Annotated in this window: 106 protein-coding genes and 7 tRNA genes (1 of these 113 running past the window's edge); 47 read left to right on the plus strand and 66 right to left on the minus strand. The window is 55.9% G+C overall.

Going from position 1 to position 113,443, the window contains the following annotated elements:
• The first annotated feature begins 55 nt into the window (after nt 1-55).
• The 4 genes from yfcG to ACOTYH_RS15380 all read left to right on the plus strand — a co-directional run bounded on the left by yfcG (nt 56) and on the right by ACOTYH_RS15380 (nt 2,581).
• Nucleotides 56-685, plus strand: coding sequence for a GSH-dependent disulfide bond oxidoreductase (gene yfcG, locus ACOTYH_RS15365; protein ID WP_003861434.1), 630 nt, complete (start codon nt 56-58; stop codon nt 683-685).
• A gap of 75 nt (nt 686-760) precedes the next feature.
• Nucleotides 761-1,129: a dihydroneopterin triphosphate 2'-epimerase gene (gene folX, locus ACOTYH_RS15370; protein WP_003861432.1), complete on the plus strand. Its 369-nt coding sequence runs from the start codon at nt 761-763 to the stop codon at nt 1,127-1,129.
• A 13-nt stretch (nt 1,130-1,142) separates the two neighbouring features.
• Nucleotides 1,143-2,036: a TIGR01777 family oxidoreductase gene (locus tag ACOTYH_RS15375; protein WP_032648963.1), complete on the plus strand. Its 894-nt coding sequence runs from the start codon at nt 1,143-1,145 to the stop codon at nt 2,034-2,036.
• A gap of 44 nt (nt 2,037-2,080) precedes the next feature.
• The gene (locus tag ACOTYH_RS15380; RefSeq protein WP_045343827.1) at nt 2,081-2,581 is read left to right on the plus strand and encodes a GNAT family N-acetyltransferase; all 501 of its coding nucleotides are present in this window, start codon (nt 2,081-2,083) and stop codon (nt 2,579-2,581) included.
• Nucleotides 2,582-2,721: 140 nt separating this feature from the next.
• Here ACOTYH_RS15380 and hisP read toward each other — a convergent pair whose 3' ends face one another.
• From hisP to pdxB, 15 genes are all read right to left on the minus strand, one after another.
• The gene (hisP, locus tag ACOTYH_RS15385) at nt 2,722-3,495 is read right to left on the minus strand and encodes a histidine ABC transporter ATP-binding protein HisP (RefSeq protein ID WP_003861426.1); all 774 of its coding nucleotides are present in this window, start codon (nt 3,493-3,495) and stop codon (nt 2,722-2,724) included.
• 9 nt (nt 3,496-3,504) lie between these two features.
• The gene (locus ACOTYH_RS15390) at nt 3,505-4,218 is read right to left on the minus strand and encodes an ABC transporter permease (RefSeq protein ID WP_003861424.1); all 714 of its coding nucleotides are present in this window, start codon (nt 4,216-4,218) and stop codon (nt 3,505-3,507) included.
• A complete protein-coding gene (locus ACOTYH_RS15395) occupies nt 4,215-4,901 on the minus strand; it encodes a histidine ABC transporter permease HisQ (RefSeq protein ID WP_015572256.1) in 687 nt (228 codons plus the stop codon). The genes ACOTYH_RS15390 and ACOTYH_RS15395 overlap by 4 nt, the downstream gene beginning before the upstream one ends.
• 88 nt (nt 4,902-4,989) lie before the next feature.
• Entirely contained in the window at nt 4,990-5,772 is a 783-nt protein-coding gene (hisJ, locus tag ACOTYH_RS15400) for a histidine ABC transporter substrate-binding protein HisJ (RefSeq protein ID WP_023295090.1), read from the minus strand.
• 226 nt (nt 5,773-5,998) lie between these two features.
• The gene (gene argT, locus ACOTYH_RS15405; RefSeq protein ID WP_015572255.1) at nt 5,999-6,781 is read right to left on the minus strand and encodes a lysine/arginine/ornithine ABC transporter substrate-binding protein ArgT; all 783 of its coding nucleotides are present in this window, start codon (nt 6,779-6,781) and stop codon (nt 5,999-6,001) included.
• 290 nt (nt 6,782-7,071) lie between these two features.
• Complete coding sequence (locus tag ACOTYH_RS15410; protein WP_015572254.1) at nt 7,072-7,641, minus strand: UbiX family flavin prenyltransferase; 570 nt, start codon at nt 7,639-7,641, stop codon at nt 7,072-7,074.
• An 89-nt stretch (nt 7,642-7,730) separates the two neighbouring features.
• On the minus strand, nt 7,731-9,248 hold the full coding sequence (gene purF, locus ACOTYH_RS15415) for an amidophosphoribosyltransferase (protein ID WP_006811407.1): 1,518 nt from the start codon (nt 9,246-9,248) through the stop codon (nt 7,731-7,733).
• A gap of 33 nt (nt 9,249-9,281) precedes the next feature.
• On the minus strand, nt 9,282-9,770 hold the full coding sequence (cvpA, locus tag ACOTYH_RS15420; protein ID WP_000262116.1) for a colicin V production protein: 489 nt from the start codon (nt 9,768-9,770) through the stop codon (nt 9,282-9,284).
• Between the two features lie 220 nt (nt 9,771-9,990).
• On the minus strand, nt 9,991-10,686 hold the full coding sequence (gene dedD, locus ACOTYH_RS15425) for a cell division protein DedD (protein WP_017383444.1): 696 nt from the start codon (nt 10,684-10,686) through the stop codon (nt 9,991-9,993).
• The gene (gene folC, locus ACOTYH_RS15430; protein ID WP_058689108.1) at nt 10,676-11,944 is read right to left on the minus strand and encodes a bifunctional tetrahydrofolate synthase/dihydrofolate synthase; all 1,269 of its coding nucleotides are present in this window, start codon (nt 11,942-11,944) and stop codon (nt 10,676-10,678) included. The genes dedD and folC overlap by 11 nt, the downstream gene beginning before the upstream one ends.
• A gap of 70 nt (nt 11,945-12,014) precedes the next feature.
• Nucleotides 12,015-12,920, minus strand: a complete 906-nt coding sequence (gene accD, locus ACOTYH_RS15435; RefSeq protein WP_014884667.1) for an acetyl-CoA carboxylase, carboxyltransferase subunit beta — start codon at nt 12,918-12,920, stop codon at nt 12,015-12,017.
• A 154-nt stretch (nt 12,921-13,074) separates the two neighbouring features.
• Nucleotides 13,075-13,734, minus strand: coding sequence for a DedA family protein (locus ACOTYH_RS15440; RefSeq protein ID WP_003861406.1), 660 nt, complete (start codon nt 13,732-13,734; stop codon nt 13,075-13,077).
• Nucleotides 13,735-13,762: 28 nt separating this feature from the next.
• Nucleotides 13,763-14,575 (minus strand): tRNA pseudouridine(38-40) synthase TruA, encoded by an 813-nt coding sequence (truA, locus tag ACOTYH_RS15445; RefSeq protein WP_001286071.1) that lies wholly within the window; start codon nt 14,573-14,575, stop codon nt 13,763-13,765.
• Nucleotides 14,575-15,588 carry an aspartate-semialdehyde dehydrogenase gene (locus ACOTYH_RS15450; RefSeq protein ID WP_015572252.1) on the minus strand — a complete coding sequence of 338 codons (1,014 nt, stop codon included), beginning with the start codon at nt 15,586-15,588 and terminating at the stop codon, nt 14,575-14,577. Before ACOTYH_RS15450 ends, truA begins: the two co-directional genes overlap by 1 nt.
• Before the next feature lie 66 nt (nt 15,589-15,654).
• On the minus strand, nt 15,655-16,791 hold the full coding sequence (gene pdxB / locus ACOTYH_RS15455) for a 4-phosphoerythronate dehydrogenase PdxB (protein ID WP_017692991.1): 1,137 nt from the start codon (nt 16,789-16,791) through the stop codon (nt 15,655-15,657).
• Between the two features lie 111 nt (nt 16,792-16,902).
• On the opposite strand from pdxB, the gene flk reads away from it, so the two are divergent.
• Entirely contained in the window at nt 16,903-17,907 is a 1,005-nt protein-coding gene (gene flk, locus ACOTYH_RS15460; RefSeq protein ID WP_045333685.1) for a flagella biosynthesis regulator Flk, read from the plus strand.
• An 85-nt stretch (nt 17,908-17,992) separates the two neighbouring features.
• Here the strand turns inward: flk and ACOTYH_RS15465 are convergent, their stop codons facing one another.
• Nucleotides 17,993-19,171: an MFS transporter gene (locus tag ACOTYH_RS15465; protein ID WP_058689109.1), complete on the minus strand. Its 1,179-nt coding sequence runs from the start codon at nt 19,169-19,171 to the stop codon at nt 17,993-17,995.
• A gap of 68 nt (nt 19,172-19,239) precedes the next feature.
• Entirely contained in the window at nt 19,240-20,457 is a 1,218-nt protein-coding gene (fabB, locus tag ACOTYH_RS15470; RefSeq protein WP_015572249.1) for a beta-ketoacyl-ACP synthase I, read from the minus strand.
• 158 nt (nt 20,458-20,615) lie between these two features.
• On the opposite strand from fabB, the gene mnmC reads away from it, so the two are divergent.
• On the plus strand, nt 20,616-22,613 hold the full coding sequence (gene mnmC, locus ACOTYH_RS15475) for a bifunctional tRNA (5-methylaminomethyl-2-thiouridine)(34)-methyltransferase MnmD/FAD-dependent 5-carboxymethylaminomethyl-2-thiouridine(34) oxidoreductase MnmC (protein ID WP_017383450.1): 1,998 nt from the start codon (nt 20,616-20,618) through the stop codon (nt 22,611-22,613).
• A 58-nt stretch (nt 22,614-22,671) separates the two neighbouring features.
• Here the strand turns inward: mnmC and ACOTYH_RS15480 are convergent, their stop codons facing one another.
• Genes ACOTYH_RS15480 through prmB form a run of 6 tightly spaced genes read right to left on the minus strand, consistent with a single transcriptional unit; the run spans nt 22,672 to nt 27,223 of the window.
• The gene (locus tag ACOTYH_RS15480; protein WP_017383451.1) at nt 22,672-22,950 is read right to left on the minus strand and encodes a YfcL family protein; all 279 of its coding nucleotides are present in this window, start codon (nt 22,948-22,950) and stop codon (nt 22,672-22,674) included.
• 13 nt (nt 22,951-22,963) lie between these two features.
• The gene (locus tag ACOTYH_RS15485) at nt 22,964-23,509 is read right to left on the minus strand and encodes an elongation factor P hydroxylase (RefSeq protein WP_003861390.1); all 546 of its coding nucleotides are present in this window, start codon (nt 23,507-23,509) and stop codon (nt 22,964-22,966) included.
• Entirely contained in the window at nt 23,509-24,318 is an 810-nt protein-coding gene (locus tag ACOTYH_RS15490) for a sulfite exporter TauE/SafE family protein (RefSeq protein WP_003861386.1), read from the minus strand. Before ACOTYH_RS15490 ends, ACOTYH_RS15485 begins: the two co-directional genes overlap by 1 nt.
• Complete coding sequence (gene mepA / locus ACOTYH_RS15495) at nt 24,318-25,142, minus strand: penicillin-insensitive murein endopeptidase (RefSeq protein ID WP_003861385.1); 825 nt, start codon at nt 25,140-25,142, stop codon at nt 24,318-24,320. The genes ACOTYH_RS15490 and mepA overlap by 1 nt, the downstream gene beginning before the upstream one ends.
• Before the next feature lie 2 nt (nt 25,143-25,144).
• Complete coding sequence (aroC, locus tag ACOTYH_RS15500; RefSeq protein WP_015572247.1) at nt 25,145-26,230, minus strand: chorismate synthase; 1,086 nt, start codon at nt 26,228-26,230, stop codon at nt 25,145-25,147.
• A 60-nt stretch (nt 26,231-26,290) separates the two neighbouring features.
• Nucleotides 26,291-27,223 carry a 50S ribosomal protein L3 N(5)-glutamine methyltransferase gene (gene prmB / locus ACOTYH_RS15505; protein ID WP_063932829.1) on the minus strand — a complete coding sequence of 311 codons (933 nt, stop codon included), beginning with the start codon at nt 27,221-27,223 and terminating at the stop codon, nt 26,291-26,293.
• Between the two features lie 145 nt (nt 27,224-27,368).
• Between prmB and smrB the strand changes: the two genes are divergently transcribed.
• Complete coding sequence (gene smrB, locus ACOTYH_RS15510; RefSeq protein WP_017692984.1) at nt 27,369-27,920, plus strand: endonuclease SmrB; 552 nt, start codon at nt 27,369-27,371, stop codon at nt 27,918-27,920.
• A gap of 46 nt (nt 27,921-27,966) precedes the next feature.
• On the opposite strand, the gene sixA is transcribed toward smrB, so the two are convergent.
• The 4 genes from sixA to ACOTYH_RS15530 form a co-directional block, all read right to left on the minus strand.
• Entirely contained in the window at nt 27,967-28,452 is a 486-nt protein-coding gene (gene sixA, locus ACOTYH_RS15515) for a phosphohistidine phosphatase SixA (RefSeq protein ID WP_003861375.1), read from the minus strand.
• 209 nt (nt 28,453-28,661) lie between these two features.
• Entirely contained in the window at nt 28,662-30,809 is a 2,148-nt protein-coding gene (gene fadJ / locus ACOTYH_RS15520; RefSeq protein ID WP_058689112.1) for a fatty acid oxidation complex subunit alpha FadJ, read from the minus strand.
• Nucleotides 30,809-32,119: an acetyl-CoA C-acyltransferase FadI gene (gene fadI, locus ACOTYH_RS15525; RefSeq protein ID WP_017692982.1), complete on the minus strand. Its 1,311-nt coding sequence runs from the start codon at nt 32,117-32,119 to the stop codon at nt 30,809-30,811. The genes fadJ and fadI overlap by 1 nt, the downstream gene beginning before the upstream one ends.
• Nucleotides 32,120-32,347: 228 nt before the next feature.
• The gene (locus ACOTYH_RS15530; protein ID WP_017383455.1) at nt 32,348-32,632 is read right to left on the minus strand and encodes a YfcZ/YiiS family protein; all 285 of its coding nucleotides are present in this window, start codon (nt 32,630-32,632) and stop codon (nt 32,348-32,350) included.
• A 372-nt stretch (nt 32,633-33,004) separates the two neighbouring features.
• Between ACOTYH_RS15530 and fadL the strand changes: the two genes are divergently transcribed.
• The gene (gene fadL / locus ACOTYH_RS15535; protein ID WP_032102746.1) at nt 33,005-34,288 is read left to right on the plus strand and encodes a long-chain fatty acid transporter FadL; all 1,284 of its coding nucleotides are present in this window, start codon (nt 33,005-33,007) and stop codon (nt 34,286-34,288) included.
• Between the two features lie 44 nt (nt 34,289-34,332).
• On the opposite strand, the gene mlaA is transcribed toward fadL, so the two are convergent.
• Nucleotides 34,333-35,085: a phospholipid-binding lipoprotein MlaA gene (gene mlaA / locus ACOTYH_RS15540; protein ID WP_003861365.1), complete on the minus strand. Its 753-nt coding sequence runs from the start codon at nt 35,083-35,085 to the stop codon at nt 34,333-34,335.
• A 314-nt stretch (nt 35,086-35,399) separates the two neighbouring features.
• Here mlaA and ACOTYH_RS15545 point away from each other — a divergent pair, with 314 nt between their 5' ends.
• Both ACOTYH_RS15545 and ACOTYH_RS15550 read left to right on the plus strand, forming a co-directional pair.
• Nucleotides 35,400-36,329, plus strand: a complete 930-nt coding sequence (locus ACOTYH_RS15545; protein WP_058689115.1) for a formate/nitrite transporter family protein — start codon at nt 35,400-35,402, stop codon at nt 36,327-36,329.
• A gap of 75 nt (nt 36,330-36,404) precedes the next feature.
• Nucleotides 36,405-36,476, plus strand: a tRNA-Arg gene (locus ACOTYH_RS15550).
• A 13-nt stretch (nt 36,477-36,489) separates the two neighbouring features.
• On the opposite strand, the gene ACOTYH_RS15555 is transcribed toward ACOTYH_RS15550, so the two are convergent.
• A complete protein-coding gene (locus ACOTYH_RS15555) occupies nt 36,490-37,869 on the minus strand; it encodes a diguanylate cyclase (RefSeq protein WP_032102748.1) in 1,380 nt (459 codons plus the stop codon).
• 268 nt (nt 37,870-38,137) lie between these two features.
• Between ACOTYH_RS15555 and lpxP the strand changes: the two genes are divergently transcribed.
• Nucleotides 38,138-39,058: a kdo(2)-lipid IV(A) palmitoleoyltransferase gene (lpxP, locus tag ACOTYH_RS15560; protein WP_086524742.1), complete on the plus strand. Its 921-nt coding sequence runs from the start codon at nt 38,138-38,140 to the stop codon at nt 39,056-39,058.
• Nucleotides 39,059-39,417: 359 nt separating this feature from the next.
• Nucleotides 39,418-39,489 carry a membrane protein YpdK gene (ypdK, locus tag ACOTYH_RS15565; RefSeq protein ID WP_099458937.1) on the plus strand — a complete coding sequence of 24 codons (72 nt, stop codon included), beginning with the start codon at nt 39,418-39,420 and terminating at the stop codon, nt 39,487-39,489.
• A 56-nt stretch (nt 39,490-39,545) separates the two neighbouring features.
• Here the strand turns inward: ypdK and alaC are convergent, their stop codons facing one another.
• Nucleotides 39,546-40,781, minus strand: coding sequence for an alanine transaminase (alaC, locus tag ACOTYH_RS15570; RefSeq protein WP_017383460.1), 1,236 nt, complete (start codon nt 40,779-40,781; stop codon nt 39,546-39,548).
• A 386-nt stretch (nt 40,782-41,167) separates the two neighbouring features.
• On the opposite strand from alaC, the gene ACOTYH_RS15575 reads away from it, so the two are divergent.
• Together ACOTYH_RS15575 and ACOTYH_RS15580 are read left to right on the plus strand one after the other, a co-directional pair.
• Complete coding sequence (locus ACOTYH_RS15575; protein WP_032671789.1) at nt 41,168-42,865, plus strand: sensor histidine kinase; 1,698 nt, start codon at nt 41,168-41,170, stop codon at nt 42,863-42,865.
• Between the two features lie 13 nt (nt 42,866-42,878).
• Entirely contained in the window at nt 42,879-43,610 is a 732-nt protein-coding gene (locus tag ACOTYH_RS15580; RefSeq protein ID WP_015572237.1) for a LytR/AlgR family response regulator transcription factor, read from the plus strand.
• Nucleotides 43,611-43,645: 35 nt separating this feature from the next.
• On the opposite strand, the gene glk is transcribed toward ACOTYH_RS15580, so the two are convergent.
• Nucleotides 43,646-44,611, minus strand: coding sequence for a glucokinase (glk, locus tag ACOTYH_RS15585; RefSeq protein WP_045327736.1), 966 nt, complete (start codon nt 44,609-44,611; stop codon nt 43,646-43,648).
• A 205-nt stretch (nt 44,612-44,816) separates the two neighbouring features.
• Between glk and ACOTYH_RS15590 the strand changes: the two genes are divergently transcribed.
• Entirely contained in the window at nt 44,817-46,052 is a 1,236-nt protein-coding gene (locus tag ACOTYH_RS15590) for an ion channel protein (protein ID WP_045141727.1), read from the plus strand.
• Here the strand turns inward: ACOTYH_RS15590 and ipdC are convergent, their stop codons facing one another.
• Complete coding sequence (gene ipdC, locus ACOTYH_RS15595) at nt 46,053-47,711, minus strand: indolepyruvate decarboxylase (RefSeq protein ID WP_023295103.1); 1,659 nt, start codon at nt 47,709-47,711, stop codon at nt 46,053-46,055. It lies immediately after the preceding gene.
• Nucleotides 47,712-47,897: 186 nt separating this feature from the next.
• Between ipdC and mgrA the strand changes: the two genes are divergently transcribed.
• Together mgrA and ACOTYH_RS15605 are read left to right on the plus strand one after the other, a co-directional pair.
• Nucleotides 47,898-48,896, plus strand: coding sequence for an L-glyceraldehyde 3-phosphate reductase (mgrA, locus tag ACOTYH_RS15600; RefSeq protein ID WP_058689118.1), 999 nt, complete (start codon nt 47,898-47,900; stop codon nt 48,894-48,896).
• 126 nt (nt 48,897-49,022) lie between these two features.
• Nucleotides 49,023-49,370: a DUF2502 domain-containing protein gene (locus tag ACOTYH_RS15605; RefSeq protein WP_033487398.1), complete on the plus strand. Its 348-nt coding sequence runs from the start codon at nt 49,023-49,025 to the stop codon at nt 49,368-49,370.
• Nucleotides 49,371-49,403: 33 nt separating this feature from the next.
• Here the strand turns inward: ACOTYH_RS15605 and ACOTYH_RS15610 are convergent, their stop codons facing one another.
• Nucleotides 49,404-50,642, minus strand: a complete 1,239-nt coding sequence (locus ACOTYH_RS15610; protein WP_023295104.1) for an Nramp family divalent metal transporter — start codon at nt 50,640-50,642, stop codon at nt 49,404-49,406.
• A 345-nt stretch (nt 50,643-50,987) separates the two neighbouring features.
• Between ACOTYH_RS15610 and nupC the strand changes: the two genes are divergently transcribed.
• Nucleotides 50,988-52,175: a nucleoside permease NupC gene (nupC, locus tag ACOTYH_RS15615; protein ID WP_006811440.1), complete on the plus strand. Its 1,188-nt coding sequence runs from the start codon at nt 50,988-50,990 to the stop codon at nt 52,173-52,175.
• 45 nt (nt 52,176-52,220) lie between these two features.
• Here the strand turns inward: nupC and ACOTYH_RS15620 are convergent, their stop codons facing one another.
• The 3 genes from ACOTYH_RS15620 to ACOTYH_RS15630 all read right to left on the minus strand — a co-directional run bounded on the left by ACOTYH_RS15620 (nt 52,221) and on the right by ACOTYH_RS15630 (nt 54,815).
• Nucleotides 52,221-54,410: an EAL domain-containing protein gene (locus ACOTYH_RS15620; RefSeq protein WP_421637812.1), complete on the minus strand. Its 2,190-nt coding sequence runs from the start codon at nt 54,408-54,410 to the stop codon at nt 52,221-52,223.
• Nucleotides 54,411-54,622: 212 nt separating this feature from the next.
• Nucleotides 54,623-54,698: transfer RNA gene (locus tag ACOTYH_RS15625), tRNA-Ala, on the minus strand.
• Nucleotides 54,699-54,739: 41 nt separating this feature from the next.
• A tRNA-Ala gene (locus ACOTYH_RS15630) sits at nt 54,740-54,815 on the minus strand.
• Nucleotides 54,816-55,032: 217 nt separating this feature from the next.
• On the opposite strand from ACOTYH_RS15630, the gene ACOTYH_RS15635 reads away from it, so the two are divergent.
• Nucleotides 55,033-55,395 (plus strand): YfeC-like transcriptional regulator, encoded by a 363-nt coding sequence (locus tag ACOTYH_RS15635; RefSeq protein ID WP_015572232.1) that lies wholly within the window; start codon nt 55,033-55,035, stop codon nt 55,393-55,395.
• Nucleotide 55,396: 1 nt separating this feature from the next.
• Nucleotides 55,397-55,783 (plus strand): YfeC-like transcriptional regulator, encoded by a 387-nt coding sequence (locus ACOTYH_RS15640; RefSeq protein ID WP_017383469.1) that lies wholly within the window; start codon nt 55,397-55,399, stop codon nt 55,781-55,783.
• A 51-nt stretch (nt 55,784-55,834) separates the two neighbouring features.
• On the opposite strand, the gene gltX is transcribed toward ACOTYH_RS15640, so the two are convergent.
• Nucleotides 55,835-57,250 carry a glutamate--tRNA ligase gene (gene gltX / locus ACOTYH_RS15645; protein ID WP_058689119.1) on the minus strand — a complete coding sequence of 472 codons (1,416 nt, stop codon included), beginning with the start codon at nt 57,248-57,250 and terminating at the stop codon, nt 55,835-55,837.
• A gap of 258 nt (nt 57,251-57,508) precedes the next feature.
• On the opposite strand from gltX, the gene ACOTYH_RS15650 reads away from it, so the two are divergent.
• From ACOTYH_RS15650 to ACOTYH_RS15670, 5 genes are all read left to right on the plus strand, one after another.
• Nucleotides 57,509-57,584, plus strand: a tRNA-Val gene (locus ACOTYH_RS15650).
• A 41-nt stretch (nt 57,585-57,625) separates the two neighbouring features.
• Nucleotides 57,626-57,701, plus strand: a tRNA-Val gene (locus ACOTYH_RS15655).
• Between the two features lie 29 nt (nt 57,702-57,730).
• A tRNA-Val gene (locus tag ACOTYH_RS15660) sits at nt 57,731-57,806 on the plus strand.
• A gap of 4 nt (nt 57,807-57,810) precedes the next feature.
• Nucleotides 57,811-57,886: transfer RNA gene (locus ACOTYH_RS15665), tRNA-Lys, on the plus strand.
• A gap of 137 nt (nt 57,887-58,023) precedes the next feature.
• A complete protein-coding gene (locus ACOTYH_RS15670; protein WP_017383471.1) occupies nt 58,024-58,365 on the plus strand; it encodes a FlxA-like family protein in 342 nt (113 codons plus the stop codon).
• Here the strand turns inward: ACOTYH_RS15670 and ACOTYH_RS15675 are convergent.
• Nucleotides 58,356-59,297 (minus strand): LysR family transcriptional regulator, encoded by a 942-nt coding sequence (locus ACOTYH_RS15675; RefSeq protein ID WP_058689120.1) that lies wholly within the window; start codon nt 59,295-59,297, stop codon nt 58,356-58,358. The two genes, ACOTYH_RS15670 and ACOTYH_RS15675, sit on opposite strands and share 10 nt — an antisense overlap.
• Before the next feature lie 89 nt (nt 59,298-59,386).
• On the opposite strand from ACOTYH_RS15675, the gene ACOTYH_RS15680 reads away from it, so the two are divergent.
• Nucleotides 59,387-60,382 carry a bile acid:sodium symporter family protein gene (locus ACOTYH_RS15680; RefSeq protein ID WP_015572227.1) on the plus strand — a complete coding sequence of 332 codons (996 nt, stop codon included), beginning with the start codon at nt 59,387-59,389 and terminating at the stop codon, nt 60,380-60,382.
• Here ACOTYH_RS15680 and ACOTYH_RS15685 read toward each other — a convergent pair.
• The 3 genes from ACOTYH_RS15685 to zipA all read right to left on the minus strand — a co-directional run bounded on the left by ACOTYH_RS15685 (nt 60,379) and on the right by zipA (nt 63,675).
• On the minus strand, nt 60,379-60,594 hold the full coding sequence (locus ACOTYH_RS15685) for a DUF3820 family protein (protein WP_003861328.1): 216 nt from the start codon (nt 60,592-60,594) through the stop codon (nt 60,379-60,381). The two genes, ACOTYH_RS15680 and ACOTYH_RS15685, sit on opposite strands and share 4 nt — an antisense overlap.
• Before the next feature lies 1 nt (nt 60,595).
• Complete coding sequence (gene ligA / locus ACOTYH_RS15690; RefSeq protein ID WP_017383473.1) at nt 60,596-62,611, minus strand: NAD-dependent DNA ligase LigA; 2,016 nt, start codon at nt 62,609-62,611, stop codon at nt 60,596-60,598.
• Nucleotides 62,612-62,679: 68 nt separating this feature from the next.
• Nucleotides 62,680-63,675 carry a cell division protein ZipA gene (gene zipA, locus ACOTYH_RS15695; RefSeq protein WP_015572226.1) on the minus strand — a complete coding sequence of 332 codons (996 nt, stop codon included), beginning with the start codon at nt 63,673-63,675 and terminating at the stop codon, nt 62,680-62,682.
• Between the two features lie 229 nt (nt 63,676-63,904).
• Here zipA and cysZ point away from each other — a divergent pair, with 229 nt between their 5' ends.
• The 5 genes from cysZ (at nt 63,905) to crr (ending at nt 68,699) form a co-directional block, all read left to right on the plus strand.
• Nucleotides 63,905-64,666: a sulfate transporter CysZ gene (gene cysZ, locus ACOTYH_RS15700; RefSeq protein ID WP_006811452.1), complete on the plus strand. Its 762-nt coding sequence runs from the start codon at nt 63,905-63,907 to the stop codon at nt 64,664-64,666.
• 163 nt (nt 64,667-64,829) lie between these two features.
• Nucleotides 64,830-65,801: a cysteine synthase A gene (cysK, locus tag ACOTYH_RS15705; RefSeq protein WP_006811453.1), complete on the plus strand. Its 972-nt coding sequence runs from the start codon at nt 64,830-64,832 to the stop codon at nt 65,799-65,801.
• A gap of 317 nt (nt 65,802-66,118) precedes the next feature.
• A complete protein-coding gene (ptsH, locus tag ACOTYH_RS15710; protein WP_000487600.1) occupies nt 66,119-66,376 on the plus strand; it encodes a phosphocarrier protein Hpr in 258 nt (85 codons plus the stop codon).
• A 45-nt stretch (nt 66,377-66,421) separates the two neighbouring features.
• Nucleotides 66,422-68,149, plus strand: a complete 1,728-nt coding sequence (gene ptsI, locus ACOTYH_RS15715) for a phosphoenolpyruvate-protein phosphotransferase PtsI (RefSeq protein WP_006811455.1) — start codon at nt 66,422-66,424, stop codon at nt 68,147-68,149.
• 40 nt (nt 68,150-68,189) lie between these two features.
• Nucleotides 68,190-68,699: a PTS glucose transporter subunit IIA gene (crr, locus tag ACOTYH_RS15720; protein WP_003861316.1), complete on the plus strand. Its 510-nt coding sequence runs from the start codon at nt 68,190-68,192 to the stop codon at nt 68,697-68,699.
• A 44-nt stretch (nt 68,700-68,743) separates the two neighbouring features.
• Here the strand turns inward: crr and pdxK are convergent, their stop codons facing one another.
• From pdxK to ACOTYH_RS15770, 10 genes are all read right to left on the minus strand, one after another.
• The gene (gene pdxK / locus ACOTYH_RS15725) at nt 68,744-69,580 is read right to left on the minus strand and encodes a pyridoxine/pyridoxal/pyridoxamine kinase (RefSeq protein ID WP_015572224.1); all 837 of its coding nucleotides are present in this window, start codon (nt 69,578-69,580) and stop codon (nt 68,744-68,746) included.
• A gap of 5 nt (nt 69,581-69,585) precedes the next feature.
• Nucleotides 69,586-70,497, minus strand: a complete 912-nt coding sequence (gene cysM / locus ACOTYH_RS15730) for a cysteine synthase CysM (RefSeq protein WP_023295110.1) — start codon at nt 70,495-70,497, stop codon at nt 69,586-69,588.
• A gap of 118 nt (nt 70,498-70,615) precedes the next feature.
• The gene (gene cysA / locus ACOTYH_RS15735; protein ID WP_017383477.1) at nt 70,616-71,710 is read right to left on the minus strand and encodes a sulfate/thiosulfate ABC transporter ATP-binding protein CysA; all 1,095 of its coding nucleotides are present in this window, start codon (nt 71,708-71,710) and stop codon (nt 70,616-70,618) included.
• Nucleotides 71,700-72,575 carry a sulfate/thiosulfate ABC transporter permease CysW gene (gene cysW / locus ACOTYH_RS15740; protein ID WP_003861305.1) on the minus strand — a complete coding sequence of 292 codons (876 nt, stop codon included), beginning with the start codon at nt 72,573-72,575 and terminating at the stop codon, nt 71,700-71,702. Before cysW ends, cysA begins: the two co-directional genes overlap by 11 nt.
• The gene (cysT, locus tag ACOTYH_RS15745) at nt 72,575-73,408 is read right to left on the minus strand and encodes a sulfate/thiosulfate ABC transporter permease CysT (RefSeq protein WP_017383478.1); all 834 of its coding nucleotides are present in this window, start codon (nt 73,406-73,408) and stop codon (nt 72,575-72,577) included. The genes cysW and cysT overlap by 1 nt, the downstream gene beginning before the upstream one ends.
• The gene (locus ACOTYH_RS15750; RefSeq protein ID WP_032649009.1) at nt 73,408-74,421 is read right to left on the minus strand and encodes a sulfate ABC transporter substrate-binding protein; all 1,014 of its coding nucleotides are present in this window, start codon (nt 74,419-74,421) and stop codon (nt 73,408-73,410) included. Before ACOTYH_RS15750 ends, cysT begins: the two co-directional genes overlap by 1 nt.
• 176 nt (nt 74,422-74,597) lie before the next feature.
• Entirely contained in the window at nt 74,598-75,497 is a 900-nt protein-coding gene (locus ACOTYH_RS15755) for a Dyp-type peroxidase (protein ID WP_017383480.1), read from the minus strand.
• Between the two features lie 92 nt (nt 75,498-75,589).
• A complete protein-coding gene (locus ACOTYH_RS15760; RefSeq protein ID WP_058689123.1) occupies nt 75,590-76,165 on the minus strand; it encodes an RpoE-regulated lipoprotein in 576 nt (191 codons plus the stop codon).
• 63 nt (nt 76,166-76,228) lie between these two features.
• Nucleotides 76,229-76,678: a DUF2919 domain-containing protein gene (locus tag ACOTYH_RS15765; RefSeq protein ID WP_058689124.1), complete on the minus strand. Its 450-nt coding sequence runs from the start codon at nt 76,676-76,678 to the stop codon at nt 76,229-76,231.
• Nucleotides 76,665-77,090 (minus strand): GNAT family acetyltransferase, encoded by a 426-nt coding sequence (locus ACOTYH_RS15770; RefSeq protein WP_003861292.1) that lies wholly within the window; start codon nt 77,088-77,090, stop codon nt 76,665-76,667. The genes ACOTYH_RS15765 and ACOTYH_RS15770 overlap by 14 nt, the downstream gene beginning before the upstream one ends.
• A 212-nt stretch (nt 77,091-77,302) precedes the next feature.
• Between ACOTYH_RS15770 and amiA the strand changes: the two genes are divergently transcribed.
• Together amiA and hemF are read left to right on the plus strand one after the other, a co-directional pair.
• Complete coding sequence (amiA, locus tag ACOTYH_RS15775; protein ID WP_058689125.1) at nt 77,303-78,178, plus strand: N-acetylmuramoyl-L-alanine amidase AmiA; 876 nt, start codon at nt 77,303-77,305, stop codon at nt 78,176-78,178.
• Entirely contained in the window at nt 78,178-79,077 is a 900-nt protein-coding gene (gene hemF, locus ACOTYH_RS15780; RefSeq protein WP_033487426.1) for an oxygen-dependent coproporphyrinogen oxidase, read from the plus strand. Before amiA ends, hemF begins: the two co-directional genes overlap by 1 nt.
• Nucleotides 79,078-79,161: 84 nt before the next feature.
• Here the strand turns inward: hemF and maeB are convergent, their stop codons facing one another.
• Entirely contained in the window at nt 79,162-81,441 is a 2,280-nt protein-coding gene (gene maeB / locus ACOTYH_RS15785) for an NADP-dependent oxaloacetate-decarboxylating malate dehydrogenase (RefSeq protein WP_058689126.1), read from the minus strand.
• A gap of 286 nt (nt 81,442-81,727) precedes the next feature.
• Here maeB and tal point away from each other — a divergent pair, with 286 nt between their 5' ends.
• A complete protein-coding gene (tal, locus tag ACOTYH_RS15790; protein ID WP_015572217.1) occupies nt 81,728-82,678 on the plus strand; it encodes a transaldolase in 951 nt (316 codons plus the stop codon).
• Between the two features lie 19 nt (nt 82,679-82,697).
• The gene (gene tkt / locus ACOTYH_RS15795; protein WP_421637813.1) at nt 82,698-84,686 is read left to right on the plus strand and encodes a transketolase; all 1,989 of its coding nucleotides are present in this window, start codon (nt 82,698-82,700) and stop codon (nt 84,684-84,686) included.
• A gap of 93 nt (nt 84,687-84,779) precedes the next feature.
• Here tkt and ACOTYH_RS15800 read toward each other — a convergent pair whose 3' ends face one another.
• The 3 genes from ACOTYH_RS15800 to aegA all read right to left on the minus strand — a co-directional run bounded on the left by ACOTYH_RS15800 (nt 84,780) and on the right by aegA (nt 88,567).
• A complete protein-coding gene (locus tag ACOTYH_RS15800; RefSeq protein ID WP_058689127.1) occupies nt 84,780-85,823 on the minus strand; it encodes a DUF1176 domain-containing protein in 1,044 nt (347 codons plus the stop codon).
• Nucleotides 85,824-85,929: 106 nt separating this feature from the next.
• Nucleotides 85,930-86,523 carry a GDP-mannose pyrophosphatase NudK gene (gene nudK / locus ACOTYH_RS15805; RefSeq protein WP_017692952.1) on the minus strand — a complete coding sequence of 198 codons (594 nt, stop codon included), beginning with the start codon at nt 86,521-86,523 and terminating at the stop codon, nt 85,930-85,932.
• A gap of 67 nt (nt 86,524-86,590) precedes the next feature.
• Nucleotides 86,591-88,567: a formate-dependent uric acid utilization protein AegA gene (gene aegA / locus ACOTYH_RS15810; RefSeq protein ID WP_072204071.1), complete on the minus strand. Its 1,977-nt coding sequence runs from the start codon at nt 88,565-88,567 to the stop codon at nt 86,591-86,593.
• A 152-nt stretch (nt 88,568-88,719) separates the two neighbouring features.
• On the opposite strand from aegA, the gene narQ reads away from it, so the two are divergent.
• Complete coding sequence (narQ, locus tag ACOTYH_RS15815; protein WP_045337831.1) at nt 88,720-90,414, plus strand: nitrate/nitrite two-component system sensor histidine kinase NarQ; 1,695 nt, start codon at nt 88,720-88,722, stop codon at nt 90,412-90,414.
• 141 nt (nt 90,415-90,555) lie between these two features.
• A complete protein-coding gene (gene acrD, locus ACOTYH_RS15820) occupies nt 90,556-93,669 on the plus strand; it encodes a multidrug efflux RND transporter permease AcrD (RefSeq protein WP_058689131.1) in 3,114 nt (1,037 codons plus the stop codon).
• 109 nt (nt 93,670-93,778) lie between these two features.
• Here acrD and ypfM read toward each other — a convergent pair whose 3' ends face one another.
• On the minus strand, nt 93,779-93,838 hold the full coding sequence (gene ypfM / locus ACOTYH_RS15825; protein WP_015572204.1) for a protein YpfM: 60 nt from the start codon (nt 93,836-93,838) through the stop codon (nt 93,779-93,781).
• A 387-nt stretch (nt 93,839-94,225) separates the two neighbouring features.
• Between ypfM and ACOTYH_RS15830 the strand changes: the two genes are divergently transcribed.
• Genes ACOTYH_RS15830 through ACOTYH_RS15840 form a run of 3 tightly spaced genes read left to right on the plus strand, consistent with a single transcriptional unit; the run spans nt 94,226 to nt 95,935 of the window.
• Nucleotides 94,226-94,582 carry an ArsC family reductase gene (locus ACOTYH_RS15830; RefSeq protein WP_015572203.1) on the plus strand — a complete coding sequence of 119 codons (357 nt, stop codon included), beginning with the start codon at nt 94,226-94,228 and terminating at the stop codon, nt 94,580-94,582.
• Between the two features lie 3 nt (nt 94,583-94,585).
• A complete protein-coding gene (gene dapE, locus ACOTYH_RS15835; protein WP_017383496.1) occupies nt 94,586-95,713 on the plus strand; it encodes a succinyl-diaminopimelate desuccinylase in 1,128 nt (375 codons plus the stop codon).
• Nucleotides 95,714-95,737: 24 nt separating this feature from the next.
• Nucleotides 95,738-95,935 carry a YpfN family protein gene (locus ACOTYH_RS15840; protein ID WP_000383991.1) on the plus strand — a complete coding sequence of 66 codons (198 nt, stop codon included), beginning with the start codon at nt 95,738-95,740 and terminating at the stop codon, nt 95,933-95,935.
• A 39-nt stretch (nt 95,936-95,974) separates the two neighbouring features.
• On the opposite strand, the gene ypfH is transcribed toward ACOTYH_RS15840, so the two are convergent.
• From ypfH to dapA, 6 genes are all read right to left on the minus strand, one after another.
• Nucleotides 95,975-96,670: an esterase gene (ypfH, locus tag ACOTYH_RS15845; protein WP_023295120.1), complete on the minus strand. Its 696-nt coding sequence runs from the start codon at nt 96,668-96,670 to the stop codon at nt 95,975-95,977.
• A gap of 73 nt (nt 96,671-96,743) precedes the next feature.
• Nucleotides 96,744-98,690, minus strand: a complete 1,947-nt coding sequence (locus ACOTYH_RS15850) for a tRNA(Met) cytidine acetyltransferase TmcA (RefSeq protein ID WP_421637814.1) — start codon at nt 98,688-98,690, stop codon at nt 96,744-96,746.
• Complete coding sequence (locus ACOTYH_RS15855) at nt 98,690-99,559, minus strand: neutral zinc metallopeptidase (protein ID WP_001303362.1); 870 nt, start codon at nt 99,557-99,559, stop codon at nt 98,690-98,692. Before ACOTYH_RS15855 ends, ACOTYH_RS15850 begins: the two co-directional genes overlap by 1 nt.
• 120 nt (nt 99,560-99,679) lie before the next feature.
• A complete protein-coding gene (gene purC, locus ACOTYH_RS15860) occupies nt 99,680-100,393 on the minus strand; it encodes a phosphoribosylaminoimidazolesuccinocarboxamide synthase (RefSeq protein WP_001171626.1) in 714 nt (237 codons plus the stop codon).
• A 109-nt stretch (nt 100,394-100,502) separates the two neighbouring features.
• Nucleotides 100,503-101,537, minus strand: coding sequence for an outer membrane protein assembly factor BamC (gene bamC / locus ACOTYH_RS15865; protein WP_032654411.1), 1,035 nt, complete (start codon nt 101,535-101,537; stop codon nt 100,503-100,505).
• Nucleotides 101,538-101,553: 16 nt separating this feature from the next.
• Nucleotides 101,554-102,432, minus strand: a complete 879-nt coding sequence (gene dapA, locus ACOTYH_RS15870; protein ID WP_003860542.1) for a 4-hydroxy-tetrahydrodipicolinate synthase — start codon at nt 102,430-102,432, stop codon at nt 101,554-101,556.
• 145 nt (nt 102,433-102,577) lie between these two features.
• On the opposite strand from dapA, the gene ACOTYH_RS15875 reads away from it, so the two are divergent.
• Nucleotides 102,578-103,147, plus strand: coding sequence for a glycine cleavage system transcriptional repressor (locus ACOTYH_RS15875; protein WP_000213743.1), 570 nt, complete (start codon nt 102,578-102,580; stop codon nt 103,145-103,147).
• Entirely contained in the window at nt 103,147-103,617 is a 471-nt protein-coding gene (bcp, locus tag ACOTYH_RS15880; RefSeq protein ID WP_015572198.1) for a thioredoxin-dependent thiol peroxidase, read from the plus strand. The genes ACOTYH_RS15875 and bcp overlap by 1 nt, the downstream gene beginning before the upstream one ends.
• A 138-nt stretch (nt 103,618-103,755) precedes the next feature.
• On the opposite strand, the gene ACOTYH_RS15885 is transcribed toward bcp, so the two are convergent.
• Nucleotides 103,756-104,820, minus strand: a complete 1,065-nt coding sequence (locus ACOTYH_RS15885; RefSeq protein WP_032671807.1) for an AI-2E family transporter — start codon at nt 104,818-104,820, stop codon at nt 103,756-103,758.
• A 220-nt stretch (nt 104,821-105,040) separates the two neighbouring features.
• On the opposite strand from ACOTYH_RS15885, the gene bepA reads away from it, so the two are divergent.
• Together bepA and arsC are read left to right on the plus strand one after the other, a co-directional pair.
• Nucleotides 105,041-106,504: a beta-barrel assembly-enhancing protease gene (bepA, locus tag ACOTYH_RS15890; protein WP_015572197.1), complete on the plus strand. Its 1,464-nt coding sequence runs from the start codon at nt 105,041-105,043 to the stop codon at nt 106,502-106,504.
• A 13-nt stretch (nt 106,505-106,517) separates the two neighbouring features.
• Nucleotides 106,518-106,874: an arsenate reductase (glutaredoxin) gene (gene arsC / locus ACOTYH_RS15895; protein ID WP_017383503.1), complete on the plus strand. Its 357-nt coding sequence runs from the start codon at nt 106,518-106,520 to the stop codon at nt 106,872-106,874.
• On the opposite strand, the gene ACOTYH_RS15900 is transcribed toward arsC, so the two are convergent.
• On the minus strand, nt 106,871-107,695 hold the full coding sequence (locus ACOTYH_RS15900; protein ID WP_040117930.1) for a homeodomain-like domain protein: 825 nt from the start codon (nt 107,693-107,695) through the stop codon (nt 106,871-106,873). The genes arsC and ACOTYH_RS15900 overlap by 4 nt on opposite strands.
• Nucleotides 107,696-107,840: 145 nt before the next feature.
• On the opposite strand from ACOTYH_RS15900, the gene celB reads away from it, so the two are divergent.
• The 3 genes from celB to ACOTYH_RS15915 are packed head-to-tail and all read left to right on the plus strand — an operon-like array spanning nt 107,841 to nt 111,538.
• Nucleotides 107,841-109,160: a PTS cellobiose transporter subunit IIC gene (celB, locus tag ACOTYH_RS15905; RefSeq protein WP_015572194.1), complete on the plus strand. Its 1,320-nt coding sequence runs from the start codon at nt 107,841-107,843 to the stop codon at nt 109,158-109,160.
• A gap of 3 nt (nt 109,161-109,163) precedes the next feature.
• The gene (locus tag ACOTYH_RS15910) at nt 109,164-110,120 is read left to right on the plus strand and encodes a N(4)-(beta-N-acetylglucosaminyl)-L-asparaginase (RefSeq protein ID WP_058689133.1); all 957 of its coding nucleotides are present in this window, start codon (nt 109,164-109,166) and stop codon (nt 110,118-110,120) included.
• Entirely contained in the window at nt 110,120-111,538 is a 1,419-nt protein-coding gene (locus ACOTYH_RS15915; RefSeq protein WP_058689134.1) for a leucyl aminopeptidase family protein, read from the plus strand. The genes ACOTYH_RS15910 and ACOTYH_RS15915 overlap by 1 nt, the downstream gene beginning before the upstream one ends.
• Nucleotides 111,539-111,624: 86 nt before the next feature.
• On the opposite strand, the gene ACOTYH_RS15920 is transcribed toward ACOTYH_RS15915, so the two are convergent.
• Both ACOTYH_RS15920 and uraA read right to left on the minus strand, forming a co-directional pair.
• Complete coding sequence (locus ACOTYH_RS15920; RefSeq protein ID WP_211482948.1) at nt 111,625-112,326, minus strand: DnaA inactivator Hda; 702 nt, start codon at nt 112,324-112,326, stop codon at nt 111,625-111,627.
• A gap of 96 nt (nt 112,327-112,422) precedes the next feature.
• On the minus strand, nt 112,423-113,443 hold the 3' portion of the coding sequence (gene uraA, locus ACOTYH_RS15925; RefSeq protein WP_017692944.1) for a uracil permease. 269 nt of this gene lie beyond the right edge of the window; only the last 1,021 of its 1,290 coding nucleotides appear in the window; the start codon falls outside the window, past its right edge — the gene reads right to left on this strand; it ends in the stop codon at nt 112,423-112,425.

A 113,443-nucleotide genomic window follows, 5' to 3' on the forward strand; every position in this document is an offset into this window, starting at 1 on the left:
AAGCACCTATACTGATTTTTTATGGCAACACTATTCGCACTGACAGGAGTTGAGAATGATAGATCTCTATTATGCCCCCACCCCTAATGGCCATAAGATCACCCTCTTTCTCGAAGAAGCCGAAGTGGACTACCGGATCATTCGCGTGGATATCAGTAAAGGCGACCAGTTCCGCCCCGTTTTTCTGGCCATATCGCCCAACAATAAAATTCCGGCCATCATTGATAACCTGCCTTCTGACGGCGGCAAACCGTTAAGCCTGTTTGAGTCTGGAGAGATTTTGCTCTATCTGGCAGAGAAAACCGGCAAGCTCCTGAGCGGTGAGTTGCGCGAGCGTCATCACACGCTGCAATGGTTATTCTGGCAGTCGAGCGGCCTGGGGCCAATGCTGGGGCAGAATCACCACTTTACCGCCTATGCGCCGCAGACGATCCCTTACGCCATTGAGCGATATCAGGTCGAAACCCAGCGCCTGTACGGGGTCCTGAACCGTCGGCTGGAAAAATCACCATGGCTGGGAGGTGAGCATTACAGCATTGCAGATATCGCCTGCTGGCCGTGGATTAACACCCATGAACGCCACCGGATCGATCTGGCCACTTATCCGGCAGTGAACAACTGGTTTGAGCGCATCCGGACGCGCCCGGCCACCGAACGCGCCATGCAAAAAATCCATCAGATTTGAGCCTGCGCCCCGTTGGGTGCAGGTGTTTTCCTCATGTATGATGAGGTGAAAATACTGACACGGAGAAGACCTGCAATGTCCCAGCATGACGCTATTATTCGTATAAAAAACTTACGCTTACGCACGTTCATTGGTATCAAAGAGGAGGAGATCGCGAATCGCCAGGATATCGTGGTGAATGTAGTGATCCACTACCCGGCAGACAAGGCGCGTGCCAGCGAGGACATCAATGACGCGCTGAACTATCGTACGATCACCAAAAGCATCATCCAGTACGTTGAGAACAACCGTTTTGCGCTACTGGAAAAATTAACTCAGGATGTGCTCGACATCGCACGCGAACACCACTGGGTCACTTATGCTGAAGTGGAGATCGATAAACTTCACGCCCTGCGCTACGCCGACTCCGTCTCCATGACGTTAAGCTGGCAGCGCCAGGCGTAAACCTGGAGGTTGTATGAAGATCCTGCTCACCGGCGGTACGGGCCTGATTGGTCGCCATCTCATTCCACGTTTGCAGGCGTTGCATCACGACATTACCGTGGTCACGCGCAGCCCGGAGAAAGCGCGCCAGGTGCTGGGCGTCGGCGTTGAGATCTGGAAAGGCCTGGCGGAAAGGCAGGATCTGAACGGCTTTGACGCCGTCATCAACCTTGCTGGCGAACCTATCGCCGATAAACGCTGGACCGAAGAGCAAAAACAGCGTTTATGCAGCAGCCGCTGGAACATGACCGAAAGGCTGGTTGAGCTGATTCGCAACAGCGAGACGCCGCCTTCGGTGCTGATTTCCGGCTCTGCTACAGGCTACTATGGCGATCTCGGTGAAGTGGTGGTGACCGAAGAGGAGCCGCCGCACAACGAGTTTACCCATAAACTCTGCGCCCAGTGGGAGCGCATCGCCTGCGCGGCGCAAAGCGATCGTACCCGCGTCTGCCTGCTGCGCACCGGCGTGGTACTTGCGCCGAAGGGTGGTATTCTCGGTAAAATGCTGCCGCCGTTTAAAATGGGGCTTGGCGGGCCCATCGGCAATGGTCGTCAGTATCTGGCGTGGATCCATATCGAGGATATGGTCAACGGCATTCTCTGGCTGCTGGATAACGATCTGCGCGGGCCATTTAACATGGTATCCCCTTACCCCGTACGTAATGAACAATTTGCTCACGCCCTGGGGCATGCCCTGCATCGCCCGGCGGTGCTGCGCGTGCCTGCAACGGCGATTCGTCTGTTGATGGGTGAGTCTTCGGTGCTGGTGCTGGGCGGGCAACGCGCGCTGCCAAAACGGCTGGAAGCGGCCGGGTTCACGTTCCGCTGGTATGACCTGGAAGAGGCGCTGGGGGATGTGGTGCAGTGAATATGTTAGAGTTATACGCCATGTCTGGATGAGATGGCGTAACTATGGCAACCATTACCACAACCCGGCTTCACCTCACCCCTTTCGAACCTTCTGACTGGGCGTTCTTCCGCTCTCTGCGTGAAGACCCCGCCATCATGCGCTATATGGCCGCTATCACGCCGGAAAAAGAGACGCGCCGCGTATTTGCCGCGCGCCTGATGGCAGAGCATGTCTTTGTGATCCGTCTGCATAACGACGTTACGCCGCTCGGGGATATCGGCCTGCAAATCAGTGCGGCGAACCGTGAAGAGGCGGATATTGGCTACACGGTTGTGCCTGCCGCGCAGGGAAAAGGCATTGCCAGCGAGGCGCTGCACGCGGTGTGCGAGTATGCATTTAACCAGACGGGCGTGAAGGCGATAAACGCGTACGTGCTGGCAGATAACGTTGGGTCGGTGCGGGTCCTTGAGAAAGCGGGTTTTGTGCGCACGCAGGTGCTGGAGAAGGCGTACGAGATTAACGGCGTACGGTATGACGACTGGGTGTATCGGCTGGAGTGTTGAATGCCGGGCGGCACTGCGTTTGCCCGGCCTACGGGGTTTGTAGGCCCGGTAAGCAAAGCGCCACCGGGCAATTGGGCGGCTCTGCGGCCTGATGCCCTCACCCCGGCCCTCTCCCGCAGGGAGAGGGAGAAAGGCCAAACCTACTTCAACGAGCCTTTCAGGAACTGCTGCAAACGCGGGCTTTGCGGGTTCGCCAGCACCTCGTCCGGATGCCCCTGCTCTTCTATCTTGCCCTGATGCAGAAAGATAACGTGGTTAGAAACGTTACGGGCGAAGCCCATCTCGTGCGTCACCACCACCATCGTTTTGCCCTCTTCCGCCAGCTTTTGCATGATGCGCAGCACTTCGCCAACGAGTTCAGGATCCAGCGCGGAAGTCGGTTCGTCAAACAGCAACACTTCCGGCTCCATCGCCAGCGCACGGGCGATGGAAACACGCTGCTGCTGCCCCCCTGACAGGTGCACCGGATATTTGATCTGCTGCCGCTCGTCGATACCCACTTTCGCCAGGTATTTGACCGCACGCTCGCGGGCTTCCTGCTTGCTTAAGCCGAGCACCTGAACCGGCGCTTCCATCACGTTCTCCAGCACCGTCATGTGGCTCCAGAGGTTGAAGTGCTGGAACACCATCGTCAGGCGTGTGCGCAGCAGGCGCAGCTGGTTTTTATCCGCCACTTTAAGCTGGCCGTCTTTATCACGGACCATATTAATGTTCTGTCCGCTCACCACAATCGATCCTTCGCTCGGCTTTTCGAGGAAGTTGATGCAGCGCAGGAAGGTACTTTTACCCGAACCTGATGAGCCGATAATACTGATCACGTCGCCCGCGTTAGCCTCCAGCGACACCCCTTTCAGCACTTCATGTTCGCCGTAGCGCTTGTGCAAATCAATTACGTTTAATTTGTTCTCAGCCATCATAAATTCTCAGTGCGTCGACGGTTTTATATGCTGCAACCAGCGTTTTTCAGCCTTACGGAACAGACTGATCAGGACGTAAGAAATGATCAAATAGAGCACTGCCGCAATGCCAAACGCCGTAAACGGCTGGTAGGTGGCAGAGTTAATATCGCGGGCAATCTTTAACAGATCCGGTACCGTGGCGGTAAACGCCAGTGCCGTCGAATGCAGCATTAAAATCACTTCGTTGCTGTAGGCCGGCAGCGCAATACGCAGCGCCGAAGGCAGAATAATACAGCGGTAGAGCTTCACGGACGAGAAGCCGTACGCGCGCGCCGCCTCGATCTCACCGTGCGGCACAGAACGGATGGCCCCGGCGAAGATCTCGGTGGTATAGGCGCAGGTATTGAGGGTCAGCGCCAGCACCGTACAGTTCAGACCGCTGCGGAAGAACGCGTTCAGCATCTCGGTGCCTTTCACGATCTCCAGCGTGTACATCCCGGAATAGAACACCAGCAGCTGCACGTACAGCGGCGTACCGCGAAACACGTAGGTGAATAGCCAGATAGGGAACTGGATAAATTTATTGTTCGACACGCGGCCAATGGCAAGAAACACCGCCAGAATGCCGCCCATTACCACCGAGGAGATCAGCAGCCACAGCGTGATCGCCACGCCAGTAAAGCGGTAGCCATCCGTCCACAGCAGGGATTTCCAGTACTCCTGAATAATCTCAATCACAGGTCAGCCCTCTTCACACCCACGGAGTAGCGACGTTCGAGCAGAAGCAGCACACCATTGGAGACGGTCGTAAAGACCAGATAAATTACGCCGCAGACCACCGCAAAATAGAACGGTTCCCAGGTGCTTTTACCCGCCAGCTGCGTGGCCTTCACCACATCTTCCAGACCCAGCAGGGAGACCAGCGCCGTAGCCTTGAGAATAACCTGCCAGTTGTTACCGATGCCCGGCAGCGCGTAGCGCATCATGGCCGGGAACATGATCCGGCGAAACGTTTGTGAGGAGGTAAAACCGTAGGCGGTCGCCGCTTCAATATGCCCTTTCGGCACGGCCATGTAAGCGCCGCGGAAAGTCTCAGTGAAATAAGCGCCGTAGATAAAACCAAGGGTAATAATACCGGCCACCATCGGGTCGATATCGATCTGCTCCATGCCAATGGCATCCGTCACGCCGTTAAGTGCGATTTGCAGGCCGTAAAAGATCAGCAGCATCAGCACCAGGTCAGGCACGCCGCGAATCAGCGTGGTATAGCCTTCAAATATCAGCGCCAGCGGTCTGTTGGCGGATAATTTTGCCCCCGCGCCCGCCAGGCCTATCAGCACCGCCAGCACCACGGAGCTGATAGCCAGCTCAAGGGTGACAAGCGCGCCCTGTAAAATAACGCCAGAAAATCCGTACAGCATACCGCGTGCCCTGTCGTCTCGTGAGTGGTGGAACCGTGTCTTTTCCCCTCCCGCAACGGGAGGGGCCGCACGTTATCAGACGGGGCGATTAGCCGCCGTAAACGTTAAAATCGAAGTACTTTTTAGCCAGCTTGTCATAGGTGCCGTCCGCGCGCATCTCGGCGAACGCTTTGTTCAGGGCTTCACGCAGTTCGTTGTCTTCTTTACGCAGGCCCATACCGGTACCGACGCCAAAGAGTTTTTCGTCCTTAATGGACGGACCGCCGAACTTGTAATCTTTACCCACAGGCTGTTTCAGGAAGCCTTCGCTTGCCGCCACTTCATCCTGGAATGCCGCGTCAATACGGCCTGCCGTGAGGTCTGCGTAGATGTTTTCCTGGCCCTGGTAAGAGACAATTTCAATCCCCTTTGGCGCCCAGTGCTCGTTGCCGTAGGTTTCCTGCGTCGTACCCTGCAACACGCCCACGCGTTTGCCTTTCAGAGATTCAAGGGTTGGCTGAATGTCAGAGGATTTCGCCACCACCAGACGTGAGTCCGCCGCATAGAGTTTGTCCGTGAAGGCAATCTCCTGCTGACGTTTTTCTGTGATGGACAGGGAGGACATGATCACGTCAATTTTCTTCGCTTTCAGGGACGGGATCAGCGCATCCAGCGGGTTTTCAACGTAGGTACATTGCACTTTAATGCGTTTGCACAGCTCGTTAGCCAGATCGATGTCAAAACCGACCAGTTCCCCCTTCGCATTCTTCGATTCGAAAGGTGCATAGGTTGGGTCAGTTCCAATACGAATTTTCTGCGGAATTGCTGCGAATGCCGCGGTGGCGCTGGAAAAAGCCAGTACCAGAGAAAGTGACAACACCAGTTTTTTCATATCTGTCCTCAACAAACTGTCTTAATACGAGATTTTTACGACGACGGGGTGTTGTTAATGTGCCATTAATCCCCTCATTCAGGCAAAGATTAATGCCTTTGAACGGGAATTTTTGCATTTTAAATGCTTAACTATGCACACAGCGATCCAGTATGGTGCATGTATTGCACCATACTGGAACATAACCCCGTTAAGATGCACCACTTCAGTGCATCTTATTCAGGCATTAATCACCGTAGACGTTGAAATCGAAGTATTTCTTCGCCAGTTTGTCGTAGGTACCGTCTTTACGCAGCTCATTAAACGCTTTGTCGAAGGCGGCTTTCAGCTCGGTATCATCCTTACGCAGGCCAATACCGGTACCGTCGCCAAAGTATTTTTTGTCTTTTACCGACGGGCCGGCAAAGGCGTACTCTTTACCCGCAGGCTGTTTCAGGAAGCCTTCGCTCGCGGCGACTTCATCCTGAAACGCGGCATCCAGACGGCCTGCCGCCAGGTCAGAGTAGATCAGATCCTGGTTCTGGTAAGCCACAACATCGACGCCCTTCTCGCGCCAGTTAGCATTGGCGTAACCTTCCTGGGTCGAGCCCTGAAGCACGCCAACATGTTTGCCTTTTAGCGAGTCGATGGTCGGCTGGATTGGCGAGCCTTTCGCGGCAATCAGACGTGAGTCGGCAGCGTAGAGCTTCTCAGAGAAGGCGATCTCCTGCTGACGTTTTTCCGTGATGGAGAGAGAAGAGATAATGGCATCAATTTTCTTGGCTTTCAGCGACGGGATCAGCGCGTCAAAGTCACTGCCCACCCATGTGCATTTCACTTCCATGCGTTTGCACATCTCATTTCCCAGATCGATATCAAACCCCACGAAGTCGCCTTTCGCATCCTTGGAGGAGAATGGCGCGTAGGTTGCGTCTGTACCGATACGAACTGTCTGTGGAAGCGCTGCATAGCTACTTGCTGCTGCACTCAAGCCCACGAGCAAAGACAGAGCCAGAACCGTCTTCTTCATACATTTACCCTCAAGAACCGTGATTTTATTATGGTTTATGTTGTGTGTTGTGTTGCAGGCTTTTCTTGCAGGTCTTATGCCACATTGTCGTCGGGTTAAAACTTCGACGTTAAATATGTTAATAAAACGTTGCGATACTGCCTTAATGGTGAAAGATAGCAGGTCTGCCGAACGAACCGGAAAGAGAAAAAGGGAAAAAGCGAATTAAATGTCGAGGATATGATCGCGGTTGCAGTTTTGCCCTGAAACAGGGCAAATTGTCTTTTCATGCACCTTGTTTGTGCACAGCTTCACGCCCCCTGCCAGCGGGTAAAGAGATCTTCCGGCAGGTCGATATCGAACTGATCCAGTACGCGGTTAACGGTCTGGTTGATGACATCGTCCAGCGTTTGCGGACGATGATAGAACGCGGGGACCGGCGGCATAATCACGGCCCCCAGTTCGGCTGCCTGCGTCATTAAACGCAGATGTCCCAGGTGCAGCGGCGTTTCCCGCACGCAAAGCACCAGAGGACGACGCTCTTTCAGCACCACATCCGCTGCACGCGTCACCAGCGTGTCGGTATAGCTGTTTACAATGCCGGAAAGAGTTTTAATCGAACAGGGCAAAATAACCATGCCGGCCGTTTTAAACGAGCCCGAAGAGATGCTGGCGGCGATATCGCGGGCATCGTGGACAACGTCAGCCAGGGCCTGAACGTCGCGCAGGGAGAGATCGGTTTCAAGAGAGAGGGTCTGACGCGCCGCCTGGCTCATCACCAGATGGGTTTCTACGCCTGCAACGTCACGCAGCACCTGTAAAAGCCGGACGCCATAAATCGCGCCGCTGGCACCGCTGATCCCTACAATGAGTCGTTTCATGATTTTCGCCCTTGCTGATTTCAGGGCAGACTGTGCAGGATTTTACGGGGAGTTGCAAGTGAGGGCGAGCGCCCTCACCTGCATACGCATCAACCTTCGTTGTGCATCTCTAAGCTTTCGAGATCGTTTTGCAGCTGGACGGCTTTCGCATCGTCGTTACGCAGCGAATCCAGATAGTCGAGATACTGCTGGTCAACGTCTTTCGTTACGTAGATCCCATTGAATACCGAGCATTCGAACTGCTGAATATCCGGGTTCTCGGCGCGCACCGCGTCGATCAGATCGTTCAGATCCTGGAAAATCAGGCCGTCGGCACCGATGATCTGCCGAATTTCGTCTACTTCACGACCGTGAGCAATCAGCTCGTTAGCGGTTGGCATATCAATGCCATACACGTTCGGGAAGCGAATTTCCGGCGCTGCGGAGGCGAGATACACTTTCTTCGCCCCGGCCTCACGCGCCATCTCGATGATCTGCTCAGACGTCGTGCCGCGCACAATGGAGTCGTCCACCAGCAGCACGTTCTTGTCGCGGAACTCGGCACGGTTAGCGTTCAGCTTACGACGTACGGACTTACGACGCAGCTGCTGGCCCGGCATGATAAAAGTGCGGCCCACGTAGCGGTTTTTTACGAAGCCCTGACGGTACGGCTTGTCCAGAATACGGGCAATTTCCAGCGCGATATCACAGGAGGTTTCAGGGATTGGGATCACGACATCAATGTCGAGATCGTCCCACTCGCGGGCAATCTTCTCGCCCAGTTTCGTCCCCATGTTGACGCGCGCGCTGTAAACGGAAATCTTGTCGATGAACGAGTCCGGACGCGCGAAGTAAACGTATTCGAACAGGCACGGGTTGCTCACCGGGTTGTCGGCGCACTGACGGGTAAACAGCTGGCCCTTCTCAGTGATGTAGACCGCTTCGCCTGGCGCGACATCACGCAGGAATTCGAAGCCCAGAGTGTCCAGCGCCACGCTTTCGGAGGCAACCATGTACTCGGAACGGCCATCGCCGAGGTCACGTTTGCCGAGCACCAGCGGGCGAATGCCGTTTGGATCGCGGAAGGCCACCATGCCGTGACCGATGATCATCGCCACGCAAGCATACGCGCCACGGATCAGGCGGTTAGTCGCGGCAACGGCGGCAAAAATGTTGTCTGCTTCCAGCGGATAATGGCGGAAGTTATCCAGTTCGCTGGCAAAGATATTGAGCAGGATTTCAGAATCAGAGGTGGTGTTAATGTGGCGACGTTTCTCTTCGAACAGCTTTTTACGCAGCTCGTGGGCATTGGTCAGATTGCCATTGTGGGCAAGCGTGATGCCATACGGGGAGTTAACGTAAAAAGGCTGAGCCTCAGAGGCGCTGGAACTGCCAGCAGTAGGATAACGAACGTGACCGATCCCCATATTACCTTGCAGACGCTGCATATGGCGGGCTTCAAACACATCGTTTACCAGGCCATTCGCCTTGCGTAAACGGAAGCAGTTGTTTGCATCAATGGTGATGATACCCGCAGCATCCTGCCCACGGTGCTGAAGCACCGTTAACGCGTCATAAATCGACTGGTTTACCGGCATGAAACCGGCGATACCGACAATACCGCACATTCGTCTTTTCCTCGTTAAGCCACATCTCAGGGTTTATGCCCTGGGCAAGAAACTCGACGAGCTTTGCAGATAGTCAAAGAACCATCTGATGATGAAGCTGAACTCCGGAATGAGCTGCGATTTTTGCCAGTCTTCACTTTTGGAGAACCCGGTAAAGGTATCCAGGAAGAACAGGATCGCGGCCACAATGAGCACGCCTCGCAACGCGCCGAAACAGATGCCGAGTACCCTGTCCGTTCCTGACAGACCGGTTTTCTCGACCAGCTGACCTATCACGTAATTGACGATAGCGCCGACAATCAGCGTCGCGATAAACAGCACCGCGATGGCGATTCCGTTTCGGACCAGTTCATCTTCAAAGCCCGTGAACCAGACAGACAGGTAAGTGTAGTAATGACTGGCAACAAAGAAAGCACAACCCCAGGTTACCAGCGATAACGCTTCACGAACAAAGCCACGGATCAGGCTAACCAGACAGGAAAAACCAATCACCGCAATGATGGCGTAATCAATCCAGACCATATGTGTCCCACGATTAAACGCCCTGTCATCCAGTTCGGGGCGAATTCTAACAGAAAAAGAAAACGTTTGCGTAGGGATTTCCTTCCCACGCGTAAATAAAAAAGGCGCTGAAAAAATGCTCAACGCCACCGCACCTTTGACGTTTCTGTGAACGTCTGCCTCCCCCTCACCCCGGCCCTCTCCCTCAAGGGAGAGGGTTAGGGTGAGGGGGTAATTTCTATCAGTTTGCGCTGTAGTTCATCACCACACCGCTCAGGCCGGAGATTTGCTTCAGCTCGCCAAGCGAACCTTTGAGCTTATCTTTAGACGCATCCGGCCCGACGAGGATACGGGTAATTTTACCCTGTACCGGCGTGGTGGGTGAAGTATAAACACGGTATCCCGCGCCGCGCAGTTTACTCACGATCTCATTGACCTTATCTGCATTTTTCAACGCACCGAGCTGAACGACATAGGCTTTACCCGTAGGGGCGGCCTCCTGCTGGGTCTGTTTGGCCGGTGGCGGCGTTTCCGTTGCCGCAGCCAGCTGCTCGTCGGCTTTGTCACGCTGCGGTTTAGGCTGCGTTTTCTCTACCGGCTTCGGTTTTTCAACCGGTTTGGGTTGCTCTACCGGTACAGGATCGATTTCAACGTTGTTATTCGCGGCCAGACGCGACGGATCAAGAGACGGCGCGGCTGCATCACCTGCGCGCACCTCTTCCGCTGCACCTTCTGGCGGCTGGGCAGGCAGCGCCTGCGTTGCCGCTGGCAGCATATCGGGCTCGTCGCGATCGCCCGGTTTGGGTACCAGCGGAATGGCCGCAAATTCATCCTGGTAATGCTTTTTTTGCCCGTCGAGCAGTCCCGGGAGAATAATCACCCCGAGCGCGACCAGCACAATGGTTCCTGTTAAACGGTTCTGAAACTTACTCGCCACCGGTTCTCCCCGCGTCCATCACTTCCATGACATGTGCCACCGTGTGGAATGACCCACACACCAGCACGGTATCTTCTGGTTTAGCCTCCGCCATCGCGGCACGCCAGGCCGAAACCACACTGCTGTAGATTTCGCCTTTGCCGAGATGTTCCATCAACTGCTCAGCAGTCGCGCCGCGCGGCCCTTCCAGAGGAGCACAATACCAGCTATCGACCACACTCTCCATGCAGGCCAGCGTGCCGCCGATATCTTTATCATGAAGCATACCGATAACCGCCAGCACGCGCCCGGTTTTTGGTAACGATTTGAGACGTCCTGCGAGGTACGCCGCCGCATGCGGATTATGTGCAACATCCAGAATCAGACGCGGCGACTCACTCACAATCTGAAAACGTCCCGGTAACAGTGCGTTCTGAATGCCATCGCGGATCGCCTGCTCGCTTACCGCTAATCCGCTGGCGCGCAGGGCTGCCAGCGCAGTCGCCGCGTTAGGCTGTGGCACCTGCGGCAGCGGCAGATTCTCCAGCACGCCCTGCGCATCGCTGAAGCGCCAGCCTTTGTCCTGCACCTCATACTGCCAGTCCACGCCGCGACGCAGCAGACGAGCGCCCTTCTCTTTCGCTACCTCAGCAATGGTGTGCGGCATGTCCGGTTCGCCTACCACGGCAGGCTTATTGGCCCGGAAAATACCGGCCTTCTCACGGCCAATGCTCTCGCGGTCCGGGCCCAGCCAGTCGGTGTGATCCAGCGCGATGCTGGTGACGACGGCGACATCCGCATCCACCATATTGGTGGCATCCAGACGCCCGCCCAACCCCACTTCCAGGATCACCACGTCCAGCTGCGCCTGCTTAAACAGCCACAGCGCCGACAGGGTGCCGTATTCGAAATAGGTTAATGAGGTTTCGCCGCGCGCAGCTTCGATAGCGGCAAACGACGCCGTATGGGCGGATTCCGCCAGCTCGGTGTTTTGCACGCGCACGCGCTCGGTATAGCGCACCAGATGCGGCGAGCTGTAAACGCCAACCTTGTACCCCGCCGCCATCAGGACAGATTCCAGCGTGCGGCAGGTGGTGCCTTTACCGTTAGTGCCGGCCACGGTAAATACGAAAGGCGCGGGTTTCAACACGTCAAGACGCGCGGCAACCTGGCTTACGCGCTCAAGGCCCATGTCAATAGTTTTACTGTGCAGGTTTTCCAGATAAGGAAGCCACGCGGCCAGGGGCGACGTGGCTTGAGGAATGCTTTTATTTTCCATGATGCCCGGTTGTCATTAACGGTTTAGAAAGCAAAAGGGCAGCGCCATTCGGCCCTGCCCTTTTCAGTTATCAGGCCTCGGGTTCCTGATCCGGTACCACCACGCCTTCGCGCGGCTCGTCCGGGTTCGGCGCCGGCAGATTCATCAGCTTCGCCAGGACGCTTGCCAGTTTCAGGCGCATTTCCGGACGGCGGACGATCATGTCGATGGCGCCCTTCTCAATGAGGAACTCACTGCGCTGGAAGCCCGGCGGCAGTTTCTCACGTACGGTCTGCTCGATAACGCGAGGACCCGCAAAGCCGATCAGCGCTTTTGGCTCAGCGATGTTCAGGTCGCCCAGCATCGCGAAGCTTGCAGAAACGCCGCCCATGGTTGGATCGGTTAGTACCGAGATGTACGGCAGACCGCGCTCCTGCATTTTCGCCAGCGCCGCAGAGGTTTTCGCCATCTGCATCAGGGACATCAGCGCTTCCTGCATACGTGCGCCACCGGAGGCGGAGAAGCAGATCAGCGGGCAGTTGTCTTCCAGCGCCTGCTCAACGGCACGCACGAAGCGCGCGCCAACCACAGAGCCCATTGAGCCGCCCATAAAGGAGAACTCAAACGCGGCGGCAACCACCGGCATCTCGTGCAGGGTGCCTTTCATAACGATCAGCGCGTCTTTCTCGCCGGTCTCTTTCTGCGCAGAGGCCAGACGATCTTTGTATTTTTTGGAGTCGCGGAACTTAAGCACATCTTTTGGCTCCAGTTCGCTGCCCAGTTCTACCAGAGAACCTTCGTCCAGCAGGCTATGCAGGCGGTTGCGCGCCGACATACGCATATGGTGGTCACACTTCGGACACACCTCAAGATTGCGTTCAAGCTCTGCGCGATACAGAACCTGGCCGCAGCTATCACACTTCGTCCATACCCCTTCAGGAATGCTCGCTTTACGCGTTGGGGTAATGTTGCTTTTAATTCGTTCAATCCAGCTCATTGATAACCTTTCTGCCTGAACCTGGTCGTATGCCAGTTTTGCTGTAAGAGGCGAATAATGCCATTTTTGCCTCCAACAGACCATGAATGTTGCACATTAAAACATAACAGCCCGAAACTTTGGATAAAAAAGTGGTCGAACCGCCAGCGTGCATTTACTTCGCTTGCTTTGCCGCCGCGCGTTTGTGACGGATAATTTCGATGACGCCAGGCAGTACGGAAAGCACAATAATCGCTACAATCAGTAACTTAAGGTTTTCCTGAACCACCGGCAGATCGCCAAACAGGTAGCCTGCATAGGTGAACAGCAGCACCCACAGCAGCGCGCCCACCACGTTATACATGGCAAAATGACGATAGGACATGTGACCCATTCCCGCCACAAACGGTGCAAATGTACGCACAATAGGCACAAAACGGGCAAGGATAATGGTCTTACCGCCATGGCGCTCATAGAACGCATGGGTCTTATCTAAATAACTGCGGCGGAAAATCTTCGAGTCCGGATTACTGAACAACCGCTCGCCAAACACCCGCCCGATGGTGTAGTTGACCGCATCACCAACAATCGCGGCGATGATCATCAGGACCACCATCAGATGGACATTCAGATCATTCGTTGGCAGTGCGGATAACGCGCCCGCCACGAACAGCAGTGAATCTCCCGGCAGGAACGGCGTAACCACAAGGCCGGTTTCACAGAACAGAATGAGGAACAGAATGGCGTACACCCAGACGCCGTACTGCGCGACCAGCTCCGCCAGGTGAACATCAATATGCAGGATGAAATCAATCAGAAAACGTATTACGTCCATATTGTCTAAGCCCTAATTGCACCTTTGTTTAGTCCGCTAAAAACAGCGGGCCCATTGGCGGTTTTGGCAGGTCGAACCGGTCCGGATAATCCACCGAAACCAGATACAGCCCTTCCGCTTTCGCCGTTGCTGCCGCAAGCGTTCTGTCCTTCGCTGCCAGCAGTTCTGCAATCCAGCTCTCCGGCTGGTGTCCGGCGCCCACTTCCATCAGGCTGCCTACAATATTCCGCACCATATGATGTACAAAGGCATTGGCTTTGATATCCACCACCACATACGCGCCATAACGACTGACGTTAATGTGCATGACGTTACGCCACGGCGTACGGGACTGACACTGCACCGCACGAAACGACGTAAAATCATTCTCTCCAATCAGACACTGCGCCGCACGCTGCATACGTTCTGCATCCAGCGGTTCATAAAAATGCGTCACGCCCTGGCTTAACACCGCCGGGCGCAGGCGCTGGTTATAGATGACATAACGGTAGCGCCGCGCCGTCGCGCTGAAACGCGCGTGAAAATCATCCGGCACAGCTTTCACCCAACGCACGGCAATGTCACCAGGCAAATTCGCATTTACACCCAGCGTCCAGGCCGCGTCTTTGCGCACGGCGGTGGTGTCAAAATGCACCACCTGCCCCGTGCCGTGAACGCCGGCATCGGTGCGGCCCGCACAGAAGACGCTTATCGGTTCGTTCGCCACCTGAGAGAGCGCTTTCTCCAGCTTCTCCTGGACGCTGCGCACCTCATTCTGCCGCTGCCAGCCATAGTATTTACTGCCATCGTATTCAATGCCGAGGGCAATTCTGTGGACCGGCTTTTGTTCCACATCTGACATCAGTACAGATACTCCTGCACCAGTTTTTCCGCGATTTTGACCGCCATCAGCGCGCCGCCAAAACGCACGTTGTCGGCAACGGACCAGAACTGCACCTGCTCCGGCATACCGTAATCGTTACGCACGCAGCCCACAGAGAGATGCGCGCTGCCGGTGGCGTCGCCCACCTGCGTCGGGAATTCGCTCTCTTCGGACAGGACAATGTCCTCACCGCGGCCAAACGCGTCGCGGGCTTCTTCAGCCGCCAGCGGACGCAGGGCTTCAAACCCGACCATCTGCGCGTGGCCGTAAAAGACCGGAGACTGCACGACATTCGCGGAGATCATCAGCCCGTCATCCTGCAAAATTTTGCGTGCTTCATCGACGATACGACGCTCTTCCCGCACCGAACCTTCACGATCCGGCAGCAGCGGCAGCATGTTGAACGCCAGCTGGCGGCCAAAGAAATCATCTTCGTCGATCGGGATACCGTTCAGCAGCTTCGCGCTCTGCCCTGCCAGTGCGTCTACGGCTTTTTTACCGTTAGCGGAGGCTGAAAGCAGGCTGGTCACGGAAATACGCGACAGGCCACCGTCGTCGATCAGCGGCTTCAGCGCGGTCAGCAGCTGGCTGGTGAGGCTGTTCGGTACTGCAATGATGTTGCGGTTGCGGTAGTCAGCCAGCACAAACGGGTTGACGTCCGGCACCACCAGCGGCACATCCGGCTCCAGGGAGAACAGGCCGCTCAGGTCGATCACCAGACAGCCTGAATTTGTCGCTTCTTCAATGTAAGACGCCGTGGCTTCCGCACCTGCGGCAAAAAACGCCAGCTGAGCCTGCGTCCAGTCAAACGCGGCGGCATCCTGCACCATCACGGATTTGCCGCCGAAACGCAGATGTTCTCCTGCGCTGTCGGTACGCGCCAGTGCGTAAATCTCACCCACCGGGAACTGACGCTCAGCAAGGGTTTCAAGCAGGGCTTCGCCCACGGCGCCAGTGGCACCCAAAATGGCAATGTTCCAGCCTTCAGACATGGTGGTTTACTCCAGAAATAAAAAGCGTCCCTGCCGGAGCATCCGACAGGGAGCATTAAGAAGACATTAACGTGCCGGGTGGTGAACGGCGTTAAATCCCAGTTTATGCAGCAGCCCCGCCGCTGACGCGTCATCGCACATGACATACAGGGAAGACCACTCGCGGCGCTCAAGGTAATTTTTGCGCAGCTTGTCAAACTCACCCGGAATACCCGCCACTTTACGCAGCAGCGCGTCATCGCGGCGCACATCATACACCAAATGCACCAGTCTTTTCAGCGTTGCCTCATCCAGCGGGCCATGAAGGGTAATGCGGCCGAATTCCGGGGCGGGCAGCAGCGTATCCAGCGCCACCTGCTGCGGGTGGCCGATAAAGGCGCTGTAAGCCTCAAACACCTGGGTTGTGCCACGCGCTTTGCCTTCAAGGGTATAACCCGCAATATGCGCGGTACCCACGTCCACCTTATTCAGCAAGGCGACGTTGAGATCCGGCTCGGGTTCCCAGACGTCCAGCACGACGCTAAGCTCTTGTCCTTCGTCGAGACATGCCAGCAGCGCCGCGTTATCCACCACCGGTCCCCGGCAGGCATTTATCAGAATAGTGCCAGCCTTCAGACGGCGGATCAGCTTTTCGTCGGCCAGGTGCAGAGTCTTGTACGGCCCCTCTTTAAAGAGCGGCGTATGGAAGGTGATGACGTCGCACTCGTCGACCAGCTCATCCAGCGTGCGGAAGTCGCCTTCATCGCCGTTATCCTTACGCGGCGGATCGCACAGCAGGGTGCGGATACCCCAGGCTTCCAGACGCTTTTGCAGACGTCCGCCCACGTTGCCCACCCCCACAATCCCGACGGTGCGGTCTTTCAGCGCAAAACCATCGCGCTCGGCCAGCATCAATAGTGAGGAGAAAACATATTCCACGACGGCAATGGCGTTACAGCCTGGCGCCGCGGAAAAACCAATCCCCGCCTGCTTAAGCCACTGGTCATCCACATGATCGGTCCCGGCCGTTGCCGTCCCGACAAATTTAACCCCTTTGCCGGTGAGCAGTGCCTCATTTACTTTGGTCACCGAGCGCACCATCAGGGCGTCTGCATCGTCCAGTTCGCTGACCGGAATCGGGCGACCAGGGACAGCCTTAACCTCACCCAGGCGGCTGAACAGCTCACGGGCGTAAGGCATATTTTCATCAACGAGGATTTTCACGTCTGAGTACCTGTTTGAGAGGAAGTAAACCTGCCAAGTGTGCCATAATCTCGCCGCCGGGCATATATCTCCGCCCGGTTACGCAGAGTTTGACTTTAAGGATTTTTGACGATGCAGCCCATTTCAGGTACGCCTCCGCGCCCTCCGGGTGAAGGCCCCGTAACGCCCAACACGCCAGGCGAACAACCGCTCTCCACGCAGCAACGCACCGTACTGGAGCGTCTGATCACGCGTCTTATTGCGTTAACCTCACAGCAAAACGCAGAGGTATGGGCCGGCGTTAAGCACGATTTGGGCGTCAGAAACGATGCGCCGCTACAGTCGCGCCATTTCCCTGCCGCCGAACAAAACCTTAACCAGCGTCTTACCAGCGCACAGCAGCAACATACTACCCGCCAGATTATCTCGCAGCTGACCGAGCTATTGGGCCAGGGGAATAATCGCCAGGCGGTGAGTGATTTTATCCGTCAACAGTACGGTCATACCGCCCTGAGCCAGCTTTCTCCGGAACAGCTGAAAACCGTGTTGACCCTGCTGCAAAGCAATCAGCTTTCTATCCCGCAGCCGCAACAGCGCCCGTCTACAGAGCGGCCATTGCAGCCTGCGGAGCATAATACGCTCAAGCAGATGGTCACTAAGCTGGCTGCCGCTACCGGCGAACCCACAAAGCTTATCTGGCAATCCATGCTGGAACTTTCCGGTATGAAAGCGGGCGAGATGATCCCGGCAAAACAGTTTACCCATCTGGTCACCTGGCTCCAGGCGCGTCAGACGCTCAGCACCCAGAGCGCCCCGACCCTGCACAGCGTACAGGCGGCGCTGAAACAACCGCTGGAACCGCACGAGTTCGATATGATTCGGGATTACGCTCAGCAGAGCTGGCAGGCTACGCCGCAAACGGTGCTGACCACCGCGCAGGTGCAGGATGTGCTCAATCAGATCTTCATTCGCCGCGCCGAGCGGGAAGGCGGCGTGCCGGAGGTAAGAAACATTCAGCCGATCTACAGCCCGCTGTTTGCCCCCGTAGTTGATACGTTCAAAACGCTTTCTGCCCGTCCGGGATTGATGTTTATCGCGTTGGTGATTGCGCTGGCGATTTTCTGGCTGGTTGCTTAAAACTGCCGGGTGGCGGCTACGCCTTACCCGGCCTACGGTTCGCGCGGTTGTAGGCCCGGTAAGCGAAGCGCCACCGGGCAAAAAACTACGACCTGCGAAACGCCACCAGCGTCACCACAATTCCCACCACCGCTGACACCGCACCGGCCAGGAAGACGGAAGGATAGCCAAACGACGTTGCAAGCAGCCCCGCGAGCGGCCCGGTGATGCCGTATGAGATATCCTGAAACGCCGCATAGCCGCCCAGCGCCGTGCCGCGCACCTGCGGAGCGACGCGCTTCACCACTTCAACGCCCAGCGCCGGGAAGATCAGCGAGCAGCCGCAGCCGGTTAACGCCGCACCCAGCAGCGCAACGGATGCAGAGGGCGCCTGCCAGAGCAGTACCAGACCCACGGTCTCAATGACAAGTGACGCCACGGCCACCTTCACGCCGCCAAAGCGATCCGGCATCCAGCCAAACAGCACGCGCATCAATACAAACGCGCCGCCAAAGGCCGTCAGCGTAAAGCCCGCCATCGCCCAGCCGCGGCTCATGAAATAGAGGGAAACAAAGGTACCAATAACCGCGAAGCCCACCCCCTGAAGCGCCAGCCCAAGCCCCGGCTGCCAGATTTGCCCTACCACGCTCCACAGCGAAGGACGCTCGCCTTTATGGGCGGGCACCTTACGCACCGAACCGTTAAACGCCCACGCCAGCAGCGGCAATACCATGGTGGTGCCTGCCAGCGCCGCAAAACCAAACTGGCTGTGGATCAGCAGCCCCAGCGGTGCGCCTGCCGCCAGCGCGCCGTAAATCGCCATCCCGTTCCAGGACATCACTTTTCCGGAACGCGCAGGCCCCACCAGCCCCATTCCCCAGGTAAGGGTGCCGGTCAGCAGCTGGCTTTCGCCAAAGCCGAGGATCAGGCGCCCTGCCACCAGCAGCGCGAATTTATACGCTGCATCTATTGGCAACAGCGCCGCCAGCAGCCAGGCTCCCCCCGCCAGCCCGCAGGCAAACATGCCCTGCAACGCCGAGCGTTTTGCGCCGTGCTGATCCGCCAGGCGACCGGCGTAGCCCCGGGTTAATACCGTCGCTAAAAACTGAATGCCCACCGCAATGCCGACCATGGTGTTGCCATAGCCCAGCTCCTGGTGAACGAACAAGGGGATCACCGGCAGCGGCAGGCCAACGGTCATATAGGTCAGAAACACCGCAAAGGCGATGCGGAAAAGGGGAAGATTCCCGGAAGGAGCGCTCTTCCCAGGGGTAACAGCCTTCATGCATAACTCCGTGTTCAGGCATAAAAAAAGGGAGCCGCGCGGCTCCCTTCTACTATACCTTCAAACGCTTACGCTTTCAGCTTACGCATCACCAGCGTGGCGTTGGTGCCGCCGAAACCGAAGCTGTTGGACATAACGGTCGTCAGCGCACGTTCGGTGGTTTCGGTCACGATGTTCAGGCCAGCCGCCTGCTCGTCCATCTCTTCGATGTTGATGCTTGGCGCGATAAAGCCGTTTTCCAGCATCAGCAGAGAGTAGATCGCTTCCTGCACGCCCGCCGCTCCCAGAGAGTGACCGGTCATGGCTTTGGTTGCAGAGATAGCCGGGCTGTTGTCGCCGAACACTTCACGGATCGCACCCAGCTCTTTCACGTCGCCTACCGGCGTTGAGGTGCCGTGGGAGTTCAGGTAGTCGATTGGAGTATCAACACCGTGCATCGCCATCTTCATGCAGCGCACCGCGCCTTCACCGGATGGAGCAACCATGTCAGCGCCGTCAGACGTTGCGCCGTAGCCCACGATCTCAGCATAGATGTGCGCGCCACGCGCCAGCGCGTGTTCCAGCTCTTCAACCACAACCATACCGCCGCCGCCAGCGATAACAAAACCGTCGCGGTGTGCGTCATAAGTACGGGACGCTTTGTCTGGCGTTTCGTTGTATTTGGTGGACAGTGCGCCCATTGCGTCAAACTCACAGGCCATTTCCCAGCCCAGCTCTTCGCCGCCGCCAGCAAATACGATGTCCTGTTTGCCCAGCTGGATCTGCTCAACCGCATTACCGATACAGTGTGCGGAGGTCGCACATGCAGAGCTGATGGAGTAGTTCACACCGTGGATTTTGAACGGCGTTGCCAGGCACGCGGAAACCGCTGACCCCATGGCTTTGGTCACAACATATGGACCGACCGCTTTCAGGCCGCGCGGGCTGCGCATGGCGTCAGCACCGAACACCTGAGCTTTAGAGGAACCGCCGGAGCCTGCAATCAGGCCCACGCGTGGGTTGTTCTGGTAAGCGTCTTCGCTCAGACCAGAATCCTTGATCGCTTCCTGCATGGAAAGATAGGCGTAGATAGAGGCATCGTTCATGAAACGAACCACTTTACGGTCAATTAAACCGGTGGTGTCCAGTTTAACGTTACCCCATACGTGGCTACGCATTCCAGAATCTTTAAACTCTTCAGAGAAAGTGATCCCGGAGCGTCCTTCACGCAGAGATGCCAGGACTTCCTGCTGGTTATTACCGATGCTGGAAACGATGCCCAGGCCAGTAATCACTGCACGTTTCATTCAATACCTCTGTAAGTCGCACTATAAAAAGTTTCGAGTCGCACAATAGCGTACACTTGTACGCCGAACAAGTCCGATCAGCCATTTTCTGTGGAAATTTGCACCGATGGGCTCACATCGCTAAGATCGTGCCACTGCCTGTCGGACGAGTAACTTACGTGAAACAAAACGCCATACAACCTGCCAACCTCGAATTCAACGCTGAGGGTACACCTGTTTCCCGAGATTTTGATGACGTCTACTTTTCTAATGATAACGGACTGGAAGAGACGCGCTATGTCTTCCTCGAAGGAAATCATCTCAGCACCCGCTTCCCTGAGCATCCGCGCAGCCTGTTTGTCGTAGCGGAGAGCGGTTTCGGCACCGGGCTGAATTTTCTGACCCTCTGGCAGGCGTTCGACCAGTTTCGCGCTGCACACCCCGAGGCTACCTTACAAAGATTACATTTCATCAGTTTCGAAAAATTTCCGCTTACCGCGCACGATCTGCGGCTTGCCCATCAGCGCTGGCCGGAGCTTACCCACTGGGCGGAACAGCTTCAGGCCCAGTGGCCTCCGGCTATCGGTGGCTGTCATCGTCTGATTCTGGACGACGGACGCGTCACCCTCGACCTGTGGCTGGGCGACATTAACGACCTGACCGATAAGCTCGATGACTCAATGAATCAGAAGGTGGACGCCTGGTTCCTGGATGGTTTTGCGCCCGCCAAAAACCCGGACATGTGGAGCCCGCACCTGTTCAGCGCCATGGCACGTCTGGCGCGCCCGGGCGCGACGCTTGCTACCTTCACCTCGGCGGGATTTGTTCGCCGTGGGTTGCAGGAGGCGGGGTTTACCATGCGGAAAACCAAAGGCTTTGGCCGCAAACGCGACATGCTGGTCGGGGTGATGGAACAGGATCTGGCGATCCCGGCGCAGGCCCCCTGGTTTGCCCGTCGCGCCAGCACCTCGCGTGAGGTCGCCATTGTGGGCGGGGGTATCGCCAGCGCCCTGCTCTCGCTGGCGCTGCTGCACCGTGGCTGGCAGGTGACGCTCTACTGCGCTGACGAGGCGCCGGCGACGGGCGCATCAGGCAACCGTCAGGGCGCGCTTTATCCCTTATTAAGTTCACACGATCCGGCACTGTTCCAGTTCTTCCCGGCGGCGTTTACGTTTGCTCGCCGCCTTTACGATAGCCTGCCGGTTGCGTTCGACCACAACTGGTGCGGCGTGACGCAGCTCGGCTGGGACGAGAAGAGCCAGCAGAAAATCACACAAATGCTGTCGCTGGGTCTGCCGGAGGCCATCGCCCATGCCGTCACGGCGCAGCAGGTTGCAGAGACCGCTGGCGTCGACACCGGCTGCGGGGGTATTCAGTATCCACTCGGCGGCTGGCTGTGTCCGGCTGAACTGACTTCTGCGGCGATAGCCCTCGGGCAGTCGCGTGGGTTGACAGTGCATTATGCCCATAAGGTTCAATCGCTAAGCCGCACTGCGCACTGGAATTTGCGTTTCGCTAACGGCAAAGAGGCGCAGCATGCCAGCGTTGTGCTGGCCAACGGGCATCATATCAGCCAGTTTACCCAGACAGCGTCATTGCCGGTTTATCCGGTCGGCGGCCAGGTAAGCCATATTCCTGCCGCCCCCCAACTGAGCAAACTGCGTCAGGTGCTGTGTTACGACGGCTACCTGACGCCGCAAAACCCGTCCAACGGCCATCACTGCATCGGTGCCAGCTACCATCGCGGTGAAACAGATATGCAGTACAGCGAAGCGGATCAGCAGCAAAACCGCCAGCGCCTGCTCGACTGTTTCCCGGATGCGTCGTGGGCAAAAGAGGTGAATGTCGGTGAGGGTCAGGCGCGCTGCGGCGTACGCTGCGCGACCCGCGATCACCTGCCGATGGCGGGAAACGTGCCGGACTATGACGCCACGCTTGAAGTCTATCAGGATCTTGCTGACAACAAAGAAACGGCGGTAAGTGCTCCCGTTCACCCCGAGCTGTTTATGCTGGGTGGCTTAGGCTCGCGGGGATTATGCTCCGCGCCGCTGCTGGCTGAAGCGTTAGCCGCGCAAATGAGCGACGAGCCGGTTCCGCTGGACAGGGTTACGCTCGCGGGGCTGAATCCAAACCGACTGTGGGTGCGGAAATTGCTGAAGGGGAAAATGGTCAAGTAGGGTGCGGTCTGGTGCCCTCACCCCGGCCCTCTCCCTGTGGGAGAGGGCGGTGATACACTTACTTCGCTTTCGCCTGCTGGAACAAATTGTCCCACATGCCCAGCACTAAAGACTGGTCGCGCGGAGAGAGTTCCCCGGCCAGAATGGCTTTTTCCAGGCTGCGAGTGACTTCCGCGTGAACGGCGTCGGCAGAGTGATCGTCCCCGGCTTCCAGCGCGGCTACCGCCAGCGTCAGGTGACCACGCAGATAACCGCTGGCGAACAGCTCATCATCACTGGCGTGTTCCACCATGTCATCAATTAACGCCAGAATGCGTGATTCAAATTCTGCGATCATCTTCTTTCCTCTGTTAAAGATCTTCCGGCCAAGGGAAGCATTCCGCCGTGATCTCCGGCGTGTGGTAATAATTCTGTAAAGCCTCGATCAAGCGTGCCGGACGTGCCGGGATGCCTTTCTCAAGATATTCCATCACCTGCGCATGAACGCGGCGCTGGAAGACGATACGGTCTGGCTCGAAGTCGCCTTCGAGATTGTCACAGCTTACGTTGAACGGGAAACCCGCCGCTACGCAGAACAGCCATTCGAGCGCCTGAGGTTTCACCTCCACATCTTCGAACTGCCCCTGGGTGGCGGCGTCGCGCCCGTCCGGGCAGTACCAGTAACCAAAGTCCACCAGCTCGCGACGCGCTTTCCCGGCGATACACCAGTGCGAAATTTCGTGCAAACCGCTGGCGTAAAAGCCGTGGGCAAAGATGATGCGGTTATACGGAACCTCGTCATCAGCTGGAAGATAGATCGGTTCGTCGTCGCCTTTAATCAGACGGGTATTAAAATCATCAGCGAAACAGCTATCGAAGATCTCAATCAGCTGTTCGTAGTTATGCGTACTGTTCATTAGTTCATCCCCAACCAGGTGAGGATCTCCTGTCCATGGCTGTCATAAAGAAGTTTGGCGCTCATCACCGCCGAGACGACAACAATCATCGGGCGGATCAGCTTTTGTCCTTTGCTTAATACCAGACGCGAGCCTGCGCGCGCGCCCAAAAACTGCCCTGCCATCATCACAAACCCGGTTGCCCAGATAACCTTGCCGCCAATGATAAACAGCAGCAGACCGCCAACGTTGGAGGTCGCGTTGAGGACTTTGGCGTGGGCGGTGGATTTGGCGAGGTTGAATCCGGCCAGCGTCACGAATGCCAGCGCATAAAACGAACCTGCCCCCGGGCCAAAGAAGCCATCGTAAAAACCGACGCAGCCACCGGCAATCAGCGCAAACGGCAGGCCGTGAAGACGACGCTGTCGATCTTCTTCCCCGAGCTTTGGCATCAGCAGGAAATAGAGGCCGATACAGATAACCAGCAGCGGCAGGATCTGGCGCAGAATGTCGGACTGTACGTGCTGGACCAGCAGCGCACCCGCCGTTGAGCCAATAAACGTCATCAGGATATTGAGCTTCTGATCGGCGAGATTCACCACTTTGCGCCGGATGAAATAGAGCGACGAGGAGAGCGAACCGCCGCATGCCTGGAGTTTGTTGGTGGCAAGCGCCTGGGCAGGGCTCATGCCTGCCGCCAGCAGCGCCGGAACGGTGAGCAACCCGCCGCCGCCCGCCAGGGCATCGATAAATCCGGCTAACATCGCAACAAAAAAGAGCACCGCCAGCAGCAGCGGTGACACCATGAACAGATCGACGAAATTATCCATTAAAGTACATGCTCATCCAGTAGCGCCTGGCAGGAAGGCGGCAACGGAGGCGGTGTCTTCTTCTCAGGCTTAGAGGTTCCAGGCTTGGCTGGTTCAAACCAGCTTTGCAGTTCGTAACCACAACCATCGCCAGGCGGTGGCAGCGGCTGATCTTCACATTCCAGGCTGTTCGCCGGACAGCGCAGGCGAACATGCATATGCGCCCGGTGCTGGAACCAAGGGCGCACTTTACGCAACCAGTCGCGATCCGTTCCCGCATCCAGGCAAAGCTGCTGCTTGATGGCCGGATTAACAAAGATCCGCGTGACGTCGTTATCCTCTGCCGCCAGCTTAATCATGCTGGAAATTTCCGGCGACCAGCGCGAGGCGACGACCCGTTTACCGTCGGCCGAGACCAGATCCAGCGCCTGCGGTTTCAGCAGCTGCGCTGAGCTCCAGCGCGTTTTCGGCAATTGCAGGAAGATATCCACATCCAGTCCGGTCTGGTGGCTGGCGTGACCGCCGTTGAAGCGACCACCGGCAGGCATCCCCATATCGCCAATCAGCATCGTCCCCAGCCCCAGGTTATGCACCTGGTTGCCAAGACGCTGAATAAACAGCACCAGGTCAGGATGGCCGAAATAACGGCGCTGGTCGGTGCGCATCACCTGATAGGTATCCGATTGCAGCGGAAGTTCCTGCGCGCCGACGATACACCCGTTGGAGAAAGCGCCAATGGACTGCGCGCTCCCCGCTACCGGGTGGGTGATTTTCTGCCACGGCGTAGCGGCCAGGCTTGCTCCACTGGCCAGCAGCGCCAGCAGAGCGATTGCGGTTTTTTTCATAGTTACCAGCGTGGAATGGTGGTCGTCACATCCGCATTCTGCGCGCGCTGGCGCAGGAAGTGATCCATCAGCACGATCGCCAGCATCGCTTCTGCGATCGGCACCGCGCGGATCCCCACGCACGGATCGTGACGCCCTTTGGTGATCATCTCAACTTCATCGCCAGCGCGGTTAATCGTGTGGCCCGGGACGGTAATGCTGGACGTTGGCTTCAGCGCAATATTGGCAATAATTTGCTGCCCGCTGCTGATGCCACCCAGAATGCCGCCCGCATGGTTGCTCTGGAAACCCGCCTTCGTGATTTCGTCGCGGTTCTGGCTGCCGCGAAGCTTGACCACGTCAAAACCGTCGCCGATTTCAACGCCTTTCACCGCGTTGATGCTCATCAGCGCGTGGGCGATATCGGCGTCAAGGCGGTCAAATACCGGCTCGCCCCAGCCAGCCGGCACGCCGTCGGCCACCACGGTGACTTTCGCACCAATGGAGTCGCCCTCTTTTTTCAGGCCACGCATCAGCTCATCCAGCGCGTCCAGCTTGTCGGCATCGGCGCAGAAGAACGGGTTGAGCTCTACTTGATCCCAGTCTTTGATTGCCAGCGGAATGTCGCCCATCTGGGACAGACAGCCGCGGATAACGATGCCGAATTTCTGCTGGAGATATTTTTTGGCAATTGCCCCTGCCGCCACGCGCATCGCGGTTTCACGCGCGGAAGAACGTCCGCCGCCGCGATAGTCGCGAAAGCCATATTTTTGTTCGTAGGTATAGTCGGCGTGACCAGGACGGAAAACGTCCTTAATCGCGCCGTAGTCCTGAGAACGCTGATCGGTGTTTTCAATCAGCAGGCCAATGCTGGTTCCTGTGGTACGGCCTTCAAATACGCCGGAGAGAATTTTGACCTGGTCCGGCTCGCGACGCTGCGTGGTGTAGCGAGAGGTACCCGGACGACGACGGTCAAGGTCATGCTGTAAATCGGCTTCGGTCAGTTCGATGCCTGGCGGGACGCCATCAACGATACAACCCAGTGCCAGACCGTGCGACTCGCCAAAGGTGGTCACACGGAATACCTGTCCAATACTGTTTCCTGCCATCACGGCTCCGATGTTGTTGTTTGTGTTTGAGCGTTGTGAAACGGGCCGAAGCCCGCTGGATTAATCTTTGTAAATGCTGAAGTATTCGCGTGCATCAAGCAGTTGCGCCTTGGTCAGCATAAAGACGCCGTCACCGCCGTTGTCGAACTCAAGCCAGGTGAACGGCACATCCGGGTACTGCTCTATCAGATGTACCATGCTGTTGCCTACTTCACAAATCAGAACGCCGTCGTCGGTCAGATAATCCGGCGCGCAGGCCAGGATGCGGCGGGTCAGCTTCAGCCCGTCAGAGCCTGACGCCAGGCCCAGCTCCGGCTCGTGACGATACTCGTTCGGCAGGTCGGACATATCTTCTGCATCCACGTACGGCGGATTGGTGACGATCAGGTCGTATTGCAGCGTCGGCAGGTCGCGGAACAGGTCAGAGCGGATAGGCGTGACGTGATGAATCAGCCCGTGCTCTTCAATGTTGTATTCGGTGACGGCCAGCGCGTCGGTGGAGATATCGACGGCGTCCACTTCCGCTTCCGGGAAGGCGTACGCGCAGGCAATGGCGATGCAGCCGCTGCCGGTGCACATATCAAGAATGTGCTGCGGCTGATGGTTAATCAGGCCGTCAAAATGGTTGTTGATCAGCTCGCCAATCGGCGAACGCGGCACCAGCACGCGCTCATCAACATAGAATTCGTGGCCGCAGAACCAGGCTTTGTTGGTCAGGTAAGCCACCGGAATGCGCTCGTTTACGCGACGGATCACGCGCTCAACGATGCGGTGTTTTTCACTGGAGGTCAGGCGCGCGGTGCGCATGTCTTCCGGAATATCCAGCGGCAGGTAGAGAGACGGCAGCACCAGCTGCACGGCCTCATCCCACGGGTTGTCGGTACCGTGTCCGTACCAGATATTGGCGGCGCTGAAGCGGCTAACCGACCAGCGCAACATGTCCTGTATGGTATGCAGCTCGTTTACTGCTTCATCGACAAAAATTTTATCCACTCTTTCCTCCAGGGCATGCTCGCATAATTTTCGGCGGCTAGTTTGCCATGAAGACGGCGATAAATCAGCAATGACGCGTACCGCTTGAGGTTAAAAAATGCGTTTAGTCGGGTACACTATCGGAAATACGAGATGAGAATGACGAATGAAAAAGAAAACATCGCTCAGCGAGGAGGATCAGGCTCTCTTCCGCCAGCTGATGACCGGGACGCGTCAAATCACGCACGACACCATTGTCCATCGCCCGCAGCGTAAAAAAGTCAGCGAGGTACCGGTCAAACGGTTGCTCCAGGAGCAGGCCGATAACAGCCACTATTTTTCAGATGAGTTTCAGCCGCTGCTAAATACGCAGGGTGCGGTGAAATACGTGCGCGAAGACGTCAGCCATTTTGAACTGAAAAAATTACGCCGGGGAGATTACTCGCCGGAGCTGTTCCTCGATCTGCATGGGTTGACCCAGATGCAGGCGAAACAGGAGCTGGGGGCGTTGATCGCGGCATGTCGTCGCGAGCATGTTTTTTGCGCCTGCGTGATGCACGGCCACGGCAAACATATTCTTAAGCAACAGACACCGCTGTGGCTGGCTCAGCATCCATACGTGATGGCTTTTCATCAGGCGCCAAAAGAGTACGGCGGAGATGCCGCATTGCTGGTATTGATTGAGGTCGAGGAGTGGCAGCCGCCAGAATTGCCCTGACAGGATGGCGGGAGGCACGCTGCACCCCGCCATATCGCACGTCACGTCAGATGGCTTTTGCCATCTTCAGGTTGCACGGACTCATTTGCCAGTTAAAGACCCCTTTGCCGGTTTCGTCGAGGGTGACGTTGGCAATGGCGGACGTTGTGAACATCGGTGGCGTTTCGCCCGGGCACAGCTCAGATACCAGATAGCCGACCAGCGGCAGGTGGGAAATGACCAGTGCGGAAGCGACACCTTCATTGCACAGCGCCTGAAGGTAAGCACTGACAAGGCCAACATCGCCACACGGCGTGAGTTCAGGGAGAACATCCACACTGGATGGCAGGTTCATACACTCTCCTACCACATCCAGCGTCTGTTCTGCCCGCAGGAACGGACTCACCAGAACGCGTTCAATGTCCACTTTTTGACCTTTAAGCCATGTCGCCATCTGACGGGATTCGTCGCAGCCACAGACGGTTAAAGGACGTACTGAGTCACTGGCGGCATCGAGTGCCGCGTCGCCGTGACGCATGATAAAAACTTGCATATTGCACCGCTTTTGTTAACCAGAATCACCGGCGTTAACTACCCGCGATTAATGCTCTGAGGTAGAAAACCCGATGGCCGGGCATTGTGCCTGATCCATTCGGTGAATGAAACGCTGTTTTTTACCTCAATGGCGTAAGTATAGTCAATCTCTGTTTACAATTTCGCCAGAACAGGTTCCATCACCTCAGGATTTACCCTTCTTTGACTTCAGTTTACGCAATCAGTTTCCCTTGCGGGCCAGAATGTCTGACCCCGTTCCGCCATCTGCAATAATTCGTCACAAGGTGTAAACCGTGGACCATATTGCGAGGCCAGACGTTGCAGGATCGCAACCACTTCACCCGCCCCGAGGGTATCCATATACCGGAACGGACCGCCAAGGAATGGCGGAAAACCGATACCAAACACGGCGCCGATATCGCCGTCGCGCGCGCTTTTGATCACCTGCTCACCAAAGCAGCGCGCCGCTTCATTGAGCATCATCATCACGCAGCGCTCAGCACACTGAACCGCCGACAGTTTTCCCTGACCCGTGACAGGAATAAGCGCATAAACCGAAGGGTCGACCTGTTTCTTGCTTTTACGCCCTTTCACGGCGTAAAGATAGAAACCGCGTTCATTTTTTCTGCCTTTGCGATCGTCCTTCAAAATTGCGGAAACAAAGTTTGCAGGCGGCGCAAAACGATCGCCATAAGCCGCTTCCAGCACAGGGATAATTTTAGTCCCTGTATCAATTCCTACTTCATCCAAAAGTTGGATTGGGCCGACGGGGAAACCAAACTTCACCAGAGCGTCATCGACGTGCTCAATTTTCTCCCCTTCCGTCAGCAACCGCATCGCTTCGTTAATGTAAGGCGCCAGAATGCGGTTGACGTAGAAGCCGGCTTTGTCCGCGACCACAATCGGGGTTTTGCCCTGTTTTTTCGCCAGCTTCACCACGGTGGCAATAGTTTGCGGGCTGGTTGTGGCATGTGGAATAACCTCCACCAGCGGCATTTTTTCGACAGGGCTGAAATAGTGCAGCCCTATCACCTGCTCCGGGCGCACGGCTTTCGCCGCGATGTCGCCGATCGGCAAAGACGAGGTGTTTGACGCGAAAATGGTGTGCGGCGCGCAATGCTGTTCAACGTCCGCCACCATCTGCTGCTTAAGGGCGAGATCTTCGAACACGGCTTCAATCACCAGATCGCGGTGTGCAAACCCACTGTAGTCGGTGGCGCCAGTGATCATCGCGAGGGTTTTATCACGCTCACTGGCCTTGATATGGCGGCGTTTCACTTTGCGATCAAGGTTCTGCCAGCTGTACTGCAACGCGTGGTTGATACCCTTAGGGTTGATATCTTTGATACGTACGGGCAATTTGCCTTTGCTGGCGGTGACAAATGCGATGCCGCCGCCCATCAGCCCACCACCCAGAACGCCAACGGCGCGCAGCGGAGCCGGTTCAGCTTCACTGCCCGGATCTTTTTTAACCTCCGTGCTGGCAAAGAAAATGCCGCGCAGCGCCTGCGACTGCAGCGTCATCGCCAGCTCGCCAAAGGCTTTCGCTTCCGCAGCATAACCGCTGCTGCTGCCCTGCGATAAACCGGTTTCAATCACCTTCAGAATGCGCGTCGCTGCCGGATAGTTCCCTTTGGTTTTTTGCTCGGTTTTTTTACCCACCATATTGAACAGCAGCGTGCGCCCCAGCGGCCCGGCGAGGATACGCTCGCGCACCGGCAGAGGGCGTTTCGCCTGACGACCTTTCAGCGCCCGCTCAACGGCGGCTTCAAGCAAGATGGCGTGCGGAACGACCTCATCAACCAGACCCGCCTTTAACGCCTGGCGGGCGCGCAGCTGTTTACCGGTTAAAATCATCTCAAGCGCCGTACTGACGCCTACCAGACGCGGCAGGCGCTGCGTGCCACCTGAACCGGGCAGCAATCCAAGCTGTACCTCCGGCAGTCCGAGTACGGTTTTCGCATCGTCGGTACAAATGCGGCTGTGACAGGCCAGCGCCAGCTCAAGCCCACCGCCCAGGCAGGCCCCGTGGATCGCAGCGACAACGGGTATCGACAGCGCATGGATCTCCGCCATGACCTGCTGCCCCTGACGCGCCAGGTCTTCTGCTTCCTGAGCGCTTTTCGCCCGGGCAATCATGTTGATATCGGCCCCGGCAATAAAGTTATCCGGCTTTGCCGAGATAAATACCAGGCCACGTATCGCTTTGTTTTCGCGGATCTGTCTGAGCATCGCACGCACCTGAACGCCAAACTCGGCCTTCAGGGTGTTCATCTTTTCGTCGGGTACATCAATGGTGATAACGGCCACGTTATCAAGGCGGACAGCCAGGTTAAATGCAGATGTCGTTTCCATTATTCAGCCTCCAGAACCATTGCTGCACCCAGGCCGCCCGCCGCACAGGCGGTAACGAGACCAAAACCGCCGCCGCGACGACGCAGCTCGTGCAACGTCTGGGTTATCATTCTCGCGCCGGTCGCCGCAAATGGATGGCCGTAGGCGATGGATCCGCCAAGCACGTTAAACTTACTCTGATCCACTTCGCCGGTCGCGTGGGCGCGGCCCAGTACATCGCGCGCGAAGCGCTCGCTTGCCAGCAGCTGAATGTTTGCCAGGGTTTGTGCGGCAAAGGCTTCGTGCATATCGATCAGGGTTAAGTCAGCCAGCGTCAACCCCGCACGCTCCAGCGCCAGCGGCGTGGACCAGGCCGGACCGAGCAGCATGTCCTGCCAGACATCAATGGCGGTAAAGGCGTAGCTACGCAAATAGCCCAGCGGTGTTATGCCAAGCTCTTTCGCCCGGGATTCCGTCATCAGGATCACGGCGGCGGCACCGTCCGTCAGTGGCGTACTGTTGGCCGCCGTAACGGTGCCATGTTTACGATCAAACGCCGGGCGCAGTTTTGCATAATCCTCCAGCGTCGAGGTGCCACGGATATTGTTATCTTCCACCAGCGGTTCGCGGAAAGGCGGGATGTAAGCCGTCATCACCTCGTCGGCAAGTTTGCCTTCCGACCAGGCCTTCGCAGCGAGCTGATGCGAGCGATGCGCCAGTGCATCCTGCTGTTCGCGGGTAATACCGTAGGTTTTTGCCATCTGCTCGGCAGTGTCGCCCATACGCAGGCCGGTGGAGTATTCAGCAACGGCAGGTGGCACGGGCATGAGGTCGCGCAGACGTAAACGCGAGAAGAGTTTGAGCTTCGCACCGGTGGTCCGGGCTTTGTTGGCATCCACGAGGATGCGGGCCAGCTGTTTGCTAACACCGATGGGCAGCACGGATGAGGAATCCGCGCCGCCGGCGATCCCCGCGCGAATGGTCCCCGCCATCAGGCTTTCCGCCACGTTCGCCACCGCCTGGAAACTGGTGGCGCAGGCGCGGCTGACGCTGTATGCGTCGGTGTGAACATTCATGCCGGTGCCCAGCACGATTTCACGTGCGATATTGGGCGCTTCCGGCATTTGCACCACCTGGCCGAAAACCAGTTGCTCAATAACCTCTGGCGGGATCTCGCTGCGAGCCAGCATCTCCCCCACCACCATTTTTCCCAGATCGACAGCCGGTATACCGTGAAACGCGGTTGCCTGACGCGCAAACGGCGTACGTAACCCGCTGACAATGGCAATGCGGTCACCGTGTCGGGTGATAAGCGGTAATGCCTGACTCATAACACTCCCCTGTAAAAAAATTTTGCGCACACATTAAGTGGTCTGACCTGATAATAGTCTTAACTATTTTTTTACATTGAGCCAATCGGGGAAGCGAAAAATTGCGAGCTAAGGCACAGAGAAGAAAAAGAAAATGCCCCTGCATGGCAGAGGCATTTGTGAGATTTGTTGCCGGGTTGCGGCGTTGCCTTACCCGGCCTACACGATCGTAGGCCCGTGCAAAAAGTATTAACGCAGGCCCAGCTGGAAGATCAGCGTTTCTGCTTCGCAGGCGAACACAAAGTCGATATCCAGCCGCACGCCGCCTTCCACTTCCGTGAAGGTGGATTTGATTTCACACGGATCGGATTCGACTTCACGCGCGCGCTGGCTCAGCGCGGCCAGCGTCTCTTCCGCTTCAGCGCGGTTAGGGAATACGCGGCTGTAAGAGGCGGTGCAATCGGTGTTGTCCATAATGGTGCCAACATCCATACAGCAGCAAACCGGGGTTTCATCAGCACTGCATTTACTCATAGCTCAATTTCCTCTGTATTCGCGCAGGGCGCGAGATAAACACGATGCGTCTATTTTACGCCCCCGAACGAGCCCCCTCCAGCCGTTAATGGCGCAAAATCGGATAAGTGAGCAATATCACACTAAAAAATGATCTAAAACAAAATTCCCCTTTTCAGAGGAATCGCACTGGTCACAATTTTGCCAACCAGATCTCGTTTCAAGAAACATATCTGAAAATATTAATAAACAAACTTGCAACATCCCAGCTGGTCAGACCTATACTCTCGCCACTGGTCTGATTTGTAAGTCATACCTCAGACCCTACACTTCGCGCTCCTGTTACGGTATGTAACAATTATTGAATAAAAATAACTCAATGAGGTTATGGTCATGAGCCAGAAAACCCTGTTCAAACAAACTGCTTTAGCAGTTGCAGTGGCAATCGTCTCAACGTCCGCCTGGTCAGCGGGCTTCCAGTTAAACGAATTTTCTTCCTCTGGCCTTGGCCGTGCGTATTCCGGGGAAGGTGCGATTGCCGATGACGCAGGCAACGCGAGTCGTAACCCGGCACTGATCATGATGTTTGATCGCCCTACCTTCTCTGCCGGTGCGGTTTACATCGATCCTGATGTCAACATTTCTGGCAAATCTCAGTTCACCGGCGCAGATCTGAAGGCGGATAACATTGCGCCGACCGCGTGGGTGCCTAACCTGCACTTTGTTGCGCCAATCAATGAACAGTTTGGTTGGGGTGCCTCTGTCACCTCTAACTATGGCCTGGCAACGGAGTTCAATAACAACTATCCGGCCGGGGAATACGGCGGTAAAACCGACCTGACGACCCTGAACCTCAACCTGAGCGGCGCATATCGTCTGAACGATAACTGGAGCTTTGGTCTGGGCTTTGATGCTGTCTACGCCGATGCAAAAATCGAGCGTTACTCCGGGGAGCAAACTGCTGCACTGCCGAAAAACAGCAATAAAATTGCCAGCCTGAAAGGTGATGAATGGGGTTACGGCTGGAACGCCGGTATCCTGTATGAACTGGATAAAAACAACCGCTGGGGTCTGACCTATCGCTCAGAAGTGAAAATTGATTTCGATGGCGATTACAAAAGCGGCATCCTGAGCCCAGTCAACGGTATGGTCCCAGGCGCGGGCACCACCATTCCATGGGGTACCTCGAATCAAACCGTACCGGGTTCACTGTCGCTGCATCTGCCAGAAATGTGGGAAGTGTCAGGTTATAACCGCGTTGCGCCGCAGTGGGCAATTCACTACAGCCTCGCGTATACCAGCTGGAGCCAGTTCGAGGAGCTTAAAGCCACCGGCAGCAACGGCCAGACGCTGTTCTATAAAGACGAAAGCTTCCACGATGCTTACCGTATCGCGCTTGGTACGACCTATTATATGGATGATAACTGGACGTTCCGTACCGGCGTGGCATTTGATGACAGCCCGGTACCGGCCGATAAACGTTCTATCTCCATTCCGGATCAGGACCGTTTCTGGGTGAGTGCGGGGGCAACCTACGCGTTCAACGAGAATGCCTCTATCGACGCGGGCGTGTCGTACATGCATGGCCAGAAGGTGACCTTCCAGGAAGGCCCGTACGAGTTTACCTCTGAAGGTAAAGCCTGGCTGTTTGGTACCAACTTCAACTACGCGTTCTAATCCCAACACGATTAAAAAAGGTGAGCATTGCTCACCTTTTTTATTTATTCCGAATCGATATCTTTTAATTCGTTCTCGATGGCTTTCGCGTTCGGATTATCTTCCGGCTTCAGCTTACCGCCGTTGGCAATAAAATCATGGTTCTGGAAGTAGGCCTCGCGGACCATGATGTACGGATCGGAAGACTGACGCAGCAGACCATCAGAATCCAGCAGTTGCGCACGCGTTTCAATTCCTTCCACGGTCCATTTACCAATCGACAGCGGCCAGGTGAGCCATGACAGTACAGGATACAGCGTATCCACCATGTCGCCGCCATCATCACGCACGGTAAAGCTGCCGTAGAATGGCAGGTGCACATACGGACCATAACCTACGCCATAATGACCCAGCGTGCTGCCGAAACGGTGCGGCTGTTCACGCTGTAATTTCGGGTTCGCCATGCCTGCGACATCAATTAAGCCGCCCATACCCAGCAGGGAGTTCAGGAAGAAGCGGGTGAAATGCACCATCCCCTGATACGGGTCGCCCTGAAGGAAGTAGTTGACCATAACCGCTGGCTCTTCCAGGTTACTGGTAAAGTTGCTCAGCCCGTTACGCGCCGGCTGCGGAACATAGTCACGCCATGCCACGGCAACCGGACGAACCAGATATGGATCCAGCACATTATAGTTAAAGCTGTACATTGAACGGTTAAATCCTTCGAGAGGATCGGAGCGTCCCGTTTGCTCGCCAGAGCTGGCGCAGCCCACAAGCATTGTTACGCCCAGCGCAAGCGCCGACAGCCGAAGCTTCATAAATTTCTCCCTGTTCAATATGGCTATCGTTGAATGCCATCTGTGACGGAGCCTGAGATGCTCCGCCTGAAACGTGCAAGTGATTGTAACAGCACGCTTACCGATGTCTACGAGGACAATGACGACCCGCTCGCGTCATCACGCTAATTTCAGCATAGCCTGTCTTTCGGAATTCGTTTCGCTGGCAATTTTATATTGGCTTTGAAAGAGATGTCTCACCTTTATTGCCATTTTCAGCAATTTAAGAGCATCCCCACGGGGAAAGCGCTAAAAGCCGCTACGCTTAAATGAGCAATTACCCCGAAGGAGCTGTTATGAAAGACATTAGCGAAGAGAAAATTGGTGAAAGCAAAGAGGAACATGAGATTGAAAGCGAGGAGAAAGAACGGGGAGAAGAGATAGAAGTCGATGAAGATCGCCTGCCGTCGCGCGCCATGGCTATTCATGAGCATATTCGCCAGGACGGGGAAAAAGAGATGGAGCGCGACGCGATGGCCCTGCTGTGGTCAGCCATTGCAGCCGGTCTGTCGATGGGTGCCTCTCTGCTCGCCAAAGGGATATTTCACGTTCAGCTGGAAGGCGTACCGGGCGGGTTTTTGCTGGAAAATTTAGGCTACACGTTCGGCTTTATTATCGTCATTATGGCGCGACAGCAGCTTTTTACGGAGAATACCGTCACTGCCGTACTGCCCGTCATGCAAAATCCGACCCTCGGTAATTTCGGTTTACTGATGCGCCTGTGGAGCGTCGTGCTGCTGGGGAACCTGATCGGTACGGGCATAGCCGCCTGGGCATTCGAGTATATGCCAATATTTGATGAACCGACCCGCGACGCATTTGTGAAAATTGGCATGGATGTGATGAAAAACACGCCGGTTGAAATGTTCTCTAATGCCATAATTTCCGGCTGGATCATCGCCACTATGGTCTGGATGTTCCCGTCAGCGGGTAGCGCGAAAATCGTGGTGATTATCCTGATGACCTGGCTTATCGCACTCGCCGATACCACGCACATTGTTGTCGGAACCGTGGAGATCCTTTATCTGGTATTTAACGGCACACTCCACTGGAGCGACTTTTTCTGGCCGTTCGCCCTGCCAACCCTCGCAGGCAACATTTGTGGCGGGACCTTTATCTTTGCGCTGCTGAGCCATGCGCAAATCCGTAACGACATGTCCAACAAGCGTAAGGCCGAGCTTAAGGCTCAGGAAAAAAAGGATAAAACTGCCGAAAAATCGGCGTGAACGGTGACTCTTTGACCAGTCAGGCGGCAATGCGCTTAACGAAAAGTGTAAATAACGCTATACTCTTGCCGCTTCGTCCCCTTAGTTAAATGGATATAACGAGCCCCTCCTAAGGGCTAGTTGCAGGTTCGATTCCTGCAGGGGACACTTCTGTCTTTCCTTACGCCCCCTTCCAAAGCTCCACGCAGTTTCGGCCACGCCGTTTCGCGCCGTATAAGGCTTCATCCGCCGCCTGAATCAATCGCTCGTAATCGGGATGCCCGTTGAACATCGCAACGCCTATCGAGAGGGAGAGCGGGATAATATCGCCGGTTGGGGAGTTAACCTTGATTTTTTCCACCCGCCTGCGGATACGCTCGGCAATTCGCAGCGCGTCCACCTCTGAGATTTCCGTTAGCACAATCAGAAATTCATCGCCGCCGTAGCGAAAAACGTAATCACAGGTTCGCACGTTGTCGTAGAACGCGCCGGAGACTTTTCGCAGGATCTCGTCCCCGGTATTGTGCCCCCAGGTATCGTTGATTTGTTTAAATTTGTCGACGTCAATCAGCAGCGTCGAGAGCTTTGTTCCCGCCCGGGTGGCGTGCAGGATTTCGCGTTTGAAGATGGTTGGCAGGAAACGGCGATTCAACAGGCGGGTCAGGACATCAACCCCCACCTCGTGTCGCGACACTTCGTCAAACAGTTCGCGCAAAAGCGTGATGATTTGCGAGAGGGTATTACGCATTCGCTGCAAGAATTTATCCCGCTGCGCTTTATCACTCAGACCCTGCCCTGCAAGACGGACCTCGTTAAAAAGGTCATCGAATTCCTGAATCAGACGAGAGATATGACCGGCCTCAGCGATCCCGCTGAAGTAGTGCCGACCTTTATGGCTAAACCACAGTCCAAATTCAGACTGCCCCAGCGGCAGACTGTTGCCGATACTGGAATTAAGCGTGATCTTATACAGAAGCACCATTTCCCATGACAGCAGCGCCGCGGTCTGTCTCTCCTTCTCCTCTTCTGCGTTCTCCATTAAGGAAAAGATGCGATAATTTTCGTCCTCTTTCGCCGCATTGTTCTCGCTAAATACATAGGCCCGCGACATCACTTCCATGGCCAGATCGATACTGTTTATCGCGTAGTGATAAATATGCAGCTTCACCTCAGGCGAATGGGCGCTGGTAGTAATGACAGGTAACAGCAGCTTTTTCAGAACACGGAAGCCCATTTCAACTAAATCAACCGAAATACCAATACGGGCATGAACATCCGCAGCGCGCTGCTGCGCCCGCATCTGCTCTTCAACCTGCTCCACACGGCATGAGAGCACATCAATAAGCCAGCGACGAAGCGCCTCCTGAAGCTGCCTCTCCACCTGTTCGGTTGTCAGGAATTCAGCTGCCGATGGATCTGCCAGCACAACACGATAGAATTCAGCGACCAGGGGAGTTGCGTTGTCTCTGGCAAGCTCAGTCGCAAGCCGATGCACATCGGGATCGGTTTCATTAATCAGCTTCACCCACTCTTCTTTCACCGTTTGCAGGTAGGTTTCCATGGTCTGCACCTTCAGGAGACATGCGGGAACGCAGATTAAACAATAGCAAAATCAAACCACTCCGCAATTGCCGCTTTTTTAAACAAAAACGAGTGATGGCTCATAATGTATAACGGTGCTACATTATGCCGCCCACCCAAGTCAGCAATGGCCAGGCAACGTCGTAAAGAACGGTAAAGCCTGCAACCATGACCTCGTCCTACGGTCTCAATGGCACGTGGTATCGCGAAGTCTGCGCTACCTTCACAGGCTTCACATAGGTTCCACTATTTTGTCTCAATCCAAATTTCAGCGGGCGTTTCTGCACCCGCGCTACTGGTTTACATGGTTTGGCCTTGGCGTGCTTTGGCTGCTGGTTCAACTTCCATATCCCGTGATCCGTTTCCTGGGTTCTAAGCTCGGCAGCGCATCGCGTTACTTTCTTAAGCGTCGTGAATCCATTGCCCGAAAAAATCTCGAACTTTGCTTTCCGCATTACAATGCGCGGCAGCGCGAAACGCTGATTGCGGAAAACTTTAAATCTATCGGTATGGCGCTGCTTGAAACCGGTATGGCCTGGTTCTGGCCAGACGAGCGTGTCCGTAAATGGTTTGACGTGGAAGGCCTGGATAACCTGAAACGTGCCCAGATGCAAAACCGCGGCGTGATGGTTGTGGGTGTGCATTTTATGTCGCTTGAGCTGGGCGGCCGCGTTATGGGTCTTTGTCAGCCGATGATGGCAACCTATCGCCCGCATAACAGCGCGCTGATGGAATGGGTACAAACGCGGGGCCGCATGCGTTCAAATAAGGCGATGATCAGCCGTAACAATCTCCGCGGTATGGTTGGCGCCCTGAAAAAAGGTGAAGCCGTCTGGTTTGCCCCGGATCAGGACTACGGTCCTAAAGGCAGCAGTTTTGCCCCTTTCTTTGCGGTTAAAGATGTCGCTACGACGAACGGTACCTTTGTGATTTCACGTCTCTCAGGCGCCGCGATGTTGACGGTGACCATGGTCAGAAAAGCGGATAAGTCAGGCTATCGTCTGCATATCTCCCCAGAGATGGCGAACTATCCTGAAGATGAGAGTGAAGCCGCGACCTTTATCAATAAGGTGATTGAGTTTGAAATTATGCGTGCGCCTGAGCAGTATCTGTGGATGCACCGCCGCTTTAAAACCCGCCCCCTGGGCGAAGCCTCGCTCTATATCTGACCCCTTTCGAAGGTTAGTTTCGCTAAGAAACTAACCTTTTCAAACACCTGTAATCGCAGTGCGTAACGGCTTTTTTCGACCGTCGCTCAACAGGCATTTATTGCGTACCGAAATCAAACTGTCGCCGTTCCACGACACTCGTAAGTGTAGGAAATTATTTAAAAAAATGCCTCTTGTCACTCCTGAAATTTAGGCGTACATTAGCGCCGTCTGGCGACAGGAAAGCACAGAATTCAGAGCTGAAGTTAGCGACGTCACGGGATAATTCCGATTTCCCCTTTCGCATGATTTCAACCCTCTATACTCAGTTGGACTCTGTTTTTTTAATGCGTACCGGAAGATACGCGGAGCGATGAAACGTGAAATATTTCTTTATGGGCATTTCGGTTATTGTTTTAGTTTGGGCCGGAACGTTTGCTCTGATGATCTAGTTAAGAAAATGCAGTCAAAAAAACAGGCGCCGTTGGCGCCTGTTTTTTTTTGTCCGTTACGACTCGGGTTGTTCCGCAACGCTCTTCGCTGCAAGCAGGCCATCCGCGCGGAACATGCTTTTAATGCCCCGCACTGCCTGACGGATACGGTCGCTATTTTCAATCAGCGCGAAACGCACGTGCGTGTCACCGTAGTCACCAAAGCCAATGCCTGGAGAGACGCAAACCTTCGCGTCCTGAAGCAGTTTTTTGGCAAATTCCAGAGAACCCATCGCCGCATACGGCTCAGGGATTTTCGCCCAGACGTACATAGAGGCTTTAGGCATTTCCACCATCCAGCCTGCTTCATGAAGCCCTTTTACCAGCACATCACGGCGGCGTTTGTACTGAGCGGCAATATCGAGCACGCATTGCTGATCCCCTTCCAGCGCCGCGATGGCCGCGACCTGTAACGGCGTAAAGGTGCCATAGTCATGGTAGCTTTTAATACGCGCCAGGGCGCTCACCAGCGTTTTGTTTCCCACCATAAAACCAATTCGCCAGCCCGCCATGTTGTAGCTTTTCGACAGGGTGAAAAACTCAACCGCCACATCGCGGGCACCGGGTACCTGCATAATTGACGGCGCTTTCCAGCCATCATAAACGATATCGGCGTAGGCGAGATCGTGTACCACCAGCACGTCGTAACGCTTAGCCAGCGCGACCACTTTCTCGAAGAATTCGAGTTCAACGCATTGTGCCGTTGGGTTTGACGGGAAACCGAGGATCATCATTTTCGGCTTCGGATAGCTTTCACGAATCGCCCGTTCCAGCTCGTTAAAGAAGTCGACGCCTTCCACCAGCGGGACAGAACGCACCTGCGCGCCGGCAATCACCGCCCCATAGATGTGAATCGGGTAGCTCGGATTCGGCACCAGTACGGTATCGCCGTGATCCAGCGTCGCCAGCATCAGGTGGGCCAGCCCCTCTTTGGAGCCAATGGTCACAATCGCTTCACTTTCAGGATCGATATCGACCTGATAACGATCCTGATACCAGCGGGAGATCGCCCGACGTAAGCGTGGAATGCCGCGTGAGGTGGAATACCCATGGGTGTCAGGACGCTGCGCAACCGTGCAGAGTTTCTCAACGATGTGCGGCGGCGTTGGGCCGTCAGGGTTACCCATACTGAAATCGATAATGTCTTCGCCGCGCCGACGCGCAGCCATTTTCAGTTCAGCAGTGATATTGAAAACATAAGGGGGGAGACGATCGATACGCGTAAAACGGCGTTCAGGACTGAATTCAGCCATAGATTCCTCAGAGTCACGTTAGCGCCCGGACCGTCCGAGCGACGCTGCCACCCGTGTGGCGTGCTTAGAAAATAACCTGAAGAAAAAGACGCTGTCGAGAGGATAACGGCAAAACAATATTTTGCGCTAAAACGGGAATGTGATTGCAGTGAAAAGCGGAACCCTTATCGCGAACAGGCAGTTTTAAGCGCTACGATTTAACACAATATTTTCAGTATCGTTACCTGACGTTTCTCCCCAAACGGAAAAGCACCGGCTTTCAGTCAAAAGCCAGCAATCCCCTTTGAGAATTATGGTTTTTCCCCATTTGATAAATCTGATGGATAGCTGGTCATCAGGCCCTATGTTTTCTATCATAGATTTTTCCCGTTTTCCCAGGCCTGACCGTGCACGAAATCTTCAATATGCTCCTGGCGGTGTTCGACCGCGCGGCATTAATGCTGATCTGTCTCTTTTTCCTTATCCGCATCCGCTTGTTCCGCGAACTGTTGCATAAATCTGCCCATTCGCCAAAAGAGCTGCTGGCCGTCACGTTTATCTTTTCGATGTTTGCCCTGTTCAGCACCTGGTCCGGGGTGCCGGTAGAAGGCTCGCTGGTGAACGTGCGCATCATCGCCGTCATGTCGGGCGGGATCCTCTTTGGTCCCTGGGTAGGGATTATCACAGGCATCATCGCCGGCACCCATCGATACCTGATTGATATTGGCGGCGTGACGGCAGTCCCCTGCTTTATCACCAGCATTATTGCCGGGCTGCTCTCGGGCTGGATTAACCGCAAAATCCCGAAAAAGCAGCACTGGCGTGCAGGGATTATCGCGGGGATGGTCTGCGAAACGCTGACCATGATCCTGGTCATCGTCTGGGCGCCAACCGTTGCGCTGGGGCTGGATATCGTCTCGAAGATCGGTATTCCTATGATCCTCGGGAGCGTCTGTATCGGTTTTATCGTGCTACTGGTGCAAAGCGTGGAGGGCGAAAAAGAGGCCAGCGCCGCGCGTCAGGCCAAGCTGGCGCTGGATATCGCCAACAAGACGCTGCCGCTTTTCCGACACGTTAACGCCGAATCTTTACGTCAGGTTTGCGATATCATCCGCCGTGATATTCACGCCGATGCGGTCGCCATCACCAATATTGACCACGTGCTGGCTTACGTTGGCGTCGGGGAGCACAATTATCGCGACAGCGACGATACCATCAGCCCGACCACCAGACAGGCGATTAACTACGGAAAAATCATCATTAAAAACAATGATGAAGCCCACCGGACGCCAGAGATCCACTCAATGCTGGTGATCCCGCTGTGGGAAAAAGGCGTGGTCACGGGGACGCTGAAAATTTACTACTGCCATGCGCACCAAATCACCTCCTCGCTCCAGGAGATGGCGATTGGCCTGTCGCAGATTATCTCCACTCAACTTGAGGTTTCGCGTGCAGAGCAGCTGCGCGAGATGGCAAATAAGGCAGAGCTGCGCGCCCTGCAAAGCAAGATCAATCCCCATTTCCTGTTTAACGCGCTGAACGCTATCTCCTCTTCCATCCGTCTGAATCCGGATACCGCGCGGCAGCTGATATTTAATCTGTCGCGCTATCTGCGCTACAACATTGAGCTAAATGACGACGAGCAGATCGACATCAAAAAAGAGCTGTATCAAATCAAGGATTACATCGCCATCGAGCAGGCACGCTTTGGCGATAAGCTCACGGTCATTTACGATATTGATGAAGAGGTCAGCTGCGTGATCCCAAGCCTGCTGATCCAGCCTCTGGTGGAAAACGCCATTGTTCACGGTATTCAGCCGTGTAAAGGTAAAGGCGTAGTAACGATTAGCGTGACGGAAAGCGGTAACCGCGTGCGCATCGCCGTGCGCGATACCGGGCACGGCATCGATCCGAAAGTCATCGAGCGCGTCAAATCAAACGAAATGCCGGGCAACAAGATCGGACTGCTGAATGTGCATTACCGGGTCAAACTGCTGTACGGTGACGGGCTGCATATTCACCGTCTTGAGCCGGGCACCGAAATTGCCTTTTATGTTCCGAATGAGCGAACGCCCGTGAATGCCCCGATATCCTTGTTGCCGTAGGCCGGAGTAACAGATGAAAGTCATCATCGTAGAAGATGAATTTCTGGCTCAACAGGAGTTGAGCTGGCTTATCAAAACCCACAGCCAGATGGAGATTGTTGGCTGTTTTGAGGATGGTCTGGACGTGCTGAAATTTTTACAGCATAACCGGGTCGACGCGATATTCCTCGATATTAATATTCCGTCGCTGGACGGCGTCCTGCTGGCGCAAAATATCAATCAGTTCGCCCACAAGCCGTTTATTGTGTTTGTCACCGCGTGGAAAGAGCATGCCGTGGAAGCCTTCGAGCTTGAGGCGTTTGACTATATTCTGAAGCCGTACCAGGAGTCGCGTATTATCAGCATGCTGCATAAGCTGGAAGCCGCGTGGCAGCAGCAAGCATTACCCGCCAGTGCCAGCCCGGTAGCGCGGGAAAACGACACGATTAATCTGGTGAAGGACGAACGAATCATCGTCACGCCTGTCGACGATATTTACTATGCCGAAGCGCATGAAAAAATGACGTTTGTCTATACGCGGCGTGAATCCTACGTCATGGCGATGAACATCACCGAATTCTGCAATAAACTCCCGGCCGCTCACTTCTTCCGCTGCCACCGCTCGTTCTGCGTCAACCTGAACAAGATCCGCGAAATCGAACCCTGGTTTAATAACACCTATATTTTGCGGCTGAAGGATCTGGATTTCCAGGTGCCGGTAAGCCGCAGCAGGGTGAAAGAGTTCCGCCAGCTCATGCACCTGTAACGCGTTCCCTCTCCCGCAGGAGAGGGGAATGAGCATCAGAGGATCTGACCCAGTACCTGACGCAGATGCGCCCCGGAGCCCAGTAAGCCTGGGTTGTCGTGGACAATCAGGTAAACAGGAATGTCCTGGACATAGCTCCTGAAGCGGCCTTTGTCTTCGAAGCCGCCACGGAAGCCGGAGGCGGTAAAGAAATCGAGGAAGCGCGGTACGATCCCGCCCGCAATATAGACCCCGCCAAAGGTGCCAAGGTTCAGCGCCAGGTTGCCGCCAAAACGCCCCATGATGACGCAGAACAGCGACAAAGCACGGCGGCAGTCAATACAGCTGTCGGCCAGCGCGCGTTCGGTCACATCTTTAGGTTGCAGATTTTCCGGCAGACGACCGTCTGATTTTACAATCGCCCGATACAGGTTCACCAGGCCCGGGCCAGAAAGCACCCGCTCGGCCGACACGTGCCCAATCTCGGCGCGTAGCTCCTCCAGAATAATGCCCTCTTCTTCGCTGTTCGGCGCAAAATCCACGTGACCGCCCTCGCCCGGCAGGCTGACCCAGCGTTTGTCGACGTGGACCAGGTGCGCCACCCCCAGGCCGGTGCCTGCGCCGTAAACGGCAATCGGTTTGCCTTCAACCGGGGCCGTACCGCCGAACTGAATCAGATGCTCTGGTTTAAGCATTGGGATAGCCATGGAAACCGCAGTGAAGTCGTTGATAATTTCAAGGTGCGAGAAGCCGAGGTTTTTCCGCATTTCGGCAATTGAGAAGGCCCACGTGTGGTTGGTCATCGCCACCCAATCGCCGGTGATCGGACAGGCAATAGCGATACAACCGTCTTCAACGCTCACTTTATGCTCTTCCAGATAGACGCGAACCACCGCTTCCAGGCTTGGGTAATCCAGCCCTGAATAGGTTTTCGCCTGAGAAATTGCACCGCTGTTCACATCGCACAGGGCAAGGCGCGCGTTGGTGCCGCCTACATCACCTACCAAAGCATACTTTGTCATTCTTCTACTGCTCCGCTAAAGTCAGAATAAATCTTTGGGACACTGTAAATTCAAGGCGTGATAACAACAACGACCAGAAGGTGACTGCCCATGGATTATCGATCTTCGTCACATTATAACTTTACCGTTTCAGCACCTTTTGCACTATTGCCACAATGCTGATTGTGCAAAGTAACGTTAAGCCGTTTTGTACAAGGAAATCATCATGCTCCATCCGCGAGCCAGAACCATGCTGTTATTGGCTGTCCCGGCGCTGATTATTGGCGTGGCGTCGAGCCTGGTGCTCATCGTCGTCATGAAAGTGGCGGCGGTGCTGCAAACGATTTTATGGACCGCGCTTCCGGTAAAACTCGGCATCAGCATTGACTCGCCGGGCTGGATCATGATGATGCTGACCCTGACCGGGATTGCCGTAGGGCTGGTGATCCGCTATAGCCCGGGTCATGCCGGGCCGGACCCGGCACTGGAACCCTTGATTGGCGCCCCTGTCTCTCCCTCTGCTCTGCCGGGGCTTATTATCGCGCTGATTATCGGTCTTGCGGGCGGCGTAAGCCTCGGGCCTGAACATCCCATTATGGCGGTTAATATCGCGCTGGCGGTCTTTCTGGGGGCGCGTCTTTTTCCGCGCGTTGGCGCGCTGGACTGGACGATCCTGGCGTCAGCAGGCACCATCGGGGCGCTGTTTGGCACTCCGGTCGCGGCTGCGCTCATTTTTTCGCAAACCCTCAGCAGTGATCATGAAGTACCGCTGTGGGATAAACTCTTCGCGCCGCTAATGGCCGCCGCTGCGGGAGCCCTCACCACCAGCCTGTTTTTCCATCCCCATTTTTCACTCTCCATCCCCCACTACGGCCAGATGCAACTCACCGATATTTTCAGCGGTGCCGTCGTCGTCGCGATCGCCATTGCGCTGGGGATGGTCGCGGTGTGGTGTCTCCCTCGCCTGCATCGTCTGATGCACAGGCTGAAGCATCCGGTGCTGATTCTGGGCATGGGGGGTTTTATTCTGGGCGTTTTAGGCGCCATCGGCGGGACGGTTACGCTGTTTAAGGGTCTGGACGAGATGCAGCAGCTGGCCTTCAGCCAGGTCTTTAGCGTCTCCGATTATCTGCTGTTCGCGCTGGTAAAACTGGCGGCGCTGGTGGTCGCTGCGGCCTGTGGTTTCCGGGGAGGTCGTATCTTCCCGGCGGTATTTGTTGGCGTCGCGCTGGGGCTGATGCTGCATGAGCACGTTGACGCTGTCCCTGCGGCGATTACCGTCTCCTGTTCCATTCTGGGGCTGGTACTGGTGGTCACGCGCGATGCGTGGCTGAGCCTGTTTATGGCGGCCGTTGTCGTGCCGGATACCACGCTTCTGCCGCTGCTCTGTATCGTGATGTTGCCCGCCTGGCTCCTGCTGGCGGGCAAACCGATGCTGATGGGATGGCGAAACGACAGGTAATCAGGCGTTATTGCGCGCCTCCAGCGCTTTGGTCAGCGCGCTCAGCAGCGGCGGAATATCGGCTTTCGGCAGCATCACCTCGATCAGCGAAAGCCGCTCATGGTGTGCCACTTTATCCAGCACCTCCGCCAGCGCTTCCGCTTCGCTGACGCGCCAGCACTCTGCCTGAGGCGCCAGGCTCAGCGCCTGCGGGATCTGCGTCCAGTTCCAGAGGGCAATATCGTTATAGCGCTGCTCCGGCCCGTGGATGGCCCTTTCCACCGTGTATCCTTCGTTGTTAAGCACCAGAATAATCGGGCGCTGTTTGTCGCGCAGCATCGATCCCAGCTCCTGAATGGTCAACTGCGCGGCGCCGTCACCCGTCAGGACAATCACGCGTCGGTTCGGACACGCCGTTTGCGCGCCAAATGCTGCCGCCAGCGTGTAGCCAATCGATCCCCACAGCGGCTGGACGATAAAGTTCACGTCCGCCGGTAAACGCAGATCGATAGCGCCGAAAGCAGACGTTCCCTGGTCAGCCAGAATAATGTCTCCGGGGCGGATAAACGTTTGCAGGGTACGCCAGAAGCTCTCCTGAGTCAGCGCCCCTTCGATAGTCGGGAACGAAAAGCCGCTGTGATCCAATGGCGCTCGCGTATCACGAACATAGGTTTTACACAGCGCTGTCAGCGTTTCAATGGCCTCCCTCATCGGGATACCCGTAAACCAGACGTCGCCGACGCGGGACGCGTGGGGCTGAACCTCTATCGTCTGGTCTGGCGTCAGCTGGTGGGTAAACCCGGCAGTGAGCGTATCGGTAAAGCGCGTGCCAATACACAGCACCGTATCAGCCCCCTCGATGGCCTCTTTGACCGGCGCGGCGCTCGCCGATCCGCTGTAGGTGCCGTAAAAACCGCTCTGTCGTTCGTCAAAAATGCCCTTGCCCATCAGCATGGTGGCGTGTGCCATCGGCACCTCTTTCACCCACGTCTGAAGGGCCGTGCGCAGACCATGGCGGAGTACCAGGAAGTCCGCTAACAGCGCGGTGCGTTTGCTCGTGGACAAGCGCTTTTCGGCAGCCTCACGGAACGCCTGCAAGCAGGCTAAATCAGCCGGTGCGGGGTTAACAGTGAGAGCGCTTACAGGGGGCGTAGCGGCTTTTTTCGCCACATCAGCGGGCAGCATCAGGTAGCCCGGACGGCGCTCCCGCAGCATAGTGGTCAGGACTCTGTCAATTTCATAGCAGGCGTTTTGTTCGGTAAGTACCGCCTGTGCAACGGTGATGGGTTCGCTCATATGATAGAAATGGCGGAACTCGCCGTCGCCCAACGTATGGTGCAATAACTCTCCTCGCTGCTGCGCCGCCATACCCGGGGCCCCCACAATATGGAGGACGGGAACATGTTCGGCAAAGCTGCCCGCCACACCGTTCATGGCGCTTAACTCCCCAACGCCGAATGTCGTCAGGAGCGCGGCAAAGCCCTTACAGCGGGCATAACCGTCTGCGGCGTAAGACGCGTTCAGTTCATTGGCACAGCCCACCCAGCAGATGTCCGGGCTGTCTATCACGTGATCGAGAAATTGCAGGTTATAGTCGCCTGGCACACCAAACAGATGATCGGCACCACAATCTGTTAGTCGGTCCAGCAGGTAATCGGCGACGCAATAGGGGGTACGCATATTATAAGTGTCCTTCTGACGTTGACCTCACTCTGAGTATTAAATAAGCGTGAAGCGTGTCCAGAATTGGCGACAATCAGGGTCTGGAAAGAATGCTTTACGAAAAAAGCTGAGCTATGCTCATTTTCTTCAGGTTAGTGTAAACGTATACACTGATGTTTCTTTCCAACGCCAGAGGTCTCGCCAATGGGTTATCAGCCTGACAAAAATCGTTATCAGACAATGCAATATCGCCGCTGTGGGCAAAGCGGCCTTAAGCTTCCCGCCATCTCGCTGGGGCTTTGGCATAATTTTGGCGACGCGACGTTACTCGAAAACAGCCGTCAACTTTTACAGCGTGCTTTCGATTTGGGTATTACGCATTTTGACCTTGCCAATAATTACGGCCCGCCTCCTGGTTCGGCCGAACGTAATTTCGGGCGCATTTTGCAGGAGGATTTCCTGCCCTGGCGCGATGAGCTAATCATCTCCACCAAAGCGGGCTACACCATGTGGGACGGGCCTTACGGCGACTGGGGCTCACGTAAATATCTGATCGCCAGCCTGGACCAGAGCCTCAGGCGTATGGGGCTGGAGTATGTCGATATTTTCTATCACCACCGCCCGGATCCACAAACGCCGCTACGTGAAACCATGAAAGCGCTTGACCATGTGGTGCGTCAGGGCAAGGCGCTGTACATCGGTCTGTCCAACTACCCGGCAGAAGTGGCAAGGCAGGCGATTGAAATACTGGAGGATCTGGGCACGCCATGTCTGATCCACCAGCCGAAGTACTCCATGTTTGAACGTGCGCCTGAAGAGGGGTTGCTGGACGTGTTGCAGCATAAAGGGGTGGGATGTATCCCCTTCTCCCCCCTGGCGGGCGGACAGTTGACCGATCGCTATCTGAACAGTATCCCGGCGGATTCTCGCGCAGCAAGCGGCAGTAAGTTCCTTAACCCGGAGCAGATCACCGACAAAAAGCTGGAAAAGGTACGCAAGCTGAATGCGCTGGCGGAAAACCGGGGGCAAAAGCTATCGCAAATGGCACTGGCCTGGATCCTGCGCCACGATGCGGTGACATCCGTGCTCATCGGCGCAAGCAAGACCGGACAAATTGAAGATGCAGCAGGCGTGCTTGAGAATTGTCGGTTCACGGCAGAAGAGCTGAAGACGATAGATACGATCCTGTCCAGTTCAGATTAAAAACACTTTTAGCAAAAAGTGCTCTCGTTCCTGATTTAGGAGTTGAGGCGATGAAACGAATGTTTACCAACTCGTAAAATTGCGTTAACAGGTCGCACAGCGGCCCCGATCGTGAAGGAGAAGAGTATGTTCAGGTCACTGATTCTTGCAGCGGTATTACTGGTTTCGGCCCCGCTGGTCGCCAGTGCGGGCGAAATCACCCTGTTGCCATCGATTAAATTACAAATTGGCGATCGTGATGACTACGGCAGATATTGGGACGGTGGCTACTGGCGCGACCGTGACTACTGGCATCGCCATTATGAATGGCGTCAAAACCGCTGGTGGAAACACGATAACGGCTATCACCGTGGCTGGGATAAGCGTAAGGCTTACGAACGCGGCTACCGCGAAGGCTGGAACGATCGTGACGACCGCCGTGGCGGCTGGGGTCATGGAAAAGGCAGAGGCCACGGTCACGGCCATCACCATTAACAACAAAAAGGAGCCTTCCGGCTCCTTTTTCTTTTACAGGCCTGCGGCTGTGCCTATCAGCAACCACAAGTTTAACGCCACCACCACGACCACAATGGCCCACCCGGCGCGCTTCACCCACGTCGAATTCACCAGTTCGCCCATCAGCGATTTATTACTGGTGAAGATCAGCAGTGGCACCAGCGCCAGCGCAATCCCGAAACTTAGCAGTACCTGACTCATCACCAGAATGCGGGTCGGATCCAGCCCCATCAGGATCACAACAAAGGAAGGCAGCATCGTGACCGAGCGGCGAACCCACAGCGGAATATGGAAACGTACGAACCCCTGCATCACCACCTGCCCGGCCAGTGTCCCCACAACCGTAGATGAAAGACCCGCAGCGACCAGGCTTAAACCAAAAATAGTGGCAGCGGCATGACTCAGCAACGGCTCCAGCGTCAGGTAAGCCTGGTCGAGATCGGCAACCCCGGTATGCCCGTTAAAGTGGAACGCGGCGGCGGCGGTCGCCATCATCGCCAGATTCACAAATCCGGCAATGGTCATCGCGATAGTCACATCCCATTTCGAGGCGGAGTAGCGCTCTTTACTCGTCCCGCCATGCAGATTCTGGGTTAATGAAGAGTGCAGATAAATGACGTGCGGCATGATGGTCGCCCCCAGCACTCCGGCAGCCAGAAAAACGGCTTCAGAAGTGGGTAACGACGGGATCACCATCCCTTTCGTCAGCTGCGCCAGATTCGGCTGGGAGAAAATCAGCTCAACAATATAGGCGGCAGCGACGAACAGCAGCAGGCCGCCGATGACTTTCTCCAGCGGTTTTTGTCCCCGCCGCTGGAGCATCAGAATCAGGAAAGTGGCGATACCGGTCAGCACCGCCCCCTGAAGCAGGGAGACGCCCAAGATAAGCTTAAAGCCGATCGCCGCCCCGATAAACTCGGCGAGATCGGTGGCCATGGCGATAATTTCCGCCTGAACCCAGTAAAACCAAACTGCCGGACGTGGATAATGATCGCGGATTTGCTCCGCCAGGTTTTTTCCGGTAGCAATACCCAGCTTCGCGGAGAGCATCTGAATCAGCATCGCCATCAGATTGGCCCATACCACAACCCACAGCAGTTTATAGCCGAAACTGGCCCCGGCCTGAATATTGGTCGCAAAATTACCCGGATCGATGTAGCCAATCGCGGCAATGAATGCCGGTCCCATTAATGCGAACCGCAGCTTGCGTGCCGCTCTGCCGCTGCTACTCTCTACGCGACTATTCGTCATTTCTGCCTCTGGAAATATAGCCTTTGCTATGTTTTATGCTATCAAAATGAGAATGATTATCAAGTTCATTTGTAACGGTTAACATGATTTCTCTGATAGTCAGGAACGATAGACAGGCAGGTGGAGCAAGGTCACAGAATGTGAAAATGCGCAGACATTTGTGAAGCGTAGCACACAAACTTAACTTTTCACTCATTTACCTAACATAACAAAAATGTCTTGTTGATCACTATTTTTGAGACTCGTCACAGGATGTAACTATAGTGTGGGCTTGATCTCGTTTTCTTTGTGCTTGTTACATAGAATGTGCACGGAAATTAAACCTGCCTCATATTTGGAGCAAATATGGACCGCGTCCTTCATTTTGTCCTGGCACTCGTTGTCGTTACTGCACTTGCATTGCTGGTCAGCACAGACCGCAAAAAAATTCGTATTCGCTATGTTGTCCAACTGCTGGTCATTGAAGTTTTACTTGCGTGGTTCTTCCTGAACTCCAACGTAGGCCTGGGCTTCGTGAAAGGCTTCTCCGAAATGTTCGAAAAACTGCTCGGATTTGCCAACGAAGGGACAAACTTCGTCTTTGGCAGCATGAACGATCAGGGTCTGGCCTTCTTCTTCCTGAAGGTGCTCTGCCCTATCGTCTTCATCTCTGCCTTGATCGGTATCCTTCAGCACATCCGCGTTCTGCCGGTGGTTATCCGTGCGATCGGCTTCCTGTTATCGAAAGTTAACGGCATGGGCAAACTAGAATCCTTTAACGCAGTCAGCTCGCTGATCCTGGGTCAGTCTGAGAACTTCATTGCGTATAAAGATATTCTCGGCAAGATGTCCCGTAACCGCATGTACACCATGGCGGCAACCGCAATGTCTACCGTTTCCATGTCTATCGTGGGCGCGTATATGACCATGCTGGAACCAAAATACGTAGTTGCGGCGCTGGTTCTGAACATGTTCAGCACCTTTATCGTGCTTTCGCTGATTAACCCGTACCGTGTGGATGCCAGCGAAGAGAACATTCAGATGTCAAACCTGCACGAGGGACAGAGCTTCTTCGAAATGCTGGGTGAATACATTCTGGCGGGTTTCAAGGTTGCAATTATCGTCGCCGCAATGCTGATTGGCTTTATCGCGCTGATCGCTGCGCTGAACGCCCTGTTTGCGGCCGTACTCGGTATCTCCTTCCAGGGTATTCTGGGCTACATCTTCTACCCGATTGCCTGGGTGATGGGCGTGCCCGCTCACGAAGCGTTGCAGGTGGGCAGTATCATGGCAACGAAACTGGTTTCCAATGAGTTCGTGGCGATGATGGATCTCCAGAAGATTGCCAGCACACTCTCCCCTCGTGCGGAAGGGATCCTGTCCGTCTTCCTGGTCTCCTTCGCGAACTTCTCTTCCATCGGTATTATCGCTGGTGCGATTAAAGGCCTGAACGAAGAGCAAGGTAACGTCGTTTCTCGCTTTGGCCTGAAGCTGGTTTACGGTTCAACGCTGGTGAGCGTCCTGTCTGCCTCTATCGCAGCACTGGTTCTGTAATTCATACCGCGTAATAAAAACCGGGAGTCCTCGCTCCCGGTTTTTTTATGCCTCCAGCGCCGTCAGGGGCAGTGGTTTACCAATCAAATAGCCCTGCAAATAGTCCACGCCAAATCGCAGCAACATCTCGCGTTGTTCAGCCGATTCCACATATTCAGCCACCACACAAAGCGATTTCGTTTTGGCCATGTTGCAAATGGACTGCACGATCATCGCATCCATGCTGTCGGTGCAGATATCTTTCACGAAGCAGCCATCGATCTTAATGATATCGGCCTCCAGCCGCTTGAGGCGCTCAAAGTTGGCATAGCCGGTACCAAAGTCATCAATAGCAATCCGGAAGCCGTAATCCCGCAGCTGCTGGATATTGTTGATGCTGCTTCCCGAGTCAGAGAAAGCCTGTTCCTCGGTGATCTCAATGACGATATCTTGCGGCGCAATGGCGTAGCGTTCAAAAAGCGCGATGATCTCAGCCGCTATCTCATTTTGCATCAGCGTAAGCGGCATCAGATTAACGGAGAACCGCGTTCCGGCCCGTTCGGACGGATGGCTGCGCATCCACATCAGCAATTTTTCCACCACGTTCAGGTCAAATCGGTGGCTCAGGTTAAACTGAGCAATCAGCGGAATAAAGCGATCAGGCGTGATGATCTCACCCTCGCTTTCAAGCCTTGAGAGGATTTCAAAGTACCCTTCCCCACGCGCGTTATGGATTGGCTGGGCGTAAAGGTGAAGCCCACCGATATCAAGGGCGCGTTTTACGCGGGCCAGCATCAGCACTCTGTCCGTCGTCTGACCGGAGACATCATCCAGACTGTTGGTTAACGCCAGGACGTTGTGCCCGGCACAGGACTGCTCGGAGAGCCAGCTCAGCTGACCCAGCGTGTGATGCAGGCTTTCCCCATCCGGCACTTCACCCCAGGAGGCGCCAAACTCGATGTCGAGCTCAGTCTTGTTCCAGATAATCTTACGGCTGTTCAGATGATCAACCATATATTGCAGACGTTCAGCCGTGCCCGGACCCAGCAAGACCACTACCAGCTCACTGCCCGGCAACTGGAAGAGCTTCTCGTCTTTTTGCAATAACGGTTGCAGCGACGCGGTTATCATCTTTTTACAATGTACACGCATGAGGATGCCGTAGTGACGGCTCAGGAATTCGAGATTATCCAGGCGCAGGCAGCAGACTTTGGCCTCGGGATGGTGCTGTAAAAACACTTCCAGCGCACGAATGTTAGGCAGACCGGTGAGCGGATCGGTAAGCGCCCTCTCCTGCCACCCCTGTTTCAGCCATTCACTTTTCTGATAGATCCGCGACATGTAAAGCAGGCAGATGGCGAAAGAGATAAGCACCGACAGGATAAAGGAGAGCGAGTGGCCCGATTCAACGCCATTAAGAAAATTATAATTATAGGTCAACAGCATGAGCGCCGAGGCCGCCCAGAATAAAGAGATGAGCGCATAGCTCAGACGACCAATCCCAAGGGTGAAAAGAATGAAAACGATTGGCATCAAATAACCCGCAATAAACTGCGACTCAAAAGGCGCGCATAAAATAGCGATCATCGAGATCAACAGCATCAGCCACACAACGATAAATAACGCTTTTTTGTGACAAAAGAGGGGCTTCACGCTTCGCCGCCAGAATGTTCGGGCATAGCGAGGATTAATAATCATTCTTAACGGATAATAGAACATCATGGTGAAAATCAGGGCGGCACAAATCAGACTCTGAATATCGATAACGTTATAAATTGCAGAGCCTTCGCCAAAATATGAGGAGATTGTCACCGGGAAATCAAATAAATATCCCGCCAGATACATCGATAATTTGATGCCCACAGGCACCATAAATCCGAGCCAGAAAATACGTATGCCAATGTACTTATTCGGTATGCTGTGTCGCCAGCGCTTGCCCAGCACCAGACGGATGACGCCACAGGCGGCGAAGACGGTAAACGTCTGACAACATAATAATACGGCAGATTGTAGTGGTGCTAAATCAAGATTATAAATATTAGTAATACTAAAACTTAACAGCAAAGGAATGATTGCCCGCCGTCCAAATAACAACACGATGGCGAGCATGGCACTTAAGGGCAACCACGCCAGATAAACATCATTTTCGCTGACGATGGCCCGTGGAGAGATATAACGAGAAAAAGGAATCGCAATCAGGCTTAGCGCCAGGGCAATCATAAATATCTTTACATTATTGTAAATTTTTCTATTCATTAATCCGGATAATCTATTTTACCATCGTCTCATTGACCGCATGGATAATAGGTTTATTAATAACACGAATCAAGTTCAGGTCTATTTATAGACTTGTTTATTGATTTGGATTGAGGGGAGGTGTAGAAAACGACGTTAATTGCAACAAAAACAGTCTAAAATATTTTACAAGATATAAAAAAACCCCCGTCTTGCGACGAGGGTTTAAATTTTGGTGGAGCTAAGCGGGATCGAACCGCTGACCTCTTGCATGCCATGCAAGCGCTCTCCCAGCTGAGCTATAGCCCCACATGTTACTTTACCTACCGCACTCTGTTGGGTTCAGAGTTTGGTGGAGCTAAGCGGGATCGAACCGCTGACCTCCTGCATGCCATGCAGGCGCTCTCCCAGCTGAGCTATAGCCCCGTCGTAAAGCTGTCATGTTGACGGGCGGCATAATATGAATTCCGCCGCAGAGTGTCAACGGCAAATTCAGCCTCCGCCTTTCAATCGCCGAAAAATCATGCAAATGAATCACTTTGAGAGCCTGCTCGCAGCCAGGAGTTAAGCTTGTCACGTTTTCACGTAAAACGGTGCTATAAAATGAACCACTAATTAACCCCACAGATATTCAGGAAATTGTATGATCAAGGAACGAATGACGCCAGAAGAGTTAGCCCTGCTGACTGGCTATAGCCGACAGACCATCAATAAATGGGTACGCAAAGAGGGTTGGATTACATCGCCAAAGCCAGGCGTTCAGGGTGGCAAGGCGCGTCTGGTACACGTCAATGAAAAAGTGCGCGACTTTATTCGCAGCGCGCGCAGGGCAACAGAGACGCCGGAACTGCCAGATAAGGCGTACCACGAGGGCTCGCTTCATGCCCTGCTCCTGACGCTGGCGAATGAAATGACGCCGGAAGAGCAAAAGCAGATGACATCGCTGTTACTGCGGGAAGGGATTACCGGCTTGTTACAACGTTTAGGGATTCGCGACCAACGCTGATATGAAAAGATTACGCAGCAAAATGACCACGGAAGAGCTGGCGGACAGTCTGGGCGTAGCCCGACAAACCGTTAATCGCTGGATACGACAGAAAGGATGGAAAACGGAGGGTATCAACGGTGTAAAAGGCGGAAGAGCGAGGGTGATATGTATTGATGCGCACGTTAAGGAGCACATCATTAGTCTTCCCGCCATTCGTAACCGTCGGGCTGTTTACCATGTGGCGGAAAGCCCTTCCCACTACGGCGTGGCAACCTCATCCAGCCTGCTTCCACAAATTATCGACTCGCTGGAAAACATGACGACTGTCGAACAGGAACGTTTGCACAAGTTGCTCGCTCGTGAAGGGTTGCAGGGTTTTCTCACGCGTCTTGGTATTGCTGAATAACAGGCATAAAAAACGGCAGGTTACCCTGCCGTTTTTTGTATTACACGAGTATTACTGCTGGCTTTCACGCTCAGCAATAAAGCCCAGCGCTTTGTTGATACGCGCAACGCTACGTGATTTGCCGATGGCATGAACGGTCACGTCCAGCGCCGGAGACTGGCCTGCCCCCGTCACCGCAACGCGCAGCGGCATACCGACTTTACCCATGCCAATTTCCAGCTCATCAGCGGTAGCCTGAATCGCGTGGTGAACATTTTCCGCAGTCCATTCGGTAATGGCTTCGAGTTTATCACGCACCACTTCCAGCGGCTGACGCGCAACCGGACGCAGGTGTTTCTTGGCCGCGTCGGCGTCGAACGCGTCAAACTCTTCATAGAAGTAACGGCAGCTTTCAGCAATTTCTTTCAGCGTTTTGCAACGCTCGCCAAGCAGCTTCACCAGATCCGCCAGTTCAGGGCCCGTACGGGTATCGATGTTTGCCTGTTCAATGTGCCATTGCAGATAAGTCGCCACATATTCTGGCTGCATGGTATTGATGTAGTGATGGTTCAGCCACAGCAGTTTGTCAGTGTTGAACGCGCTGGCTGATTTGCTGACCGAGTTTAGAGAGAACAGCTCGATCATCTCTTCGCGGCTGAAGATCTCCTGGTCACCATGAGCCCAGCCCAGACGCACCAGGTAGTTCAGCAGCGCTTCCGGCAGATAGCCGTCATCACGGTACTGCATCACGCTCACCGCGCCATGACGTTTGGACAGCTTTTTACCGTCGTCACCGTTGATCATTGATACGTGCGCATACACCGGTACAGGCGCGTTCAGCGCTTTCAGAATGTTGATCTGACGCGGGGTGTTATTGATATGGTCTTCACCACGGATCACGTGAGTGATTTCCATATCCCAGTCGTCCACAACTACGCAGAAGTTATAGGTTGGCGATCCGTCAGTACGACGAATGATAAGGTCATCCAGCTCCTGGTTGCTGAATTCGATCGGACCACGGATCTGGTCATCAAAGATAACAGAGCCATCCAGTGGGTTAGCAAAACGCACTACGCAAGGCTCATCCGCAGCATGCTCGCTGTGGTCATGGCGGCAACGACCGTCATAACGCGGTTTTTCGCCTTTTGCCATTTGCTCTTCACGCAGCGCATCCAGACGCTCCCTGGAGCAGTAGCACTTATAGGCCGTGCCTGCCACCAGCATCTCGTCAATTACGGCGTTATAGCGGTCAAAACGTTTGGTCTGGAAGTATGGGCCTTCGTCCCACGCCAGATTCAGCCAGTTCATCCCATCCATAATGGCTTCAATTGCTTCCGGCGTTGAGCGCTCCAGATCGGTGTCTTCAATACGCAGCACAAACTCACCGTTGTTGTGACGTGCGAAAAGCCAGGAGTAGAGAGCGGTACGTGCACCACCGACATGCAGATAGCCTGTCGGGCTCGGCGCGAAGCGAGTTTTGATTTTCATGAAATGGCCTTACGTTATAAAGATGCCGGTAATCGGCAAATTCCGGGAAGAAAACAATGGGCAATATTCTATCACTGTGGGCCGATTCCTCAATGTCGATCACTTTATCCGGTTCGAGATTGCTGTTTTTGTTTATAAATCATGCGCCACAGTCCGTTTTGCGATCGTTTTGACTAATTTTACGACGAACGAATAAAAACTTTAGAAAATGCGTTGACTCATTTTCAACTCTCCCTATAATGCGACTCCACACAGCGGGGGTGATTAGCTCAGTTGGTAGAGCATCTCCTTTACACGGAGGGGGTCGGCGGTTCGAGCCCGTCATCACCCACCATATACTTCGGTAGACTCGCAGTGTAGATAAGCATTGAGATTGGGCGATTAGCTCAGTTGGTAGAGCATCTCCTTTACACGGAGGGGGTCGGCGGTTCGAGCCCGTCATCGCCCACCATTCTCACCTTATCGCAGCAGTTCCGAAATGGGCGATTAGCTCAGTTGGTAGAGCATCTCCTTTACACGGAGGGGGTCGGCGGTTCGAGCCCGTCATCGCCCACCATTTCGGGTCGTTAGCTCAGTTGGTAGAGCAGTTGACTTTTAATCAATTGGTCGCAGGTTCGAATCCTGCACGACCCACCAATGTAAAAAAGCGCCCTAAAGGCGCTTTTTTGCTATCTGCGATATAGCACATCCCCATTGCAGCCAGATCGCTTGTTTTACTCAAGCTCACGCCTTCTTTGCCGATACCTCTATTTTATGGCGAAAAGGATCTCAATATGACAACTCTTAAGCCCGTTTCTCTGTCGGCGATGGAAATCGGCAGCGTAGATAACAGCTCCGGCGGAAACGACATTGCTTCTCAAATCACCCGTCTGACCAAACAGATAACGAAAGTCACTCAGCAGCTCAAAGAAGTGGCCATGGGTGATGCCACAGCAGAAGAGAAGCAAAAGCAGCAGGAATTACTCGAATCTCAGCTGGCTATGTTGCAGGCACAACTGGCGCAATTGCAGCGTCAGCAGGCAGAAGAGGCGATGCCAAAACAGGAAAAAGGTCAGGCAGTCGCGGAAGGCATCAATAAGCCCTCCGCGGAGCATCAGATTAATATCTACATCTGATTATTGGTTTCGTTAAAAAGTGGATCGCGTGTGCGGGCCTCCATCAAACGTTCGGCCTGCATACGCACCACATCCCAGCAGGCATGCGCCGCGCCGGAAAGTGACCTGTTTTTACGGCGTACCAGCATCAGCTGGCGTTCGACACAGGGTACGAAACGCTTCACCGTTAAACGACTCCCCTGCGGCAGTGGCAGCGCCAGCGCCGGCAGAACGCTGATGCCAATCCCCGCTTCGACCATCGGGAAGAGCGTGGCAGGATGCCCGATCTCCTGCACAATGGTTGCCTTAACGCCCTGCGCGGCCAGTGCGGCATCTATCAGCGGACGGCTGCCTGATGCATAATCCTGTAACACCAGGTTCGCCCCCTGCAAGGCCAGCCAGGCCACCTGTGGCAGCGATGCCAGCGGATCATCATCGCGGCAGAGCAATAAAAAGGGCTCCGAGAGCACCACTTCACATTCCAGGTCGCTTACCGCTCCGGGATCAATAACGATGCCAAAATCTACATCCCCCTGACGGATACTCTCCAGTACCCACTGCTGCGGCCTGTCGTGCAAAACAAAATCGATATCCGGATAGCGGTGATTACTTTCAGCGATACACTGGGGAATAAGATGCGCTGAAATCGTCTGGCTCGCCGCCACTCTCACGGTGCCGGAAAGCTGTTGTCCGATCCGGCCGACATCCCTGAGCGTACTGTTCAGTTCATCCAGCAGCCTCTCCAGACGCATTGCCAGTTGCTGTCCCGCTTCGGTGAGTACCACTTCTCGCGTCGTACGGTCGAGCAGCTTCACTCCCGTTTGCGTTTCAAGCTCCTTAACGCTATGGCTCACCGCCGACTGGCTGAGGCCAATGATCTCCCCTGCCCGGCTAAAGCTGCGGGCCTGCGCGACGGTGACGAAAACGCGAAGCTGACGTAACGAATAATTCATCTGTTTAATTCATGAATGGATGCAATAAATCAATTTTATTTCTCAAAGGGAAGAAAGCACAATAGCGGCATCTGTTTTCAGGAGTGATTATGAAACTTTTTCGTATCCTTGATCCGTTTACGCTGACCCTGATTGGTGTCGTCTTGCTGGCCTCGTTCTTCCCGGCGCGGGGCAGTTTCGTTCCGGTTATTGAAGGACTGACCACGGCAGCCATTGCCCTGCTGTTCTTTATGCATGGCGCCAAACTCTCACGGGAAGCCATTATTGCAGGCGGTAGCCACTGGCGACTGCACCTGTGGGTAATGTGCAGCACCTTTATCCTCTTCCCGGTTTTGGGCGTGCTGTTCGCCTGGTGGGCGCCGGTGAATGTCGATCCGGCGCTGTATACCGGTTTCCTTTATCTGTGCATTTTGCCGGCCACCGTGCAGTCCGCTATTGCCTTTACCTCGCTGGCGGGCGGTAACGTCGCGGCGGCGGTTTGTTCTGCTTCCGCTTCCAGCCTGCTGGGGATCTTTGTTTCACCGCTGCTGGTCGGTCTGCTGATGAATATGCACGGGGCGGAAGGTAATCTGGAGCAGGTGGGTAAAATTTGTCTGCAACTGCTGCTGCCGTTTGTGCTCGGACACTTATCCCGTCCCTGGATTGGGGCGTTTGTGGCAAAACATAAAAAATGGATCGGGAAAACGGACCAAAGCTCAATTCTGCTGGTGGTTTACACGGCCTTCAGCGAAGCCGTGGTGAACGGCATCTGGCACAGGGTGGGCGCTGGATCGCTGCTGTTTATTGTGGTGGTAAGCATCGTTTTGCTGGCCATTGTCATCGCGGTTAACGTCTTTGTGGCCCGCAAATGCGGCTTCAACAAGGCCGATGAAATCACCATTGTATTTTGCGGATCGAAAAAGAGCCTGGCCAACGGGATCCCGATGGCCAATATTCTGTTCCCGACGTCCGTCATTGGGATGATGGTGTTGCCGCTGATGATTTTCCATCAGATCCAGCTGATGGTGTGTGCGGTACTGGCGCGGCGTTACAAGGCGCAGACAGAAAAGCTGGCGCAGGAAGAGACCCGCGCCGCGAAAGTTTAAGGACGTTTCAGGGGCTGAACCAGCTGGGTCAGCCCCTCTGTTTTGATCAGTAACGTGATAGCCATCAGCTCGCCCAGACGCCCGGCGGGGAACTCATCCTTACGGGCAAACCACAGCAGATACTCTTCCGGTAAATCAATCAGCCTGCGACCCTTATATTTACCGAACGGCATCTCCGTATTGGCGATCTCAACGAGCTGCTCTTTTTCCACGTCACTCTCCTAACAGGCGCATCATTTCCGCTTCGTCGATTACCTCGATGCCAAGCTCCTGCGCTTTTGCCAGCTTCGAACCGGCCGCTTCCCCGGCAATCACCAGGTCGGTTTTCTTCGATACGCTGCCCGCCACTTTTGCCCCCAGTGCCACCAGGCGCGCTTTCGCGTCATCGCGCGAAAGCTGGCTCAGGCTGCCGGTCAGCACCACCGTTTTACCGGCAAACGGGCTGTCGATCTCTTCGGCATTAACCACTACCGGTGCAGGCCAGTGAATGCCCTGTTCCAGTAATTTACCGATCACTTCACGGTTGCTCTCTTCGGCGAAGAAGTTGAAAACGTGGGTGGCGACCACAATGCCGACATCAGGGACTTTCTGTAGCTCGTCGATGGTGGCTTTCTCCAGCGCGTCCAGCGTGCCGAAATACGCCGCCAGCCCTGCCGCTGTCGCCTCTCCGACTTCACGAATGCCAAGCGCGTAAAGGAAACGGGCAAAGGTGGTGTTTTTGGCCGCCTCGAGCGCGTTAACGATGTTCTGGGCAGATTTTGGCCCCATACGATCAAGACCGGTCAGCTTACCTGCCGTCAGGGTAAAGAGGTCCGCTGGCGTATGGACGTACTCTTTCTCAACTAACTGGTCGATAATCTTGTCACCCATTCCGTCGACGTCCATCGCCCGGCGGGAGACAAAGTGCTTCAGGGACTCTTTACGCTGCGCGCCGCAGATTAACCCGCCCGTACAGCGCGTTACCGCTTCACCTTCCACGCGCTCAACGTCCGAACCACATACCGGACAGTGGGCTGGAAACTCGATGGCACGGGTATCGGCAGGACGTTCAGACTCAACAACGTTAACCACCTGTGGGATCACGTCGCCCGCGCGGCGAATCACCACTTTGTCACCAATGCGCAGGCCCAGGCGGGCAATTTCATCGGCGTTATGCAGCGTGGCGTTACTTACCAGCACGCCAGCCACCTGCACAGGCTCCAGACGCGCCACAGGCGTAATCGCCCCCGTACGCCCTACCTGAAACTCCACGTCGCGAACGAAGGTCATCTGCTCCTGCGCCGGGAACTTAAAGGCTACCGCCCAGCGCGGCGCACGGGCCACAAATCCTAACTGTTCCTGCAACGCCAGCGAGTTAACCTTGATCACCACGCCATCAATATCAAACCCGAGCGTGGGACGATCCTCTTCAACCTTGTGATAGAACGCCAGCACCGCCTCCGGAGAGTCGCAGAGCTGCACACGGTTGCTAACCGGTAACCCCCACTCTTTGAACTGCATTAAACGACCCAGGTGGGTATCTGGCAGGTCACCGCCTTCCAGGATCCCGACGCCGTAGCAGAAGAAAGTAAGCGGTCGCTTCGCGGTGATTCGCGGATCGAGCTGACGCAGCGAACCTGCCGCCGCGTTACGCGGGTTTGCAAACACTTTCCCACCCGTACGACGCGCTTCTTCGTTGATCTTCTCGAAGCCCGCCTGCGGAAGGAACACTTCCCCGCGCACTTCCAGCCGGGCGGGAATGTTATCGCCACGCAGTTTCAGCGGGATCGCACGAATAGTGCGCACATTAGTGGTGATGTCTTCCCCGGTAGTGCCGTCGCCGCGCGTTGCGGCACGCACCATCACGCCGTTCTCATAAAGAATGCTAACGGCCAGACCATCCAGCTTTAGCTCGCAGCACCAGCTCAGATTGTCGATGCTCTTCAGGCGATCCTGCACACGCTTGTTGAAAGCCAGAAAACTCTCTTCATCAAACACGTTATCCAGCGACAGCATCGGCACTTCATGGCGCACCTGGCTGAAAGCGCCCAGCGGTTCCGCGCCGACGCGCTGCGTTGGGGAATCGGGCGTAATCAGTTCGGGGTGCTGCGCTTCCAGCTCGCGCAGTTCACGCATCAGGCGGTCATATTCCGCATCCGGCACTTCCGGTGCGTCCATAACATGATAGAGATATTCATGATGGCGAAGCGTGGTTCGCAGTTCAGTAAGTTGTTGTTCGATTGAGTCCATATCGCACCATCAATGAGAAAAACCCCCGACAGGCGGGGGTTGAGGAGGAGGTGAAGTTAACGCGACGATTACGCGTTCGCTTCCTTAACTTCGCGGATGCGGTCCTGATACTCGCGCAGTTTCTGCGGCGTCATCATTCGACGCTGATCGTCGAGCACCACACCGCCCACTTCGTCGGCGATGTGCTGAGCGGACTGTAGCATCAGCTTAAAGTTTTGCAGCTCGTCACCGTAGGACGGCACCTGCATAAAGATCGTAACCCCCGGCGTGACGAAATCACCGGTCATTTCCGGGTCAAACGTGCCTGGATTGACCATATTGGCCAGGCTAAACAGCGCCGGACCGCTACCGTCAGGACTCAGGTGGCGATGGAAAATATTCATGTCGCCGAACTTGAAGCCTGCCTGTTGGATGCTGTTAAGCAGCACGTCACCGTTCAGATGGGTGCCATGATGAGCAGCCACGTTCATGATGATCACCGCTTCTTTACGCTGCGGCTTTTCAACAACCGGTTCTGGCTCTGCGACCGGCTCTGGCTCAACGCGCGGAGCGGGCTGTGGCGCAGGCGGTTCAGGCTGCGGCTGCGGTTGTTGTACCGGCTGCGGCTGCTGAACAGGCTGTGGCTGATGCACTGGCTGTGCAGGCTGTTGCACAGGTTGCGGCTGTACAGGCTGTGGCGCAACGGGCTGCTGTTGCACAGGCTGCTGCGGCGGATGACGAACAGGTTCTTCCACTGGCGGCGGCGCTGGCTGGCGCGGCTGGGCAGAGGCATACGGTGGTTGATACTGGTGCTGCGGAGCGCGGGGGGCTTCATGCTCTCCATGCGCTGCGCCGGGCGCAGTATTGACCCGATGAACACGAACTTCACCCACGCCGTCGTCGTCAGGACCGTCGATGTCGTCTTCAACGTCATCGTCGTCACGACTGGACTTCATGCGCTTCAGTGGACGATCGCGAAACATAGAGGAACGCTCTTTACGGCTGGTCCAGAAACCATGTACCAGTAAAGCGATTATGGCGATCGCGCCAACAATGATTAATATCAGACGCAAATCCTGCATCATTATATTCTCTGTTGTTCTAACACCTTGCCACCACGGCAAACATTTACTCACTAAGAGTATTTGCCGTTTACGTCAAGTGCAAGTGTATGCAGAGCATTCACAGCATAAAGATGAACTAAATCGTGCTTTTTGCTGGTTTTTCGAACATTTCCGAACTGGTCATTGGCCCGTAACTGGATAATATAGGCGGGCAATTCCACTGGTTGTGTAAAAAGGAGTACAGCCTGGTATGGTTTCAACATCTTCTTCTGCCCCACGCAGCGGGGTCTGGTACTTTTCTCAGGGCTGGAAACTGGTCTCCCTGCCGGGCATTCGACGCTTCGTTATTTTGCCGTTACTGATCAACATTATTCTGATGGGCGGGGCCTTCTGGTGGCTGTTCACCAGACTGGAAAGCTGGATCCCTTCCCTGATGAGCTATGTGCCGGACTGGTTACAGTGGCTAGACTACCTGCTCTGGCCGATTGCGGTTATCTCCGTGCTGCTGGTTTTCGGCTATTTCTTTTCGACGATAGCAAACTGGATAGCCGCGCCGTTCAACGGTCTGCTGGCCGAACAGCTGGAAGCGCGCCTTACCGGTGCGACGCCACCTGACACGGGCGTACTCGGGATCGTGAAAGATCTCCCCCGCATCATGAAGCGTGAATGGCAGAAGTTCGCCTGGTACCTGCCGCGGGCGATTGTGCTGCTTATTCTTTATTTTGTACCCGGGATTGGCCAGACGGTCGCGCCCGTGCTGTGGTTCCTGTTCAGCGCCTGGATGCTCGCTATCCAGTACTGTGATTATCCGTTCGATAACCACAAAGTGCCGTTTAAAGAGATGCGCACTGCCCTGCGCACTCAGAAGGTTGCCAACATGCAATTTGGCGCGCTGACCAGCCTGTTCACCATGATCCCTTTCCTGAATTTGTTCATCATGCCCGTTGCCGTTTGCGGCGCGACGGCGATGTGGGTGGACTGTTACCGTGCTAAGCACGCGTTATGGAAGTAATGCAAAAATGTGTAAAAGAGGGGTGGCTTATGCCGCCCCTTATTCCATACTGATCCCCATTATTTCCTTGCAGCATATAGATATGCGATTTCCTTACTTCCCCATACCTGTTCAACAGGTATGCTGGGTCGGTATCCCAATTTCATACAGTTAAGGACAGGCCATGAGTAAGATTTATGAAGACAACTCGCTGACTATCGGTCATACGCCCCTGGTTCGACTGAACCGTATCGGTAATGGACGCATTCTGGCGAAGGTCGAATCTCGTAACCCAAGCTTCAGCGTTAAATGCCGTATCGGTGCGAATATGATTTGGGATGCTGAAAAGCGTGGCGTGCTGAAACCTGGCGTTGAGCTGGTTGAACCCACCAGCGGCAATACCGGTATCGCTCTGGCCTATGTTGCGGCGGCGCGTGGCTACAAGCTGACGCTGACTATGCCTGAAACCATGAGCATTGAGCGTCGTAAGCTGCTGAAAGCGCTGGGTGCGAACCTGGTCCTGACCGAAGGCGCAAAAGGCATGAAGGGCGCGATTCAGAAGGCCGAAGAAATTGTTGCCAGCGATCCGGCAAAGTATCTGCTGCTCCAGCAGTTCAGCAACCCGGCCAACCCGGAAATTCATGAGAAAACCACCGGCCCGGAAATCTGGGAAGATACCGACGGTCAGGTTGATGTGTTTATCTCCGGCGTAGGCACCGGCGGTACGCTGACCGGTGTGTCTCGCTATATTAAAGGCACGAAAGGTAAAAAAGATCTGATTACCGTTGCCGTTGAGCCAACCGACTCACCGGTTATCGCTCAGGCGCTGGCAGGCGAAGAGATCAAACCTGGCCCACACAAAATCCAGGGTATCGGCGCTGGCTTTATTCCAGGCAACCTGGATCTGAAGCTGATCGATAAAGTCGTCGCCATTACCAATGAAGAAGCCATCTCCACGGCGCGTCGCCTGATGGACGAGGAAGGCATTCTGGCGGGTATCTCTTCCGGTGCGGCGGTTGCGGCAGCCCTCAAACTGCTGGAAGATGAAACCTTTACCAATAAGAACATTGTGGTTATCCTACCGTCTTCGGGTGAGCGTTACTTAAGCACAGCACTGTTTGCCGATCTCTTCACAGAGAAAGAACTGCAACAGTGATGCCAGCATGTTAAAAACGCGTAAAAAAGCACCTTTTCAGGTGCTTTTTTGTGGCCTGCTTCAAAGTTTTACCCCTCCTGGCATTGCTTCACCCCGTTGGGTCTGGTATTTAAACCAGCAATTATTTTGATGCGCGAAATTAATCGGTGAACGAAATAGCGCTGCTGAATCGATTTTATGATTTGGTTCAAGTCTTGCTTTCACTGCATAATGTTTAATGACGATTGAAACGTCAGCGCTAACTATACAGGCTAAAGTTAAGTCGCCAGGCTAGACTTTAGTTCCACAACACTAAACCTATAAGTTGGGGAAATACAATGTTCCAGCAAGAAGTTACCATTACCGCTCCGAACGGTCTGCACACCCGCCCTGCTGCTCAGTTTGTTAAAGAAGCGAAAGGCTTCACTTCTGAAATCACTGTGACTTCCAACGGCAAAAGCGCTAGCGCAAAAAGCCTGTTCAAGCTGCAAACTCTGGGCCTGACTCAGGGTACCGTTGTTACCATCTCCGCTGAAGGTGAAGACGAGCAGAAAGCAGTTGAGCATCTGGTTAAGCTGATGGCTGAACTCGAGTAAGTTTACCGGGTTCTTTTCAATATCAGTCACAAGTAAGGTAGGGTTATGATTTCAGGCATTTTAGCATCCCCGGGTATCGCTTTCGGCAAAGCATTGCTGCTGAAAGAAGACGAAATCGTCATTGACCGGAAAAAAATTTCTGCCGACAAGGTTGATCAGGAAGTTGAACGTTTTCTGAGCGGTCGTGCCAAGGCATCTGCGCAACTGGAAGCGATTAAAACTAAAGCTGGCGAAACTTTCGGTGAAGAAAAAGAAGCCATCTTCGAAGGGCACATTATGCTGCTCGAAGATGAGGAGCTGGAGCAGGAAATCATAGCCCTGATTAAAGATAAAGGCATGACGGCCGACGCGGCTGCGCATGAAGTTATCGAAGGTCAGGCATCTGCCCTGGAAGAGCTGGACGATGAATACCTGAAAGAACGTGCGGCTGACGTACGTGACATCGGTAAGCGCCTGCTGCGCAACATCCTGGGTCTGGCCATCATCGATCTGAGCGCGATTCAGGACGAAGTCATCCTGGTTGCCGCTGACCTGACCCCGTCTGAAACCGCACAGCTGAACCTGAACAAGGTGCTGGGTTTCATTACTGATGCAGGTGGACGTACCTCCCACACCTCAATCATGGCGCGTTCTCTGGAGCTGCCAGCCATTGTGGGTACCGGTAGCGTTACCTCCCAGGTTAAAAACGACGACTATCTGATTCTGGATGCCGTAAACAATGTGGTTTACGTCAACCCAACTAACGATGTGATCGAGCAGCTGCGTTCCGTTCAGGAGCAGGTTGCTACCGAGAAAGCGGAACTCGCTAAACTGAAAGATCTGCCAGCTATCACGCTGGACGGCCATCAGGTTGAAGTGTGCGCTAACATCGGTACCGTACGTGACGTTGACGGCGCTGAGCGCAACGGCGCGGAAGGTGTAGGTCTGTATCGTACTGAATTCCTGTTCATGGATCGCGACGCTCTGCCAACGGAAGAAGAGCAGTTTGCAGCGTACAAAGCGGTTGCGGAAGCGTGCGGCTCGCAGGCTGTAATCGTCCGTACCATGGACATCGGTGGCGACAAAGAGCTGCCGTACATGAACTTCCCGAAAGAAGAGAACCCGTTCCTGGGCTGGCGTGCCGTGCGTATCGCCATGGATCGCAAAGAGATCCTGCGTGACCAGGTTCGCGCTATTCTGCGTGCCTCCGCTTTCGGTAAACTGCGCATCATGTTCCCGATGATCATCTCTGTTGAAGAAGTGCGTGCACTGAAGAAAGAGATCGAAATCTACAAACAGGAACTGCGCGACGAAGGTAAAGCATTTGACGAATCCATTGAGATCGGCGTGATGGTGGAAACACCGGCAGCCGCGACCATTGCGCGTCATTTAGCCAAAGAAGTTGATTTCTTTAGTATCGGTACCAATGATTTAACGCAGTACACCCTGGCAGTTGACCGTGGTAATGATATGATTTCACATCTCTACCAGCCAATGTCACCGTCCGTACTGAATTTGATCAAGCAAGTTATTGATGCTTCTCATGCAGAAGGTAAATGGACTGGCATGTGTGGTGAGCTTGCAGGCGACGAACGTGCTACACTTCTGTTGCTGGGTATGGGTCTGGACGAATTCTCTATGAGCGCCATTTCCATCCCGCGCATTAAGAAGATTATCCGTAACACGAACTTCGAAGATGCGAAGGTGTTAGCAGAGCAGGCTCTTGCTCAACCGACAACGGACGAGTTAATGACGCTGGTTAACAAGTTCATTGAAGAAAAAACAATCTGCTAATCCACGAGATGCGGCCCAATTTACTGCTTAGGAGAAGATCATGGGTTTGTTCGATAAACTGAAATCTCTGGTTTCTGATGACAAGAAAGACTCCGGAACTATTGAGATTGTTGCTCCGCTCTCCGGCGAGATCGTCAACATCGAAGACGTGCCGGATGTAGTGTTTGCTGAGAAAATCGTTGGTGATGGCATTGCTATCAAACCAACTGGCAACAAAATGGTTGCTCCAGTTGACGGCACCATCGGTAAAATTTTTGAAACCAACCATGCGTTCTCTATCGAATCCGATAGCGGTATCGAACTGTTCGTTCACTTCGGTATCGACACCGTTGAACTGAAAGGTGAAGGCTTCAAGCGTATCGCAGAAGAAGGCCAGCGCGTTAAAGTTGGCGACCCGGTAATTGAATTCGATCTGCCGCTGCTGGAAGAAAAAGCGAAGTCTACCCTGACTCCGGTTGTTATCTCCAACATGGACGAAATCAAAGAACTGATCAAACTGTCTGGCAGCGTCACCGTGGGTGAAACCCCGGTTATCCGCATCAAGAAGTAATTCTTGCCGCACAGAAAAATGGCGCCTTCGGGCGCCATTTTTGTTTATGCCGGCAGGATAAGCTCGTCATAGCCTTTCGACTGCGTATAGATCATAACGTCAGTCACCCGATCGCCCGCCATGCGAATGGCATCGGCAACGGTTTTCCCTCCCACAATGCCGCTGACCAGCTCCGAACAGAACAGATCGCCCGTTCCTTTCAGATCCGTCTCTACGCGCGGGTGCGCGCTTACGGTAACACCTTCTTCGCTCACCAGCACAACGTGGATATTCTGCGGATCGTCAGACACTGGCGCACTGGTGATCGCTACCCATTTCAGCGAGTCGGACAGCAGCCCCTGCGCGGCGGCAATGGCGCTCTCCGGCGTACGGCACGGTTTGCCGCTCAGCACTTCAAGTTCATACACGTTGGGCGTAATGCCCTGGGCCAGCGGGAGCAGATGCTCACGGTAGGCTTCAGGAATATCCGGCTTCACGTACATCCCGCTATCGATATCCCCAATTACCGGGTCGACCAGCACCAGCAGATCGGGATGTTGCACTTTGATTGCCTTCAGCCACTGCGCCAGCAGCGCGATCTGGCTGGCGCTGCCCATATAGCCGGTGGTGACCGCTTTAAGCTCGCGCAGGATCTCGCGCTCTTCCAGCGCCTTAAGGTAGCCGCTGAACCACTCGTCCGGGATCACCCCGCCGTAGAAGGTGTCGTAGTGAGGCGTATTGCTGAACAGCACCGTTGGCACGGCGGTAACGTTCAGCCGGTGGGTGCGAATATTCGGCACCGCGATGCTGTTTCCCACGCTGCCGTACACCACCTGCGACTGTACGGCGACAATATCGGTTTGCTGCGCCCGGGTGTTATCCCGGAATAAAATCATCTCCATGACGCTTAAATCCCCGCCCCCTGCGAATAACTCTCTTCACCAAAGACGCCGGTAGACAGATAACGGTCGCCGCGATCGCAAATAATCGCTACGACCACCGCCCCCGGCGTGGACTCAGCCACCCGGATCGCACCCGCTACGGCACCGCCAGAGCTGACGCCGCAGAAGATACCTTCACGCACGGCCAGCTCACGCATGGTATTTTCCGCCTCGCGCTGATGAATATCCAGCACCTGGTCCACAAGCTGCGCATTAAAGATGCCCGGCATATACTCCGCCGGCCAGCGGCGGATGCCCGGAATGCTGCTCCCCTCTTCCGGTTGCAGGCCGACAATCGTCACCGGCTTCTCCTGTTCGCGCAGAAAGCGTGACACACCGGTGATCGTGCCCGTGGTCCCCATGCTGGAGACAAAGTGGGTGATGCGCTCGTCGGTTTGCTGCCAGATTTCCGGGCCGGTGGTGGTGTAGTGCGCGTACGGGTTGTCCGGGTTGTTGAACTGGTCGAGAAGCTTGCCTTCCCCGCGCTCCGCCATCGCTAACGCTAAATCTCGCGCCCCTTCCATCCCCTGCTCTTTGCTCACCAGAATCAGCTCGGCTCCATAGGCGCGCATGGCGGCCCGGCGCTCCTGGCTCATGTTATCCGGCATCAGCAGCTTCATGCGGTAGCCTTTCAGGGCGGCAATCATCGCCAGCGCAATTCCGGTATTTCCGCTGGTGGCCTCAATGAGCACGTCGCCTGGCTTAATTTCACCGCGCTTCTCGGCCTGGACAATCATCGACAGTGCCGCCCGGTCTTTCACCGACCCCGCCGGGTTATTACCTTCGAGTTTGACCCAGATTTCGCTGCCGTTATCGGGCCCCATGCGCTGAAGCTTGACCAGAGGGGTGTTGCCGATGGTGTGTTCGAGTGTATTCACGATTTTTACTCAATAAAAAAGCCGGGTGGCGCTTAGCTTACCCGGCCTACAAGACGCAGTGATAACTGTAGGCCCGGTCAGCGCAGCGCCACCGGGCGATAAACATACTAATAACCTATCAGGCTGACTCCGCCAGAGCAATATCCTCGCGCGTCTCAATGCGCTCGTTACCGTGATAAATGCGCGCGTGTTGCAGCCCCACAAAAAGACGCTCCCCCCGGTGCGGCGGCACGTCGTCACGCATAACCACGGTCAGCGGCTCGGTGTACCAGCCCAGGGGCTGTACCACTAATTGGGTGTAGTGCCCTTTAGGGCTAGCTTCCAGCACCTGCACCGGAAGCGGTGAATCCAGGCTGGTACGGCGGCTGACGTCCACTTCCCACGGACGCAGGAACAGATCCACTGGCCCCTGATGCGCGGAGGTATACCCCAGCGGCCAGCGGTGCGCGCCAACGTGGAACTGACCGCCGCGAATGGTACCCTGAAGGCGGTTTACTTCCCCCATAAACTCCAGCACAAAGCGGGTCGCCGGTTCACGCCAGAGCTGCTCTGGCTCGTCAACCTGCTCAATGTTGCCCTGACTCATCACTACCACGCGATCGGCCACTTCCATCGCCTCTTCCTGATCGTGGGTCACGAAAACGCTGGTGAACTGGAGTTCCTCATGCAGCTGACGCAGCCAACGGCGCAGCTCTTTTCGCACCTGCGCATCCAGCGCGCCAAACGGTTCGTCCAGCAGCAGGATTTGCGGTTCAACGGCTAACGCACGCGCCAGCGCCACGCGCTGCTTCTGCCCGCCGGAAAGTTGAGCCGGGAAGCGGTCCGCCAGATGCGCAAGCTGCACCATCTCCAGCAGTTTGGTCACTTTCGCTTTGATGGCGGCGGCATCTGGACGTTCACGACGCGGCAGCACGGTCAGGCCAAACGCGATGTTGTCGAATACCGTCATGTGGCGGAACAGCGCGTAATGCTGAAATACAAAGCCCACTTTACGGTCGCGGGCGTGCAGGCGGCTAACGTCCGTACCGTGGAAGCGAATATGTCCGCTGGTCTGGTGTTCAAGCCCGGCGATAATGCGCAACAGCGTGGTTTTTCCGGAGCCAGACGGCCCCAGCAGCGCCACCATTTGTCCGGAAGGGATATCCAGCGAGATATCATTCAGCACCTGGGTGCGACCAAAAGACTTCTTAATATTGGCAATCTCAATGCTCATGATTTCCCTCCTGATGCTGACGTTTTTCCTGATTCTCTAAACGCCACTGCACCACACTCTTCAAAAACAGGGTCAAAATCGCCATCAGCGTCAGCAACGCTGCGGCAGTAAAGGAACCGACGGTGTTGTAGTCCTGTTCCAGTAATTCAATCTGTAACGGCAGCGACAGGGTTTCGCCGCGAATCGAGCCGGATACCACCGACACCGCGCCAAACTCACCGATCGCACGGGCGTTGGTCAGCACCACGCCGTAAAGCAGTGCCCAGCGGATATTCGGCAGCGTGACGCGGCGGAACATCTGCCAGCCGGAAGCGCCGAGCAGCACCGCGGCTTCATCTTCATGGCTGCCCTGGCTGAGCATCACCGGCACCAGCTCGCGCACCACGAACGGACAGGTGACAAAGACGGTCACCAGCACCATCCCCGGCCAGGCGAACATGATTTGCAGGTCGTGCTCATCCAGCCAGCCGCCCAGCGGGCCATTGGAGCCGTAGAAGAGCAGATAAACCAGACCCGCCACCACCGGAGACACCGCAAACGGGATATCCAGCAGGGTCAGCAGCAGCTGACGCCCCGGGAAGTTAAAGCGCGTTACCAGCCAGGCCAGCAATACGCCAAACACCAGATTCACCGGGACGGTGATCAGAGCAATCATCACCGTCAGCCAGATGGCGTGGAGCATGTCCGGATCGGCCAGGTTTTGCAGCGCGGGCATAATCCCTTTGCTGAAGGCCTGCACGAAGATGTACACCATCGGCACGACGAGAATGAATGCGGAGACCAGCACGCCGGTACCAATCAGAAACCATTTGCCCCAGTTGATGCGGGGCGCGTCATAGCGCTTCAATTGCGTAACTTCCGCCATCAGTGACCTACCACACGTCGACCAAAGCGACTTTGCAGAGTGTTAATCGAAAACAGTAGCAGCAGCGACGCGGCAAGGATCACCGAGGCAATCGCGCTCGCGGCCGGATAATCAAACTCCTGCAAACGGACAAAAATCATCAGCGAGGTCACTTCGGTTTTCCACGCGATGTTCCCGGCAATAAAAATGACCGCGCCAAATTCACCGAGGCTGCGGGTAAAGGAAAGCGCCACCCCCGCCAGCAAGGCCGGAGAAAGTTCCGGCAGCACAACCTTACGGAAACTCTGCCAGCGCGTGGCGCCCAGGGTCTCCGCAGCCTCTTCGTATTCGGGGCCTAACTCTTCCAGCACCGGCTGCACGGTACGTACCACAAACGGGATGCTGGTGAAGGCCATCGCCACCGCGATACCGATCCAGGTATAGGTCACTTTAATATCAAACTTCGCCAGCCATTCGCCGTAAAAGCCGTTCACGGAGAACAGCGACGCCAGCGTCAGACCGGCCACCGCCGTCGGCAGGGCAAACGGCAGATCCATCAGGGCGTCGAGCAGCGTGCGGCCCGGGAAGCGATAGCGGGTTAAGATCCATGCCATCAGCAGGCCAAACACGCCGTTAAAAATCGAGGCCACGAACGCAGACAGCAGCGTGACCTTGTAGGCCGCCACCACCTGCGGGTTGGTGACCACTTCCCAGTACTGGGACCAGCTCATCTCAGCGAGCTGCATCACCAGAGCGCTGAGCGGTAACAATAAAATCAGACAGACGAACAGCAGGCTGGTCCCGAGGCTTAAGGTAAAACCCGGCAGCACACGTCTTGTTGATCCTGCAAACATTACTTACGCCCCGCCGCCAGCAATTTGTCTAACTCACCGCCGCTGGCAAAATGCGTTTTCATCACCTCAGGCCAGGCGCCGAAATGATCTTCCACGCGGAACAGCTCGGTCTGCGGGAATTTGTCTTTCAGCTTGTTCATCACGTCCGGATTATTAACGCGGTAGTAATAGTCAGTAATCACCGTCTGCGCCTGCGGGCTGTACAGATAGTTGAGATAGGCTTTTGCCGCTTTCTCTGTGCCGTTGGCTTTGACGTTTTTATCCACCCACGCCACCGGGAACTCGGCCAGAACGTTGGTTTTCGGGATAACCACTTCGAAGCCCTGCGCTTCGTACTGTTTACGAATATTGTTCACTTCGGATTCAAAGCTGATCAGCACATCGCCCAGCCCGCGCTCGGCGAAAGTGGTGGTTGCGCCCCGGCCGCCGGTGTCAAACACTTCGACATTTTTCAGGAACTGGGTCATAAACTGTTCGGTTTTCGCTTTATCGTTACCGTCAGCTTTGTCCGCCGCGCCCCACGCCGCCAGATAGGTATAACGCGCGTTGCCGGAGGTTTTCGGATTCGGGAAAATCAGCTTGACGTCAGAACGCACCAGGTCGTTCCAGTCGTGAATGTTTTTCGGGTTGCCCTTGCGCACCAGGAAGCCCATGGTGGAGTAGAACGGCGAACTGTTGTTCGGCAGGCGGCTTTGCCAGTCCGCCGGGATCAGCTTGCCTTTGTCGTGCAGGATCTGCACGTCCGTGACCTGGTTGTAGGTCACCACATCCGCTTTCAGCCCCTGCAAAATGGCCAGCGCCTGCTTGGATGAGCCAGCGTGCGACTGTTTGATGGTCAGCTTGTCGCCGTTGTTCTCTTTCGCCCACTGCTGTTCAAATGCGGGATTAAGGGCGGCAAACAGCTCGCGCGAAACATCATAAGAACTGTTCAGCAACTCGGTTGCCTGCGCCTGCGCCACCAGCAGTAAACCTGCCAGTGCCAGCGATCCTTTTTTCAGTACAGTAACGGCCATTGCGCACCCTTATAAATGTGATGACTATCTTATAGTCATAATATTTATAACGGAGTCTAAAGGAGTAACGGTTTTATATACCGTTTGGTGATTTAGAAGCAGAAAAGGGAATAAGGGGTGCGGGAGAAATTGCCGGGTGGCGCTAACGCTTACCCGGCCTACGAATGGAGAGCGATTTACAGCGCCAGCAGGCGCTCAACGGACGGCGCAAAGTAGTAGCCGCCGGTCACGGGACGGGTGAAGCGCAGCATGGCGTCACGCTTGCCGTCGGTATCGCCAAACATGCTCAGCAGCTGCTGTTCGATGTTGTAGAGGCGCGCACAGTAAGCGCAGAAGTACAGGCCGTGCGTACCGCTCGCGGTGCCGTACGGCAGGCTCTGGCGAACAATCTTCAGCCCCTTACCGTCTTCTTTAAGGTCAACGCGGGTCAGGTGGGACGTGACCGGACGCGCATCGCCGTCAATCTCTTCATTGGCGTCTTTGGTGCGGCCAATCATCATCTCCTGGTCATGCACGCTCATGCGGTTGAGCTGCCTGAGGTTATGCTCCCAGCGCTGGACGAACACGTAGCTGCCGCCCGCGTCCACGCCATCCTTGATTACAGCCACCTCGCGACGCGTCTCTTCCCCGGCCGGGTTTTCGGTGCCGTCGACGAAGCCGCTCAAATCGCGCTCTTCCACCCAGCGGAAACCGTGGATCTCTTCCTGCACGTCGATGCTGTCACCAAAGGCCTCAATCGCTGCCTGAGCGACGGAGAAATTCACGTCATGGCGCAGGGAGAGGATATGGATCAGGACGTCATACTGGGTGGCGGGCGCAAGACCTTTGCCATAAGGAATAAAGTCTTTCAGCTCTTCTGCGCCTTCGCCGCCGCTCAGCTGACGCCAGACGGTGTTGCCAAAGGCAACCACCGCGCCCAGATGGGCTTCGGGGAATTTGGCCTGAAAGGTGGCCAGTTTATCAACGAAAATTTTGCTGGCCGCGCGCAGGGCATCCACGTCCCCTTTGACGTTGGCTTCAATCCAAATCGCCGCGCGGCAATGTTCTGGCAAAATGCCACTCTGAACCTGAGACATCGCTCCTCCTGAAAAAAAGATGCCACGACAGCGTGGCATTGATGGCGGCTATTATACCTGGATTACAGCGAGGCGGCTTGCTCAGGCGCAAATTACTGCTTCCAGATAATTTTGCTCACTTTCCACTTTTTCAGGGTGTCGTCAGAGGGCATTAACCCTTCCGGACCGTTCCAGGTGCCGCTGAATACATAGCTAATGTGCTGGCTGCCGTCGGCCTTACACTCGACCGCCACGCTATCATCCGACGGCACGCTGGCGCAGTGGCCAAACGCTTTCTGGTAGAGCTCGCCAAACGGCGTACCTACCTTCACGCCACCTGAGGTCGGGATCTCTTCATCCATCACCGCAATGCGGTTGACCGTACCTTTATCGCCGTTGATGATCATCGCCACCTTGTCGTCTTTCAACGCTTCGAAATAGCGCACGATGTTGCCGTTCTCGGTTTTCATGCCGCTGCGCAGGCGATAATCACTGCCGATGGCCTCCTGAATGGCATCCTGATCCAGCGCCGTCGAGGCGGTGATTTTGCCCACGCCCTGCTCGGTCACTTCCGTTAAGGAGCCAAACCAGTTCCACGGATAGGCCGCAGACCAGTTGATGGATGAGAGCGTGGAACAGCCGGTTAACGCCAGCGGGAGAGCGCATAAAAGTAAACGCAGCGATTTCATTGAGACGTCCTTACGTAGTAAATCAACGCTTGTTGGAGTGCAGTATCGGCAAAAAGTGCCGTTTTAATCTGACTCTTGCGTAAAACAGGCGCGTAAACGGGGATTCGTGACCAGCCACAGCAGCGCGACAATATCCGCCACCACCAGCGCAATCCCGATACCGGAAAGCGGCTCGCCGTACAGCCAGAGCACGGGCTGCCAGACCAGGAGCACAACCTGCGCCAGAATCAACAGCCAGCGAAGTGCGCGCCAGAAGCGCGGGAGGAACTGCCGCCGACCGCTGCACAGGAACGCCAGCACCGCCGGTACACCGGGCAGTAACCCCAGCCAGAACGCATCGTGATCGGGATAAAAGAGATTCAGTAGCGTATCGCCCTGCCCGCGTGACGCGCCAGCCATCACGAACAGCACCCAGGTGCGGGCCTGCAACAGCAGAACGCACCAGAATAAAAAAGGCAGACGCAGACGACCGTGAGCATCATAGTCGCCAGGGTGGAACTCAGTACTCTTCATCTTCGATCAGGCGCTTACCCAGCGTCAGTACATCCGCGTGCTCGTAGCCTAGACGTTCATACATGCCCAGCACCACGTCGTTATCTTCCCGCACCATAATCTGGATTTTCGGGCAGCCACGGGCGATCAGTTTCTTTTCCAGACGGTTAAGCAGCGCGTTGGCGATGCCGCGCGCGCGATATTCCGGGTGCACGCCCAGATAGTAGGCCGACCCGCGGTGGCCGTCGTACCCGCCCATTACCGTCCCGACCACCTCGCCGTTGACCTCAGCGACCAGAAACAGACTGACGTCGTGATTCACCTTCCGTTCGATGTCCATTTCCGGATCGTTCCACGGACGCAGCAGATCGCAGCGCTCCCAAAGGGTGATCACCTCTTCGAAATCTTCCTGGCGAAAAACGCGTATCTCCATGGTATTAACCGCCTTTTCGGGTTTAAAAACAGTGATTATGGCGTGAACAGGGCATTTAGCCAATAACCGGGGAAAAACTCGCCAAAATTTGGCATAATGTCACTTTGTCACGTATTGAAATGAAAAGTAAAACAATTCTCAATAAGGAATGTCGTCACGCAAAACGCGATACGATATAACACGAGGACCCCAATTTTTACAATTCAGGCCGCATGAGCACATTCAAACCATTAAAAGCACTCACATCGCGTCGTCAGGTTCTCAAAGCGGGGCTGGCGGCCTTAACGTTAACAGGCATCGCAAAGCAGGTTCAGGCAAAAGAAGAGAGCTCGCTTAAAACCAGTAACGGACACAGCAAGCCGAAAACCAAAAAAGCCGGCGCAAAGCGTCTGGTCATGCTCGATCCGGGCCACGGCGGGATCGACACCGGCGCCATTGGCGGAAACGGGTCGAAAGAAAAACACGTCGTGCTGGCAATTGCAAAAAATGTGCGCGCAATTTTACGCAGCAACGGCATTGACGCCCGCCTGACGCGCACGGGCGACACGTTTATCCCGCTGTACGATCGCGTGGAAATTGCCCATAAGCACGGCGCCGACCTGTTTATGTCCATTCACGCGGATGGCTTCACAAACCCTTCCGCCGCAGGCGCATCGGTGTTCGCCCTCTCCAACCGTGGCGCCAGTAGCGCCATGGCGAAATACCTCTCCGATCGCGAAAACCGGGCGGATGAAGTGGCCGGGAAAAAAGCCACCGACAAAGACCATCTGTTGCAGCAGGTTCTGTTTGATCTCGTGCAGACCGATACCATCAAAAACAGCCTGACGCTCGGCTCGCATATCCTTAAACGGATTAAGCCCGTGCACCGTCTGCACAGTAAAAGCACCGAGCAGGCCGCGTTTGTGGTGCTGAAGTCCCCGTCCATTCCGTCCGTGCTGGTTGAAACCTCGTTCATTACCAACCCGGAAGAGGAGCGTTTACTCGGCACCACGGCGTTTCGTCAGAAGATCGCGAACGCTATCGCCTCCGGGGTCATCAGTTATTTCAACTGGTTCGATAATCAAAAAGCGCACTCCAGGAAACGTTGATGAAACCGAATGCACAACTGGTCAAAACTTTCCTGATGCAGTTACAGGACGCGATTTGCCAGAAACTGGCCGCCGCAGACGGCGGTGAATTTCAGGAAGATGCCTGGCAGCGCGAAGCGGGCGGCGGTGGACGCAGCCGCGTGCTGCGTAACGGTGGCATTTTTGAACAGGCCGGGGTCAACTTCTCCCACGTCCACGGTGATGCAATGCCGGCGTCCGCCACGGCGCATCGGCCTGAACTGGCGGGCCGCAGCTTCGAGGCGATGGGCGTCTCGCTGGTGGTGCATCCGCATAACCCGTTTGTGCCAACCAGCCACGCCAACGTGCGCTTTTTCATCGCGGAAAAACCGGGGGCCGATCCGGTCTGGTGGTTTGGCGGCGGTTTCGACTTAACGCCTTACTATGGCTTCGAAGAGGACGCCGTGCACTGGCACACCACCGCGCGCGACCTCTGCCTGCCGTTTGGCGAAGACGTTTACCCGAAATACAAAAAGTGGTGCGATGATTATTTCTATCTGAAGCATCGCGACGAGCAACGCGGCATCGGCGGGCTGTTCTTTGACGATCTCAACACGCCGGATTTTGATACCGCGTTCAGCTTTATGCGCGCAGTGGGTAAAGGCTTTACCGATGCCTATCTGCCGATTGTCGAACGCCGCAAAAACACCGACTACGGCGTTCGCGAGCGTGAGTTCCAGCTGTACCGCCGCGGGCGTTACGTGGAGTTTAACCTGGTATGGGATCGCGGGACGCTGTTTGGCCTGCAAACCGGTGGGCGCACGGAGTCCATTCTGATGTCGATGCCGCCGCTGGTGCGCTGGGAATACAGCTTTGAACCCAAAGAAGGCAGCCCGGAGGCTGCCTTGCGTGAGTTTATTCGGGTTCGGAACTGGGTGTAACCCCCTCACCCCTGCCCTCTCCCAAAGGGAGAGGGAGTATAAATTCCCTCTCCCTTTGGGAGAGGGTTAGGGTGAGGGTAAAAATTACAGCGGCTGCGTCTGTGCCTCAACCACCGCCAGCGCTACCATGTTGACGATACGACGCACGGAGGCAATCGGCGTTAATACATGTACCGGTTTTGACACCCCCATCAGCACTGGCCCTACGGTCACCCCTTCAGAACTCGACACGCGCAGCAGGTTATAGCTGATACGCGCCGCTTCTACGTTCGGCATAATCAGCACATTCGCGGAGCCTTTCAGCGGGCTGTCCGGCATACGTTCATTACGAATGCTCTCCACCAGCGCGGCGTCGCCGTGCATCTCGCCGTCGATCATCAGTTCCGGCGCACGCTCGCGCACCAGGTCCAGCGTCTGGCGCATTTTGCACGCCGCCGCGGATTTGGATGACCCGAAGTTAGAGTGCGACAGCAGCGCCACTTTCGGCTCGATACCAAAGCGGCGCACGGTTTCCGCCGCCATCACGGTGATTTCCGCCAGTTCGTCCGGGGTTGGATCGTCGTTAACGTAGGTATCGGCGATAAAGGTGTTACCGCTTGGCAGCAGCAGCGCGTTCATTGCGCCGGCAGTATGGACCCCCTCGCGATAGCCGAAGATCTCCTGCACCACGCTGAAATGCTCATGATACTCGCCGATGGTGCCGCAGATCAGCGCATCCGCCTCACCGCGATGAACCATGATCGCGCCGATCACCGTGGTGTTGCTGATCACCGCCCGCTGCGCCTGCTCCTGGGTGATCCCCCGACGCTTCATGATCGAATAGTATTCGTTCCAGTACTCTTTGAAGCGCGGATCGGATTCGTTATTGACGATCTCAAAGTCGACGCCCGGCTTAATTTGCAGGCCCAGCTTCTGGATACGCATCTCGATCACGCTCGGACGACCAATCAGGATCGGTTTCGCCAGCCCTAAGGTGATCAGCTCCTGCGTGGCGTGCAGCACGCGCGCCTCTTCCCCTTCCGCCAGCACCACGCGCTTCGCGTCAGCGCGCGCCTGGGAGAAGATCGGCTTCATAAACAGGTTGGTTTTGTAGACGAACTCGGTGAGTTTATCGACGTAGGCATCGAAATCTTCAATCGGCCGCGTCGCCACGCCAGAGTCCATCGCCGCTTTGGCCACCGCTGGCGCGATCTTCACGATCAGACGCGGGTCAAATGGTTTAGGGATAATGTAGTCCGGGCCGAAGCTCAGATCCTGATCGCCGTAGGCGGAGGCCACCACTTCGCTCTGCTCGGCGTGCGCCAGCTCTGCGATAGCATGAACGGCGGCGAGCTTCATCTCTTCGTTGATTGCCGTAGCGCCGACGTCCAGCGCACCGCGGAAGATGAACGGGAAGCAGAGCACGTTGTTCACCTGGTTCGGGTAGTCCGAACGTCCGGTACAGATGATCGCGTCTTCACGCACTGCCTTCGCCAGCGGCGGCAGAATTTCCGGCTCCGGGTTCGCCAGGGCCAGGATCATTGGCGCGCGCGCCATCTTCTGCACCATCTCCTGGGTCAGTACTTTCGGGCCTGAACAGCCGAGGAAAATGTCGGCACCTTCAATGACGTCTTCTAGCGTGCGCTTGCCGTCGTCTTCCACCGCATAGGCCGCCTTGGTTTCCGCCATGTTTGGCTCGCGGTCTTTGTAAATCACGCCTTTGGAGTCGCAGACCACGATGTTGTGTTTCTGCATGCCCAGCGCCACCAGCAGGTTCATACAGGCGATGGCCGCGGCGCCAGCGCCGGAGACCACCATGCGCACGTCGGAGAGGTTTTTCTCCACCACACGCAGACCGTTCAGAATGGCGGCGGTACTGATAATCGCCGTGCCGTGCTGGTCGTCATGGAACACGGGAATGTTCATACGCTCGCGCAGCTTCTGCTCGATATAGAAACATTCCGGCGCTTTGATGTCTTCCAGGTTGATGCCGCCGAAGGTCGGCTCCAGCGCCGCCACCACGTTGATGAATTTATCCGGGTCCAGTTCGTCCACTTCGATATCGAAGACGTCGATACCGGCAAATTTCTTAAACAGAACGCCCTTCCCTTCCATCACCGGCTTACCGGCCAGCGCGCCAATGTTCCCTAACCCCAGTACCGCCGTACCGTTAGAGATAACGGCCACCAGGTTGCCACGGGCGGTGTATTTGTACGCCGCCAGCGGATCTTTTTCGATTTCAAGGCACGGGGCAGCTACGCCTGGCGAGTAGGCCAGCGCCAGATCGCGCTGGGTCGCCAGCGGTTTGGTCGGGGATACCTGGATTTTACCCGGAACAGGAAACTCGTGAAAATCGAGAGCGCTTTGTTTTAACTGATCATCCATCTTGTTATTCCTTTCACGTTTCGGTCAAAAAGGGTGATGTTGACGTTCCTATGCACACCCTGGTGTGCCGCATAGTATCGCCGCAGGCAGGCTCCTAAACTTTGAAGGCTGCCAAACTCTCACCATTGCAGAATAAAAATTGTTATCAATTTATAACAGCCATGTTACCCGTCTCAGACAGCAATGCCTCCCCCGTCTGCTATGCTTTTTTGTTAAGTCCATCATGATTTTCTCAGAAGTGTGACCTGACGCACTCGACTAACTCTTTTATTTCCAAGGAGTAATTATGAACCAGCTAGACGGCATCAAACAATTTACCACCGTGGTTGCAGACAGCGGCGACATCGAATCGATTCGTCACTACCAGCCGGAAGACGCGACCACCAACCCCTCGCTGCTGCTCAAGGCGGCCGGTCTTGCGCACTTTAGTCATCTGATTGATGACGCCCTTGCCTACGGCAAACAGCGCGGTAAAACGCAGGAGCAGCAGGTCGCCGAAGCCAGTGACAAGCTGGCGGTCAATATCGGTGCGGAAATTCTTAAAAGCATACCGGGACGCGTCTCCACCGAAGTGGATGCCCGCCTCTCATTCGACCAGGAAAAGAGCATTAGCAAGGCTCGCCGCCTGGTGGAACTCTACCAGGAGCAGGGGATCGATAAATCACGCATCCTGATCAAGCTTGCCTCCACCTGGGAAGGAATCCGCGCGGCGGAAGTGCTGGAGAAAGAGGGGATCAACTGTAACCTGACGCTGCTGTTCTCCTTCGCCCAGGCGCGTGCCTGCGCCGAAGCGGGCGTGTTCCTGATTTCACCGTTTGTCGGACGTATCTACGACTGGTATCAGGCGAAACAGCCGATGGATCCGTATGTGGTGGACGAAGATCCCGGCGTGAAATCGGTGCGTAATATCTACGATTATTACAAGCAGCACCGCTACGAGACCATCGTGATGGGGGCCAGCTTCCGCCGCACCGAGCAGATCCTCGCGCTCGCGGGCTGCGACCGGCTGACCATCTCCCCTGACCTGCTGAAAAAGCTTCAGGAGAGTGAAGAGACGGTGATCCGCAAGCTGGTGCCAACCTCCACCGTTCTGCCAAAACCAAAACCCATGACCGAAGCGGAATTCCGCTGGGAGCACAATCAGGACCCAATGGCCGTGGAAAAACTGGCGGACGGCATCCGTCAGTTCGCCGTCGACCAGCGCAAACTCGAAGATCTTCTCGCCGCCAAACTTTAACCTTGCCACGGAGTGAACTATGTCCCGTAAAGAGCTCGCCAACGCCATTCGCGCCCTCAGCATGGATGCCGTACAAAAAGCCAATTCAGGCCACCCTGGCGCCCCCATGGGTATGGCTGATATCGCCGAAGTGCTGTGGAACGACTTCCTGAAGCACAACCCTACCGATCCGACCTGGTACGACCGCGACCGTTTTATTCTTTCCAACGGGCACGCCTCGATGCTGCTCTACAGCCTGCTGCACCTTTCCGGCTACGATCTGCCGCTTGAGGAATTAAAAAACTTCCGCCAGCTGCACTCCAAAACGCCGGGCCACCCGGAGATCGGCTATACGCCGGGCGTTGAAACCACTACCGGCCCGCTGGGCCAGGGGCTGGCGAATGCGGTTGGCCTGGCGATTGCCGAACGTACGCTGGCCGCGCAGTTCAACCAGCCCGACCACGAGATTGTCGATCACTATACCTATGTCTTTATGGGCGACGGCTGTCTGATGGAGGGGATCTCTCACGAGGTCTGTTCTCTGGCGGGCACCCTGGGGCTGGGCAAGCTGATTGGCTTCTACGATCACAACGGTATCTCCATTGACGGGGAAACCGAGGGCTGGTTTACCGACGATACGGCGAAACGCTTTGAAGCCTATCACTGGCACGTGGTGCACGAGATCGACGGTCACGATCCAGAGGCGGTGAAAAAAGCGATTCAGGAAGCGCAGAGCGTGAAGGACAAACCGTCCCTGATCATCTGCCGCACCACCATCGGCTTCGGCTCGCCGAACAAAGCGGGCAAAGAGGAGGCGCACGGCGCGGCGCTGGGTGAAGAGGAAGTGGCGCTGACCCGCCAGAAACTGGGCTGGAAACACCCGGCCTTTGAGATCCCAAAAGAGATCTACAAGGCCTGGGATGCTCGCGAAACAGGTGAAAAAGCGCAGCAGGCCTGGAACGAGAAGTTTGCCGCCTACAAAAAAGCGTATCCGGAGCTGGCGGCTGAGTTTACCCGCCGCATGAGCGGCGGCCTGCCGGAAGACTGGGAAGAGAAAACTCATGCGCTGATTGAGAATCTGCAATCCAACCCGGCGAAAATTGCTACCCGTAAGGCATCACAAAACACCCTGAACGCGATTGGCCCAATCCTGCCCGAACTGCTGGGCGGCTCGGCGGATCTGGCGCCAAGTAACCTTACCATCTGGTCCGGTTCTAAATCCCTGAAGGAGGACATTGCCGGGAACTACATCCACTACGGCGTGCGCGAGTTTGGGATGACCGCCATTGCCAACGGCATGGCCCACCATGGCGGCTTCGTGCCGTACACCGCCACCTTCCTGATGTTTGTCGAATATGCCCGTAACGCGGCGCGTATGGCGGCCCTGATGAAGGCGCGGCAAATCATGGTGTACACCCACGACTCTATCGGGCTGGGTGAAGATGGGCCGACGCACCAGGCGGTAGAGCAGCTGGCGAGCCTGCGCTTAACGCCAAACTTCAGCACCTGGCGTCCTTGCGATCAGGTGGAAGCGGCAGTGGGCTGGAAGCTGGCCGTAGAGCGTCATAACGGACCCACGGCGCTGATCCTGTCGCGCCAGAACCTGGCGCAGATCGAGCGCACGCCGGAGCAGGTGAAAAATATCGCCCGCGGCGGGTACATCCTGAAAGACAGCGGCGGCAAGCCAGACGTGATCCTGATCGCCACCGGTTCCGAGGTGGAAATCACTGTAAAAGCGGCGGAGAAACTGACCGCCGAGGGTCACGCGGTGCGCGTGGTTTCCCTGCCTTCAACGGATATCTTTGATGCCCAGGATGAGGCGTACCGCGAATCGGTGCTGCCTTCAAACGTCGCGGCGCGCGTGGCGGTTGAAGCTGGCATTGCCGACTACTGGTACAAATACGTGGGTCTGAAAGGGGCAATTGTCGGGATGCATGGTTACGGTGAATCCGCCCCGGCCGACAAGCTGTTCCCGTATTTCGGCTTTACCGTTGAGAACGTGGTGGAGAAGGCGCTAAGCGTGCTGTAGTGCGATCTGCGTTGCCCGGTGGCGGCTACGCCTTACCGGGCCTACGGTTCTAAAAAGTAGGCCGGGTAAGCGACAGCGCCACCCGGCAAAACCCTACCTTGTGATCCACAGCGTGGGCCAGGCATCTGGCCCATTCCAGTTATCACAGCTTGGCTCTTCCGCGTAGCGTACCAGGCGGAAGCGCTGGCCGTTAAAACGCCAGCGGGTCTGGATCCCACAGTCGCCAATCCCGCGTCCCAGCGCCAGCGTGGTCAGCTCGTGCGTTTTTTCGTCGAAGCTGGCATTCATCAGCTCCATGTCGCTACTCTGGCTGGAAGGGGTAAACGGCAGGCGCAATCTCACGCTCCTGGCCGAAAATGGTTTTTTACGCGACACCAGCCACGCCAGGTCGACGGTGTTGTACGCCCCCGCCTCACAGCTGATGATCATCAGCGCTTTGTCATCGGTCAGCGCGGTCACGCGCACTTCACGCCGGTTCGGATCGAGAGAGCACTGGCTGTGGTTCATGCGCCAGGTACCGTAATCCAGCAGATCGTTGAGTTCGTTATGCGTCAGCGGCGTTGGCGTGGGGTTCACCACCGCCACCTTTTTTAATGCCGGCGCAGGCGGCACGCTCAGCGGTGGACTATCCCCTTTTTTAATCCACGCCGTTTCACTTCCGACGCGTTTTTGCTGGGCATCGATAAACAGCAGCGCCGCTTTCAGACCGGCCAGAGAAATTGTCTGCTTCCCCCCGCGCAGGGTCAGCGCCTGCCCTTCCTGAATGGTTTTCAGAAACGTGGTAATGGTGGCCGTATCGTCTGTTTTAAGATGCCAGGGGGCTAACTGCCAGTGTTGCGACGTGAGTTTAAGCGGCACATTGTCGAGCAGCAGGCGCGGGGCGATGTCAGGCTCTTTCACCGGAGGCGCCGAAAGCCCGCCGAGATCGATGCGCAGGCTGGCGTCCGTTTTTGCCCCCGCACTGCGGCTCAGCGTCATGACCAGACCGCGATGCTCGCCGGTATTGCGCGCTACGCAGAAGTTCTGGTTATTGCAGGTCACCTGCCAGTCTGAAAAAGACTGTTGCGCAGGCGCAGCCCACACCAAAGGCGCGGGAAGCACGCAAATGAAGAAGAGAAGATAAACGCAGTAGCGCATGAACGGCACAGCCCCGGAAACGAATAGGTCAATCTGGGGCGTATGTTCGTGCCCTGGGCGGGCTGGCTCAATCGGATTTATCGGATAGATTTATCTGAAATACAACTTATCGCGCTTCCGCCGCCGCATTCATCAGCCCGCTGGTTTGCAGATACTGCAACAGGATCACCGCTTTACCGTCGCGGATCTCACCGCGTTTCACCATGTCGACAGCCTGAGCGAAAGGCATTTCCAGCACTTCAATGTCTTCATCGTCCACGCCGCCGCCCCGGTGCGTGCGCTGAGCATCGGTATATTCCGCAATGAAGAAGTGAACCAGCTCGGTAACCCCGCCAGGGGACATAAACAGCTCAAAGACTTTCTGCACCGCACCCACTTCAAAACCCGTCTCCTCAATGGCTTCTTTGCGGATACACACTTCCGGCTCATCGTCATCAAGCAGACCTGCACAGGTTTCAATCAGACGTCCGTCCGCGTTGCCATTGACCCATGTCGCGATGCGAAACTGGCGGATCAGCACCACGCTTTGCTTTTCACGGTTATACAGCAGGATGGTTGCACCATTGCCCCGGTCGTAGACTTCGCGTTTATGGCGAATGACGTCCCCGTTCTTACGGGTGAGATCGTAAGTGATGTTACGCAGGACAAAGTAATTTTCAGAAAGGATTTTGTCTTTAATAACGGTAATGTTCAGGGACATACGGGCTCCACGGCAAAATGAGTCTGTTTATACTACGCCGTGAAGCCCGCTTTGTCGCCCGTCTGCATTAATGCATGTTGCGCGGCGGCACGCCAAGCCAGTCCATGATCCCCTGCGCGGCATGACGCCCTTCCGCCATCGCGGTGACCACCAGATCCGCACCGCGTACCGCATCACCGCCAGCAAAAATCTGCGGATTCGAGGTCTGGTAGCGATAACGGCTCTCCACGGAGGCCCTGATGCGCCCCCAGTCGTCGGTGTCGACGCCCTGCGCCTGAAGCCACGGCATGGCGTGCGGATTAAAACCAAACGCCATGATCACCGCATCCGCTGGCATGACAAACTCACTGCCCGCCACCGGGACAGGACGCCGCCGCCCCTGCGCATCCGGCTCGCCCAGCCTGGTGCGCAGCATCCGGATACCGTTAACCTTCCCGTCGGTATCCAGCGTGAGCTCAACCGGCTGGACATTAAATTCAAACGCTGCGCCCTCTTCTTTCGCGTTTTTAACCTCTTTCTTTGAGCCCGGCATGTTGGCCTCGTCCCGCCGATAGGCGCAGGTGACTTTCGCCGCGCCATGCCGCAGCGCGGTGCGCACGCAGTCCATCGCCGTATCGCCCCCGCCGAGCACCACCACGTTTAAACCCTGTGTGTCGATAAACGGTTCGTCTGCGGCAGGATCAAGGCCCATCACGTTCCGCGTGTTTGCCACTAAAAACGGCAGCGCGTCGTACACGCCCGGCGCGTCTTCGTGAGGGATACCCGCTTTCATGGAACGATAGGTCCCTACGCCGATGAACAGGGCATCGTAGTCGTTTTGCAGTTGGGCCATCGACACGTCTTTTCCCACCTCGCAGTTCAGCTCGAAGCGGATGCCCATCGCGCTGAATATCTCTCTGCGCCGCGCTAACAGGGATTTATCCAGCTTGAAGGCCGGAATACCAAAGGTCAGCAATCCGCCGATTTCCGGATGGCGGTCGTAGACCGTCACGCCGACGCCGCTGCGCACCAGCACGTCGGCGCAGGCCAGCCCTGCCGGACCGGCGCCGATGATGGCGACGCGCTTACCGACCGGCTTAACGTGGCTGACGTCCGGCGTCCAGCCCATCGCCAGCGCCCGATCCGAGATATACCGTTCGATATTACCGATGGTTACTGCTCCTGACGCATCCCGCAGGGTGCAGGCGCCTTCACATAATCGATCCTGTGGGCAGACGCGGCCGGTAATTTCCGGTAAACAGTTAGTCTGGTGAGAAAGCTCAGCCGCACCGACGATATCCCCCGCCCCGATCCGCTCAATCCACTGGGGAATGTGGTTATGCAGCGGGCAGGTCCACTCGCAAATGCTGTGCTCGCCACATTTCAGGCACCGGGAAGCCTCGCGCTGCGCCTGTTCCGGGCGAAACGGCAGGTAGATCTCGTTAAAATGGTATGCGCGTGCTTCGGGGCTGAGCTTATCCGGCTCACCGCGCGCCGGGGTGTTTTGCATCTGTTGCCGTTTGGTTTGCGGAGGGACTGACTGAACCGCCTCGCTGTGCCACGGCAGCGCGTCCAGCCTTGCGCTGCGCTGTCGGCGCTGTTTAACCAGCTTATCCAGTACGGCTGGGGTGGCGAGCGTAAGCACCGCCGCCGGGCAGTTTTCCACGCAGGCCGGGCCTTGCGGCCTTTCCAGGCAGAGGTCGCATTTGTGCGCCGAGGCCTTTACGCTGTCGTTTTGCAGCGGGGCGATCAGCATGTCCATCGTGCCAAACGGACAGGCCACCACGCAGGCTTTACAGCCAATGCATTTTTGTTGATTGACCTGTACGCTGTCGCTGTGTTGCGTGATGGCTCCGTTCGGGCAGCTTTGCGCGCAGGGCGCGTTTTCACAGTGGTGGCAGGTCACGGGGCTTTTTCGCAAGCCTGAGGTAAGGACCGTAATGCGGGGATGAAAATGGCGCTCGCTCAGCGCGTGCTGCTCCCCGTTGTGCGCCATCACACAGGCAACTTCGCAGGCGCGACAACCGATACACTGCTGAGCATTGGCCATAATAAAACGATTCATAACAACACCTGTTTTTGGTTCAATAACCTTATTCTTTCTATTGTTATCGTATTTACCCACAGCGGCATGGCGACGCAATGTTCAAATGCCCAGGAAGCCGAACTATTTCCAGTGAACCTGTGGCAGATCAATTTAATTCAGGAAGCTGATGAGTGACCGTTAAACGCCCCGTATCGGGAAGCCTGGCTCGGGCTTTCTTTTCGATGATTGTCTTGTCCGTTCTGATCAGCGCCATTGCGCTGGTCACACTCGCCAGCAGCCAGCGCGACGCCGAGGCGATTAACATCGCCGGCTCGCTGCGTATGCAGAGCTACCGCCTGGGCTACGAAATGCAGCGCGCCGGCCCATCGCTGGCAGAGCACCGCGCGGTCTGGCAAAAAACGCTGAGCGCGCCTGCGTTGCAGAAGCTAAACCGCTGGTATGTGCCAGAGGACGTCAAACAGCGTTACCAGCAGTTGCACCTTGGCTGGCAGGAGATGGACACGCGCATCGCCAGCGGCGATACCGGATGGTATCAGAACCACATAGAGGATTTCGTGGGCCGGATAGATGCCTTTGTGCTGGCGCTACAGCACTACACCGAACATAAAATTCAGCTGGTGATTTTCATGTCGCTGACGGGCGGCCTGGGCATCCTGCTGCTGGCGGTGGTGACCCTGCGGCGCATCCGCCGTCAGGTTGTGCTGCCGCTGAATAATCTGGTGGCGGCGAGCGAGCGTATCGAACAGGGGCAATTCGACACTCCCGCGCCGGATACTACGCTTCCCAACGAGCTGGGCCAGCTTTCCCGCGCCTTCAACCATATGTCGGCGGAATTACACACCCTGTACCGTTCACTTGAGCGCTCCGTTGCTGAAAAAACCCGCCACCTGAATGAAGCGCATCAGCAGCTCGAAATGCTGTTTAAATGCTCACAGGCGTTGAATACCGGGCAGATAGACAGCCACTGCTTCCGGCATATTTTGCAGATTGTGCATGACTATACGCAGATGAATTACCTGCAATTGCGCACCAGCGACGACTGGCAGCTTTACGAAGGACAGGAGTCCCCGGGCGAGAAAATGCACAATTTACCGGTGTTAATGCAGGACACCCTGTACGGCGAACTGCGCTGGCAAAGCGCGACCGGGGATGTTCCGCTGCCGCTCATGGAAAGCGTGGCGACGATGCTGGGCCGGGGGCTCTATTTCAATCAGGCGCAGAAACATTATCAGCAGCTGCTGCTGATGGAGGAGCGCGCCACCATCGCGCGCGAACTGCATGATTCGCTGGCGCAGGTGCTCTCCTATTTGCGTATTCAGCTTACGCTGCTGAAGCATGCCGTGCCGGGCGACAATGCTCCGGCGCAGACCATCATTACGGACTTCTCCCGCGAGCTGAATAATGCCTGGCATCAGCTACGCGAGCTGCTCACCACCTTCCGCCTGACGCTCAATCACGCCAATCTTCCTGCCGCGCTACAGGAGTCTCTCGACGGGTTGCAAAGCCAGACCCGCGCGAAGCTGGTGCTCGACTGCCGTCTCTCATCGCTGGCGCTGGACGCACAAAAACAGGTGCACCTCTTACAGATTGTGCGTGAGGCAGTGCTGAATGCGATTAAACATGCCGACGCGAGCGAGATTGTGGTCAGCTGCGTCACCACCGCGGACGGCACTCACACGGTCACGATCCGCGACAACGGCATTGGTATCGGCGACGCCAGTGAACCGCCGGGGCATTACGGGCTGAATATCATGCGCGAACGCGCGGGACGGCTCGGCGGGACATTACACTTTTCTCAGCCGCCACAGGGCGGGACACAGGTCAGCGTAACGTTCCGGACGCCTGCGGCCCAGGCTGAAAAATAGCGAGAAAGAAGGCGCGCTGAAAAAAGCGCATGATAATTTACATTATCTCCTTTATTTCTCCACGTTTGACCTGGGCCTTACCGCTAAAGTTAGGCGGGCAATAAACAATAATGACGTGCAGCAAAACGAGGTCACACTTTAATGGCGAATTTTTTCATCGATCGCCCCATTTTTGCCTGGGTGCTTGCAATCCTGTTGTGTCTGACGGGTGTCCTGGCGATTACGTCCCTTCCTGTTGAGCAATACCCTGACCTCGCGCCCCCCAACGTGCGTATCACGGCGAACTACCCTGGCGCCTCGGCACAGACGCTGGAAAATACCGTCACCCAGGTTATCGAGCAGAACATGACGGGTCTCGATAACCTGATGTACATGTCCTCACAGAGCAGCGCCACGGGCCAGGCGACGGTAACCCTGAGCTTTACGGCGGGCACGGATCCGGATGAAGCGGTGCAGCAGGTGCAAAATCAGCTGCAATCGGCCCTGCGTAAACTGCCTCAGGCGGTGCAGAACCAGGGGGTGACCGTGCGTAAAACCGGTGACACCAATATTTTGACCATCGCGTTTGTTTCAACCGATGGCTCAATGGATAAGCAGGACATCGCGGACTACGTCGCCAGTAATATTCAGGACCCGCTCAGCCGTATCAACGGCGTGGGTGATATCGACGCCTACGGCTCGCAGTACTCCATGCGTATCTGGCTGGATCCCAACAAGCTGAACAGCGTGCAGATGACCGCCAAAGATGTCACCGACGCTATCGAATCGCAGAACGCCCAGATTGCCGTGGGGCAGCTCGGCGGTACCCCGTCCGTGGATAACCAGGCGCTTAACGCCACCATCAACTCCCAGTCGCTGCTCCAGACACCTGAACAGTTCCGCAATATCACGCTACGCGTGAATCAGGACGGTTCGGAAGTGCGTCTGGGGGATGTCGCCACCGTGGAAATGGGGGCGGAAAAATATGACTACCTGAGCCGCTTTAACGGCAATGCCGCTTCCGGGCTGGGGGTGAAACTGGCCTCCGGCGCCAACGAAATGGCGACCGCGCAGCGGGTGCTAGAGCGTCTGGATGAGCTGTCGCATTTCTTCCCGCACGGACTGGAGTACAAAGTCGCCTACGAAACCACCTCGTTCGTAAAAGCCTCCATCGAAGATGTGGTGAAAACCCTGCTCGAAGCTATCGCGCTGGTGTTCCTCGTGATGTACCTGTTCCTGCAAAACTTCCGCGCCACGCTGATCCCCACTATTGCGGTGCCGGTGGTGCTGCTGGGTACCTTTGCAGTGCTGTATGCCTTCGGTTACAGCATCAACACCCTGACCATGTTCGCCATGGTGCTGGCCATCGGCCTGCTGGTGGATGATGCCATCGTGGTGGTGGAAAACGTTGAGCGCATCATGAGCGAGGAAGGGCTTTCGCCCCGCGAGGCCACGCGCAAATCGATGGGACAGATTCAGGGCGCGCTGGTCGGTATCGCCATGGTGCTGTCGGCGGTATTTATCCCGATGGCGTTTTTTGGCGGCACCACGGGCGCGATTTATCGCCAGTTCTCGATCACCATCGTCTCTGCAATGGTGCTCTCCGTACTGGTGGCGATGATCCTTACCCCTGCCCTGTGCGCGACGCTGCTGAAACCGCTGCATAAGGGCGAACACCACGGTCAAAAAGGCTTCTTCGGCTGGTTTAACCGCATGTTTAACCGCAATGCGGCGCGCTATGAAGCGGGCGTGGGTAAAGTTCTGCACCGCAGCGTACGCTGGATGGTGGTTTATGTTCTGCTGCTCGGCGGCATGGTCTTCCTGTTCCTGCGGCTGCCAACCTCGTTCCTGCCGCTGGAAGATCGCGGCATGTTTATCACCTCCGTACAATTACCCAGCGGCTCGACCCAGCAGCAGACCCTGAAAGTGGTGCAGAAGGTTGAGAACTACTTCCATACTCAGGAGAAAGATAACGTGATCTCCGTCTTCTCCACCGTCGGCTCTGGCCCTGGCGGTAACGGGCAGAACGTGGCGCGTATGTTTGTGCGCCTGAAAGACTGGGACCAGCGCGACAGCGATACCGGCTCCTCCTTTGCCATCATTGAACGTGCAACCAAAGCGTTCAACAAAATCAAGGAAGCGCGCGTTTTCGCCAGCAGCCCGCCCGCCATCAGCGGCCTGGGCAGCTCAGCCGGGTTTGATATGGAGCTTCAGGATCACGCGGGTGCCGGGCATGACGCGTTGATGGCTGCTCGCGACAAGCTGCTGGAGCTGGCCGGGAAAGATCCGCAGCTTACCCGCGTTCGTCATAACGGTCTGGATGACAGCCCTCAGCTACAGGTGGATATTGACCAGCGTAAAGCGCAGGCGCTGGGCGTCTCCATCGACGACATTAACGACACCCTGCAAACGGCATGGGGCTCAAGCTACGTGAATGACTTTATGGATCGCGGCCGCGTGAAGAAGGTCTACGTTCAGTCTGCCGCCAAATACCGCATGCTGCCGGACGATATCAACCGCTGGTATGTGCGCAATAACACCGGCGGCATGGTGCCGTTCTCGGCGTTTGCGACGTCACGCTGGGAGACCGGTTCACCGCGTCTGGAGCGTTACAACGGCTATTCGGCGCTGGAGATTGTCGGTGAAGCCGCGCCGGGCGTCAGTACCGGTACCGCAATGGATATAATGGAAAAACTGGTTCAGCAGTTACCGACCGGCTTTGGCCTGGAGTGGACGGCGATGTCCTACCAGGAACGGCTTTCCGGCGCTCAGGCGCCTGCCTTGTATGCCCTTTCGCTGCTGGTGGTGTTCCTCTGTCTGGCGGCGCTGTATGAAAGCTGGTCAGTGCCGTTCTCGGTGATGCTGGTGGTGCCTCTCGGGGTCATCGGAGCGCTGCTGGCAACCTGGATGCGCGGCCTGGAAAATGATGTCTATTTCCAGGTCGGACTCCTCACCGTAATCGGATTGTCGGCGAAAAACGCCATTCTGATCGTCGAATTTGCCAATGAGATGAATGCCAAAGGTCACGAACTGATGGCCGCCACGCTGCACGCCTGTCGTCAGCGCCTGCGTCCGATCCTGATGACCTCTCTGGCGTTTGTGTTTGGCGTCCTGCCGATGGCCACCAGCTCCGGCGCAGGCTCCAGCAGCCAGCACGCGGTGGGAACGGGCGTTATGGGGGGAATGATTTCGGCGACGATTCTGGCTATCTATTTCGTACCGCTGTTCTTTGTGCTGGTACGCCGTCGTTTCCCGCTGAAGGATAAGCCGGAATAACACGTTGAAATAAAAAAGGCGGCTTTACAGGCCGCCTTTTTATTGTGTGATTCTTTCACACTATGGTTATTTTAGTTAATTAAGTGCTCTTGCATTTCTTACCGGAAATTCATTTACGAAGCATGCCTTCGATAAAATCTTTCCAGTTCCCCAGTTCACGTTCAATCATAACAACCTCTCTTATTATTATGTGCATTCTACGAAAACGTATCATCATTGTGAAGCCACTTTAACCGATTGCTGTGATTGAGCCCCGCTGTGCTGGTAGGTTTAGGATCACTATGAGCATTGTCGGGTAAATTTTATGTGACCTACAGCAATATTTTGAAATAGTCGGAAAAATGACAGCATTTTTAATTTCCCCCTGAGTTTATTGGCAATTTAAACAGGGTGGACAACTATGCTTAAAAGATGAAAGACTATTCAGCTTACAGCTGTTCGTTGAATTATGGAGAATTGTAAATCCCGAAAAATTCCGAATGTGTTATATTCCACTTAAGGATATATCTTCGAAAATATTGAACATTTAATCCACAAAAGAACAAAAGGATTCACTATGGTTGTGATGTACGGCATTAAGAATTGCGACACGATTAAAAAAGCCCGCCGCTGGCTGGAAGCACACAACATCGACTATCGCTTCCACGATTACCGTGCCGACGGGCTTGACCCCGCGTTTCTCCATTCCGCCATCAACGAACTGGGGTGGGAAGCGCTACTGAATACCCGCGGGACCACCTGGCGAAAACTGGATGAATCTCTCCGGGCCACGATCAACGACGCCGACAGCGCAGCCAAACTGATGCTTGAAATGCCGGCAATCATCAAACGCCCATTGCTCTGCAAGCCAGGTCAGCCTATGCTGCTGGGTTTCAGTGAAACCCTTTATTCAGATTTATTCGTTGAGGTGTAGTCTATGTCATGCCCGGTCATTGAGCTGACTCAGCAGCTTATTCGCCGTCCTTCCCTTAGCCCGGACGACGCAGGTTGTCAGGCATTAATGATTGAGCGCCTGCGTGCCATCGGTTTTACCGTGGAGCACATGGATTTTGGCGATACGCAGAACTTCTGGGCATGGCGCGGTCAGGGAGAGACGCTGGCGTTTGCCGGACATACTGACGTAGTTCCCGCAGGCGACGCAGACCGCTGGATCAACCCGCCTTTTGAGCCGACCATCCGCGACGGCATGCTTTTCGGACGCGGCGCTGCGGACATGAAAGGTTCTCTGGCTGCGATGGTCGTGGCGGCAGAGCGTTTCGTCGCCCAGCATCCGAACCATAAAAACCGTCTTGCGTTTTTGATTACCTCCGATGAAGAAGCCAGCGCCCACAACGGCACCGTGAAGGTCGTTGAGGCCCTGATGGCGCGCAATGAACGTCTGGACTACTGTCTGGTGGGCGAACCGTCCAGCACCGAAGTGGTGGGCGATGTGGTGAAAAATGGCCGCCGTGGATCCCTGACCTGTAATTTGACTATTCATGGCGTGCAGGGCCACGTTGCCTATCCGCACCTGGCGGATAACCCGGTACACCGCGCCGCGCCGATGCTGAACGAACTGGTAGGCATTGAATGGGATAAAGGCAACGAATTTTTCCCGCCAACCAGCATGCAGATAGCCAACATCAAGGCCGGCACCGGCAGCAACAACGTCATTCCCGGCGATCTCTTCGTCCAGTTTAACTTCCGCTTCAGCACCGAACTGACCGACGAGATGATCAAAGCGCGCGTGATTGCGCTGCTCGAGAAATATCAGCTGCGCTATACCCTCGACTGGTGGCTGTCTGGCCAGCCGTTCCTGACGCAGCGCGGTAAACTGGTGGATGCGGTGGTGAACGCCATTGCGCACTATAATGAAATTAAGCCACAGCTGCTGACAACGGGCGGCACGTCTGACGGACGCTTTATCGCCCGCATGGGCGCACAGGTTGTCGAACTGGGTCCGGTTAACGCGACGATTCACAAAATCAATGAATGCGTGAACGCTGCCGATTTACAACTGCTGGCCCGCATGTATCAACGTATTATGGAGCAGCTCGTCGCCTGACGGGTGCTTAAAGAGGATTAGCGAATGGACTGGCTTTCAAAGTACTGGTGGATTCTGGTGTTGGTATTTCTGGTAGGCGTGCTGCTTAACGTGATTAAAGATCTCAAGCGCGTTGACCACAAAAAGTTCCTTGCCAACAAACCGGATCTTCCGCCGCACCGTGATTTTAACGACAAGTGGGACGATGAAGACGACTGGCCGAAGAAGGACCAGAAGAAGTAATCGCTCTGTTTCCCCTCTCCCTAAAGAGAGGGGGACACCTCACATAAACTCGACGATATCATCGTCATTCGGCTTACCGCCGCTGAGCGCTTCATCAAAGTAGTGCTTCGGTACGGTATAACGCAGATGATCGAGCGCGAACTGCATGCTGCGATCGTCAATGGCATGCCCCAGATCGTCTACGATATCCAGCGTCACATCTCCGCCCTCGCGCATCAGCGTCTCCTGGGCAGCCACCGCATGCGAAAGCTCAATTACCCGGTCTTCCCCCCCATGAATGAGATGGATCGTGGTCTGCGTGGTCGCGCTTTGCGGTAACGTCGCAAAACGCCCGTTAAAGGCAATCACGCGGGACACCAGTCCGGGCTGCGCTTTTACGCTTTCCAGCGACATGATTGAGCCCTGAGAGAAGCCAATCAGCGCCGTTGCGTCGGCGCCTACGCCGCTCTGCTGCTGCCAGTAACGCACGGTATCGATAAAGGCTGGCATAGCGGCATCAATACGCGCCTGACGATTCTCCTCCGTCACGCCCTCGACGGAAAACCACTGCCGCCCGTCCGGACCGCACGGCTCCACGCCGCCGATGCTGACGATCAGCGCGTGTGGGAAAACGGGTGCAAACCAGCTGCCAATCTGTCCCATATTGACGGCATTGTCGCCCACGCCATGAAACAGAAGCAGGAGCTGTTTAGCAGGTGTATCCGGGCTTTGCACAACAAAATGGTCATGTTTCATGGCGATCTCCTTAATTGATAAGCAGGATTTTACGCCTCTGCGGGGTAATGACCATGCCACTTTACTGAAGAACTCATTGAAAAAATTGCCATTGCAAAATGTCGGCTTTCAGCTGCTGGCTACGGGAGTAATCAAGCCTTTCAAGCGCGTGAGCGGTTTCCTCGCGTAGCTTCGCCAGCAACGCTTTGCGCCCGAAATCGTGCGTATTCCCTTCCATTTTCCCCCGCAGCGCCGGAAGTGGCATGTCCACGGCTAACAACAACCGCGTCAGCGCCGCAACCGAAGTTGAAAACGCCCGGTGAGCAAAGGCAAACCCCGCCAGCTCCAGCCAGTCGTCACTATTAAGGGTAGCTTCCCATGCATCCGTCACCGGGATCTTTTCGCCATTCCAGGCCGACAGGACGCGCATATCACGACATAACCGCTGATGCGCCTGTTCGCAGAGCTGATGCCCCGCCTCGCTCAGCGGCAGCAACGCCATCGCCGTATAGCACCCGCTGCTGGCTTCCCGATGGCTGCCCATTCGCACCAGCACAAACCCGCACTGCCGCCAGAAACGCCACAGCTCGTCGGTATAGCCAAAGCTGACCGAGAGATAATCTTCTCCGCTGGCACTGCGGATCAGCCGCTGGCCGATGCCTTCCCGCTGGCGATAGGGATGAACCGCAATGCGGCTGACGCGTCGGCCTTTCAGCGTCGCCGCGAGCGGCGAGCCGCCGTGCGCTGCCAGCGACTGCGCCACCAGATTTCCACGCGGCCGACGAAAGCCCGCCCAGACTGCGCGGCTAAGTTCAGGGGGTAATCCCCCCTCCTCCACCAGCCAGAGCGCGCCCGCGATCTCCGCGCCCGCCTGAGCAACAGCAAAGTGCTGGCCGGGGGCGTCCATCATCCGGCGTAAATCGAGGGGTGACGTCCGGTAGTGCGCGGCGCAAAGCAGTTCATACACGCCTGCCCCGCGCGTCGGATCGCTCTCCCACATCCCGGGCTCCAGCGACGTTAAACGTACCTCGCCTTCCGGTTTGCGATCGATAAGCGCATCGTCGAACAGCAGCGCGTTCGCCACTATCCGCTCAAGGGGACATCCGGCAGCCCAGCGAACAGGCGTGGATAAGGTATAACGCCGCAGCCCGCTGAACCGGGCGCAGAACTTCAGCAGGAATCCCCTGCCCGTGCCTTCATAACCCTGCACCGTGGTGGTCAGCAACACGCGGGGAAAGCGCGACGCCAGCTTCTCCAGCAGCGGGCCGGGGATGGCGGCCGCCTCATCGACAATCAGCCAGTCAGCTTCTGTTGTGGAGGCCAGCAGCGCATCCGGGGCCATAAAGTGAAAATGTTCCCCGGCGAAACGCGCGATGACATCCGTCGCCCCTTTTGCCGGTGCCGTCACTACTGCACTCCCCTGAATGCCGTTCAGCAACATGCCCGCCAGGGCGGACTTTCCGCGTCCGCGCGGTGCCGTCACGGCGGCCACGCCCGCAGGCATGGTCAGAAGAGCGTCGAGGATCTCAGCTTGCTCGCGCTGCGGTTCACCGCTGGCAGGCTGCCAGGCGGGTAAATCTGGCGTAACGGGAAGGCACAGAGGACGATGTTGATGCCAGACGATGGCATCTGAATCGGCGGCAAGCGTCCGGCAAAAGTGGTGAACAAAGTGCGGGGTGGCGATCGGCTCGGCGCTGTCGCTCCAGCGTAGAGAATCCGCGTCGGGCCTGTTAGCCCAGACGGAGAACGGCGGCACCAGCAGCATCAGAAGGCTTCCGGCGCGCAGGGTCCCGCTGAGGGCGGCGAAGGCCGAGACGTCAAACCCGCGACGCGCGTCAAAAACGGCATGAAGGTATTCACGTCCCAGCAGGCCGCTGATGGCCTTAGAGGGGTTTTCCTCCAGCCACAGCCAATCTCCTGGTAACGTATCGCGCAGAATGGTCGCCTGGCTCAACGTCCACGCTTCATCGCCGCTGAGCACCACCAGCCGGCGGTGCCCGGTATGCTGAAGCTGGTTGACCAGCTGTTCAAACCCCAACATCACATAGCTTTGCCGAAGGTATTACACTGCGACGGGTTGCCGCTGTCGAAGCCACGCTTAAACCAGCTGTAGCGCTGCTCTGAGGTGCCATGGGTAAAGCTGTCCGGCACAACGCGCCCCTGGCTCTGCTGCTGCAAGCGATCGTCACCAATCGCCTGTGCGGCATTCAGGGCCTCTTCCAGATCGCCTGTTTCCAGCACGCCCTGCTGCTGCATGCTGTGTCCCCAGACGCCAGCGAAGCAGTCGGCCTGAAGCTCCATGCGTACGGACAGACGATTCACCTCCGCCTGAGAAGCATTCTGCTGCATCTGACGCACTTTAGGCTCAATGCCGAGGAGCTTCTGCACGTGGTGGCCAACTTCATGCGCGATCACGTAGCCCTGGGCAAAATCGCCGTCGGCGCCCAGCTTGCTTTTCATGTCGTCATAGAAGGAGAGATCGATATAGACGGTGCTGTCCGCCGGGCAGTAGAACGGCCCCATAACGGACTGCCCGGTGCCGCAGCCGGTGCGGGTTGCGCCCCGGTACATCACCAGTTTTGGCGGCTGATAAGTCCGCCCCATTTTCTCGAACTGCTGACCCCAGGTATCTTCGGTCGTCGCGAGAATAACGGAAGTAAATTTTGCCGCTTCATCTTCATTCGGGCTGATGGAGCGCTGAGAATACTGCTGCTGTTGCCCGGTTTCACCGGTCATCAAACCGGTCAGGTCGACGCCGTAGTAGCCCGCCACCAGCACGACGACCAGCAGAATAATGCCGCCCTTGCCGCTGGGTAACCGGAAACCTGGCCCGCCCATAGACGGACCACCGCCACCACTGCTGCGTCTGTCTTCTACGTTGTCACTTTCACGACGCCCTTGCCAGCGCATAAACACCTCGAACTATTCCATTTATAATAGCTATGATCGTAGGCGGTTAATGAAAGGATTACCATAGTAAACAAGGATAAGACGCCAAAGGATGCCAACATCCTTTGGCAAATGCGCAGTTTAGTCGAGCTTAACGCCTAAACGGTGAGCAACCGCTTCGTACGCTTCGACCACGCCACCCAGACTCTGGCGGAAACGGTCTTTGTCCATTTTATCCAGCGTCTCTTTGTCCCACAGGCGGCTGCCGTCCGGCGAGAATTCGTCGCCCAGCACCACTTCGCCCTTGTACAGACCGAACTCCAGCTTGAAGTCGACCAGGATCAGGCCCGCGTCATCAAACAGCTTTTTCAGCACGTCATTGGCTTTGTAGGTCAGTTCCTGCATGCGCGCCAGGTTCTCTTTGCTTACCCAGCCGAAGGTTTCGCAGTAGGATTCGTTGACCATCGGGTCATGCATGGCGTCGTTTTTCAGGAACAGATCGAACAGCGGTGGATTCAGTTCGATACCCTCTTCAATGCCCAGACGCTTCACCAGGGAGCCTGCGGCACGGTTACGGATCACGCACTCAACCGGCACCATATCCAGTTTTTTTACCAGACATTCCGTATCGGACAGCAACGCTTCCATCTGAGTCGGGATACCGGCTTCGGCCAGTTTGGTCATAATGAAGTGGTTGAACTTGTTGTTCACCATGCCCTTACGATCGAACTGCTCAATGCGTGCGCCGTCTCCTGCTGACGTATCATTGCGGAATTCGAGCACCAACAGATCCGGGTTTTCCGTGCTGTATACGGTTTTCGCTTTGCCACGATACAACTCAGCTTGCTTCTGCATCTTCATTACTCCTGGTGTGATGATTTGTATTCAAAACTGGCCATATTATGCCACGCACACGTTTGCGTAGCACGAAAATAAAAAGGGCTGGATTAACCAGCCCTCACTATTATTTGCTGAATGCGGCCTGGAAGGCAGCGACCAGCGCATCGTTCTGCGCCTGGGTCAGCGTGTGTCCTTTCGGATCGATAAATTGCAGGCTGCTGCGGTTATCGAGGTCGCCAACCTGGATTTTGTAGTCACCGGAAGGCAGCTGTGGATCGCTTGCCCCCAGCTCCTGCCAGGCGCTATCAGACAGCGGCTTATAGGTCGCTGTGATGCTGCCCGTTGAACGGGTGCTGTCGGTCACCTTCATGCCCACTTTTTCAAGCGTTGCTGGCAGGCGCTGCCAGGTCTGGTTAAACGGCGCACGCACCACCAGCATTGGCAGGCCGGTATCGTCTGCACCGCTCTGCACATCAAACGTTGAACCGTTACGGTTCTGCGCGGCGTTTGCGGCATCGGTAGCGTTTTTATCCAGACCTGCGGCAATCACGTTCAGCATTTCAGTGCTGTAGCGCTGCATGGCGGCCGGATCGGCAACCGGTTTACCTGCCTGCTCAAGATTCAACAGCTTGACGGTAACCGCCTGCTGATAACCCTGCGGCTTAACGGAGACTTGATAACGACCACGATACTGCTGGTCTTCATCGAGACGGTTCCACTCAATCCAGTCGGTGGTTAAGGTCTGGCTGGCGTCGTCGCGTTTATCAATCGTATAGTTTTTCGACTGAATAATGCTCACAACCTGCGGCCACAGCGTGGTACCGCGTGCGCTTTCCACCAGCAGAGAGGCCGTATCACCGGTAAACTGCGTGCGCGCGCCACTCACCAGCGCCAGAGGCTGAGCCGGCGGACGAATATCAAGCGCTTTACCCACCAGGCCACTGCCGTTGGTAACCGGAATATTATAATCACCGTTCTGGATCGGCAGGATCATGCCGGCAGGCGCGTGAAGTTCAGCAAGCGGCGGCGCATCCAGATAGGATTCATCACCGCTCACCTGGCGCTTGTAGCGCGAGTCTGAACTACAGGCAGCGAGGAGCATAACAAGCGAAACACCCGCAACCTTCGCCAGGCGCGACTTCTGTACTGAATAAGCCATCAAATCTCCCTAAACTTTACAGCAAACCGGCATGCTTCAGCGCGCCAGCGACAATTTCACGACCGTGGTCGGTAATCGGTGTCATTGGCAGACGCAGCGTGTCGGTTGCTACAAGCCCCAACTCCTTACATGCCCATTTCACTGGGATCGGATTGGGTTCGACAAATAATTTATTGTGCAACGGCATCAGACGCTGATTAATCACGCGAGCTTCATCAAAGTGACCGGCTGCGGCCAGTTTGCACATGTCAGCCATATCACGCGCCGCCACGTTCGCCGTAACGGAAATCACGCCATTACCACCGAGCTGCATAAAGTCCAGCGCGGTCGCATCATCACCGCTCAACAGGATAAAGTCGTCTGAAACCAGCTCTTTGATCTGATGAACGCGGCTTAAGTTCCCTGTCGCCTCTTTAATCCCGATAATATTTTTTACTTTCGAGAGACGGCCAACGGTTTCCGGCAGCATATCGCAACCGGTACGGGACGGCACATTATACAGAATTTGTGGCAAGTCAGTATGTTCAGCGATGGCTTTGAAATGCTGGAACAAACCTTCCTGAGTAGGACGGTTGTAATAAGGGGTCACCGTCAGGCAGCCGACAATGCCGCTGTCGTTAAAACGCTGAGTCAGGCTAATCGCTTCTGCCGTTGCGTTTGCGCCCGTCCCCGCGATGACCGGAATACGCCCGTCCGCCAGTTCCAGGGTCAGCATCACAACGTCGCCGTGCTCTTCGTGGCTCAGCGTAGCGGATTCACCGGTAGTCCCTACCGAAACGATCGCCGAGGTTCCATTGGCGACATGGTAATCAATGAGCTTCTTCATGCTTGACCGGCAGACATTACCTTTTTCATCCATCGGTGTAACAAGCGCGACAATACTTCCCGTGAACATGAGCCATCCTCTGTGCGAACAAGAGCCTCAATGTTACGTTTGGAACTGTAATAAAAGCAAGCGACCTGAGGCTCTCAGGCGGTTGTATGCATGTTTTTTTTATGCTTTCCTTAGGAAGACTTAACCACGCAAAGGAAGAACAGGTTTGACAACCTCATCACAACATTACCTGGTTATCACTGCGCTGGGTGCTGACAGGCCGGGTATCGTGAATACCATCACTCGCCACGTGAGCAGCTGCGGCTGCAACATCGAAGATAGCCGGCTGGCTATGCTTGGCGAAGAGTTCACGTTCATCATGCTGCTTTCCGGAACATGGAATGCCATTACCCTCATTGAATCTACCCTGCCGCTGAAAGGCGCAGAGCTGGATTTACTGATTGTGATGAAGCGCACCACCGCGCGCCCGCGTCCGGCTCTGCCTGCCACGGTCTGGGTACAGGTTGAAGTGCCTGATTCACCTCATCTGATTGAACGTTTCACGGCGCTGTTTGACAGCCATCAGATGAACATTGCCGAACTGGTTTCCCGCACGCAGCCGGGCGATGAAAACGCAATCCCGACGCTGTTTATTCAAATTACCGCACACAGCCCTGCCTCGCAGGATGCGTCAAATATCGAGCAAGCGTTCAAAGCCCTCTGTACAGAATTACATGCGCAAGGCAGTATAAGCGTCGTCGATTATTCGCAGCACGAACAGGATGGAGTTGAGTAATGAACCCACTGAAAGCCGGTGATATCGCACCGAAATTTAGCTTACCGGATCAAGACGGCGAGCAAGTAAATTTGACCGACTTCCAGGGACAGCGTGTTCTGGTCTATTTCTACCCGAAAGCCATGACCCCGGGCTGTACCGTACAGGCCTGCGGTCTACGCGACAACATGGATGAGTTGAAGAAGGTCGGTGTGGAAGTGCTGGGCATCAGCACCGATAAGCCAGAGAAGCTGTCACGCTTTGCGGAAAAAGAGCTGCTGAACTTCACGCTGCTTTCCGATGAAGACCACCAGGTTTGCGAGCAGTTTGGCGTCTGGGGTGAGAAGTCCTTTATGGGCAAAACGTACGACGGTATTCACCGCATCAGTTTCCTGATTGACGCTGACGGTAAAGTTGAGCACGTGTTTGATGATTTCAAAACCAGCAACCACCACGACGTGGTGTTGAAGTGGCTGAAAGAGAACGCGTGATCATTTTAGTGCCGGGTGGCGCTGCGCTTACCCGGCCTACAAGGTAAATGCAAAACGGTAGCATGCGCTACCGTTTTTAGTGTTTGCCCCCTCTCCCCGCAGGAGAGGGTGGGGTGAGGGCATCAGCCCGCACTAAATCTACTTCTCTTCCACCGCTGGCACATCCGGCCACGCGTGGACCACGGCTTTAATCAGCGTCGCCAGCGGAATGGCGAAGAATACCCCCCAGAATCCCCACAGCCCGCCGAAAATCACCACTGACAGGATAATCACCAGCGGATGCAGGTTAACTGCTTCTGAGAACAGCACCGGTACCAGCAGGTTCCCGTCCAGTCCCTGAATAATCAGGTATACGGCGAAACAGCTCCAGAACTCCGTACCCAGACCAAACTGGAACAGCGCCACACCGACTACCGGAATGGTCACCACAAACGCGCCGATATACGGGATCAGAACCGAGAATCCGACCAGCACCGCCAGCAGCAGCGAGTAGTTCAGTCCGAAGATCATGAAGCCAATCCAGGTCGCCACGCCCACCACAATCATCTCCAGCACTTTGCCGCGAATGTAGTTGGTGATCTGCTGGTTCATCTCCTGCCAGACCTGACCGGCGAGACCGCGATTGCGCGGCAGCACGCGGCGTACCGCGTTCAGCATCTGCTCTTTATCTTTGACCAGGAAGAACACCATTAGCGGCACGAGAACAAGGTAAACCGCCAGCGTCAGCAGGCCTACCAGCGAGGCCAGAGAGTATTTCACCACCGAGTCACCCATGGTCATGATGCGGGCGCGCATGTTTTCGGCCATCGCATCGATGATCCCGGCGTCCATCAGCGCAGGATAGCGGCGCGGCAGCGTGGCGGCAAAATCAGACAGTTTATTCAGCATGCCGGGCATATCGCGGATCAGGTAGATCCCCTGTTGCCAGGCGATGGGCATCACCACGAAGGACATCAGCAGCAGAATGCCGACAAACAGCACCAGAACAATGCTGGTCGCCCAGCGCCGGGAACAGCCGATATGTTCCAGACGCGCGGTGGGCCACTCCAGCAGATACGCCAGCACAATCGCTACCAGTAGCGGCGCCAGCAGGCCACTAAAGAAGAACAGGATACCGAATCCGGCAACCAGAATGACCAGCAAAGCAATGGCTTCCGGGTCGCTAAACCGACGCCGATACCACTGCATTAACATTTCGAGCATACAACCCTTCCCTGAATCGAATGGCGGGAGTGAGACGGTGAATTGTATCTAACTGTCACAAAAAAGACTTTCCTTTTTGTTTCACTGTCAGGTTTCGCAAAACCCTGATGAATGGGATTTTCTTCATCTCTTAACACGGCTACACTCGCAGAGCAGCGGAGATGAACGTTATGCGGGTTCATCGGTCAAATTAGCACATCCAACATACAGGACAGTGGTTATGTTCAGGCAGTTGAGAAAAACACTGGTTGCGACACTGATTGCCGCCGTGACGGTGGGTCAGGTGTTGCCCGCTTTCGCTGACTCGTCCGATTCATTGCCGGACATGGGCACCACGGCAGGAAGCACGCTCTCCATCGGGCAGGAGATGCAGATGGGTGATTATTACGTACGCCAGCTGCGCGGCAGTGCTCCGCTGATTAACGACCCTTTGCTGGTGCAATACATTAACGGCCTGGGGATGCGTCTGGTGGCGCACGCCGACTCGGTAAAAACGCCCTTCCACTTCTATTTAATCAATAACGACGAAATCAACGCCTTCGCTTTCTTTGGCGGGAACGTGGTACTGCATTCGGCGTTGTTCCGTTATTCCGATAACGAAAGCCAGCTGGCGTCCGTCATGGCGCACGAAATTTCGCACGTCACCCAGCGCCATCTGGCGCGTGCGATGGAAGATCAGAAGCGTAACGCCCCGCTAACCTGGGTGGGCGCGCTGGGCTCTATTCTGCTGGCGATGGCCAGCCCGCAGGCCGGGATGGCGGCGCTTACCGGGACGCTGGCGGGGACGCGTCAGGGGATGATCAGCTTTACCCAGCAGAATGAGCAGGAAGCAGACCGCATCGGCATTCAGGTTTTACAGCGTTCCGGCTTTGACCCGCAGGCCATGCCGAGCTTCCTGGAAAAACTGCTCGACCAGGCACGCTACTCGTCGCGCCCGCCTGAAATTCTGTTGACCCACCCGCTGCCGGAAAGCCGCCTCTCGGATGCGCGTAACCGAGCCAACCAGATGCGTCCGGTCGTGGTGCAGTCTTCGCAGGATTTCTACATGGCCAAAGTGAGAACGCTTGGCATGTACAACTCCGGACGTAATCAGCTCACCAGCGATCTGCTGGACGCGCTGGCGAAAGGCAACGTGCGCGAGAAAAACGCGGCGCAGTATGGTCAGGCGCTCCAGGCGATGGAGGCCAGCAAATACGATGAAGCGCGAAAAGCGCTACAGCCGCTGCTGGCGGCGGCGCCTGACAATCCGTGGTATCTCGACCTCGCCACCGATATCGATCTGGGGCAGAAAAAAGCGACCGATGCGATTAATCGCCTGAAAGGGGCGAAAGATCTTCGTAATAATCCAGTATTGCAGCTTAACCTGGCGAACGCCTACCTACAGGGCGGCCAGCCCGGCGAGGCGGTGACCATTCTGAACCGCTACACCTTTAACAATAAAGATGACCAGAACGGCTGGGAGCTGCTCGCCCAGGCCCAGGGGCAACTGGGTAACCGCGATCAGGAGCTGGCCGCGCGTGCGGAAGGTCTGGCGCTGGCGGGTCGTCTCGATCAGGCCATTTCCCTGCTGAGCAGCGCCAGCTCGCAGGTGAAGCTTGGCAGCCTGCAACAGGCCCGCTACGATGCGCGAATCGACCAGCTGCGCGGCCTGCAACAACGCTTTAAGCCGTACGAGAAGATGTAATAAAGGAGAAGTCATGACAGACGCGGTAAAAATTTACCATAACCCTCGCTGCTCCAAGAGCCGAGACACCCTCAGCCTGCTGAAGTCTAACGGCATCGAACCGGAAGTGGTGCTGTACCTGGAGACGCCGCCGGACGCGCAGACTATCCGCCAGCTGCTGAAGATGCTGAACATGGGCAGCGCACGCGACCTGATGCGTCAGAAAGAAGATCTGTATAAGTCGCTCAATCTGAACGATACCAGTCTCACTGAAGATCGGCTGATTCAGGCGATGGTCGACAATCCAAAGCTGATTGAGCGCCCGATTGTGGTGGCAAATGGCAAGGCGCGTATCGGCCGTCCGCCGGAAGACGTGCTCGAGATCGTCTAATCGTTACGCCGCAGCGCTTCCAGAAACGCCTGCGGCGTACGCTCTCCCAGCTTTTTCTGCGCTTTTCCCCGGTTGTAAAACTCACACAGTTGGATCAACAGCTCTCCCATCGGTTCACTGTTCACCCGCGGAATGATTTCGCGTAACGGCACGGTGACCTGAAGGGCGAGATAATACTGTGAATGCACTTTTACGGTGACGTTATGCTCTGGCAAGTTCACTTCCAGCCCAAAAGTCTCAACAGATTGAATATCAGCCGGACAGGCAGCCAGCACCTCGTTCGTCCAGCGGGTCAGCAACTGCGGCGATACGCCAGCATAAAGCCGGGCGTAACACCAGCCGCTGACGGGTTCACGCGCCCAGAGCAGGTGTTGCTCGCCATCGTCGTCCATATGTAGCGACAGCGGCTGATGATGCAGGAGTAGCTTCTGCGGCATGATCCCGGCCTTCAGCGCCTTTTTGCCCTGCAACGACGCCCCCTTTTGTTTTAGCGAGGCTGGTTTGAGGTAGCGGTTCAGGGTCGCGCGGGAAACGGCGATCCCGAGTCCGTCATTCACCAGCAGCAGCAGTTCATCCAGCGGTGCCCCTGTGATATCCCGCAGGGCATTTATCAGTGCCGCCTGCTCTTGTCTCAGCGCTTTGTGTATCACTTTTGGCGTTGTGTGGTTATCCGAAACCTGGTCGCGGTTGCGCCAGCGCCTGACGGTGGTGACCGAGATCCCCAGCTCAACGGCAAGTTCCCTGTCGCTTTTATCTGACTGCTGAAGATAACGACGGATACGCGGTGTGGTGGTGGCGTTGGCATGCAGTTTGATTTCCATCGCGTCTCTCCGGAACTAATCTTATGAGATTTATATCAGAGCGGCGAATGCTTTGTGACCGATTTCACCTTTCGCTCGCCACGCTTCACTGATAATCCACAGACATAACATAAACAACACCTCTCAATCTTGTACGGAGTTCACAATGAACAATGTTCTGGGATTTCTTGAAGCAAAACTGATGCCGCTGGCGGCAAAAACGGCCCAGCAGCGTCATCTTGGGGCCATTCGCGGCGCCTACGTGTCATTCATGCCGTTTATTATCGTCGGCTCCATTCTGCTGGTGATCTCCTCCTTCCCGAATCAGGCCTATCAGCAGTTTATGTCTCAGGCCTTTGGTGAGAGCTGGAGTGCAATTATAGAGATCCCGTTTAACGCGGTGTTCTCAACCATGTCGCTGTTTATCAGCTTCCTGGTGGCCTACCGCCTGGCTGAGCATTATGGCGAGGACCGCATCTCCTGCGGCATCCTGGCGCTGGTCGCGTTTCTGATCCTGACGCCTTTTATCAAAGTGGCGGAAAACGGCGGCATTACCGTGATGCCGGTGGAGTGGATTGGCAGCAAAGGGCTGTTCGTGGCGATGATCGGTTCCCTGCTGTGGACGGAACTGTTCTGCTGGCTGAAGCGCAAAAAGCTGGTCATCAAAATGCCGGACGGCGTGCCTCCGGCGGTGCAGGAGTCATTCGCGGCCCTGATCCCGGCCCTGCTGGTGATGATTCTGGTGCTGCTTATCCGCATCATCTTTGAAAACACCCACTATCACACCATCCACCAGTTTATTTATGAAGTGGTTGCCACCCCGGTGCGCCACTACGGCACCTCTTATTTCGGGGCGCTGATGACCGTATTCAGCATCACCATTCTGTGGTCAGTGGGCATTAACTCCGGTTCGATGATCAACGGGATTATTCGCCCGCTGTGGATGGAGAACCAGACCGACAACATCGCCGCGATCCAGGCGGGAACGACGCCGCCGCACATCATCACCGAACAGTTTTTTGACATGATCTGGATGGGTGGCGCGGGCGCCACGCTGTCGCTGGTGATTGCGATGCTGATTTTCGCCCGCAGCAAAAACATGCGCGAAGTAGCGCGCCTCGGTGCGGGCGCGTCGGTGTTTAACATCAACGAACCGATCCTGTTTGGCCTGCCGGTGATCATGAACCCGATCATGCTCATCCCGTTCAATCTGGTGCCGCTGGTGCTGGTCACCGTGCAGTATGCGGCGATGAAAATTGGTGCGGTCGCCGTCACCACCGGGGTGTTTATCCCCTGGACGCTGCCGCCGGTTATCAGCGGCTTTATCGTCACCGGGCACCTGAGCGGCAGCGTGATGCAGCTGATCAACCTGCTGATTGGCGCCATGCTGTACCTGCCTTTCATGCGTATCGTGGATAAACAGTACCGCGCCGCGGAGCTGACTACCGCTACGCAAACCGACACCACCCTTGCAAAACAGGAGTAAAGCATGTGGGGAATTATCGCAACCTGGCGAATGGCGCTTGAAGGCGTCACGGAATCTGCGTCTGCGCTGGCTGCGGGCAAACCTGTCGCTCCGGCGGTGGTGGATGCCGTCGCCGCCGTCGAGGACTTTCCGTTTTATAAATCCGTCGGCTACGGCGGGCTGCCGACCGAGAACGGCGAGGTAGAGCTGGACGCGGCCTATATGGACGGCGACACGCTGGCGTTCGGCGCCGTGGGCAATCTGGTGGATATCGCCAACCCGGTACGCGTGGCGCACGCGCTCAGCCGCCAGCGCTATAACAGCCTGCTGGTCGGCCAGGGCGCGCGCGAATGGGCGCTGAGCCAGGGCTTTGCCGACAAAACCATGCTCACGGATCGCGCCATGCAACACTACCGTAAGCGCTGCCGCGAAACGCTGGACAAGGGGTTAAGCCCCTACGACGGACATGACACCGTCGGCATCATCGGCCTCGATAAACAGGGCTCGATGAGCGTCGCCACTTCCACCAGCGGCCTGTTTATGAAAAAACGCGGCCGCCTCGGTGACTCACCCATCATCGGCTCCGGCTTTTACTGCGACAGCGAAACCGGCGCGGCCACCGCCACGGGCGTCGGTGAAGATCTGATGAAGGGCTGTACCAGCTACGAAATCGTTCGCCGGATGGCGCAAGGGATGACGCCGCAGCAGGCGGCGGATTCGGTGGTGTTCGAACTGGAAGACAAGCTGATGTCGCGCTTTGGCCGCGCGGGCGATCTCTCCGTGGTGTGCATGAACAACAAAGGAGAATTTGGCGCCGCGACCAACATCAAAACCTTCTCGTTTGTGGTGGCGACGGCTCGCCAGCCCCTCACCGTTTTCCGTACTGAACGCCTGCGGGAGAAAACGCACTATCACGCGGTAGATGAGGAGTGGATGCAGGCCTATGCCGCGCGGATCCGCGCACCGATTGAGGAGTCATGATGATCACATACCAGTTTATCAACGCGCTTTCAGACGCGAAGCCGCAAAGCCATTTGATTGCGCGCGCTGACAGTTCCCTGATACCGGAAAGCGCTCTTGTCGCTGAAATGCGCCAGCAGAGCACCGTCGCGGACGCGCGCTTTGGCTGCGCGCCGTTTGCCCGCATCACCCTGTTGCCGGATGCGCTCTGGCATGACGCCCTGACCGAGGGGTTGCTCACCGCCCTGCGACCGCTGCTTGCCGCCCCCGCCAGCGCCGAACTCGTGCTGGACGTGACGGATATTGACGATGTGGTGCTGGCGCAGGTACTGCGTTTTCTCTTTAATCAGGCGCACAGGCTCAGTGACCTGAAGCTGAAGAAGACGGACGAAGCGCTGCGTCTTACCTGCATCACTGCCCTCTGCCTGCCGGAACAGCAGGCGAAGCTGGAGACGACCTTCCGCCAGCAGCAGACCATTGCGCTCGGCATGGTTGCGGCGCGACGTCTGGCGGATATGCCGTCCGACCGCTGCACGCCGCAGTTTGTGGTGGAAGAGGCGCAAAAACTGTGTGCCGCCAGCCCTGCCCTGCGCTGCGAGGTGTTGGATGAAAAGCAAATTGTTGAGCAGGGGCTGGGGCTACTGCACGCCGTTGGCAAAGGGGCGACCTGTCCGCCGCGCCTGCTGGCTATTCACTATAACGGCGTGTCTGATGGCCCGGTGCGCTGCTACGTGGGAAAAGGCATTACCTTTGACACCGGCGGCCTGTGGCTGAAGGAAGGCGCGGGCATGTACACCATGAAATATGACATGTGCGGCGCGGCTAACGTGCTCGGGCTGATGCTGACCGTTGCGGAGCTGAAATTATCCGTGCGCATCATGGGCGTGCTGGCGCTGGCGGAAAACGCCATCGGCCCCGACGCCATGCAGCCCGGCACGGTGGCGACGGCCTGCAACGGCACCACCGTTGAAATCAACAATACCGATGCCGAGGGCCGGCTGGTGCTGGCAGACGCTATCGCCTGGGCGAGTCAGCGCCATCCGCAGGCTCACTATATCATTGATATGGCGACCTTAACCGGAGCGGTGGTGAAAGCGCTGGGGTATGAGCTGAGCGGGCTGATGACCCAGGATGAGCCGTTGCGTCAGGCACTGACGTTCGCGGGCAAACGAAGCGGCGACGAGGTGTGGTCCCTGCCGCTGGATGCGCGGCTGAGAAAGCAGACCGACAGCGCCATTGCCGATCTATGCAACACGCCGACCAACAATGCGGCGATCAGCGCCTCGGCGGCGTGGCTGCTGCATCACTTCTGCCCGCCGACCATTCCGTGGGCGCATCTGGATATTAGCGGGACGGCGCTGTGGCGTGAGAACGGCAGAAGCGTGGCATCGGGAAGACCGATTCCGCTGCTGGTGGAGCACTTGTTGGGGGATCTTTAGCCGGGTGGCGGCTGCGCCTTACCCGGCCTACAAGGTATGACGGGTTTTCGTAGGCCCGGTAAGCGCAGCGCCACCGGGCAAAAAACTCAAAGCTTAAGAATATCTTTTACAAACGGAATGGTCAGCTTGCGCTGGGCGGTAATGGAGGCGCGATCGAGCTGATCGAGCGTATCAAAGAGCGTGCGCATCTCCCGATCCAGACGCTTGAGCAGGAAGCGCCCTACGTCTTCCGGCAGTTCAAATCCGCGCAGTCTGGCGCGCAGCTGAAGCGCCTGGAGTTTGTCTTCATCCGACAGCGGTTGCAGCTTGTAGATTTGCCCCCAGTCCAGACGAGACGCCAGATCCGGCAGTCCCAGATTGAGCTGGCGCGGCGGACGATCGCCGGTGATCAGCAGCCGGGTTTTGCCCGACTCCAGAATGCGGTTGTAGAGGTTAAAGATCGCCATTTCCCACGGTTCGTCCCCCGCCACGCATTCGATATTATCGATGCAGACCAGGGAGAGATGTTCCATGCCCTCCAGCACCTCAGGCACAAACCAGGTGCGTTTATCCAGCGGCACATAGCCTACCGCGTCACCGCGCGCCGAAAGCTCCGCACAGGCGGCATGCAGCAGGTGGCTGCGTCCCGCGCCTTCGCGTGACCAGATATAGATGTATCCGCTGTGTTCCTGGCGCAGCACGTTTTGCAGTGCAGCCAGTAAAGAGGGGTTATCACCCGGCCAGAAACTCGCGAAAGTTTCGTCGTCAGGGAGATAAAGTGGCAGAGAGAGCTGTGCCGGTCCGTTCAGAAATACCTCAACCAGAGATCTTACATAAAATCGGAATGGAGTTTAACACGGAACCTGCAAGGAGAGAACCGGGCGATCCTTCGCCCGGCATGACGATCAATGTGGCGCTTTTTCGCTTTCGTCTGCGTCCAGCACCACCTCTTCCGGGCGGATCACCGAGATCAGCTTGAAAATCAGGCTCAGGCCGACGCCGACGATGGTCGCCAGCGCCATCCCCTTCAGCTCTGCCGCGCCGATGTGCACCTTCGCGCCGCTCACGCCGATAATCAGGATAACGGAAGTGAGGATCAGGTTCTGCGCCTTGCTGTAATCCACTTTGGATTCAATCAGCACGCGAATACCGGAGGCACCGATCACCCCGTACAGCAGCAGAGAAACGCCGCCCATCACCGGAACCGGGATAATCTGGATCGCCGCCGCCAGTTTACCAACGCAGGAGAGCAGAATGGCGATGATCGCCGCGCCGCCGATAACCCAGGTGCTGTAGACGCGGGTGATCGCCATTACGCCGATATTCTCACCGTAAGTCGTGTTTGGCGTGGAGCCGAAGAAACCAGAGATGATGGTGGAGAAACCGTTGGCAAACATGGAGCGATGCAGGCCCGGGTCGCGGATCAGGTCGCGCTTCACGATGTTCGCCGTCACCACCAGGTGGCCGACGTGCTCAGCAATCACCACCAGCGCGGCAGGCAGAATGGTGAAAATGGCGAACCATTCAAAGCGCGGGGTGTAGAAGGTTGGCAGCGCGAACCAGTGCGCCTCGGCAATCGGGGTGGTATCCACAACGCCCATCACGAAGGAGAGCGCGTAACCCGCCAGCACGCCGATCAGGATCGGGATAATCGCCATAAAGCCGCGGAACAGGACGGAACCGAAAACCGTCACGCCCAGCGTCACCAGCGAAATAATGATGGTTTTGGAATCCGGTGACTGACCGTCCGCAGGCAGCAGCCCAGCCATGTTCGCCGCCACGCCCGCCAGCTCCAGGCCGATGACGGCAACGATGGCCCCCATGGCCGCAGGCGGGAACATCACGTCCAGCCAGCCGGTACCGGCTTTCTTCACAATGAAGGAGACCAGGCAGAACAGCACGCCGCACATGATAAAGCCGCCCAGC

Source organism: Enterobacter cloacae complex sp. SHL001 (assembly GCF_049236825.1).
Classification (GTDB): Bacteria; Pseudomonadota; Gammaproteobacteria; order Enterobacterales; family Enterobacteriaceae; genus Enterobacter; species Enterobacter hormaechei_C.

Excerpts from the sequence above, each read along its gene's own strand:
- ACOTYH_RS15640 (WP_017383469.1), top strand. The coding sequence starts at position 55,397 with ATGAAAAGATTACGCAGCAAAATGACCACGGAAGAGCTGGCGGACAGT.
- bcp (WP_015572198.1), top strand. The coding sequence starts at position 103,147 with ATGAACCCACTGAAAGCCGGTGATATCGCACCGAAATTTAGCTTACCG.
- glk (WP_045327736.1), bottom strand. The coding sequence starts at position 44,611 with ATGACAAAGTATGCTTTGGTAGGTGATGTAGGCGGCACCAACGCGCGC.
- ACOTYH_RS15900 (WP_040117930.1), bottom strand. The coding sequence starts at position 107,695 with ATGGAAATCAAACTGCATGCCAACGCCACCACCACACCGCGTATCCGT.
- hisP (WP_003861426.1), bottom strand. The coding sequence starts at position 3,495 with ATGGCTGAGAACAAATTAAACGTAATTGATTTGCACAAGCGCTACGGC.
- ligA (WP_017383473.1), bottom strand. The coding sequence starts at position 62,611 with ATGGACTCAATCGAACAACAACTTACTGAACTGCGAACCACGCTTCGC.
- ACOTYH_RS15885 (WP_032671807.1), bottom strand. The coding sequence starts at position 104,820 with ATGCTCGAAATGTTAATGCAGTGGTATCGGCGTCGGTTTAGCGACCCG.
- ACOTYH_RS15750 (WP_032649009.1), bottom strand. The coding sequence starts at position 74,421 with ATGGCCGTTACTGTACTGAAAAAAGGATCGCTGGCACTGGCAGGTTTA.
- ACOTYH_RS15605 (WP_033487398.1), top strand. The coding sequence starts at position 49,023 with ATGTTCAGGTCACTGATTCTTGCAGCGGTATTACTGGTTTCGGCCCCG.
- bamC (WP_032654411.1), bottom strand. The coding sequence starts at position 101,537 with ATGGCTTATTCAGTACAGAAGTCGCGCCTGGCGAAGGTTGCGGGTGTT.
- ptsI (WP_006811455.1), top strand. The coding sequence starts at position 66,422 with ATGATTTCAGGCATTTTAGCATCCCCGGGTATCGCTTTCGGCAAAGCA.
- truA (WP_001286071.1), bottom strand. The coding sequence starts at position 14,575 with ATGTCAGATGTGGAACAAAAGCCGGTCCACAGAATTGCCCTCGGCATT.
- maeB (WP_058689126.1), bottom strand. The coding sequence starts at position 81,441 with ATGGATGATCAGTTAAAACAAAGCGCTCTCGATTTTCACGAGTTTCCT.
- ACOTYH_RS15395 (WP_015572256.1), bottom strand. The coding sequence starts at position 4,901 with ATGCTGTACGGATTTTCTGGCGTTATTTTACAGGGCGCGCTTGTCACC.
- celB (WP_015572194.1), top strand. The coding sequence starts at position 107,841 with ATGAACAATGTTCTGGGATTTCTTGAAGCAAAACTGATGCCGCTGGCG.
- ACOTYH_RS15765 (WP_058689124.1), bottom strand. The coding sequence starts at position 76,678 with ATGAAGAGTACTGAGTTCCACCCTGGCGACTATGATGCTCACGGTCGT.
- aroC (WP_015572247.1), bottom strand. The coding sequence starts at position 26,230 with ATGGCAGGAAACAGTATTGGACAGGTATTCCGTGTGACCACCTTTGGC.
- arsC (WP_017383503.1), top strand. The coding sequence starts at position 106,518 with ATGACAGACGCGGTAAAAATTTACCATAACCCTCGCTGCTCCAAGAGC.
- hemF (WP_033487426.1), top strand. The coding sequence starts at position 78,178 with ATGAAACCGAATGCACAACTGGTCAAAACTTTCCTGATGCAGTTACAG.
- hisJ (WP_023295090.1), bottom strand. The coding sequence starts at position 5,772 with ATGAAAAAACTGGTGTTGTCACTTTCTCTGGTACTGGCTTTTTCCAGC.
- ACOTYH_RS15675 (WP_058689120.1), bottom strand. The coding sequence starts at position 59,297 with ATGAATTATTCGTTACGTCAGCTTCGCGTTTTCGTCACCGTCGCGCAG.
- ACOTYH_RS15680 (WP_015572227.1), top strand. The coding sequence starts at position 59,387 with ATGAAACTTTTTCGTATCCTTGATCCGTTTACGCTGACCCTGATTGGT.
- ACOTYH_RS15620 (WP_421637812.1), bottom strand. The coding sequence starts at position 54,410 with ATGAATAGAAAAATTTACAATAATGTAAAGATATTTATGATTGCCCTG.
- argT (WP_015572255.1), bottom strand. The coding sequence starts at position 6,781 with ATGAAGAAGACGGTTCTGGCTCTGTCTTTGCTCGTGGGCTTGAGTGCA.
- ACOTYH_RS15670 (WP_017383471.1), top strand. The coding sequence starts at position 58,024 with ATGACAACTCTTAAGCCCGTTTCTCTGTCGGCGATGGAAATCGGCAGC.
- ACOTYH_RS15755 (WP_017383480.1), bottom strand. The coding sequence starts at position 75,497 with ATGTCTCAGGTTCAGAGTGGCATTTTGCCAGAACATTGCCGCGCGGCG.
- ACOTYH_RS15760 (WP_058689123.1), bottom strand. The coding sequence starts at position 76,165 with ATGAAATCGCTGCGTTTACTTTTATGCGCTCTCCCGCTGGCGTTAACC.
- pdxK (WP_015572224.1), bottom strand. The coding sequence starts at position 69,580 with ATGGAGATGATTTTATTCCGGGATAACACCCGGGCGCAGCAAACCGAT.
- aegA (WP_072204071.1), bottom strand. The coding sequence starts at position 88,567 with ATGAATCGTTTTATTATGGCCAATGCTCAGCAGTGTATCGGTTGTCGC.
- nudK (WP_017692952.1), bottom strand. The coding sequence starts at position 86,523 with ATGTCCCTGAACATTACCGTTATTAAAGACAAAATCCTTTCTGAAAAT.
- mlaA (WP_003861365.1), bottom strand. The coding sequence starts at position 35,085 with ATGAAGCTTCGGCTGTCGGCGCTTGCGCTGGGCGTAACAATGCTTGTG.
- ACOTYH_RS15840 (WP_000383991.1), top strand. The coding sequence starts at position 95,738 with ATGGACTGGCTTTCAAAGTACTGGTGGATTCTGGTGTTGGTATTTCTG.
- dapE (WP_017383496.1), top strand. The coding sequence starts at position 94,586 with ATGTCATGCCCGGTCATTGAGCTGACTCAGCAGCTTATTCGCCGTCCT.
- ACOTYH_RS15770 (WP_003861292.1), bottom strand. The coding sequence starts at position 77,090 with ATGGAGATACGCGTTTTTCGCCAGGAAGATTTCGAAGAGGTGATCACC.
- ACOTYH_RS15530 (WP_017383455.1), bottom strand. The coding sequence starts at position 32,632 with ATGAGTAAATGCAGTGCTGATGAAACCCCGGTTTGCTGCTGTATGGAT.
- ACOTYH_RS15480 (WP_017383451.1), bottom strand. The coding sequence starts at position 22,950 with ATGATCGCAGAATTTGAATCACGCATTCTGGCGTTAATTGATGACATG.
- ACOTYH_RS15375 (WP_032648963.1), top strand. The coding sequence starts at position 1,143 with ATGAAGATCCTGCTCACCGGCGGTACGGGCCTGATTGGTCGCCATCTC.
- cysA (WP_017383477.1), bottom strand. The coding sequence starts at position 71,710 with ATGAGCATTGAGATTGCCAATATTAAGAAGTCTTTTGGTCGCACCCAG.
- accD (WP_014884667.1), bottom strand. The coding sequence starts at position 12,920 with ATGAGCTGGATTGAACGAATTAAAAGCAACATTACCCCAACGCGTAAA.
- folX (WP_003861432.1), top strand. The coding sequence starts at position 761 with ATGTCCCAGCATGACGCTATTATTCGTATAAAAAACTTACGCTTACGC.
- nupC (WP_006811440.1), top strand. The coding sequence starts at position 50,988 with ATGGACCGCGTCCTTCATTTTGTCCTGGCACTCGTTGTCGTTACTGCA.
- ACOTYH_RS15490 (WP_003861386.1), bottom strand. The coding sequence starts at position 24,318 with ATGGATAATTTCGTCGATCTGTTCATGGTGTCACCGCTGCTGCTGGCG.
- ACOTYH_RS15610 (WP_023295104.1), bottom strand. The coding sequence starts at position 50,642 with ATGACGAATAGTCGCGTAGAGAGTAGCAGCGGCAGAGCGGCACGCAAG.
- tkt (WP_421637813.1), top strand. The coding sequence starts at position 82,698 with ATGTCCCGTAAAGAGCTCGCCAACGCCATTCGCGCCCTCAGCATGGAT.
- tal (WP_015572217.1), top strand. The coding sequence starts at position 81,728 with ATGAACCAGCTAGACGGCATCAAACAATTTACCACCGTGGTTGCAGAC.
- flk (WP_045333685.1), top strand. The coding sequence starts at position 16,903 with ATGCAGCCCATTTCAGGTACGCCTCCGCGCCCTCCGGGTGAAGGCCCC.
- zipA (WP_015572226.1), bottom strand. The coding sequence starts at position 63,675 with ATGATGCAGGATTTGCGTCTGATATTAATCATTGTTGGCGCGATCGCC.
- ACOTYH_RS15450 (WP_015572252.1), bottom strand. The coding sequence starts at position 15,588 with ATGTCTGAAGGCTGGAACATTGCCATTTTGGGTGCCACTGGCGCCGTG.
- ACOTYH_RS15910 (WP_058689133.1), top strand. The coding sequence starts at position 109,164 with ATGTGGGGAATTATCGCAACCTGGCGAATGGCGCTTGAAGGCGTCACG.
- yfcG (WP_003861434.1), top strand. The coding sequence starts at position 56 with ATGATAGATCTCTATTATGCCCCCACCCCTAATGGCCATAAGATCACC.
- cysW (WP_003861305.1), bottom strand. The coding sequence starts at position 72,575 with ATGGCGGAAGTTACGCAATTGAAGCGCTATGACGCGCCCCGCATCAAC.
- ACOTYH_RS15850 (WP_421637814.1), bottom strand. The coding sequence starts at position 98,690 with ATGTTGGGGTTTGAACAGCTGGTCAACCAGCTTCAGCATACCGGGCAC.
- ACOTYH_RS15380 (WP_045343827.1), top strand. The coding sequence starts at position 2,081 with ATGGCAACCATTACCACAACCCGGCTTCACCTCACCCCTTTCGAACCT.
- acrD (WP_058689131.1), top strand. The coding sequence starts at position 90,556 with ATGGCGAATTTTTTCATCGATCGCCCCATTTTTGCCTGGGTGCTTGCA.
- sixA (WP_003861375.1), bottom strand. The coding sequence starts at position 28,452 with ATGCAAGTTTTTATCATGCGTCACGGCGACGCGGCACTCGATGCCGCC.
- ypfH (WP_023295120.1), bottom strand. The coding sequence starts at position 96,670 with ATGAAACATGACCATTTTGTTGTGCAAAGCCCGGATACACCTGCTAAA.
- ACOTYH_RS15440 (WP_003861406.1), bottom strand. The coding sequence starts at position 13,734 with ATGGACGTAATACGTTTTCTGATTGATTTCATCCTGCATATTGATGTT.
- ACOTYH_RS15555 (WP_032102748.1), bottom strand. The coding sequence starts at position 37,869 with ATGGAAACCTACCTGCAAACGGTGAAAGAAGAGTGGGTGAAGCTGATT.
- mepA (WP_003861385.1), bottom strand. The coding sequence starts at position 25,142 with ATGAAAAAAACCGCAATCGCTCTGCTGGCGCTGCTGGCCAGTGGAGCA.
- smrB (WP_017692984.1), top strand. The coding sequence starts at position 27,369 with ATGAAAAAGAAAACATCGCTCAGCGAGGAGGATCAGGCTCTCTTCCGC.
- purC (WP_001171626.1), bottom strand. The coding sequence starts at position 100,393 with ATGCAGAAGCAAGCTGAGTTGTATCGTGGCAAAGCGAAAACCGTATAC.
- ptsH (WP_000487600.1), top strand. The coding sequence starts at position 66,119 with ATGTTCCAGCAAGAAGTTACCATTACCGCTCCGAACGGTCTGCACACC.
- ACOTYH_RS15410 (WP_015572254.1), bottom strand. The coding sequence starts at position 7,641 with ATGAAACGACTCATTGTAGGGATCAGCGGTGCCAGCGGCGCGATTTAT.
- fabB (WP_015572249.1), bottom strand. The coding sequence starts at position 20,457 with ATGAAACGTGCAGTGATTACTGGCCTGGGCATCGTTTCCAGCATCGGT.
- purF (WP_006811407.1), bottom strand. The coding sequence starts at position 9,248 with ATGTGCGGTATTGTCGGTATCGCCGGTTTCATGCCGGTAAACCAGTCG.
- ACOTYH_RS15465 (WP_058689109.1), bottom strand. The coding sequence starts at position 19,171 with ATGAAGGCTGTTACCCCTGGGAAGAGCGCTCCTTCCGGGAATCTTCCC.
- ACOTYH_RS15915 (WP_058689134.1), top strand. The coding sequence starts at position 110,120 with ATGATCACATACCAGTTTATCAACGCGCTTTCAGACGCGAAGCCGCAA.
- ACOTYH_RS15855 (WP_001303362.1), bottom strand. The coding sequence starts at position 99,559 with ATGCGCTGGCAAGGGCGTCGTGAAAGTGACAACGTAGAAGACAGACGC.
- ACOTYH_RS15635 (WP_015572232.1), top strand. The coding sequence starts at position 55,033 with ATGATCAAGGAACGAATGACGCCAGAAGAGTTAGCCCTGCTGACTGGC.
- cvpA (WP_000262116.1), bottom strand. The coding sequence starts at position 9,770 with ATGGTCTGGATTGATTACGCCATCATTGCGGTGATTGGTTTTTCCTGT.
- dapA (WP_003860542.1), bottom strand. The coding sequence starts at position 102,432 with ATGTTCACGGGAAGTATTGTCGCGCTTGTTACACCGATGGATGAAAAA.
- ACOTYH_RS15485 (WP_003861390.1), bottom strand. The coding sequence starts at position 23,509 with ATGAACAGTACGCATAACTACGAACAGCTGATTGAGATCTTCGATAGC.
- bepA (WP_015572197.1), top strand. The coding sequence starts at position 105,041 with ATGTTCAGGCAGTTGAGAAAAACACTGGTTGCGACACTGATTGCCGCC.
- ACOTYH_RS15590 (WP_045141727.1), top strand. The coding sequence starts at position 44,817 with ATGCTCCATCCGCGAGCCAGAACCATGCTGTTATTGGCTGTCCCGGCG.
- fadL (WP_032102746.1), top strand. The coding sequence starts at position 33,005 with ATGAGCCAGAAAACCCTGTTCAAACAAACTGCTTTAGCAGTTGCAGTG.
- amiA (WP_058689125.1), top strand. The coding sequence starts at position 77,303 with ATGAGCACATTCAAACCATTAAAAGCACTCACATCGCGTCGTCAGGTT.
- folC (WP_058689108.1), bottom strand. The coding sequence starts at position 11,944 with ATGGAAAATAAAAGCATTCCTCAAGCCACGTCGCCCCTGGCCGCGTGG.
- mgrA (WP_058689118.1), top strand. The coding sequence starts at position 47,898 with ATGGGTTATCAGCCTGACAAAAATCGTTATCAGACAATGCAATATCGC.
- ACOTYH_RS15545 (WP_058689115.1), top strand. The coding sequence starts at position 35,400 with ATGAAAGACATTAGCGAAGAGAAAATTGGTGAAAGCAAAGAGGAACAT.
- fadI (WP_017692982.1), bottom strand. The coding sequence starts at position 32,119 with ATGAGTCAGGCATTACCGCTTATCACCCGACACGGTGACCGCATTGCC.
- ACOTYH_RS15580 (WP_015572237.1), top strand. The coding sequence starts at position 42,879 with ATGAAAGTCATCATCGTAGAAGATGAATTTCTGGCTCAACAGGAGTTG.
- crr (WP_003861316.1), top strand. The coding sequence starts at position 68,190 with ATGGGTTTGTTCGATAAACTGAAATCTCTGGTTTCTGATGACAAGAAA.
- ACOTYH_RS15800 (WP_058689127.1), bottom strand. The coding sequence starts at position 85,823 with ATGCGCTACTGCGTTTATCTTCTCTTCTTCATTTGCGTGCTTCCCGCG.
- cysZ (WP_006811452.1), top strand. The coding sequence starts at position 63,905 with ATGGTTTCAACATCTTCTTCTGCCCCACGCAGCGGGGTCTGGTACTTT.
- gltX (WP_058689119.1), bottom strand. The coding sequence starts at position 57,250 with ATGAAAATCAAAACTCGCTTCGCGCCGAGCCCGACAGGCTATCTGCAT.
- cysT (WP_017383478.1), bottom strand. The coding sequence starts at position 73,408 with ATGTTTGCAGGATCAACAAGACGTGTGCTGCCGGGTTTTACCTTAAGC.
- cysK (WP_006811453.1), top strand. The coding sequence starts at position 64,830 with ATGAGTAAGATTTATGAAGACAACTCGCTGACTATCGGTCATACGCCC.
- ipdC (WP_023295103.1), bottom strand. The coding sequence starts at position 47,711 with ATGCGTACCCCCTATTGCGTCGCCGATTACCTGCTGGACCGACTAACA.
- fadJ (WP_058689112.1), bottom strand. The coding sequence starts at position 30,809 with ATGGAAACGACATCTGCATTTAACCTGGCTGTCCGCCTTGATAACGTG.
- alaC (WP_017383460.1), bottom strand. The coding sequence starts at position 40,781 with ATGGCTGAATTCAGTCCTGAACGCCGTTTTACGCGTATCGATCGTCTC.
- ACOTYH_RS15830 (WP_015572203.1), top strand. The coding sequence starts at position 94,226 with ATGGTTGTGATGTACGGCATTAAGAATTGCGACACGATTAAAAAAGCC.